This is a genomic window from Oceanobacillus polygoni (genome assembly GCF_008304605.1).
Lineage (GTDB): Bacteria > Bacillota > Bacilli > Bacillales > Amphibacillaceae > Oceanobacillus > Oceanobacillus polygoni.
Map to the genome: position 1 here is coordinate 1 of NZ_PIJY01000018.1, position 115343 is coordinate 115343.

Consider the following 115343-nt stretch of genomic DNA (forward strand, 5'->3'; position numbering starts at 1 on the left):
CCGGTTCATCCAGTAACGCTGATGTTTTTGCCTATGCAGCAGCCAAAGTGAAAAAAGGATTGGAAGTAGGAAAAGAGCTCGGGGCAGAAAACTATGTGTTTTGGGGTGGTCGTGAAGGCTATGAAACACTTCTCAATACAGATATGAAATTGGAAATGGATAACTTAGGACGACTCTTCCATATGGCAAACGATTATGCAAAAGAGATCGGCTTTGACGCTCAATTCTTAATTGAACCAAAGCCAAAAGAGCCAACTTCTCATCAATATGATTTTGATGTAGCGAGCGGCTATGCCTTTTTACAACATTATGGGTTGGAAAATGTGTTCAAGTTTAATATTGAAGCAAACCATGCCACGTTAGCAGGTCATACATTTGAACATGAATTACATTATGCCCGAATCCATAATATGTTAGGGTCAGTCGATGCAAACCAAGGCCATCCATTACTGGGATGGGATACCGATGAATTCCCAACGGACCTTTACACCACAGTTTTAGCAATGTATGAAATCTTGAAAAATGGTGGACTAGGTCGTGGGGGATTGAACTTTGATGCGAAAGTACGCCGTGGTTCGTTTACCGCTGAAGATTTATTCCATGCTCATATTGCTGGAATGGACAGCTTTGCAGTAGGACTAAAAGTGGCGCAACGTTTAATTGATGATCGGGTACTTGAAACGATCACGGATGATCGCTATCAATCATACAAGGAAGGTATTGGACAAGACATTGTGGAAGGGAACACCAATCTTCAGAAACTAGAAGAACATGCATTAGGCTTAACAGAAATCAAGAATGAGTCTGGTAAACTAGAAAGAATTAAAGCTACGATTAACCAATACCTATTAACAACATTTGAAGGGTCGTAATACAACTGATAGGGGATTAGCCAGCTTTGTTGGATAATCCCCATCTATTTAAAAGAATAATGATTAATAAAACTAGCAAATGAAATATAATAAAGTTGTTGGCTACTATTTTGTAACCATTTTCAATGTTTTTGAAAGCGGTTTATAGACGGGTGGGTTTAAAATGGAAAACTTCAAACAGGATGTACAAGATATAGAAGAAGCAAGTTCTGGAAAGACACCAAAGCTTAAAATGATTGAAAAGCTAACGTTTGGATTAGGAGATTTTGGTGCTAACTTTAGTTGGACGTTTATAGCGTCTTTTATTACGATTTATATGACTGATACTGTAGGAATTAGTGCAGGGATTATAGGAACTATTATTTTAGTTTGTCGTATATTTGATGGGTTCAGCGATATATTTATGGGTACGGTTATCGATAATACCAATTCAAGATGGGGAAAAGCAAAGCCATGGGTTTTCATGACGGCTCCAGTGCTAGGACTATTAACCTTCATGTTATTTAATGTTCCAGGAGGATTTGGCGATACAGGGAAAATTACTTATGTGTTTGTCATCTACTTTTTAATCTCTGTTATTTTCTATACTGCAAATAATGTTGCTTATTCATCACTTACATCGTTTATGACCACTGATGAAAAAGATCGTGTTTCATTAGGAAGCATCCGATTTATTTTTGCAAATATTGCCGTACTGTCTATTAGTGCATTTACAACTGTTTTAGTTGGTGCGTTTGGTGATGGGCAACAGGGTTGGACTTGGACTGCAGCAATCTTTGCTGTGTTATGTGCAGTTCCATTAATGATTACCGGATGGTTTGTCAAGGAGCGAAATGTTGCTAAGAGGAAAAATAAAGAACAAAAGACTTCTTTTATACCTACACTAAAGGTTTTGTTTACCAATAAATACTTCATTTTAGCGATTGTTTTATATTTATTATGGTATTTAAGACAAACGGAAACAGGAGCAAGAATCTATTATGCTACCTACGTTTTTGACAATCCAAATGTAATGGGAATCTTGAGTACAGCATCTTTACTACCTTTAATTATCGGTCTATTTTTTGCTCCGCAAATTGTTGGAGCATATGGACTTAGAAAAAGTGTAAATGCTGGATTATTGGTTTCTGTATTTGGTACTGGTCTCATGATATTTTTCTCGGAAAATCTAACTGGTCTAGTAGTGGCAACTGTAATTAACGCATTAGGCCTAGTTCTATTACAGGCTGGATTAAGTGCTATCGTTGCAGATGTTGGTGATATTGTTTATTGGAAATCAGGAGTTCCGGTACAAGGGTCGGTATTTAGCTTAACAAGTGCTGGTATGAAAATTGGACAAGGCTTAACAGCTGCATTGGTAGGGTGGGCTCTTCAATTTGGTGGCTATGTTGCAAATGCTTCTGTTCAGCCTGAAGGTGCAATCTTTGCGATTAAAACAATGTTTATTTATTTTCCATTAGTGATGATTGTTTTAATGTTTATAACAGTGACTTTATTAAACTATGAGAAGTTCATGCCAAGAATTAGAGCGGATATTTCAAAGGGTCATGTTGGTAATGAACGAGATAAAACCATATTAAATGATTAAATTCATTAAAGGAGAGTGAATGTTTTAAAAGAGCTTACTATGCTTTTCGAAAACAATATGAAGTACTTTTATCCAAACAAACACTCCCTAAAATGAAGATCGGAGAAAAAGATGAAGCTAGATGTTAGCAATATCAATGTGAATAGAAATCAGGTGTGGAAACAATTCACATTGACCAATGACAATGGGATGACAGTAGAATTTATAAATTATGGTTGTATTATCACGAAGATTCGGGTCCCTGATAAAAATGGAATTTTTGAAAATGTTGTCCTTGGCTATGAAAATTATCTGGATTATGCAGCCGATTCAATGTTTTTGGGAGCTGTAATCGGCAGGGTTGCTGGAAGAATTAAAGGAGCTTCGTTTCAATTAGACGGAAAGACGTATAGGCTTGCTGCAAATAATGGAAATGCATGTCTCCATGGTGGGGCAATTGGATTACACCAAGTAATCTGGGAAGCAAAACCTTTTCATGATAATGATTGCATTGGTGTACATTTGTATTATCAAAGTGTTGATGGAGAAAGTGGATTTCCTGGTAATGTACGAATGCAAGTTACATACAGTTTAAATAACGCTAATCAATTTACGATTCATTATCATGCAGAAACGGATCAAAAGACACCACTCGCACTAACCAATCATTCATATTTTAACTTGAGTGGGAATCTCAAACAGACAATTCATAACCATTACGTTGTTTTAGATAGTAATCGTTTTGCTGAATTAGACGACACATTGCTGCCAACTGGAATGCTGCAACATGTTGAAGGGACGTCCTTCGATTTCCGAAAGGGACGCGAATTAGGACAAGGATTGAATAGTACGAACCGACAAAACCAAGTTGCAAATAATGGATATGATCATTACTTTATTTTTAATCATAAGTTAGATCACCAAGTTGTTATGAAGGATTTTGATTCTGGTCGTGTATTATCAATAAAGACCAATGAGCCTGGTGTTGTAATGTATACATCGAATACTTTACGGAATGGGCTTCAGTTTGAAGGAAGCATAGCAAAGCAATATCTTGGTGTCTGTTTTGAAACACAAACATCTCCTGCCTCATTGCATCATGAAAGATTTCCAAATGCTATTCTTCAAATGGGAGAAACATATGATAGAAAAACAATTTTTACATTTACTGTAGAAGATTAAAGTGACTTTCATATTTTACTCTGAACCCTTAACAAGCTCATTTTTTACACTCACCGTCTAAAAAAATAAATATTTTCGTCAAATATTCTGTAACATTTTCCATTTACAACAGACTAATTAGTAAAGGACGGTGAGTAGGATGAAAAAGATAGTTCTATACCCATTATTGTTATTCGGTATAATGGTGGCAGTTATTGGTTGTGGTACAACAAATGGTGTGGATATGTCCGGTGATGTAGAGTTTGGAGAAACGGATTATGAACAAATTGTTCCTCTTAACAACGAATTGGGATTTAACCTATTAGGAGAAGTAGAGCCAGATGGAGATGGAAATCTATTCGTTTCACCAACGAGTCTTTTCATGGCGTTATCCATGGTATACAATGGTGCGGAAGGTGAGACGAAAGAGGAAATTGCGGATGCCTTGCAGACGGAAGGAATTAATGCGGAAGCTCTAAATCAAGCAAATGCTTCCTTGATGTCGATGCTCCACAAGCATTCCGATCAAGTTGAGCTCAATATTGCAAATTCAATTTGGTTGAACGATGAATTCCAATTTCAGGATTTGTTTACAGAAAATAATAGCGATTATTTTAATGCTGAGATAGAAGAAATGGATGTAAACGCTGCAGAGAGCCTTGAGAAAATTAACAATTGGGTAAAGGAAGCAACGAATGATAAGATTGAGGATATCGTAGAAGCACCATTAGATCCGAATTTAGTTGCGGTTCTCATTAATGCGATCTACTTTAATGGGAATTGGACGTATGAATTTGATGAACAGCAAACTGAAAATCGACCGTTTCATTTGGCAGATGGTTCCACAAAAGATGTTCCGCTTATGTCATTAAAAGAGAATCTAGCTTATATGGAAAATGAAGAATTTCAAGCAATTTCTCTGCCTTATGGTGATGATGAGCCGATGAGCATGAACGTGTTTCTTCCAAAAGAAAACACAAGTCTATCAGATTTTCAAAATCAATTAACAAATGAAAACTGGGAAACATGGAAATCGGAATTTCAGAAAAAAGAAGGAACTATTCTACTGCCAAAATTTCAATTAGAATATGAAGCAATATTAAATGACACGTTGAGCCAACTTGGAATGGCTACTGCATTTGATGAGGAGAATGCTGATTTCTCGAAAATGATTGAAACGGATGATCCTCTCTGGATTAGTCAAGTAAAACAAAAAACATTTATTGATGTAAATGAACAAGGGACGGAAGCCGCTGCTGCAACTTCTGTTGAAATGGAAACAACATCTGCCCCAATTAATGAGCCGTTTCATATGGAAGTGAATCGACCATTCTTCATCGCTATTACAGATGATGAAACAGATGCCATTTTATTTATGGGGCTTATTTCCAACCCTAATGAGGGAGAGTGACCGGACTGAAAATAGACGATGATATTGAATACTTCATATCATAAAAGGCCATCGAAGTTTATAACTTTGATGGCCTTTTCAAATATAAAAATGAAACTAATGCAAAGTATTGTTGATAAATAAATGAAAGCTGTAGTCTAAACCGGATTGCAGCTTTTTCGTATACGTTTAAACAGATTCTTCAAATTGACATTTTTAGAATATTTATTATATACTATATTCAACAAAGTTGAATCAAAATAAACATTATTGAATATAATAGGAATAGGATCGGTTTTCTACATTAGTATATGCGTTGATGTTACGCGGTGTTAAAGAAGGGAATATATTTGTAAGCGTATTCAAACATTGGTTATATTCCCCTGTAAAAAAATAGTTTTTTCACGCTATATTAGAATTTGTTTCTTAGATTGAATGGAGGGGTTGAAATGAAACGTTTACCGAATTTCGTCCAATTAAAAGAAGTAGGACCACGTGATGGATTACAAAATGAAAAGAAATGGATTTCGACTGCTGACAAAATTGCATGGATTAATATGCTATCAGAGTCAGGTGTAAAAGAAATTGAATTCACTTCTTTTGTTAATCCGAAAATGATTCCTGCCCTATCCGATGCACGTGAAGTAGGGAAACAAATCAAGCGAGAACCGGGGGTACTGTACTCGGCACTTGTTCCAAATATGAAAGGGTTAGAATTTGCATTGGACGCAGGAATCGATGCTGCTTCTGTATTTATGTCGGCCAGTGAAACACATAACCAGAAGAACATTAATAAGACGATTGATGCTACGTATCCTGTATTAGATAAAGTCATTCGTGAAGCGAAACAAGCAGGAAAGCTGGTTACAGGCTATGTTTCTACCGTTTTTGATTGCCCGTATGAAGGGAAAATAAATCCTGATCAAGTATTACGTGTCTGTGAAAATTTATTTGCTTCTGGTGTAGATGATCTTTCGCTTGGTGATACGATTGGTACAGCGGTTCCTACCCAGGTAGAGCAGCTACTTGAAGTCTTGATGAAACATTATCCAAAAGAAAAGCTGATTTTACATTTTCACGATACGAGGGGGATGGCGATTGCAAACATCATGACAGCGATGCATTATGGGATCAATCGGTTTGATAGTACTGTTGGTGGATTAGGCGGCTGCCCATATGCACCAGGCGCGGCAGGGAACGTCGCTACAAATGATGTTCTATATCTTCTGCATGGATTGGGAATCGAAACAGGGATCGAGGAAAAGAAAATTCAGGATGCTGGTTTGTTTATCCAAAGTAAACTAGGGAAAATACTACCGAGCCGTTCATTAGCTTACTTTGCTAATGCACAGTAATCCTTACAGTACCGTCACACCAGCAATTTGATTTTGCTTGTGTGACGGTATTTCTTTTCTTGACTAGTTCTCGTGGCTATTCTATGATTAAAAAAATGTATACATATGATTTCAGGTGGAAGGACTGAGTTCGATCGATCTTCAGAACATAGGAAAAAAAGTGAAGCAAATACGATTACGAAATAAAAAAACCCAACAACAAATAGCTGATGAATGCGGAATTTCCAAAAGTCTTTTATCAAAAATTGAAAATGGACAAACAGCATCAGCAATTGCAACCTTATCCAAAATTAGCGATGCATTGGGCGTACAGCTTTCCTGGGTTTTGGATGATGAAACGGAACAGGATCTTGTACTGCAGAAAAAGTCTAACCGGCAATCTAAAGTTGGCGATGAGAACATGGGGTATTCTTATGAGCTTTTGGCAAACAGATCTAAATATAGTGGGGTTGAACCGACGATTGTACACGTCACCCCGAAGAATATAAACTTACGACAGGAAAAAACGTACACACATTCCCAGGATGAATTTATCTATATTCTGGAAGGAGCAATCTATTTGCTCTATGATGGCAAAAAGCATTTTATGGAAAAAGGGGACAGTGCGTATTTCCAAGGATCTAAGCCACATCTATTTGTTCCAGTAAGCGATGAAGAAGCCCAAGTATTAACATGCTTTATTGACCGCGTTTAACAAAATGGAATTCTGGCGTTAAGCCGTTCGCATAGCGAAATGTGTACGGGTTTTTTCTTTTTTCTAAAATTTGTGAACCATAACAAATAAATTAGCCCAATATTACGTGTTAATTACAATTTTAGAAATGTATTTACACACTTCTTCCATACGTTTAGTTTAGAATAAGACGTGATTTGTTTTTCTAAGCGTATCTTTCCGCAATGTGATAAACCAACAACTAGAAAAACAAATAATGGGGAAGTGTTCGTATGAGAAAAATAGCTTGGACGATTATGATAATTGTCATGATGAATGTAGTAATCGTTCCTACAGCATACGCTGATCCGGATGAAGGATCGTTGCAGTTAGAGAGTGATTCTGCAATCGTAATGGATGCATCGACAGGGGAAGTTTTATATGAAAAGCATGCGCAAGACCCAATGTATCCTGCTAGTTTAACAAAAATAGCTACAGCAATATATGCAATTGAAAACGGAACACTAGATGATATTGTAACAGTAAGTGGCAATGCTAGAAAGGTAGATGGTACGACTGTCTTTCTAGAAAAAGGAGAACAAGTAACGTTAAAGAAACTCATTCAGGGATTATTGATTAATTCTGGGAATGATGCTGGAGTTGCAATTGCAGAGCATTTAAGTGGTGATGTGAAGACATTCTCAAAAGATATGAATACATATCTAGCGGAAGTAATTGGAACGGAAGAGACAAACTTTGAAAACCCACATGGTTTATTTGATGAAAATCATGTCACAACAGCAGAGGACTTAGCAAAAATAACCCAGTATGCGATGAAAAATGATGTGTTTATGGATATCTTTAGTACAAAGGAATTGGATTGGAATGGAAAAACGTGGGATACAACGATACAAACACATCATAAATTAGTCAAAGAGGAAATTCCATACGAGGGAGTTACTGGTGGGAAAAATGGCTTTGTAGCTCAATCGGGATTTACATTAGCAACTACTGCGGAAAGAGATGAGTTAAAATTAATTACTGTCACCTTAAAGAGTGATGTTGTAGGAGATTCATATCATGATACAATCAAACTATTAGATTATGGATTTGAAAACTTTACGACATCAAGTATTCCAAAGGGCACCATTTTTACGGTTGGTGAGCAGGAATATGCCGCGCCTGAGGAACTCGTTTATACACATGCGCAGAAAGATAAGCTTGAAGAAAAAATGGAAGCAGATGGAATATTAAAATTGGTCAATAAAGACGGTGAGGCAGTCGATTCGTTTCAGTTAGATGAAGTAAACAAGGACGAGCCTGTAATAGCTTCCAAATCATCGACTAATCAATCAAACATAGCATCCATTATGGAAAGATTCCTTTCTAGTACCTATTTTTCCTTAGCCTTTTTAATTGGCGTGCTTACAATCTTTTATTTTCAAGTTCGCAAGTTAAGGCTAAAAAGGAATCGAGATAAGTATTTTTATTAATGTATGTTAGCTTAGAAAAAATAAATGAATCATACGGGGCGCCTGTCACAGGTCAACCTTCCTGATACATATGATATCAGGAAGGTTTTTTTAGTTTGCGAAAGTTTTACACTTTATAATACACCATAAAATCTGTCACTCAGAATATTTTGCAATACTATGTTTTATAATTACGATGGGAGGAAAGAAAGATGAATCCGAATTATCCTTACTGGCCGAATAGGGATTATTACGAACATAATCCTTATCAAACCATGCCATATGGACAGCAATCTACTTATGATTATGAGCATGCTTATCCTACAAACTCTAATCATTTTGATCGTCAGCAATCAGTAAGAGGTCAAGCTACATGGACAGACGGGGGACAAGTAACAAAGTGTGGGATGGCATGGTCAGATAATGCGTATATGACAGCTGCTGTTGGAGAAACTTCTCCATATACGTGTGGGCAAACGCTTAAAATTAGAAATATTTCTGCTCCATATGGAAGAGAAATTATTGTGAAGGTAGTCGATCAAGTTGCGGGTTATCCGGCGAATCGAATTAATTTACACCGTAGAGCATTTGAAGCACTAGGAGTTAACCCAAGTGTGGGAGTAATCAATATAGAAATAATCCCTTCCCCTGAATTAGAACAAGAGAAATGGGGGAAGTATCTATTAGAAGTTACTGAAGTAGCCTATCCAAATTATAATGTCACCGACTATAATGCAATTGGAAAAACAATGATCTCGTCTTCTTTGGTTAGAGAAACATTTGAATTTGTTTTACAATCATCTCAGGAAACGTTGAAAGTACAAGGGAATGTTGTTTATAACCCAACCACAGATCGGATTATTTCTTTTAATTTACAGGAAGTACAGTAGATAATTGGTCAATGAGCCTGTAGATGTGATGTGGTTCATTAAATGAAAAGCTTAAAAAATGGATTCAAGTTTAATCGGTTAAGTTTGATTGTAAATCTAAGGGTGATTTCATAGTATAAAACATCTTTAAAAAGCTAGCATTCTATTAAATCGATGAATGCTAGCTTCTAAATTTACCTTGTATGACACGGTTTAGCACAATGTATACACTCATCGATGCTTAAATGTGGGTACTCAGCTTCAGCTGCTTTAATAGCACTTTCAGAATTCAAATGATTTCCTAGTTCTTTAATGTTTGTGATCGGAAATTTATAGCAGCCTTCTTTGTGTACCTCATAATCACCATTACTTTGCACATTTAAATTTAATACATAGCGATACAATTATTTCCTTGTGAATTCGAAATAGTAAATAAGTTTCTATAGGAGAATTTGGAGTATAATAGATGCTTGGACTATTATTGAGGTATACTTGAATTAACAAGAAGATACAGCATGAGATTTAGGAAATAATTTAAGGGTAATAATAAAGTATAAAATCAAAATATGAAATGAGGTAGATGAAATGGGATTACAAATTAACCCGTATATTATGTTGGATGGTAGGGGAAAAGAAGCCGTTGATTTTTATAAACATGCCCTAGGAGCTAATGTGGTTGGTGTACATACGTATAGGGAAATGCCGGAAAGTCCAGAATTTCAACTCCCTGCTGAAGCAAAGGATCGCGTTATGCATGCTAAATTAACGTTAGGAAATACGGAATTAATGATTTCGGATATATTTCCAGGACAACCCTATCAGCTAGGCTCACAATTAACGATTGCTTTAATTCCAAGTACTGCTGACGAAGCGAAAGATGTGTATGAGAAGTTGCAAGAAGGTGGACAAATAATAATGGAGTTGCAGGAAACGGACTGGAGTCCAGCTTATGGACAAGTAACAGATAAATTTGGAATTACTTGGCAAATATCAACAGAAATGAAGTAAATATGAATTACGTCATCCCAAAACATGCTAGAAGGGGGATGACGTAATTTTTTGTATTACTCCTGTTCAGATTTCGAGGCATTATTCTAGAAATTACTTGTCACATCTGTATACTAGGTATGGAAGATTTTAAAGAAGGAGTTACAACATGAGTCAACAGAAAACATCGAAATCAATTCGAGTACTAAATTTTATTGAGGAAAAAGGGAACAAGCTACCACATCCCGTTACGATTTTTATTCTCTTTACCCTGATTGTTATCGCGTTATCTCACGTACTTTATGTGTTTGGGGTAAGTGTTAGCTTTGAAGGCGTGAATAATGAAACAGGGCAAATTGAAACGCTAAACGTGGGGGCGGTTAGTCTGCTCGTACCCGAAGGCATTGCTTATATGTTTTCTAGTGTTGTCACAAATTTTACTTCGTTTGTGGCATTAGGTCCTGTACTTGTTGCCATGCTTGGTGTAGGTGTTGCTGAGAAAAGTGGTTATATTAGTGCTGTTATGACAAATACAGTTACGAAAGCACCTAGGAAGCTTGTCACTCCAATCGTTGTATTTATGGGAGTTATGTCCAATGTAGCCGCTTCTGTAGGTTATGTCGTACTTGTACCACTAGGAGCAATTATATTTTTAGGATTCAAGCGCCATCCATTAGCAGGACTTTCTGCTGCATTTGCCGGCGTATCGGGTGGTTATTCTGCCAATTTACTGTTAGGTACGAATGATCCGCTACTAAGTGGGATTTCAACGGAAGGTGCACGGATACTAGATGCTAGTTATATCGTAAATGCAACAGATAATTGGTTCTTTATGGCTGCTTCTACATTTTTAATCGTTATTATCGGTACGGTTATTACAGATAAGATTATCGAACCGAAATTAGGGAAATATACGCCTAGTGAAGCTCTTGAAAATAAGAATGAAGTAACAAGTCTCGAGAAAAAGGGATTATTCTGGGCGAATATTTCTATCCTTATTACAGTGGTTGCGATTGCTGCGCTTGTCATTCCGGAAAATGGGCCATTACGTGGCGAAGGGGGAAGCATAATTGTTTCGCCATTCATGAGCAGTATTATTTTTCTGATGATGCTTATTTTTCTAGTCCCAGGTGTTGTTTATGGATTTGTTACAAAGTCGGTGAAAAACGATAAAGATGTAGCGAATTTAATGACAGGGTCTTTAGAGACGATGGCAGGATTTATTGTACTGATTTTCTTTGCGGCTCAGTTTGTAGCATTGTTTAATTACACAAACTTAGGAACGATTATTGCGGTAAAAGGTGCTGCATTTTTACAGGCGATTAATTTTGATGGGGGTCCACTACTCGTTGCATTGATTTTTATTACAGCGTTTATTAACTTGTTTATTGCTGCAGATTCAGCGAAATGGGCAATTATGGCTCCGGTGTTTGTCCCAATGTTTATGCAGATGGGAATTTCTCCTGAGGTTACACAAGTAGCCTATCGGGTAGGTGACTCATCAACAAATATCATATCTCCGCTTATGCCATTTTTCCCACTCGTTGTTGCATTTGCACAACGTTATGGCAAGCAAAATGGAGTAGGGACGGTAATTTCGCTCATGCTGCCATATTCAATAACGATTCTTATTTGTTGGACTATATTTTTTGTGATTTGGTATGTTTTAGGTATACCGGTTGGTCCAGGTACGAGTTTAACTTATTAAGAAAGGAAGTTTTAAATCATGAAAGTAACTACAACATGGACAGGTGGACGAGCGTTTGAATCAATTGGGGATTCTGGTTATGCCACCTATATGGATGCAACAGAAGCCTATGGTGGTTTAGGAAAAGGGGCGACACCAACGGAAATGTTGCTCGGCTCGTTAGCTGGGTGTATTGGCATCGACGTAACAATGATTTTAAGACCACACCTAGAAAAAATAACTAAAATAGAAATTATTACAGATGGAACACGTAAAGAAGAAGCTCCAAAGGGTTTTACAGCAATTGAAGTAACATTTATTGTCGATGGAGATATTGATAGCAAGAAGGTTTGGCGTGCAATTAACCTTGGTGAAGAAAAATATTGCTCTGTATCGGATTCATTAAAAGCGAAGATTGATTTTAAGCTAATTTTAAATGGAGAAGAGAGTTAATAAAGAAGGAACGGTCTGCAAAATAGACCGTTCCTTTCAATTTAATTCGAATGATCAGCTTCACTTGCAGCTAATTCATTCTCTTTTTTCTTTTCATAACGAATTCGATCAAAATCGATATCATCAGGTAAACTGTTCTTTCCTGTGATATTTTCTAGTAAATCTTTCACATCAATACCAGAAGAAGCCTTCAGTGATTCCTGTAAAGTTGACATCAAGTTTGTTGCATAGCCAGTAACCTTGTTCGCGCCACCGTCTGTACCGCTGCTTCCTGTATCAACAACTGTAATTTTATCGATGTTTGCAAGTGGGCTAGCAACTTCCTTCGCATACTCAGGAAGCATTTTCATAACCATGTCGAGTACTGCCGCTTGACCAAACTGTTCGAATGCTTCAGCGATCTTTTCTTTCGCTTCCGCTTCTGCAATACCTTTTAGGCGAATAATTTCTGCTTCTGCTTCCCCTTGTGCACGTTGAGAGTCAGCTTTTGCAAGACCATCGACACGGACTTGTTCTGCTTCTGCTTTTGCTAGTGATTCAATGCGATATTGATTCGCATCTGCCTCTGCAATTTGTCTAGCCTTTTCGGCAACAGCTGATTGCTCAACTGCATAACGATCAGCATCTGCCTTCTTCTTGACTTCGGAATCATATTGACGTTCACGACGTTGAATTTCTTTTTCTTCCAACTCAATTTGCTTTTGTCGCTCGATAATCTGGATTTGCATCTCTTGCTCGGTAACCTGCTGCTTGGCACGTGCTGTTTCATAGTCATAGGCTTGGTCAGCTCGGGCTTTTGCAATATCCTGCTCGCGACGGTACTCCGCTGTTTTTAGTTGATTCTCTTTTTCTGCTTCCGCGATTTCCGTTGCACGTTCTAATTCAGCTCGTTGTGCATCTTTGGCTGCTTCTGCACGTTTGATTCGTGTTTCTTTATCCGCTTCTGCAGTAGCAATATCAGCGTCACGTTTAACTTGCGCAATACGAGGTTTCCCTAGTGAATCAAGGTAACCATTTTTATCTTTTACATCTTTAATGGTAAAGGATACGATGTTCAATCCCATTTTTGCTAAATCCTGAGAAGCAACGCGCTGCACTTCCTGGGAAAATTTATCCCGGTTTTTGTAAATTTCTTCGACCGTCATCGAACCTAGAATGGAACGAAGGTGTCCTTCAAGAACTTCTTTAGCTTCATTCTCACGGTCTGCTCGTGATTTTCCTAAAAACTGTTCGGCAGCTGTTGCAATTTCGTTAATGGAGCCACCAATTTTAATAATTGCAGTTCCATCGGCCATTACGGGCACACCTTGCTCCGTATAGACTTCTGGAGTTGATACTTCCAGTTTACTAGATAGCAAGCTTAGTGGTTCAGCTTGTTGGAAAACTGGTAATACAAATGTACCACCACCGCGAATGATTTTAATTTTATTCCCAGCTTCATCTGTATGTACATTCTTACCACCTAAATAACTACCAGTTACAATGAGTGCTTCGTCGGGTCCTGCTGTGCGGTACTTTGTCATAAATACAGCAATAAGTGCAATTAATAAAAATACAACAATAGCAATTACGACCCAAATACCTACTGAAATACTTTCTAACATAATTTATCCTCCTTTAATAGTTAGCAGATAAGAAAGTATAAAACTTCTTTGTCTGCATAAGTGCAACTAAGGCATTCACCTAAATGCTTGGCGAATGCCAAGTTTGCTAAAATTTTATTAAAATACTTATCCAAATGGATGAGTAGATTAAACAGAATAATTGGCATCTAAATCTGTTTCATAAGGAACAACATAAAGAACACCGTTTTCTATTTCAATAACAAGTACTTGCTTACCAGCTTCAATTGGTTGATGCTCATAAGCGGCAGCAGGTTTTGAAATCATCCCGCTCTTACTATCGATAATGATCTCGCCAAATCCGTCCTCTGGAATTGGAATGATAATTTTGCCAACTCTTCCTTTTAAAGAATCCTCTGTATAACTGAGTGATTCTTCCGCTGAAGAAATTGGGATAAGGACAAATACATTAAGTAATGTAGTTAATAAGAAAGAAAGTACAATCGAGATTCCAATAATGAGCAGGCTGTTAAAGGATGTGAGCACTTCGAGAATATAGCCTGAAGCAGAAAAAAAAGTTGTAAAAGATAAAATAAGAACAGGATGAATAAAGCTTATAGCCTCTGTAATGACTTCTAGAATATCACCAAATAAGAGGTAAAGAATGGTTAATATTCCTGCTACAATTAACGTTATTAAATAAATCGTTTCGATCGGTGTATCAAAAAGCATCATATGCATCCATCCCTTACTTGTGATTGCCTTACTTTATATACGAAGAAGCAATAAAAAAGGTTTCGTAAAATCAGAAAAAAGTAAAAAAATCATGAAAAATTCGATATGTATGAAGTGAATAAGGAGTTAACAGGAAAAATCATACATATTAAATATATTCGAAACAATTCTTAATATCAATGATTTTTTGAATAAGGTTACAATTTATAATTGGAAAAGTTTGAGAGGGCGATGCGGATAGATGGATAACGAAATAGTAAGACATCAGTAGGGAGTGGGGGAGATGAGCCCAAAGAGGGCTTTGGTCATCATCCCACACATAAACACCCACTAAAAAGTTTAACAGTTAGAAAGATTAGTTCCCTGCGACATCTCGCTTGGTAAAGAAAATCCATGCTAGCAACATAAATACAATATAATAGATAAGAAGCATTGTGATGGAAAAGCCTAATGTCATGCCTTCAATCCATGGTGTATTCCCATCCGCATATTGACTTAAGTCTGTGTTCGCAAAAAGGATATATTTTGCCCATGAACGTTCAGCAAAAAAGAAGACAATCTGATTGCCGACGAACATAAGGAAAATCGCGAGTCCAATTGCGAGCGCACTATTACGGAAAACACTTGAAATCATGAATGCGAAGGTTGCCATCATGACTAAAATGATCATCTGGTAACCATATCCAGATATAATCTCACCAATTACAGACACGAATTCCAATCCGCCACTTTTTTCTAGGACCGTATATGGATTCATTCCTTCAACTCCAAAGAGAATGGCACCTACAATTCCAGAAAAAATTAAGACAAATATCAATGTAAATAAAGCGAATAGAAGTACGGATACATACTTGGAAATTAATATTTTGGTTCGTGAGATAGGTCGGATAAGAAGCAGTTTAATCGTACCCCATCTAAATTCATTTGCTACAATTCCCGCTGCTACAATGATCGTTAACAGACTAACAAGCGATAAGAGCATTTGGTTTTCCAAAATAAAATGCCATGCACCATAGCCTGAAGGTTGAATGTCGTTTTCTAAGTAGTAATTGTTTTCCTCGATTACCATCGAATTATAGCTTTCTAAATAAGATTCATCTTCCATTTCTTGCGTTAATCGTGCATTTTCTTCCTCTAGTTCTGTTCGCCACGTGTCTGCTTCATAACTTTTTTCAATATCCCCAACCGTATTATTTAAAATACCAACACCGATTATAATGACAGCTAGGAGAATATACATAATCCATGTTGATTTCACAACAAAGATTTTCGTTAGTTCATTCGAAATAAGCTTAAAAAAATTACTCAATCGTATTCTCTCCAATCAAATCAAAGAATTTATCTTCTAGTGATGCTTTTGTAATGCCAACTTGATAGACAGAAATATCATGCTTTACAAATGTTTTAATCAACGTAGGAATGTTTTCCTTTTCCAGCTGGAAGAGGAGCTTCGATCCCATTTCTGTTGCATCAATTTTATGATGATCTTTTAACAGTTCAATTGCCTTGTCACGTGGTGATACTTCCATTTCAACCTGCATTAAATTATCTGTTTCCACATTATCATGTACCTGTTGAATTGCTACAAGCTCACCATTTTGGATAATACCAATACGGTCACACATCAATTCAATTTCGGATAAAAGGTGACTAGAAATAATGACTGACACGTTTTTTTCTTCTGCTAATTTACGGATGTACCTGCGGATTTCTCGAATCCCAGCCGGATCAAGACCATTGGTTGGCTCATCCAAGATTAGGATGGACGGATTATGTAAAAGTGCCTGCGCAATTCCTAAGCGTTGGCGCATTCCTAAGGAATATCTACCTACTTTTTCTTTCATTGCCTTTTCCAGACCAACAATTGCAACGACTTCATTAATTCGTTCTTTCGTTATCCCTGGTATCATTCGAGCATAATGGGCTAAGTTTTGTGCGCCGGTCATAAATGGATACATTTCCGGGTTTTCAACAATCGCTCCAACCTCACGTACTGCTTCCTTGTAGTTGCTTTTGATACTATTCCCTTGGATAAGCACGTCACCATCGGTTAGCTTCATCAGTCCAACCATCATTCGAATGGTTGTCGTTTTACCCGCACCATTTGGACCGATAAAGCCAAATACCTCTCCTTTCTCAATGGTGAAGGAGAGACCCTTAATAATTTCCTTCTTGCCAATAGTCTTTCGTACATCAATTAATTCCATTGCTACTTCTGACATGAATTGATACCTCTTTTCTTCGTTCTTGATAGTTCGTACGTTGAACAGAGAATAGAAGTTTCATATTTTGGAAAAATTTATAGAAAAAATCAATGTAAATATGGTAATCTAATTTTTGGAGGCGATTGTATGAACTTTTATAAAATTTCATTTATTTAACCTCTTTGTTTAATCCTAGGCTTTTCGTCTAAAAAACAAAGAGAGGATTTTATTTTATGAAGGACGTATTGAAACATAAACTTTTGGAAGTACAAACAAAAAGCAATTATTCAGGAACCATTGTTGTCAATGATAATAATGGAATGAACATTGAGCTTAGTTCAGGTTATGCCAATCGATCAGATGAACTGGATAATCGCCAAAATACGAGGTATGGTATTGCATCGGGCTGCAAACTATTCACAGCCGTTGCAATTTGCCAACTCGTACAATCTGGTAAGTTAAGCTTTGAAGCAAAATTGAAAGATACAATCAATACAGTGTTTCCACTTTGGGATGATTCCATAACAATCCATCATTTGCTGACACATATATCCGGCATTCCGGATTACTTTGATGAGGAAGTGATGGATGATTTTGAAGCATTGTGGAAGGAGACACCGATGTATACATTACGGCACTTAGCCGATTTCTTGCCACTTTTTCAAAACAAACCTATGAAAATGAAACCAGGGGAAAGATTCCATTATAATAACGCTGGTTATATATTACTGGGACTTGTAGTTGAAAAAGTTAGTGGGAAGCAATTTACCGACTATGTGGAAGAACATATTTTTCAAAGAGCTGGCATGTTAGATTCCGGTTATTTTTCTTTTGATGCACTTCCTGCAAGAACTGCAATCGGTTATATGGTTGAGGTGAACGGTTCGTGGCGCACGAATCTGTATTCTTTACCAATTCGTGGAGGCTCAGATGGAGGAGCATTTATTACAGCGCCGGATATGAGTAAGTGCTGGCAGGCATTGCTTCATCATGAGTTGCTCAATGAAACATTAACGAAAAAGCTACTTACGCCATTTATGCATGAAGAAGGTAGTACGTATTATGGGTACGGGATATGGATAGAAAAAGATTTAGAAGGAATTATAAAGTATCACGTCATGGGCTATGACCCAGGTGTTAATTTTCACTCGGCGTATTATCCGAAAAATGAAACTACATTTGTCGCTTGTTCAAATGTTTCTTCTGGAGCGTATAAGGTGATGAAGGTATTTGAAGAGGTTATTCATATCTGAATTACTACTAAAAGATTTTAAAATAATAGGTTTTTGTTTCATTTATAAACATAAAAACAAGTTGAGCTATAATAAGCTCAACTTGTTTTCATCAATAATTAAAAGACTTATCTATTATTCTTTTTGTGTTAAATAATTACTAGCATTTGTCATCACTTGCAGCAGCTCCACCACCATTTATAGTAAGTGGAATTTGTTGAACTTGTAACACTTTTAAAGTAAGGTCTGTAACGATTTTTTCACGTAATTTGCTAAAGCTATTGTTATAAGAGTGTTTGCCTTTGTGCGAGTCAGATGAATGCGGAGAAAAGTCAAGCTCAAAGAATTCCGCGCTAATAAGTTCACAGTATGGCTGTTCATTGTAAATGACGCTATTTTGGAAGTAGTATTTATCTAAACGAGGAGATTCTCCATGTTTAGGGTCGAGAAATTGTGCTCTTCTTTGATCTCCAAAACCGAAAATTGGGAAATTCATAAGATCACCAGTTAAATCAGCAAAACCAGAAAACGGAACCTTCGCAGTTAACGTACGTAGTGCGCTATTACAGCCTGCAGGTGCGTACTCGATGTTTTTACGAATATATCCTTCTACGAATAACTTAGCCCCTTCAGAAGTGAAGAATCCTGAGTCATTTATTTCTGTAAATGGACCAACAGGAACAAGTTTACATTGTGTTAAGAAAACATCTTTTAGTACTCTTTTAATTTCACATGCTGGCGGATCAAGCGGTATGTCAGCTTCTACTACGACTTGAAGGGTTGTCTCAGCTAAAACTAACGGTACTTTAATAAACGCATCAGTTAAATCTGGGTTAACGACGGGAGTAGAGGGAGTATCTGGAAGTTGAACCTCTGTACGAGATTTTACTTCGCAATTTACTTTACTAGGGCTAGTATCTTGCTTTACATTATTTTTCGTAATATAACTATGACCAAAGCCTACCATAATAAAAATTCCTCCTATTTTTGTTGTTAAAAGTCTATTACCTTTACAATAATAAGATATTCGATTAGTAAAATTATGATTAGACTAATAATAGGAGGCAAGCGTGGATTTTTATTAGTTGAACTTTCATTATTTTAAATTCTATGGGAATTTTCAAATTGAACTAATTGCAACAATTGGATTTTTAAATGTACCATTATTTTTTGATCTACTCGATAATAAACATTTTTTAACCATTCTCGTGGTGATAACTTTTGCCAGTTAATAGCAGGGAGATATTCTATAGATTCTTGAATAAATCCTTCAACAAATAATATACCATTTGAAGCTGTCCGTATCACTTGATCTGAAGAATGATTGAAATTGGTGGGTAATAATTTACAATTTGTCAATACAACCTCTGTTGAAGCGTCCAAAATCTTGACGATCCCTTTATCCACCAGCGTGTCTTCCTCCAATACGATATCAATATCATATTCCCCAAGTACGACTGGAATAAGAAACTTTGCAAAAGGAAATGTATTACTAAGAATGTCGTGCCCTTCTAGTAATTTTGAGTTTTGTTTAAAAGGTTTCGTTATTTCTTGCTGGAAGTTGTTATTTTTCTTAGATACTTTAGAAGACTCTTTGTTTAAATTCATCATTGCATCTACGTTAGAAAAAACCAACCTGCCATATGGTTGCTCATGATAATAATTAGAAGTATTGAGTTGAAATGTCTTAAAGTCAGAGCTCATACCAGTTTGATCTTTGAAGTTAAGTGAACGCTCGGCTGTATGAACGAAAATTGGCTGTTGAAGGAAATCGTCAACTTTTATATAAGTAGAAAATGGAATTTTAATATGTTGAACTTGGTTACCAGTCGATGTATTAGATCCTGTTAACATCGTGTTTTTGTTGGCGTCCTTATGATTAGATATCTCTATTGCCTTCGTATTTTTTGGAGCAGAGCGAGACGTAACCTTATAATTATTATTAAATTTCATTTGAATTTCACCCCTCGAACAATATTACTTACTATTTATTTATGCAGATAACCATTTTTCGTCCCTGATTGCACGAATTTGCGCTCGTCCAAAATGGGTAGAGATGAAGAACGTGTAGAAGTAGAAACTGCGTATGATATGCAAAGTGCCGTTTATTAGGATTTAGCCAACAATGTTCTACAAACTTGTTTAAAGTGTATATTCAAGAATGAGATGGAAAGGACCGGGGGCGGCTAAGTTCGAAGCGAAGATGTATTGAGTACCGAGCGTCCAAAGGATGTTCTGACTTCTACGTGGCCTACTGGATGTGGGCGTTCTTAATAGAATTTCCTCTTTCTCCAATGTTTCATTCTCACCCGAATTTTTGAGTACCTTCTTAAAAGGAAGAACAAATATCTTTCGCCGTTATACTAGAGAATATCCCCCCACAACAAAGTGAAAAATTGAACTAGACTCATAGCTCGATTTCGTGTGTTTTGGAAGAGTGGAAGTAGAAAGAGAATATATTGACATCGGTAAGCGATACGCTTCAGGTAAGTTGACTATTCAAAGATAATATTTTCCTAGTTTGCAGCATATGTTTAAAGAAAGAAATCATTTTCTACTTTATTGATTGATATAAAAGGGAGGATTTCGTTATGGCTTCTAACTCAGATTTAAAAACCAGGCTGGCACAATTGGAAACGGAATTAGGACAAACCCAGAATTACATAAAAGAAAAGTTAAATAATCTAAATAACACAAGCTTTGAAGGTGCAGCATTCTGTTATTTTAATCAAACAGTAGTATTGGATTATGAACAGTACTCAACCCACCAAGTTACTGGAGATTTTCATGTGAATAATTTGTCATCTACCCCTTTGGCATCACCGAGAATACTTCTTAAAATCACTACAGAAGAGGAGTTTAAGTTTACAGGAAAATATAAGTCGTCCAACCAAAGTCAGCAAATGTATAATTTTGAATGGGAGCGAATTGAAATGGGGAATTTTGATCAAGTTACCCATTACTTTTTAAAGCCTATCGAAGCAGATGAAATTCTCCCTACCGAGCAATTAACATTCCAGGATTTCCAAATAATCATTCCGTTCGGTTCAACTATCCGTGTCGATGGCTTTGTTTATTTTGAAGGAAAGCAAGAAGGTATTGCTGCGATTAATTCAATTAATATTGCAGGTTAAAAGAAGGGAGAGAAGTGTAAATGAATCATAAAATAAAAGAATTATTAGAGCACTCAGTTATAAAAATGCTTGAAGAAGATCTAGAAAATAGCCCCTCGGTAATATCTAGTGTAGACGGTAAAACAATCGTTACTATGAAACAGAACAGTACGGTTTCTCTCTTGCTTTATCTTCATTTAATCAATATGGATAGTATGCAAACCAATAGTAAAGAGACTGGGAACATGGGGGACAATGCATATGAACCAAAATCAGTGAGCGAAACGATGCCTGAAGTAGGGATTAAAGATATAAATAATGAAGAAACAGAGGAAGTGTTACAGATAATTCATGATTTACAACAAAAGAATAATAATTTTCATCAAGAAATACGTGAATATTTTACGGATAAAACATAATAATGACGATTATTTGCTGCCCATAAGGTCGCTGACCATAAATGGAGCAGCTTTTTCTTTGTGCTGCTAAATTTTTATTTTATGGCTTTAACATTGTAGTAACACCAATCTCCTATATCTTGCATATTCTTAAGATTTTGGCACGGCGAATTGTACGATTCAAAAATATATTATTCATAAAAGTAATACAAAAGTAGACGTTTACACAGACAAATAAATTATAGTCGCGTAACTATGTAAAGAGGATGCAAAAGGGTGGGTGAGAGCAGTTGAAAAATAATCGTGTCCTGCATTTAGAAAGAACTTCTTCTGGCGGATTTCGAGAAGTAAAAAAACAAGTCGTTCGTAATGAAGGATTGAAAGTGCAACAGGAGGACAGTAACAGCTTTCCAGAATTATTGGATAAATTGAAAGGAATTATGAAAACCTTAAATACCTCAGAAGTAAAGTTAGTTGGAAATATGGCTAAAGATTATATCAAACAGTTTTTCCAAAATGATTCAGTAAATCAGGAGGAACAATATACGGAAGAGAAGGATGAACATAAAGCAGAGCAAGAAATAGAATCAAAGGATGCTATTTTGGTAATGTTGCATCATGCTTTAGATGACCCTGCGGTGCAAGAACAGATTTGGCGAAGTACAAAGGAATTAGTAAATGATAAAGAAAGGTTTAATCAGTTGCTAATCAGTATGGCTGACACACTTCAAAAGAAATGAAATAAGAAAAGGAATTAAGTTCATCTCCTCGATAAAAACTGATCGACTTTGTTAGATATGAAAAATGAGGAGCTATTTCATAATAAAAAAGTGCCTCCACTTCATAACTGAATACAATTTTCCAACGAAGCTATGTTGATCAGCTTCTTTTTTTATGTCTACGATGTATCTGACTATTTATTAGAAAATAACCATTAATAGGTTAGCGTCTTTAACTCATCGTTCATATCTGAATATATATATTATCACTGTACGAGTATTATTTAACAAAATATCATAGGCTTCCAAGTTATGAAGGAGAGGTTTTAGGTGTATTTTAATAAGAAAAAAATATTAGTAATTGGGGGAACTGGAACGATAGGTAAAAGTATCGTCCAATCTATCATGAAAGAAAATCCAAGATTTATAAAAATATTTAGCAGAGATGAATTTAAGCAACATCAACTTCAATATGAGCTCGGCAATAATGAAAAAATACGTTTTGTAATTGGAGATATTCGTGATTATGATAGTTTGTTTGCTGCAATGCATGATATTGATTATGTATTACATTTAGCTGCGATGAAGCATGTTGATTTTTGCGAATTAAATCCATATGAAGCTATAAAAACAAATGTGCATGGAACGAATAATGTAATTAAAGCAGCGATTTCACAAAATGTAAAAAAAGTAGTATTTACTAGTTCGGATAAAGCTATTTCTCCTACTAATACGTATGGTGCGACAAAACTTATTGCAGAACGATTAATTTCTTCTACTGAATATAGTAAAAGCGGGAAACAAACCGTATTCGCAAGTGTTCGATTTGGTAATGTTATGGGATCAAGAGGTTCTGTAATACCTCTGTTTAAAGAACGAATTCTTAAAGACAAGAAAATCACAGTTACTGATAAAAACATGACACGTTTTATGATGTCATTGAATCAGGCCACGCAGTTGACAATAAAGGCTCTGAAAGAAGCGAAGGGTGGAGAGGTTTTTGTATTAAAAATGCCTGTTATTAAACTAGGTGATTTAGCGGATATTTTAATAGAAGAAACATGTAAAAAACACGCAATGAAAAGTAATGATATTAATATTGAAGTGATGGGATTACGACCAGGTGAAAAAATGTTTGAAGAATTGATGACCTACGATGAATCTAGGGAGGCTTGGGAATTAAAGGATATGTATATCATTACAGGAACCCAGGAGGTAAGATACAACAATGCGACAAAGTGCAATCATGGGACATACAGTTCTATGGATCAAGCACCATTAAATGTTAATGAGTTACGTAAACTGCTAAAGGATGAGGAACTAATTTAAAGACAAGTAAAGGAGGTTATAAAGTTATATGGATACTTTTGTGAAAAATTATTGGTCTTTATACCTTGACTTTCTCAATGATTTTGAAAAGTTGAATTATAAAGGTTTTTCATTACCGTATTTATGTCATTTACCTAGCTTTATTATATATAACGAACCAATTTGGAGTGAATTGAACGATGTTAAGTTTACCAAAAAGTTAAAGAATCAAGTTAATGACCAAAGTGAATTTCAGGAAGCATTTAATAAGTTTGTTCAATCACACAGAAAAAAAGGGGAAGTAAAGAATAAGGGCGGTAAAGTAGTATTACACGTTGACAAATTGCTCCGTTTTCCTCCGGATACAATTAGCGGTTATTTTGATCCTTCGAATACAATCCAACTATTTTCAACTGGCAAAAGTAAGGGGAAAAAGGGTAAGCCCCCAATCGTTAGCAAGACCAAAGGAAATAAAACTGAATTAACAACTAACATAAAGAAGAGAAAAAAAGCTGTATCTCTAACAAATACCATTATAATAAAAAAAGAAAATGTAAAGAGGAGAAATATTGTAAGACCAAACAAAATAATCAGTAAGTTACCCATTTATTACTTTAATAATTACGCAACGAATACAGAAAAAGAGGCATCACGAGCTCAAAATCAGGCAAAAGCTATGTTTAAAGCTTATAAAGATCACCACCTCTATAAGAATAATAAATTTCAGGAATGGTTTCTAAATAATTTAGCAGCAGTTATCAATCAGATTGAAATGTCGATAAATTTTCTAAATGAAGTTTCTGTCTCTTGTGTAGTTGTATCAACAACGCATAGTTATAAAAGCCGTATATTAGCTCTTGTTGCAACCAAAAGAGGAATCCCGACTATTTGTATGCAGCATGGAATTATTTCGAGTGAACTTGGTTATATACCCAAGATTGCTACAGTTGATGCTGTATATGGGAACTTTGAAAGAGACTGGTATAGAAAATTAGGAGCTCTTGATAACTCCCTTGAAATTATTGGCCATCCTAGATTTGATCGGGTATATACACGTTCTGAAATTAATCGGGATAAGTTCAATCGTACATTAGGATTAAATCCAAATAGAAAAACATTAATGATTGTTGTCAGGGGAGATAAAGAAAAAGATAGATGGCGATCATTAATTAAAACAATTTCCCAAAAAGTTAATTTTAATATAGTAATTAAGAATTATCCAAGTAAAAGCCCTCATGCTTTAACAAAAGAATTCCCATTTGTTTATTCAACACAAAGTTATAATATTTATGACATATTTCCTAATGTTGATGCTGTAGTTGCTTATTCTTCTACGGTAGGTTTGGAAGCAATGTTAGCAAAGAAACCCGTATTCATCTTGGAGGAAACCTTCGTCGGTTATACGGGATATTATACAGGTCTTGGTAATCTGGTTCAGTCAGATGTACGAAAATTAGGTGAAGAAATAAAGAAATATTTTACAGATGCTCAGTCAAGAATCTATGCAGAGAATAAAAGGAAAAAGTTCCTTCGATACGCGTACCCGAGTTCCGCAAAGTCTGGGGAGCGATTGGAAAAATTGATTAATAGGCTGATCAGTTAAAAAGCCTGATGTACACTACCCGATATCTAACTTGGTATCTTCCAACAGTCTAAAAATACAAAGGAGTAATAAAATGAATACAACTTCACGTAATTATTGGTCATTGTACGTAGAGTTTTTAGAAGCCTTTGAAGTTTTGAAATATAAAGGGTTCTCTATTCCCTACTTATGTCACTTTCGTAGTCTGAATCATGAAAATCACTATATTTGGGATCATTTATCATCAGAGGAATTTATAAAATCTTTATCGCATGAAGTAAAAGACAAAAAAACATTGCAACAAATTTTCAGTACGTATAAACAATCGCACATAAACCGAAAAAAAAGTAAATTATCCAAGAAAGCAAGCCATGCAAATGGAAAAGTAGTTTTATATGATGCCTATAATTTGATACGCTTTCCGAAAGAAATAATAACTAAACATTTCCCTCCTACAGCCACTATTTTTCTTCAAGACTATAAGCTCAAGGAAAAACCAAAAGTAATTAAAGGTATTCCTGTAGAAGGGATTCCCTCTCATTATTTAAATGAATACAGTGCTGATGTAAGTTTAAATATCCAAATATTAAAAGGTAAAGCAGATGAAATTATATCCAATTATACCAATCACCCGATGTTTAATGATGCAACATTCAAGAAATATTTTTATATGCAAATAGAGGGAATAGTTAATCGTATTGAGGAAGCCAATAGGTATTTTAGAATGAATCCAGTCTCTTGCATTATTTTTTCTTCTACACACTATTACCAGTGTAGAACAATTGCCATGGTCGCTGCTGAAATGGGAATTCCTACAATATGTATGCAGCATGGTATTATTGGAGATGAACGTGGGTACATGCCTAAGATAGCAGATGTAGATGCCGTTTATTCAAATTTTGAACTCAACTGGTTTAAACAATTAGGTATATCAGATCAAGCTGTAGAAGTAATTGGACATCCGAGGTTTGATACTATTCATCAAGATCCTTCTATTTCTAAGAATGAGTTAGAAAATGAATTAGAATTAAAGAAAAATAAGAAAATGATACTAATGATTGTAAGGGGTAAAACACAAATTGAAAACTGGGAAAGACTCATTAAAAAACTTGATGAAAGTGGAGATTACAACATTGTCATTAAAGATTATCCGTACTTGACGCATCAACTGACTACAATATCTCCTAACGTGTATCCATCTAAAGACATTCAATTATATGATTTAATTCATCACAGCGATTTAGTCGTTTCTTATATTTCTACTGTGGGATTGGAGGCTATGATTGCTAAAAAGCCAGTTTTTGTTTTGTCTACTCCTTTTCCAACGTATACCGGTTATTTCGACTCTTTAGGTGAATTAGCACAATCAGACCCTTTAACAATCTCTAAAATGATCAATAATTATTTTAGAGATGGAAAATTTAAGGAGCTAGTTGAAGAAAAACGAGAAGCATTTTTATCCCAAGCATATCCTGCTGCGAAACCTTCTGGAGATAGGCTAGTTGACTTAATTAATTGGTTGGCAAATTAGGGTATAGGTGTTTCATGGGATCAGCTTCCATATCGAATTAAATTCACTATATAAGTTGTGAAAAGGAAGGAGGTAATCAGCTTAAATAGAATTGTTGGTCCTCATATAGTAACTTTGTTGAAAATTTTTAAATCAGTGAATTATTATAGACAGCTACAGGAATATAGTATTAGTGACCCTATCAAACTAGTGAAAGATCTGACATACACATTATTAGAAGCTAAATGTAACACTTAAAAAGTGGGGAAAAATGAAAGATGATTTTATTGCTTATAAATACTAAGATTCATCAGGGTAATCCACTAGTAAATTGAAAGCATTAATTCATGGACTTACAATATAAATGATTTAGCTCTCAATATCTTTAGGGATAGAGGGCTTTTTTTGAGGAGGAAAGGATTTCTCTAACTATTTTTTAGGCAAACTTTAAATATGATCAACAAGATCATTAAACCCTTGCATCAAACTAATTAAATGAGGGAAAAGCGATCATTTTAGGTTGTTACCTTCTATCATATGCCAATACGCTTTCTTTTTTTTTACATATTATATTGTATCCTGTATAAAAAAGTGGAGGTATTAACGTGACAGAAACAAAACTTAATGAAATTCACGATCACTGGGTTAACAACAGTACTCCAATGAGATATGCGAATAAATTGGAGAGAAGCGAGTTTTTATTGAAATATGTAGAAAAATATGTAGAGAGAAAGGGAAAGGTTCTAGAGGTTGGCTGTAACGTTGGCCGTAATCTGAATCATCTTTATGAGCATGGTTATAAAGGAATGACTGGCATTGAAATTAGTCAAGAAGCGGCTATATGTCTTCAGAAAACGTATCCAAAACTTGCGGATGATGCGGTAATCATTAATTCTCCAGTAGAGGATGTAATTAAAAGGTTTCTTCCTAATTCTTTTAACTTAGTCTTTTCGATGGCAGTTTTTGAACATATCCATCCGGATAGTGAATGGATTTTTGAAGAAATAGCAAGAATTACAGGGGCTTATCTAATAACCGTTGAAGCAGAAGGAGCTTCGTCTTGGCACATTTTCTCAAGAAACTATAAGACGATTTTTGAAAACTATGGTTTTAAACAGGTAACGGAAAGTAACTGTAAAGAAGCTGGTTTAGAACACTATACGCTTCGTGTATTTAAAAAAGTAGGTAAGTAACTTTTCTTAATCCCCTTATAAGGGGGACTTGCTGAACAATGTAATAGCTGTTGAATTTGAGTGGAAATGGTCATCGAAGAATCTATTGATATAGGAGGTTACTATGAATACGTATGTAAAAAATTATTGGTCATTGTACCTTGATTTTCTTTATGACTTTCAAAAGTTGAATTATAAAGGATTTTCCTTATCATTTATATGTCATTTTCCTAGTTTAATTAGAAAAAATACAGAACTATGGAAGGAATTGTATGATGAAAAATTCACTGAACGGTTAAAAAACCAGGTGAAAGATCAAATGGAAATTCAAGAGGTATTTAATAACTACCTACAGTCTCATAATAAAAAACAATTAGTTAAATATAAACAAGGGAAAATTGTAGTGAATTATGATACAATACTCCGGTTTCCAATAAAAACGTTCGATGATTACTTTGATCGCTCAAAAACACTGATTGTAATGGCGGGGAGCAAAAACAACAAAAGAAGATCTAGTACTGTCGATACAAATAAAACGCTATTTAACCTTCCAGTCAAGTATTTAAGTAATTACAAAATAGATACAAAAAAAGCGATACGTCAGCTGCAAAGCCAGGCAATATCCATATTCAAATCTTATAAAAATCACCATCTATATAAGGATGAAAATTTCCAGGCTTTGTTCTTGAAAAAAATAGCTGAAATAGTAGATAGTATTGAACAATCCATTCATTTTTATGATGAAGTTCTTGTATCTTGTTTACTTGTAGCTAGTACGCATAGTTATAGAAGTCGTATTTTATCGTTAGTTGCTGCTGAAAGGGGGATACCTACTATTTGTATACAGCATGGAATCCTTGCAAATGAATTCGGTTTTATACCGAAAATTGCTACAATTGATGCTGTATATGGAAATTTTGAAGTAGGTTGGTATAAGCGAATTGGGGTTTCAAAAAACTCTATTGCAATTACTGGCCATCCAAGGTTTGATCAAGCATTTCAGCCTTCAACAGTAAAAAGGTCTAAGTTTTATAAACAATTAGGGCTGGATAAAACTAAAAAGACAATAATGATTGCTGTTAGGGGAAAAAGGGATATCAATAAATGGAGAATCTTAATTGATACAATTTCTAAAAGAGTAGATTTAAATATAGTAATTAAAGATTACCCTATTAAAACTCCTCACGAACTGACAAAAGAATTTCCATTTATTCATTCATCACAAGACTACGATTTATATGACATTCTTCCTAATGTTGACGCTGTTATTTCATATCCATCTACAGTATGCTTAGAAACAATGCTTGTAAACAAACCTATATTCGTATTGAATAAAAAATTACCAAGTTATACAGGGTATTATAATGGTTTAGAGGATTTGGTTCAAAAAGATCCCAAAAAGTTAGGAGAATTGGTAATAAAATATTTCACGGATCTAAACTATGAAAATAATGTCAACGTGAAAATAGAAAATTTCATTCGTGATGCTTATCCAAATTTCAGCATGTCTGGGGAAAGATTAAAAAAGTTAATTAATGGTCTAATAAGCTAGGTGCTAAATATGAAGTCGCCATAATCTATTAAATAAAACTTCTTAGTTTAGAAGATTTAACTTTTGGGCTTTTTCTCTTCCGGTATTTGTAAAGTAAGCATTAAAAATTTTACATGCTGATTCTTTGTCATATGTTCCACGATGAACATATGGCCAGGATAGGAGGTCTTCTTTATCTATAACTCTCTTCCAGTTAGGGTGAATCTTAACTTGTATCGTTTGATAGCCTAAAACTCCTAACACAGCCATCCGATGTTGACCACTTGCCAGCATAAATCGGTAATCGTTATCATTTTTAAAAAAATGCCCTCTTATATAGCCATCCCGATATTTCTCTGGTTGATAACCTTCTGATGCTATTTTGTTATAAATACGTTTTGTTCGACGAAATTCATTCTCCACAAAGGTATCTGAATTCGGGCCAAAGTGTTGATTATTTTTTGGCTTCATATTAACAGTAGTACCCCAGGGTAATCGCGTTAGCTTGCTAGAAACGGAAGGAAATCCATCGCCTTTATAAAAAAAACAATCTTGTATAGATTTAGGTTGAAATGAACGGTAATAGTTGCTCAGTAAGGATTTGTTATATTTAATGTTTGGGTTAGCGATAAATTCCTTTATCGTTGCACTTAAGTAATGCCAACCATTATCAGTATACGAAAAACCTAACCAATCACAACATTTTTTAACTTCTACTTCCACTATAGATGAGCCACTGTATAACGCTTCTTTTCCTTTAGGAATAGTCATTACAAGGAGTCTCCTTTTCTTGTACATGTAAGATATTCAAACTATTTTATACCTTTGTTATAGTCTGCAGGCAAATGGTTCTGAATGGTATCAGGATCTATAACTATTTTCGAAATTATACACTTTTAGTTGAGCATGAACATATTTTGTTAGGTGTAAATATGATGTTCTTGAGGGGTTTTATGAAAGGGTGAATGTATTGAAAATTCTTGTAACCGGTGGAGCAGGATTCATCGGAAGATGGGTAGTCGACCGACTTTTAAATGATGGTCACCAAGTTTGGGTACTGGATGACCTTTCAAATGGAAGAATAGAAAATATGCAGGATATAAGAGACCATAAGAATTTTATGGGATTTATCAATGGAGATATAAAAGATTTCCGCGTTCTCAATCATTTGTTTATTAATAAGTTTGATATTTGTTATCACTTAGCTGCGAGTATAAATGTGCAAGACAGTATCGATGATCCGCGAACTACTTTCAATAATGATGTAATTGGCACCTTTAATATTTTGGAGCACTGTAAAAAAAATAACGTGAAGGTTGTATTTATGAGCACATGTATGGTGTATGAGCGTGCATGGAGTGAGGATGGTATTAATGAAAAAAATGCGGTTAAACCTGCTTCACCATACGCTGGATCAAAATTAGCGGCAGAAAATATGGTGTTATCTTACTACTATGCTTATGACCTTCCAGTAACTATTATTCGTCCGTTCAATACGTATGGACCTTTCCAAAAAACAGGAGGAGAAGGTGGAGTAGTCGCTATATTTCTGAAAAACAAGTTAGCTGATAAGCCACTACAAATATATGGAGATGGTAAACAAACTCGCGACTTGCTTTATGTAGAAGACTGTGCACGCTTTGTCGTTGAATCTGGTTATTCTAACAAAGTGGATGGAGAAATTGTTAATGCAGGGCTTGGTAAAGATATCAGTATAAACACTTTAGCAAAGTTAATCGTTCAGGATGAAAATCATATTGAACATATCACGCATATTCATCCGCAGAGTGAAATACCCAAGCTGTTATGTGATTATAGTAAAGCTAAAACACTATTGAATTGGGAACCAAAATATAGTTTAGAAGAAGGAATTAAAAAGACAGAAGAATGGATTAAAACAACGAATCTAATCTAAGGGAAGGAGTAAATGATGAATAAAAAAGAAGAATTAGCACTTAATGGCGGCACTCCAATAAGAGATTCCTATTTGCCGTATGGCAAGCAGTGGATTGATAATGAAGATATTAAAGCTGTCACCGATGTATTAAAAAGTGATTTTATTACAACTGGACCAGCCATCTCTCAATTTGAGAAAGAGATTGCGGAATTTGTGGGAGCAAAATACGCAGTAGCATTCTCTAGTGGTACGGCGGCATTACATGCTGCGTGCTTTGCGGCCGGAATCAAAGAAAACGATGAAGTGATAACCACACCTATGACCTTCGCGGCAAGCTCTAATTGTATTCTGTACGTTGGAGGTCAGCCAGTATTTGCAGATATCGATTCCAAAACATATAATATATCCCCTGAATCCATTAAATCCCTTCTCACAGAAAAAACCAAAGCGATTATAACAGTTGATTTTACTGGTCAACCAGCAGAATATGATGAAATCATTTCACTGGCTAAAAAAAGTGGACTAATTATTATTGATGATGCTGCACATGCATTAGGTGCTACCTACAAAGATAGACATATCGGATCCATTGGTGATATGACGATGTTCAGCTTTCACCCTGTAAAACACATTACTACAGGTGAAGGTGGAATTATCACGACGAGCAATGCGGATTATTATGAAAAGTTACTCCTATTTAGAAGTCATGGCATTACTCGTGATTCCCTGAAGCTTAAAAACAACCAGGGGCCTTGGTATTATGAAATGCAAGAACTGGGATATAATTACCGAATGACAGATATTCAAGCAGCCCTGGGGTCAAGTCAACTGAAAAAGCTAAACACATTTCTGAAAAAAAGAAGAGAATATGCGAAAAAATATAACGATGCTTTTGCAGAGATAGATGCACTTATAACGCCATATCAACAACATGAATGTAACTCTAGCTGGCATTTATATATCGTACGATTGGATATGGAGAAATTAAATGTAAACCGTAAAGAAATATTTAAGGCTTTACAAAAGGAGAATATTGGTGTAAATGTCCATTACATTCCGGTACATTTACACCCATTTTATCAAAAATTGGGTTATAGAAAAGGCTTATGCCCACAAGCAGAAAAGTTATATGAAGAAATCATTACACTCCCATTATTTCCGGCAATGTCTGAACAAGACCTTCATGATGTAATAGCTGGAGTAAAGAAAGTGATTTCCTATTATTCGATCGATCAGAGGTGAGGAAATGAAAGTAGTGGCAATTATGCAAGCTCGGATGGGTTCGACTCGATTACCAGGGAAAGTTCTTAGAAAAGTACTTGGCAGGACTTTGTTATCGTATCAGTTGGAGAGGGTAAAAAGGTCAAACTATATAGATGAAATACTAGTCGCTACAACTGACCAAGATCAGGACGATGCGATTGTTTCTTTCTGCCAGGTGATGAAGGTAGCATACTACAGAGGCTCAGAGACTGACGTACTAAAAAGGTATTACGAGGCAGCTAGTCATGTAAATGCAGATGTGATTGTCCGTTTAACTTCTGATTGTCCGATTATCGATCCAGTACAAATAGATAAAGTTATAGAAAGCTATTTATCCCATCAACACCCTCTACAATATGTCTCCAACACATTAAAGCGAACATTGCCAAGAGGTATGGATACAGAAGTATTTTCATTTCAAGCCTTAAAGGAAGCTTATGAAAAAGCGGATTCTAAATTAGATAGAGAGCATGTTACAAGATACATGGTGAATAATCCTCAAATTTTCAATCTATCCAATGTTTCCAATAGCGAAAACTACAGCCATCACCGCTGGACGGTTGATACGATGGAGGACTTCACACTCATAAAACAAATTATTGAAACATTATATCCACACAAACCAGCTTTCACAATGGAAGATACGCTACAATTATTTGAAAAATTTCCAGAATGGCAGTCGATCAATACGCATATTCAACAAAAAGAAGATTGAAAGTGGGATTTCATGAAAGTTTTTATAAGGACTGATGCATCGACAGGTATTGGGACTGGCCACGTCATGAGGTGTCTGGTCCTAGCAGAAGAACTCCGTAAGAAAAACGTAAGTGTTACGTTTGTTTGTCGAAGGCTATCCGGAAACTTAATCGAATATATAAAAAGTAAATCGTTTACGGTCATATCATTACCTACTCCTACGAATTCCAATCCGGATCAGGACGATGAAAATTGGCTGAAATTAAATTGGAAAACGGATGTACGACAAACAATTAATGCAATCGGTAAGCAACCTGATAAAGACTGGCTAATTATTGATCATTATGCAATTGATAAGAAGTGGGAGCGTACAATCAAGCCAATGGTAAAAAAATTAATGGTGATTGATGACTTGGCAAACCGTCAACATGATTGTGATCTATTGTTGGATCAGAATCTGTATAGAAACCTAGATAAACGATATGAAAAATGGATTCCAAGTTATACAACAACGTTATTAGGACCAACATACCTCTTATTAAGACAGGAATTTAGGGACATTCAATATGTAGAGAAAAAGAGCGATAATGTAAAACGCATCCTAATATCGTTTGGTGGAAGTGATCCTACAAATGAAACAATGAAAGCAATCAAGGCAATTAAGTTAATGAATCAACCAGATATTGCAGTTGACATTGTAATTGGCTTTTCAAATCAAAATTATTCAGCTATCAAGAAATACTGTGAAGACATTCCAAATATAAAGATACATTATCAAATTGACTATTTAGCTGAACTAATGGCAAAAGCAGATTTAGCGATTGGAGCAGGGGGAAGCACAACTTGGGAAAGATGTTATGTAAGGTTACCTGCTATTACGATAGAAACTGCAACGAATCAATCTGAAATCTTGTCATATTTATCTGAAATTGGTGTGATATGTCATTTAGGACTTAGTAAAGAGGTAGCAGAGCAAGATATAGCCAACCAATTAATGCATATTATTAATAATCCAGAAATGCTAAAAGGTATGATGGACGCTTCAAAATTAATGATGCGTGACTTTAATGAAAGCCTTGTTGTCGATCGATTATTGGAGGAGAATAACGATGATTAATCGGGAAGATTTTGAATTAAAGCCTATAAGGGAACAAGATTTAAAAATCGTACTTCAATGGCGAAACTCTAAAAGAATTAAATCATTTATGTATACGGATCATCACATTACTTGGGAGGAGCATTGCCGATGGTTCGAAAACGTAAAGAAGGATTCACAAAAGAGAGTGCTGCTCCTCTATCATAAAGATCAACCATTAGGATTAGTTAATTTTACGAATCTTGATAAAGAAAATGCTCGATGCTATTGGGGGTTCTATATTGGGGAAGAAACTGCCCCCAAAGGATCTGGGACGGTTATGGGAATTTTAGCCTTGGATAAAATTTTTAAGGAGGAAGGATTACACAAAGTGTGTTCAGAAGTAATTCATACAAATAGTGGGAGTTTCCATTATCATAAGAAATTAGGCTTTGAAACAGAAGGTAGATTTGTCGATCATCTTTGGAAGAATAATCAATATTTAGATGTTATTCCGATGGCTTTATTTCTAGATAAATGGGAAAAAGTGAGAGTGGAACTTTTGCGTGAGCTGGAAGGAGGGACATCATGAAAGCAATCAAATTGGGAGGGATAGAAGTTGGTAGTAACAACCCACCGTTTATTATAGCGGAAATGTCAGGGAACCATAACCAATCGTTAGAACGCGCTTTGGAAATAGTAGAAATGGCAGCAAAGGCGGGAGCAAACGCGTTAAAAATACAAACATATACAGCCGATACGATGACATTGAATGAGGCAAAGGATGACTTCGTTATTCAGGATTCAAAAAGTATTTGGAAAAACAAATCGCTATATAAACTATATCAGGAAGCACATACACCATGGGAATGGCATCAGCCTATTTTTGAACGCTGTAAACAATTGGGAATGGTAGGTTTTAGCTCACCGTTCGATGAAACAGCTGTTGATTTCTTAGAATCGCTCAATGTCCCATTTTATAAAATTGCTTCATTCGAATGTACCGATTTGCCTTTAATACGAAAGGTAGCAAAAACAAAAAAGCCAATGATCATCTCAACTGGAATGTGCTCTGCTGCCGAAATTGAAGAAACAGTAAATACTGCAAAGGAAGCAGGCTGCAAGGATATAATATTACTTAAATGCACAAGCACATATCCAGCATCACCTGAAAACACCAATATACGTACAATTCCACATATGAAGGATTTATTCCAATGTGAGGTTGGCTTATCTGATCACACGATGGGTAATGGCGTAGCTGTTGCAAGTGTTGCATTGGGAGCAACCATTATTGAAAAGCACTTTACTCTTTCTCGAAAAGATGGGGGAGTAGATGCTAGCTTTTCCCTTGAGCCTCATGAATTGCAAGCATTGGTAACAGAAACCAAAAGAGCTTGGCAATCACTTGGAAGTATAGGGTATGGCTCAACAAAGGCTGAAAAACCATCAGAAAAATATCGGCGCTCTTTATATGTAACGCAAGATATGAAGGCGGGCGAAATATTAACAAAGGAAAATCTTAGAGTAATTCGTCCTGGATATGGGCTTCCTCCTAAATACTATGATATATTGTTGGGGAAGAAAATAGTTCATGATGTTGGAAAAGGTACGCCGGTCAGCTGGGATATATTCTAATCTATTAGACCACCTTCGAAAAACTAAGCTACTTATCTCTTAATGAAATGGCTATTGCTCTAGTTCTTTGTATTAACCTTCCATATTCACAAGTGTTTTATTTCAACTATTAGCAGTTTTTTGATAGAAGATAATCAAAAAACTGCTTTTTTCTATCTAGAAAAAAGCAGAGATTTGGTTTCTCGTGCAAAATCTATTATTTTTTGATGCTATTTTCGCATGAAATCGTTTCTTTTCTACACATTACTTAGTATGTAACCTATTAAATTTCCTCTATTAATAATCTATTGTTATTTGTTCTCTGTAAAAGGCAGTTTTATATTTCTGCATTGATAGATCACGATTTTGCTTGCTTTTTTTATAGGAAAGTACTATAGATGAGGCTTTCTCGGAAGGGACTGAAATCTTAAACTAAAACCTGCGGATGAGTAGGTTATCGACCTTCCTAATATCCAGACATTGAGAATCAGCCCTTCGTTTATAGCCTCAAATCTATATATATACCGCTAGTAATCAATATACAAGACCGCGCGAGTAATCCTATTCGGAGGAAAGAACAGTGGTCTTTTTGATTACCTTATTTTCATGCAGCAGCCACTTCTTCCACTTACTTGTATCGGTCTTTTTTTAATGGATGATGAATCGATAACAATTGGTTGATTAGAAGGTTTTATAAGTTTATGGTTACTTTTTTGGTTGTTCATTTTTTTGGCTTTCATATTTATCAACTCCTTTGTCGTTATACTGCATTATAGTATAACGGATGCAAAAAAGGTCGGGCTATAGCGATGGATTTATACAAAAAAGGCATTCCTCATAGCTAGGGGATTTAATGTGATAACATTTTGTAATTGGGGACTTTGTTTTATAGGAAATAATCATCATTTTAACTTTGTTATCCGGATGATTGACAATATCATAGACTGAAGGAACAGGTGCTGTAGTAGGGTGGGAGTGATAGATAACTAGTACCTGCTCATTCAGCTTCTTAATTTCTTTAATGGTGTTTTCGATTGTTTCCTTTTCTACAAAGAAACGTCTATCAGACTTTAATTTATTTTCCAACTGCCAAATTGAATTTATTATACGATTATTACCAGACAATAAACCACATGCCTCGAAAGGTAAACAAGACTTACCATGTTCCAGCATTTTATTATAGATAGACTGAGGAATAATTAGCTGCTCTTCTCTCATGCTAAACTTTACTTTTAAAGAGAGAAAAAAAGGAGGCAAATTCTTTTTTATTGCTTGATTGCTTTTCCTGATTATTCGTTTTCTTCTCTCCATCATTGTGAATTTCATCAGCTGGCATTTCATTGGCAGTAGTTTCGCTTGATGAGTTCGGTGTGAAATCCTTGGCAGAATCATCCTGTTGTTTATTATCGTTCTTTATATCGGTTTCCAAATGATTCTCTGCATCTATGTGATTTGCTTGATCTTCCTCCAAATATATATAGTCACCAGTAAGAGTTGGATTATCGCTATTCGTAATGAAAGAATCATTTTCATTCATATGGTTAGTTTCTTTTTTTTTATCTTGTTTATTTGATGCTGTTGTTCTGGTAATTATAGTTTTATTTAATTCATATTGATTATGCCGATACGTCTTTCTTCCTTTGCTCTTTTGACTCGGGTTTTGCACATCATTAACAGAGTCATTGGAATGAACGATTTGGCCACTTGGCGTCGATTGCATAAAATTCCGGGATTTTGTTACGTCATTTTTTTTTTGGATTGGTGCTTGCTCGATATATCTGGAAGAATCAAGCATGTTTTGTAATTTTCTGTATTCTGATTGTTTAGGGGAATGTTGAATAGTTGTATCCTGTTTATGACTATTTGATTCCATGTTTTCTTTTAATTGTAAAATTTCTCCTCTTAGCCGATTGATTTCACTTTTCCCTTCTACTAACATGTTATCTTGCTTTAAAATCACATGATTTATATTTTCAAGCAGTTCAGTAAAGTGCATTCGCTCGACCTTCTCCATAACCCTATTTATATCTTGCTTTAATTGAATAACTGAATCGTTTATGGCATTAACCTTTGCCGTAAGGTCTTTTTCCTGGTATTCATATTCTTCTATCTTGCTTTGAAAATTATCTTCCATTATCTTCACTTCTCCTTCAAGTTTGGAAAATTTTAACGTTAAGTGATGAAAATCACTTTTTGTCTTAACGTAATCATCTATCACATCTCCAATTTTTAATGATTCGAGCGTATATTTATAGTATTCGAGCTCTCGATTCAATTCCTCAATCTCCTGAGTATTGTATAATTTGAATTGCTCCACCATTAATCACCCTTTTACAGCACATTAATATACTATTGATGAGACACCAATACGTGACAAATGTGCAAAATTTAAACACTTCTTTTTCTGATCTTCTATACTCTAATCGTATGCATCGTTTATTTGTTTTAAGCTAATGAAAATCACGTATGATGTTGTGTTTGCACGCAGACCGCTTTGATTTATGATATTTTCCTTACTTAATATGATGAAATTCCGCTAAATCATTATACGGCTTGGTGCATTTGTTCATATGCTACGAATGAAAGAAAATAAACTTATTCGGAGGTGTTTGCAGATATGCAAGCAGATAACTTAACAGGGGGTCAGGAACTCCTATGTATCAACACAGAAAAAGTATATGACTGGATTCTTAATGAAGCAACGTTTGATTTAAGTTTGGCTGATTTGGAATTACCAGTTAACCCTGCTACTGGTGCTCAATTAGAGTGTGCCGACATTGATATTGACACGGTGACTTGTACAGTTGGTCCAACTGCTGTAGATCCAATTGTCATTTTGGATCGGGTGGATCAGCAATTCGTTATCGATGGCGCACAGGTTACACTTCAACTGGTGAACATTCGTAAAAACTTTGAAGTAACCATTTTTGTAGACCTAATACCAGAACTTGGAGGGGCGACAGTAGAAGTCGGTACTGCGGAATTCACGCGCTGTGAACAAGTGATTCTTTGTGCACCTGAAGGTACAGATGTTAATGTAACTTACACAGATTTAGATTGCTTTGTATGTACCGCTATTTGCGATACAACAACAACAGCAACTCCTGATGAACTTGATGTGACAGTTACTGTTCGTCTATGCCAAAGTATTCAGTCCGTTTTTGATGTAACACTAGAGATTGTCGCTGACTTCTGTCAACCAAGGGATATACTTCCAATCCCTCCATGTCCTGCGCCAACAATTCCGCCTCAATGCCCGGTGGTTTTCCCTAGTACTCCTACTCCTTCTCCTGCTGTTCATGGTGATAAATGTTAATCTTCAAGCATAGATATAAAGAGAGGAATTACTTCTCTCTTTATTTTTTTATGGAGGTGAATTTTTTTAATGAAAAAGATGAATGAAGTACGTCAAAAAATCGTCGAGTGGCAAGAAATGAACACCTCATATCTAAACGAGATTAAATCTTTGCTATCTGATAAGAAGGCATTGAAGGATTTTCAAGTGATCAGCTATTTTACATACTCCCTTAATTTATTGCATAAAGAAGGCAACGAAAATTATTGTCTAGGTTCTTTTCATATTCAGAATGTAGGTGGAAGGCCGCTTACGAATCCATATATATGTATAAAAGTATCCTCAGATTCACCTTTCGACTTTTCTGGAAAATATCTATATAAAGATTCTAAGCAAAAAATGAGGTTAGCGAATGCGTGGGAACGAATAAACGATCCGATGGATAAACAGGAGTATTGGTTAAAACCTGTTGAAAAAAACGTGCTTAACCCTTCTGAAACGCTCTCCTTCTCAAGTTTTCAGATGAAATGGCTTCCGGAATCTTCTTATGCAGGCAGTATAATGGGGTTCACTTATGGAGACGAGGCGAAAGATGGGATTAATTCCCTTAACCAAATCAATATCAGTGGTACGATAATCGAGGAGGGTGGAAATGAGTGATAATCCAAACAATCTAGACCGACAAAAATTAATTAAACAATTAATCGAGAGCTATGAGAAAGAACTGCAAGATGACGAGGGGCAAAAGGACAATAGCTTCGTCTTTTTGGAAAAAAATACACTACAAATGTTTATCACATTTATGCTGCAACTCTTGGATAAACAACATAATTCAGATGAAAAAAGTGATGAAGTTGAATCTTCCGCTCTTCAAGAACTATCATCCGATCTAGAGTTTATAATGGAAGGTAATCAAAAGGCTTTTGAGGAGCTTATACATATATTAAAAAATACCTAAGCTTTGCTTATGCTTAAAGGTTACGAGGTGAATAAAAATGGGTAACTTTAAAAGCTGGTTATATCTCCCGGTAGAAATAAAAGTTAGAGAATTAGATGCTAAATTACTTTTAGCATATCATGCTGCAAAAGAAGGCTACCATGTCATTATAGGTGAGCATAGGATGGTTGAGTTAGCCTCAAAAACATATCCTGCTGGAATCTTCTTTTCAAAAGGTTACCCGAAAGGATTTAGAAAAAGAATTATTACGAATGCAAAAAGTAATGGACATATAGTAGTTGAACTAGACGAAGAAGGCCTAATCTTAAGCGATACATCGCAATACATAGATGACAGAATGAAAGTAGATATGCTTCATTTGGTAACACAAGAATATTGTTGGGGAGAATTTCAAAAAGAAACGATTACAAATGCTGCCCCGACATTTGCAAGCAACTGTCATATTGTAGGTCATCCGAGGTTTGATCTTTTAAAATCAAAGTTTGCCCCTTTGTATAAAAAAGAGGTTGAAGATATAAGAAATAAGTATCATGCGTTTGTTTTGATCAATACAAGATTTTCACTCTATAATTCTATAACAGAAAAGAAAAACCAAAATACAGATGCACTCACCTTGTATATTAAACGCTTATATTATCATTTCTTAGATTTGGTCAAAGTGATGTGTGAGCGATTTCCTGATACTAATTTTATTATAAGGCCACATCCAGGTGAAAGTGTAAACGCTTATCGGGAAGTATTTTCTGAGTACCAAAATGTGCATGTAATTCATGAAGGAAATATTATTAAGTGGCTAATGGCTGCAGAAGTAATTGTACAAAATGGGTGCACTTCGAGCATCGAAGCTTTTCTAGTTGGAAGACCGATAATTTCATTTATACCAATTACATCAGAAGAATACGAAGTGGTATTTCCAAATGAATTAGGGATTAAAGCTAAGCGTGCAAAAGAGGTTAATAACATATTAGAGGCTATAATAAATAAACCATTTACTGATAATAGTTATGAACAACAAATAAAAAAGAGCGAAAATTATTTACGTAAGTATTATAAAGGCTCGAATGAAGAATTCTCATATGTTAAGATATTACGTTTATTAAGTACTATTAAACTGCCGCCATCATCTAGAAGCTTATCTCCACTACAAAAAACGTTTTATTTAAAAGAAAACAAGAAAGTAAAATATTTTTTTCCATCCCTTACAAAATCGGAAATACTGCTTTTTTTTAATAAATTAAATAAAGTAGAAAACGATAATAGTCAGTTTCTCATTAAAAAGTTAGGGACAAATCTTTATGCAATCCAAAAGAAGTAAAATAAAAGAAGATACTCATAATTGGTATCTTCTATTGTCAACATATGGAAGACTACTGAGGATAGGCTAAGCCTATATTGTAGCTAATGGAAAATAGGGAATGCCTTATTTAGTGGCGCAATAAGGGTAGGTGATAAAGAAGCAGCGCCAATAATGAATAGGGAGAAAATCACTGTAAGATAAATTTTTTCCGTAACAGAGGTAATGCACAGTTTGACATTAGTAATCTTCCTAAAGTTGAACAGTTGATGTTAACGATTCTTTATCTCTAGACTTTGTTGACGACCTAGTGAGTTCGTTATATCGATACTCATTATATTTTATGTCATAATTCTTAGCTTGGTCAGGCTAATTATCCAGTGTATACGTACATTTATGCAGTAATAGGGCGTATATCTCCGCCTGTACCTTTACTCTACTGAAAACATATACTAATGGAGTCAAGTAGAAGTGAGGTGAATTGGTTGAGTATTAATAAAAAATTAAAAGCAGTAGAGAAGGGTCAAAGAAAAGGTTGTGGATGTGGGCCAAGTGGAGTTTTAAAGTCACGTCGCCTCGATGGTACATCGAATACAAGTTGGGGAGTCAATCAAAAACCAATTAAAGCAAAATCGTTACGATAATTTCTTAACAAGAAATCAATTGAAATAATAACAAACCAATGGCAATACCATTGGTTTGTTATTTAAGTGGTTCATCATAGGGCAGATTGCAATATAGAAAGATTGTTTAGAATATGGACATTTTATCTAATAAGTTATCTTTTGAAATCCTATCTAGCTATAGTCATCAATAATCCATCCGATTTTTTCACGAAAGTCTGGATCTCTCAATTTTTTTCTTGTTTCCTTTCCCCAGCTTTTTACAGCTTCAACTGTTACACCTTCCTTTTCTGCAATTTCTTTAACAGACATATCGTTAAGGATGTAATAGTTTACCCATTTCCACTGCTTATTCGTTAAATTGGTTTCTAATTGATCCCATAGTTCATCGTTCCCCAGTGTTATATCTTTAGAACCTAAGATAGGTTTGTTCGAAGCTAGCCCGGATAAGTAGTTTCCGTCATTAAATTGAAATTTATTTTTTAATGTATAATGTTTTAGCTTTTCCTGTGCTTGTACTTCCTTTCGTATTTGGTCGATCAGACGATTTTTAATCGTAAAATTAAAATAGGTACCCATCGGACCTTTATTCGGTTCATACGTTTCATATGCATTCCACAGTGCAAAAAGCCCCTCTGAGTAAAAATCCTCATTGTTATCGCGAATTTTTAGCTGATAAATATAATAGTGAATTCGCTTTTCGTTTTGATTAACAATTTCTTCAAAAGTAAATTTGTTCCCGTTGCTCACAAAAATCATCTCCATTCTCTTGAATGTTATTTCAACTAATGTTCTTGTTATAACTACAATCGAAATGAAATTTGCTTAAGGGGTATAAAAAATAAAAAGTCATGTAAAACATGTTGATATGTTATTTTAAAATGTCTCCTGCTATAATCATGAGTAAGTATGTTTTATCTCAGATTAAAGTATTTTAGGCTACTGGTTAAAGCTTGGTTATGTTTGTTTTATATAAGTGAAAACGTTATCTTCGAGTGTGAGCTATACATGTGGGATTGGGGGAAAAAATATGAGCGATTTAAAATGGAATCGTCCGGAAAAGTTACGTGCGCTATTAGCGGAAGTTGTAAGCTGGAAAAGTATGACGCTTTCAGAAGGGGAGCGACAATTCCCTATAAAGCTACAAGCAAAGTTACAGGACTTGGCGTATTTTCAGAAAAACCCAGATAATTTGGCATTACATGATGCAGATTTAAGAAGAAAGTTTTTAACAGCCTTATATAAACATCCCGATGCAAAAGAAACAATTTGTCTTTTGAGCCATTTCGATACAGTGAATACAGAAGAATATGGCTTTTTAGAACCATTAGCTACGCAGCCTGAGGAACTTACAAAAGTATTGTTAGAAAATCAAGAAGCACTACCAAAAGATGTACAAAAGGATTTGGAATCCGGTGACTATTTATTTGGACGGGGAACCATGGACATGAAAATGGGGCTCGTTATGCATATGAGCTTAATTGAAAAAGCAACGATCGAAAAATGGCCAATCAATTTGTTATTATTAACCGTCCCTGATGAGGAAGTAAATTCTTCGGGAATGCGCCATGCTGTTCCCATACTTTTAGAACTGCAAAAGGCGCATCAGCTTAGCTATAAATTATTTTTAAATAGTGAACCGGTTTTCACACAAGAACCAATGGATCCAGCACATTATTTATATACTGGTACGATGGGGAAATTACTCTCCGCTGCTTTGTTTTATGGGAAGGAGACACATGCTGGTGAGCCATTGAGTGGGATGACGTCCCCATATATTTCTTCCTTTTTGACGCGGGAAATGGAATGGAATGACAAGTTTCAAGAAACTGTTCTAGGTGAAACAACGCCACTTCCTGTTACGTTGCAACAAACTGATTTACGACTACTTTATTCAACGCAAACGCCTTACAGGTCTTCGGCATTATATAATATTTTTATGATGAAGCGTAGTGCAAAAGAGGTATTGGATATTTTCGAAAGCGTGGCTCAAACAGCTGCAGATAAGTGCAATGAAACATACACGAAAATTTGTAAGAAGCACGATGTAGAGCCAATCGGCAAGGTAAAAGTTATTCGTTATAAGGATCTATTAAACTATGCAATGAAGAAGTTAGGAGAAACCTTCGTTAACGAGGTAAAAGCGGATATTCAGTATGTGGAAGGCTGGGATGAGCGTGAAAAGTCACTTCGCATAACGGATAAATTAATGCTTCAATGCCAAGAGCTTGCTCCAGCAATTGTGATACTTTTAGCACCACCGTATTATCCAGCAGTAAATTCAACTGGTAATGAACTTGTTGAAGCTTGTACAGCATTCGTTAAAAAGTTAGCAAATGAGAAATTTAATTTACCGATGAAACGAATTCATTACTTTAATGGACTTTGTGATCTAAGCTATGTCAACTATGCTGGGAGAGCAGATGGCTGGACTGCGTTTGAAGAGAATACACCGGTATGGGGAGATAGTTATACAATTCCATTTGAAGGAATGCAGAAGTTAAATGCACCAGTACTTAATGTTGGTCCATTTGGTCACGATGCACATAAACGTACAGAACGTCTAAATATAAAAAATGCGTTTGAAGAATTTCCTGTTATGATGGAGGCACTGATTCATGAGATTGCTAGAATGTAGTACAGTGATTGATTAATGGATGTTTGAATAGTTGAAATCGTTCTTGTAGAAGATTTTAAGTTGAGTATCGAAGAGAAGCGCTCCCGTTTCAAGTGCGTCCCATTACTATAGAACACATTCAAATTTTTAACGAAACATGTTGTATTTTTTTCAGTATATATCCCCCTGAAATGTGTAACTGATATGTAACTTTATACATTTATCATGGCAACATCTGAAGAAATGGGGGATTGATATGATTCAGCGAATAGGCATGTTTCTATTGGTTATTCTTGTGATGAGTTTTTCGATGTATGTCCCAAAGGGAGCGGAAGCATCGGGAAACTTAATTTCTGGAACATATGGTGGAAAAGATTATAAGCTGTACGTACCGAGTAATTATGATGGTACGGAGAATTATCCTCTAATGGTGATGCTTCATGGATGTACGCAGGATGCAGATCAATTTATAGCAAGCACTAATATGAATGCGCTTTCGGAAGAGGGAGGTTTTTTAGTACTTTATCCAGAACAAAATACAGCAGCTAATTATAGCAGGTGTTGGAACTGGTTTGAACCAGCACATCAAAATAGGGAATCAGGAGAACTAAGTGTGCTAGTGGGTATGGTAAATATGGTGAAAACAGATTATATGGTGAACGATGATCAGGTTTTTGTTACTGGTCTTTCTGCTGGGGGCGCGATGAGTGTTCTACTAGCAGCTGCATATCCAGATGTATTTTCAGGAGTTGCGGTTGCGGCAGGTCTTGAATATAAAGCTGCTAGGAGTACGGTGGAAGCTGTTATGGCAATGATGAATGGTGGCCCTAATCCTGTTCTCCAAGGAAGAGGAGCCTATGAAGCAATGGGAGCATTTGCCAAGCCAGTTCCGGTTATCGTTTTTCATGGAACTTCTGATTTCACGGTAAGACCGGTCAACGGGGACCAAGTTACTACACAATGGACCGTAACCAATAGTTTAGCAGCAAGTGGAACGGAAGATGGTTGGATGGATGATATACCAGATTCAGTAGAGAATGATCAGGTTCCAAATGGGAAAAATTATACGGTTTATGACTATCATAACGAAGCAGGAAATCCTTGGGTTCGAAAAGTTATCGTAGAAGGAATGGGTCACGCCTGGAGTGGGGGAAGTACAGAGGGGACTTATGTTGATTCAGCCGGTCCCGATGCTACTACAATGATATGGGATTTCTTTCAATCCCATTTTGATGATAAACCTGAGCCCTGAAGCATTGCATACAGTTGCAAATCTTGATGGAGGATCCTATGATGATACGTTTTGCGACACAGTTGGTTATTAATCATAATTAGTAAGTATGTCTAACTGAATACGTTATATTTGTGATTTGAAAAATTGGGGTGGTGCCTTCCATTAATTTATTTTGATGGTAGGTGCCACTTTTATTTGTTTTGTCAAGAATGATCGCCGTCGTTATAAAGGACTTTGAAAAGAGTCCAATAGCTGTTCAAGAACTCTTAGATTATGATATTATTTTATCGGAATTTACACATGGGCTGGTGGAGATGTACCGTTAGACGTAGAAGATATTTATGATGGTTTGTATAATCTGAATTTTGAAGGCAAAGTATGTGGGGTATGCGGTTCCGCGGATTCTGCTTATGACAAGTATGGCAATGCAGTACATATGAATTATGAGCAATTAGAAAAGCCTGGAACAACGATGATACCAGATCGAATTATTGCAGACTTAGAACTTACTAATGAGGAATTGGAGCGTTGAAAAAAATAGTCCATACTGCTTGTTCAGAACGATACATAATTTGTAGCTGAAACGGTTTTCTGCATTTCGATTTAATTTTTGAGCAGAAAGGAGTATAATTGATAGAGTATGGGGGTGACATAGATGGGTATCGCAAATATAGGAATTCCAGGTCTAATCCTGATTGTAATTCTTGCGTTAATTATTTTTGGACCAAAAAAATTACCGGAAATCGGTAAGGCGGCTGGACAAACATTGCGTGAATTTAAGAGTTCTGCAAATAGTTTGATAGATGATGATTCTTCAGATGACAATAAAGATAAAGTTAAAGAGAAAGAAAAAGAAAAAGAGGATCCAAACAAAGCATAAAAAATGCCAGAATCAATGTTGATTCTGGCATTCCTTTGTGTTCAGGTTCTATTGATAACCGGTTAGCCTAATTGACTGAATAGTTCCGTGATCTGCCCATCACCTATAGGTTTACTGAAATAATAGCCTTGACCTTCGTGGCATTTTTGTTTTTTAAGATAATTTAGTTGGTCTTCACTTTCAATACCTTCAGCAATCACTCTGAAATTCAAATTCTTTCCCATACTTATGATTGTATTTGCTATAATTTCGCCGTCTCTGTCTAAATCATCGATAAAAGACTTGTCGATTTTTAGAGTATCAATTGGTAGCCGCTTCAAATAGCTTAATGAAGAGTAGCCTGTTCCAAAATCGTCAATCGAGACATTGACACCAAGCTCTTTTAATTTATTAATTGTCCTTGAAGATGTTTCGATATCAAGAATGGTTCCTTCTGTTATTTCGATTTCTAAGTAAGAAGCATCCAAGAGTGATTCATTTAAGATTTCTTGTAGGTCATAAATGAATTTCTTATCCTTAAATTGCATTGGTGAAACGTTGACACAAACACGCTGTAGCATGATTCCTTGTTCTTGCCACACTTTCATTTGGCTGCATACGGTTGCTAATATCCATTTCCCAACTGGAACAATCATACCGTTTTCTTCTAAAATAGGGATGAACTCATTTGGACCAACGAATCCTAATTTATTATTATGCCAGCGTAATAATGCTTCCACACCAACAATTTTATTATTTCTTAGATTGACAATTGGTTGGTAGACAACTGTAAATTCATTTCGCCCGAGTGCCTCTTTTAATTCTAAGTCAATTTGGTAATTTCGTTCGAGCAAGATATTTTGTTCCTCTGTATTAAAGCAGTATTGGTTACCACCATTTCTTTTAGCATGATACATTGCTGTGTCAGCCTGTTTCATCAAGGATTCGATGAAAGTAATGCTTGACCATTCCTTTAAAACGTATGCTTGCCTGCTAATTCCAATACTTGCGGATGTAGACATCTGTTTTTCGTCGATTTGATAAGGTAAACGGATCTGTTTCAATATAGTTGTTGCCAATGTTTGTACAGCATGCTCTGGAAGATTATTTTTCACAATAATGATGAATTCATCTCCGCCCTGTCGAGAAATGAAGTCTGTTTCAGTCAAACATTCCTTTAGACGATTAGCAACTGCTTTAAGCATGACGTCACCAGTGTCATGACCAAAGTTATCGTTAATGGCTTTAAAACGATCTAAATCAAGATACAAGACAGTTGCGACTTCTTGTGGTTGTAAGGGCTGATTTTCAACCCACTTGCGGAAGTGATTTCGGTTAGGTAGCTTTGTAACTGGATCTGTATATGCCATACGCTCGATATATGCCTCATGTTCTTTTCGAGTTGTAATATCATGACGTACGGAAATATATTGATATGGCACTCCATCAGGCGTTAAAAATGGAACGATTGTAGTGTCTACCCAATAATTAGTTCCATCCTTCGCTTTATTTTTTATTTCGCCTCGCCATACATTCCCATCTTGAATCGTTTCCCATAAATCTTTAAAAAAAGAGCTCGGATGAAAGCCCGAATTAATGATATTATGATTGCTTCCAATTAATTCTGCTTCACTGTACTTTGATATTTCGCAAAATTTTTCGTTTGCATAAGTGATGGTTCCTTTATTATCTGTTATAGCAACGATTGATGAAGCGTCGAGGGCAAATTTAATATCCTTCAGTTTTTGGTATATTTGATCTAGCTTCGTTTTATGGTTCATTTTTACTACCTCTCTCGAAACTGATTCTATAGTTAGTACTATTATTATACCAGATTTATATCTTGAAAGCCAAGAAGACTCTTGAAATTAGAGGTGTATTTAGTATTTAACATGGTGGGATATTGGGCCTATGTTGGTGGTTTTATGATTTGAGTGATGTTTCTGTGTGCATGTTACAAATTTAGAGGTTGACTTATGAGGTTAGAAAAAGGAGAAAGATTGTAACCAAAAACCGCCTTGTAGCGATTTTCGGTTATTGTTTAATCTTCTGTTTTTTCAGGTTCCGGATAGCTATACCCTTTTGTATCCACTGTGATTGTTTTAATCTTTTGATCTTCTAATGGTTTATCCATTTCATCTCTTTGGGCGGCAACAATTTCATCTACTACCTCTAGACCTTCAATTACCTTACCAAATGCCGCATAGTCTCCATCGAGATGTGGCGACTGCTCTGCCATAATGAAAAACTGTGAACCAGCTGAATCAGGGTGACTAGACCTTGCCATGGATAGTACCCCGCGTTCATGCTTTATCTCATTATCAAAACCATTTGATTGAAACTCTCCCGGAATTGAGTAACCTGGACCACCAGTACCAATTCCTTGAGGATCACCACCTTGAATCATAAAATCTGGAATAACCCGATGGAAAATTAAGTTATTATAAAAGTCATCTTCAATTAACGAGATAAAATTTGCCACTGTATTTGGAGCAATTTTAGGATATAGCTCAGCAATGATTTCCTCATCATTTTCCATTGTAATGGTAACAATAGGATTTTCTTCAATTGTGGAGCTGTCTGCTTGTCCCTCTGTATTATTTTCTTGTTCATTTTCTGTTTCGTTTCCACAAGCTGTTAGTATAAGAACGAAAGCTATAGCTAAGGAAATAAGATAAAACAGCTTCAGTTTTGATTTTGTATGACGCACATAAATCCCCCTTACATACTAAATAGATTGAATATAGTATATCATGGGATTGATTTACATTCACAATACAAAAAGTCCTATATTTTCTTTGATTTTAAAATGTTATTCGTAAACTTCTCAGGTGTTCATTTAACATGGCTGTTATGTAGGACTAGATTTTACCAAAAAAAGGATGCTAGAGCATCCCTTCAAGGTTCCGTTATCTAATGAGAGGAGGAAAGAAAATAAGTTGATAAAAAAGGGAGAACACAATTTAGCCCTACATAACAACCTCTAGTACGACTTTCCGAAAGATGTTCCTACAATAATTAATAAGATGAAAAGAACGACAATTAAAGCAAAGCTGCTATTGCCGCGGCCGCCACAATCACTCATGTTTTACACCTCCCTGCCTACGTTTACACCATAGTATATGAAGGGAAGGAAACTTTGGCAGGGCGCTAGGACTAAAATTTGAAAAAAATGAATAAAAGAAATAAATGTAAGTAACTAACGAAAGGAATTAGCTGAAGGCATGTAGAAATAGTGTAAGTAAGATATGTGTTATCGAGGGAGGGGAGATACATGCAGGAGACATTAAATCGCTACATCGAGACAGATGCAAAGCTAAAGGGGGCATTAATTGGTATAAGTATTCGTTCCGCTATTTCTGGAGATGTTTTATATGAATATAATCATGATATCCGTCTTCATCCGGCATCGAATATGAAACTTTTAACTGCCGCAGCTGCATTAAATGTATTAGGAAGAGACTATACATTTTCTACACAATTACAAACAGATGGGGTGTTAAAAGAAGGTACATTGGAAGGCAATCTTTTTCTAGTTGGTAAAGGTGACCCTACTTTACTGACGGAAGACTTTGAAACGTTCGCAGAGAAAATAAAGAAAAAAGGTATCCATAAGATAACTGGAGATATTATTGGGGACGATACGTGGTATGATCATGTACGACTTTCTCGTGATTTAGTTTGGTCGGATGAGCAATATTATTATGGTGCAGAAGTTTCTGCTTTGACGGCTTCTCCAAATAAAGATTATGATACGGGTTCTGTGTTAATCGAAGTGACACCTACAGTTATTGGAGAGCATCCAACATTTACAATATCGCCAGACACAGATTATGTAATGGTTCGTAATAGGGCAATAACGGTGGAAGAGGCTCTGGACGATGATTTGATAGTGGAGCGGGACCATGGCAGTAATCGAATAACAATTTCAGGTAAAATTGCACATGCTTCTGAGAAAGTTAAACAATGGATGTCTGTATGGGGTGCTAGTGAATACGCCATGAGGCTTTTCAGTGACGCTCTTACGAAGCAAGGAATAGGCTGGGATGGTGAAGTGAAAATAGGAGTGGCCCCTAGAAATGCAACCGTACTAAGCTCAAAAGATTCCGTTCCGCTTTCTGAGATACTGATTCCTTTTATGAAATTAAGCAATAATGGAATAGCAGAAATGTTAATAAAGGAAATGGGTAGAAGGCTTCAAAAAGAGGGCAGTTGGGAAAGCGGTATCCCGGTACTGGAGAAGGAAATGGAGGAGCTAGGCATTGCTGTAAAACATCTGTTAATTAAAGATGGCTCTGGTATATCACATAGTAATTTGATTCCGGCAAATGAAATTTCTCAATTATTGTATGAAGTTCAGAAAAAGGACTGGTTTCCTGTGTTTTTGCATGCGCTTCCAGTATCTGGGCATCCGGATCGAATGATTGGCGGAACACTTCATGAACGAATGAAAGTGTTTTCTGTGCAAGCAAAAACGGGAACTATTGAGGGGGTAAGCACGTTGTCAGGATATCTAGATATACCCAATGGAGAGCGGTTGATTTTTTCCATCATGGTAAATAACCTACTTGATGAAGAAGTAGGAAAGGTGATTGAGGATGAAATTGTGGAACGGATAGTGGCGGAAGGTAAATAATCGTACTAGGTCCCAGCCTTTTAAGCTGCAGTAGCTCTGTCCTTTACGCATTGTCATATCAGAGGACAGAGCTCGCCCAAACATAACCTATATTAGATTACGAAACGGAGCTTTTTACGTCTGTATAAGCTTCGGCAGTTTGAAGCGCTTGATCAAAATCTGCAATTAAGTCATCCGTATATTCAAGCCCTACTGAAAAGCGTAATAATCCATCTGTAATGCCTCTTTTTTCACGTTCTTCTTTTGGCATCGCAGCATGTGACATTGTCGTCGGATAAGACAGGATGGATTCCACAGCCCCAAGACTAACAGCAAAAACAGGAATCTGAACATGATCCACAAAAGCTTTGGCAGCAGCTCGATTTGGCAATTGGAAAGAAAAGACAGATCCAGTTCCTTTCGACTGTCTTTGATGAATGGTGTATCCTGGGTGCGAGGCTATGCCTGGATAATACACCATTTCAACAAGTGGATGCGTATTTAAGTAGTCAACTAAGACTTGTGCGGATCGACTAGATTGTTTCAAGCGAGCTCCTAACGTTTTCATTCCCTGTAGTAACAGATAGGAATCTTGAGCACCAAGAATTGAACCAAAGGAATTTTGGATAAAAGCAAGCTTTTCCCCAAGTGATTCATCACGTGTAACAGCTAATCCAGCAATCACATCACTATGTCCGGACAGAAATTTAGTTGCACTGTGCAATACAATATCAGCCCCAAGTTCTAATGGATTTTGATAAAGGGGTGTCATAAATGTATTATCAACAAACGTAAGGCAATTATTTGCCTTCGCAATTTTTACGATTCCGGTGAGATCCGTTATATTCATACACGGATTGGAAGGTGTCTCAATATAAATCGCTTTTGTATTCGGTTGAATGGCTCGTGCCGCTTCATTCAAATCGGTCATATCGACGAACGTATGATCAATTTGGTACCGTTGCAAAACCTCTGATACAAAACGATATGTTCCGCCGTATACATCCGTTGTTACTAAGACGTGATCGCCAGCAGAGAGCAATAATAGTGCAGAAGAAATGGCTGCCATACCAGAAGCAAATGCGAATCCACGTGAACCATCTTCCAGCTCTGCAATTTTATCTTCCAAAGCTTGACGTGTAGGATTTCCTGACCTGCTGTAATCAAACGGACCAAATGCATCAAAGCTGTTTTGGTGAAAAGTTGATGAAAGGTAAATAGGCGTATTTACAGCCCCAGTGCTTGTTTCCCCTCGCTGTGATCCATGAATGAATTTCGTTTCCACATGTCGCTTCACTTGATTCATTTTTCATCCTCCTCGTTGAATATGGATAGTGCTTGTCGTAAATCTGCTTTTAAATCCTCAACATGCTCAATACCTACAGAAAATCGGAGCAAATGATTGCTTATACCTCGACGAAATCTTTCCTGTTCTGGTATGTCAGCATGTGTCTGCGTTGTTGGATAGGTAATAAAACTTTCTACACCTCCAAGGCTCTCAGCAAAAACGATTAAATTTAATGAAGATAGAAATGGATCGACCCATTGTTCCTCTTTAAGAGAGAAAGAAAGCATTCCACCTTTATTTGGATAAAATACATCCGTAACCGCTGGTTGTTCTTTTAAAAATCTTGCTATGCTTTGTGCGTTTTCCTCATGTCTTTCCACACGGAGCGCTAATGTCTTTAATCCTCTAATAAGCAGCCAGGAGTCAACAGGGGAGAGGACTGCTCCAATAGCATTATGATTTTGGGATAGCCTTTCACAAATTTCATCTCCTTTTGCGACAACTAACCCAGCTAATACATCATTATGACCGCCAATATACTTGGTCGCACTGTGGATAACAATGTCCGCGCCTAGCTGTAGTGGCTGTTGTAAGTATGGTGTTAAAAAGGTATTGTCAACGATGAGTAGAAGTTTGTGCTTCTTTGCCAATTTTGCATAGCTAGGAATATCAATTTCCTGCATTAATGGATTGGTAGGTGTTTCAATAAAAAGTGCCTTCGTACGCTCATTAATTAACCGCTCTGTTTTTATGATTGTTTCAAATGTATCGTAGGTAGTCTCAATTTGGTAGGTGTCCGCATATTGTTCGAAAATCCGATAGGTACCACCGTATAAGTCTTCTGGTGCAATGATTTGATCACCTGAACGGAAAAGGGATAGGACTAATTGAATAGCTGCCATCCCCGAGCTACAGGCAAACCCTTCATCACCTGACTCTAAGTCAGCAATACCTTCTTCTAAAATAGTTCGAGTAGGATTTTTTGTTCTTGTATAATCATATCCTGTTGATTGTCCAAGCCCTTTGTGCTGATAGGCCGTAGATAAATAAATGGGCGGATTAATTGCCCCTGTTTTTTCATCACTCTTATTTCCTAGTTGTACGAATTTCGTTTGTAACCTGTTGTTTGTCATGGGTTTAGCCTCCAAATAGAAAAATAAAAAAGAGCAATCCTCCGATAAGAAGATTGCTCTTAATAGCACAGCATTCTTCTTATCTTCTAAGCAACTTGGATAGTTGCTTACTGGAATTAGCACCGGACCGTTATCGGCTGGTTGCTGAGACATCAAAGGGCCAGTCCCTCCGTCTCTCTGGATAAGAATAAAAATAGATTTATGTAATTTTTCAAAATTATATTAGTAATACCTTACATTAGAAATCTGAAAAAAGCAAGGGTAATTTTGTTTTTTATTGTTCGTACAGCTAAAAAAGCTGAGTCAAGATCTGGCTATTGACTTAGCTTTTAGTAAAGATGTTACCTTTTTCTTTTGTTTTTCTTATTGTCTAAGTTGAGAAATTCACTGTTTTCACTCGCGAATTCCGTATCATTCCCTTGTTTATTATGTTTATTGTGATTGTTTTGCTTTCCTTTATCCTTGTTGCGATTTTTATTTTGCTCAGACATCATCGCACCTCCTGTGAATATTCCCGGTGATTTAATTATCACCAATGAAGCTAGTTTAACCATTTATGAGTAAATTATTAGTGGCGTATAAAGTACAGGCGGTGGATCATTTAATTGACATTGATACTCAATATTAAACTGAAAATAGTGGATTTAAGGAGATGATTAGGTGTTTGTTATGTTGAAAAAAATGATTGTTACTGAAGGCAATGATGGTGCAATTGTAGAACTGTTTACAAAGAAGGGTATTATCGATGAGCAACCAAGAAGGTTTTATTGCGTACTATATCGATTTAACAAACACACCGGTAGAACCAGATCTGGTGCACGAAAGTGATTTTGATGGAGACAAAAAGGACGTTTTATTTAATTATGATGCTAAAGGAGTTCATTCTTGTAGAAGAGGGGAAATTGAACTTGGTTAAATTAAAAAAGAAACGTAATAGAAAGTGTTCATCCATCCAGCCTAAGCCATGTTCGGTATAGGAAACAAATAGAAAAAAAGTGCAATCTATGGCATAATAGTATATCGAACGAATGTTTCTAGTATAGAAATTGATAGTGAAAAACGAACGGATATGGCGTTAAAGGAAAGGGGATGAATTCGAAATGGGAGTCCGATTAATACTCGCAGAAAAACCATCCGTCGCAAAAAACATTGCAGACGCATTGAAAATTAAAACGAAAAAAGATGGCTACTTTGAAGGAAACAACTACCTTATTACATGGGCGTTTGGCCATCTTGTAGAGTTATACGATGCAAAGGACTATGATGGAAAAATGCGAAGCTGGAAAATGGATAATTTTCCTTTTATCCCTTCTGAATTTAAATATAAAGTGAAAAGCAGTCCGCGAAATCGAGCACAAACAGATGGGGGAGCTGCAAAACAGTTAAAAACAATCCACTCTCTAATGAGAAGAAACGATGTGGAGGCAATTATTTCGGCATGTGATTATGATCGAGAAGGGCAATTGATTGGAGACAGTATTATCTACCGAGGCGGGGTGAAGCCAAAGGCTACGGTCTATCGCCTGCTCTTGAATGAATGGACACAGAATGAAGTATTACAAGGCTTGGAAAATCTCAAGCCGAATAATGCGATGCAGCCATTACGCGATGCAGGGATTAGTAGACAATGGGCTGATTGGGTCATTGGTATCAATCTGACTTCAGTTGCGACGTTAAAATATCAACAAGGAAAAAGCAAAGCGTTAAATATTGGGAGAGTGCTCTTACCAACCTTAAAAATAATCTATGATCGCGATCAAGAGATAGCTAACTTCAAGCCAGAGGATTATTTTAAGCTTGCCGCAACGTTTCAGACAGCGGATCATGATGCATATGAAGGAATTTATATAGAAAATAAAGAGGAGAAATTTAAGAAAAAGGAATTGTTAGATGAAATCCATAATCTGATTCAAAACAAGCAAGCAATCATTACAGATAAGCAAGTGGAGAAGAAGAAGGAGTTTCCCCCGTTTTTATTCAATTTATCGAATCTGCAAGGCTTTATAACGAATAAATATAAGGGGTGGACATCTGATAAAGTTCTAAAGGTTGCCCAATCGCTGTATGAGAAAAAGCTGATTACATATCCACGAACATCTAGTATCGCCTTAGAAGAAAGCCTAGTCGGAAAAACAGCTCATGTATTAAAAGTGCATTCCGAGGAGCTTCCTTATAAAGATGAAATTAAATTTATGAAAACAAAGCGCGTCTTTAATAACGCAAAAGTGGAGAGTCATAGCGCGATCATTCCAACATATGTGAAGCCTAAACGACTTTCAGCAGATGAAGGAATCGTATATATGGCAATTAAAAACCGTTTTATCATGCAATTTATGCCAATAGCTGAATATGAGGAGACAAAGCTGATTACGAAAATTCTAGATACGGACCTACCTGGTGTTTTTCATACAAAAGGAAAGGTACAGCTTATTGAAGGCTGGAAAAAAGTTGAGAAAATCCAATCTAAGGATACATTGCTGCCTTCCGTGAACATGAAGGATCATGTCCATTTAATAGGTTCTGACGTCACTTCACACGTTACAAAGCCACCAAAGCATCATACGGAAAGAACATTGCTTCGTGTAATGGAGACATGTGGAAAAAGTTATAAATCGGATGATAGTGAAGAGCTAATGGGCAGTATTTTAACAGGCTTTAGTATTGGTACAGCTGCAACAAGAGCAGAAACGATTAAGAAGCTGAAGGATGTAGGCTATATTACAACGGAAAGTAAAAACTTGCTTTGTACAGAGCTTGGCAAACGGCTTGTTGAGACTTTCCCTGTAAAAAATCTATTCGATTTAGAATTCACTGGTCGTCTTGAAAAAGCGTTGTCTGATATTCAAAAAGGAAAAGCGAGCAAACAAGAGTTTCTTCAACTCGTTTTTCATTTTACAACGGATTCGGTAGAAATGATTAAGCGTGGAGATGACGTTATCATTAATAAGGTAACGTCATCCCGTGCAACCAATGAAGTGTTAGGAACGTGTCCACAATGTGATGGCAAGGTGACAGACGGTTTCAAAGCGTTTGGGTGCAGCAATTGGAAGAAGGGCTGTACATTTGCAATTTGGAAAAATGATAAATATTTGGCCTCGATGCGGAAAAAGCCAACGAAAACGATGGTAAAAACACTGTTGAAAGAGAAGAAAGCCTTTGTTAAAGGTTTAACGAGTAAAGGTGGAAAAAAATTCAACGCCTATTTAAGTTATGAAAAAAATAGCAATAATGATTATTACAGCTGGAAAATGGAGTTTTCAAAGTAAGTAAATCTAAAATGGGCGCAATGAAAAGTGAGTATTTATAAGTTTTCAAGCTTTTAAGTGGAAAATGGTGTATACTTAAGAGTAGAGGTAGCATAATTCAATAAACGGAGATCTTGAGAATTATATTTGCGATGCTAATTTTCCTCGAGACAGGATGACGAACATGAAAAAAGTTATCGTAAGTACAAAGGAGAACCTGGGTTATGGTACATTAATATGGGTCTACGCGGGCACCCGTAAAGTATATCGCAGCAGTAATAGCATTGCTGCTGATACTCCATTCCATAATTATGATTCACATTATGTGGGAATGGTTGATGAGCTATACAGAGATCAGGAAAAACATCCCCTTCTTTTTAAACAGATGCTTGAGAAATCGAACAGAATCTTTGGTGTATGCCTTAATAAACGGCGTAATACGGACGGTTCAAAAGATATGAAGGTTCTATTTTTTCCAGATTGGGATAGTGTTCAAGACTTTGCTGAAGATGGTTTCCCAACGCTTTTAAAAGCGGAAGTAAAGAGAAGAAAAGCAGCCAAACAAAAATGGCTGGAGCGAGGGAAGTTATTCTCAGAAAAGAAAAAAATGTCGCAATAAAAATTAATCCAATTAGATAAGCTGTCCATTAGGTATTTTGCCTAATTGGGACAGCTTTTTTTGTGGGTTTAGCAGGTAAGAATGCAGATAGATGTTCGATCTGAATACAAAGAGCTGCGATTTAATCATACTAATTAAAAAAACGATAAAAAAATTTGGAAAATAACCCAAATAAAGCTTACAATGGAACAAAAGGGTTAAAAATTGATAATCTTAGACAAATAATATAGGAGTGGAGTGGGAGTGGGAAATAAAAAACTTATCGTCATTAACGTTTTGACGTTAATCGCGTTTGTTTTTGTAGTTAGTATTGGAATTTATCGAATAGAAGCGACAAAGGATGAGTACGGGAAGGTAGAGGAGGAAGCGGTCGAAAAAGTAGACGAAGTTGCAGAAAAGGAAACGTTAGAGCTTGTTGAATCAGAAGCGGAGATAAGCCTCCATACACCTGCAGCATTTATTATAAATAATAATGTTGGATCACTATCCCTTCAGGACATCGTATTAACAATGAAAAATAATAGAACAGTAGCTGAAACGGAAGTAGAAGAAATGGAAGAAGACTTAATAGAGGCTGAAGAAGATGCTACGGTAATAATCGACCGTCCGAGCCCGTCAGTTACTAGTGGAAATCATGTTACGTCCAATCAATCCACTACGAGTAATTATAAGGTAGAAACGAAAACAAATAAGGACCAGGTTCAAAAGTCAGATAACGCTAAAACAGGTAACAACGTTAATGAGAATAATGAAAACAAGAATAAAGCAAAAAAAGATAATGAGAAAAAAGATGATCCGAAACAGGCAGTTAATCCACCTGAAAATGAAAAAGAAAAGCCAAAGAATCCACCAACAGATTCGGATGACAAAGGAGAAGCAGAAAAGCCAGATGATTCAGGTAAACCGACAGATCCAGAAGAAGGTATGAACCCACCAATTGAGGAGCCAATCCCAACAGATCCGCCTGAAGAAAGTAAAAAGGAATTGGATTAACGAAATATTATTTTCAAGGAGGAATATAGATGTTGAAACTGAAAGACAAAACAGCAGTTGTAACTGGAGCAAGTAGTGGTATTGGAGCTGCAATCGCCAAGCAGTTAGCGATGGAAGGAGCAAATGTTGTTCTTGCAGCTCGAAGAAAGGACAAGCTCGAAGAAGTTGTAAAAGAAATAAACAGCTTAGGAAATGGGCAAGCATTAGCTATTACAACAGATGTTTCAAAGCAGGATCATATAGATGTGATGGTAAACCATGCAGTAGAAACTTTTGGGAAGATTGATATTTATGTGAATAATGCAGGCTTGGTTGGAGACGGTATAGTAAGAAAAGAAAATGTGAAAGCATGGGATCAGATGATTGATGTAAATATTAAAGGTGTACTCTATGGTATTCATGCGGTTTTACCAAGTATGCTAGAAAGATCTACGGGTCATATTGTTAATATTTCTTCTGTTTCCGGTCAAGAGGTAACAAAATCAACTACTGTTTATAGTGCTACTAAATATGCTGTACGTGCAATTTCAATGGGACTAGAAAAAGAACTGGCAAGAACAGGAGTACGGGTAACGAATATTTCTCCTGGCATGGTTGAAACAGAGCGGAATATAGACCGATTACCAAATGAACGAAAGCCTCTACAGACAGAGGATATAGCAAAAGCAGTTATCTATGCAGTGACGCAACCAGATTATGTAAATGTAAATGAAATCACGGTGAGACCAGTATAAATGGGATTGGAAATAGTTTTTTTAAAGAAACGTTAAGGAATATTAGCCTATTTTAAAGAAATTTGGTATCATAGCTATGTATAAGACAAGTTATGAATGGCTTTAAGCGTCAGGAGATTTTGTAAAGTTAAATGATTGAAAGCGCTTGTGCCGCTTGTGTTTTATGAATAATTTTAGTGAATGTAGAAGGGTGGAAAAGATGAATGAGTAAACCAAAAATCGTTGTACTTGGAGCGGGATATGCCGGCCTTGTAGCAACAAGACGTCTATCTCAAAAACTATCGCCGGAAGAAGCGGAGATTGTTTTAATTAACAAACATAACTATCACTATGAAAGTACATGGCTACATGAGGTTGCTGCAGGAACAATAAATCCAAACCAAGCTCGCTTCATGCTAACAGATGTAGTGAACCCGAAGAAAGTTCGGTTAATATACGATACCGTACAGGAAGTTAAAAAAGACGAAAAGCGTGTTGTATTGGAAAACAGTGAGGTATCCTACGACTACTTAATCGTCGCACTTGGATTTGTTACGAATACATTCGGCATTCCAGGAATGGAAGAGCATGCATTTTCTATAGAAGATATTGACTCAAGCCGTTTAATTGCAGAGCATATTGAATATCAATTTGCTAAATATGCAACGGATGAAAATGCTAGTGATGATAGCCTAACAATCCTAGTTGGTGGCGGTGGATTCACTGGAATCGAATTCGTAGGTGAATTAGCTGAAAAAGTACCACAGCTTTGCAAGAAATACGATATTGATCGTAGTAAAGCTCGCATCATTAATGTGGAAGCAGCACCATCTATTCTTCCTGTATTTGACGAAGATCTTGTTACATATGCGAAAAAGTCGCTTGAAGATCGTGGCGTAGAATTTAGAATTGGAACTCCAATTAAAGAATGTACAGAAGAAGGGTTCATCGTTGGTGACGATAAAGAGTTAATTAAAGCTGGAACTGTTGTGTGGACAGGCGGTGTTACTGGAAACCCTGTACTAGCAAAATCAGGTTTTGAAATGTTTAAAGGTAAAGTAAACGTGGATGCTGATTTACGAGTTCCTGGTGAAGAAGATATCTTTATTCTTGGTGACTGTTCTTGGACAATGGATAAAGAGTCTGGTAGACCATACCCACCAACAGGTCAATTAGCTACACAAGAAGGGGCAGCAGCTGCTGATAATATTATTGCATTATTACGCAATGAGCCTTTAAAAGATTTCGTATTCTCTAATAAAGGGACGGTTGCATCCTTAGGTCTAAGTGATGGAATCGGAAATGTTCTTGATGGTACGAAGTTAAGAGGTAAAGCAGCAGCAGCAATGAAAAAAGTTGTTGATGACCGTTCACTATTCATGGTGGGTGGAGCAAAAACAGTACTCAAAAAAGGTAAATTCCGTCTGTTCTAAGCAATTTTAATAAAATAAGCACAAATCTGGGAGGTAGTTTCAATGAAAAAGCCATTATGCGGGTTATTGCTTGTATTGCTATCCTTTGTCGGATATCGAATTGCGAGTGACTATTTAGAAGATAATCGAGAATTTAGGTAAGCGAGAAAGACCATCCAAATAATTTTTTGGGTGGTCTTTTCTTTATGTTTCGAAACAGCACAATAGAAGGAAACTATGGATTAATGTGCAATGATTCGCTAATTCACCTTCGCGAAATTGGAATAGCTCCTAAAAGAATGAATTTATTCATTTGGATTCATACTAACAGTGGGAGGTGTTGTTTTGCGCTTTTTTTTATGTGCTTTGTTACTAATAGGCACTCCACTTCATGCCCAAGCTAGTTCTGTTCAATTGAATAACAAGGAGATTACTTTAAAAAAAGTTGAAATTGAACAATATGGTTTAGATGTCATTGATGCTTCCTTTATCGATGATAATAAGTTAAACAAGCTTATGGACAGTCTGGAAGCGGAAATTTATCAAGAACCTCAGAATGCATTTTATCAAAAAGATGGAGGAATTAGTGCAGAAAAGCTTGGAGTCACATTGGACAGGGATAAATTCGAGTATTTATTCAGGAAATTATATTATAGTGATAAAGACGGAAAACTTCATGTACCCGTAAATCCAGTTTACCCTGAGGTTGATGTTGGCTTGCTCAAAGAAATTAGCTCGAAAGTACTCGGAGGTTATACGACGTACTATAACCCGCGTAATTCAGAACGATCGGATAATATTGCCCTGGCAGCAGAGGCAGTCAATAATACGGTTATTTTTCCAGGAGATACATTTTCGTTTAATCAAGTAGTTGGAGAAAGAACAGTAGGGAGAGGCTATAAAAAAGCGCCTGTGATTGTAAAAGGAGAGTTGGCAGAAGATATTGGTGGCGGGATTTGTCAAGTATCATCAACGCTCTTTAATGCCGTTGACCTAAAAGGGATTCAAATTATGGAAAGATATGCACATAGTAGACGTGTTCCATATGTACCACCAGGAAGGGATGCGACTGTTAGTTGGTGGGGGCCAGATTTTGTTTTTAAAAATTTATATAATGAGCCAATTTTAATCCGAGCTAGTTCTAAAAATGGAAAAATGATTGTCTCGATTTACTCTTCGGAAACTGTTGAATACTTTAATGGAAGAGTGGATTAATCTGGTCGAATTGTCGACTAAGCCTAAGGTGCATTGATTGTTTTGTACAACTAGCCGATGACTAGCTTGAAAAGCGTATAAAATTAAAAGCACAAGTGACTTGCATAAGTTACTTGTGCTTTAAGCTGTTACCCTTGTTTGTGAAGTTCAAGTTCGAAGTGGATTTTAACATCTTCGCCAACGAGTACGCCACCAGTTTCAACTGCTGCGTTCCACGTAAGACCGAATTCTTTACGGTTTATTGTTGTTGTACCACTGAAACCAGCTACTGTTGCTCCGCCCATTGGATCTTTACTTTGTCCTTCAAACGTTACGTCAAGTGTAGCAGGTTTTGTAGTTCCACGAATTGTTAAATCACCAACAACATCATATTGATTAGAAGCTGTTTTCTTAATGTCTGTTGCAATAAAAGTCATGTTCGGATGGTTTTCAGCATCAAAGAAATCTGCTGAACGTAAATGATTGTCACGATCTTCATTTCGTGTGTTAATACTATTTGTATCAATTGTTACTTCAATTTTTGCATCTGTCATATCCTCAACATCTGCTTCAATTACTGCATCAAATTTATCAAATGTCCCTTTTGCTTTTGAAATCATCATATGCTTTACTGAGAAACCAACCTCACTGTGAACTTGGTCAACGGTCCAAACTGTTTTTGCCATATTTAACTACCTCCAATTATTATAATTACTTTATGTCACTAAGTATATAATCATAATTAACCATTGTCAACTGCTTTTAATTAAAAATATATTAATTAAAACTAAATTAACATTTCTTATGTGTTATGTTCCCAGTCGAATAGACGATAAAACTTTTTAAGTATTTTTTTGTTGTTTTATCTTAAATCATAGGTGCGTAAAAAATTTAGAATCTAATAATTTCCAAATTTCGTGATTATCATCTGAAATTTCGTTATAATATGAAGATAGGGTAAAGGATAAATTATCAAATGAAGGGGAGATTTTATGCAATTGACTTTAAACCCAAGATGGGACTTGGATACACTATTTCCGGGAGGAAGCGAATCAGAACAATTTCGAGCATTCGTTGATTATATAAAGGAAGAAATGAAGAAGCTTTCCGTGATGGTCGAGCAATTTGAGCCACAAGAAGAAAATTATGAATCTGAATTCGTACAAATTGTACATAAATTAGAAACGACAATAAAAAAGCTTCGCGAGGCGTCCGCATTTGTAAGCTGTTTGAGCGCTCAAAACGTGAAGGATGAAAAAGCAGATATTTTGGTTGGGCAGCGAAGTGCTTTATCTGCAAAGATGGGAACAATTACGACGAAATTTGAACAGAAGTTAATTAAAATTGATGAATCAAAATGGAAAGCATTATTGCAACTACCTGACATTAGGGATATTGCATTTGTTTTAAACGAAAACAGAACAGAGGCGAAAGAAAAACTTTCTGAGTCACAAGAGGTACTAATTAATGACCTTGCGGTAGATGGCTATCATGCATGGAATCAAATGTATGGTGCAATCGTAGGGAACATGACCGTTGAAATTGAAGAAGAAGGTGAGCGTAAGCAGTATTCTGTAGGGCAAGCGTCAAACAAATTAACAACTCCCAATCGCGAGATACGCAAACATGTTTTTGAGCAGTTAAGCAAGGCGTGGGAGGAACAATCCACATTGTTTAGTCAAACGTTAAACCACCTAGCAGGTTTTCGAATAGAGACCTATAAACATCGTGGATGGGAGCATGTTTTAAAGGAACCATTAGCAATGAACCGAATGAAAAAAGAAACATTGGATGCAATGTGGACTGCAATTACAAACAATAAAAAGCACTTTGTTGCGTATTTAAATAAAAAAGCAGATTTACTCGGCTTAGAAAAATTAAGTATTTATGATATTAGTGCTCCACTAAGTCAAACTGTAAAAACATCAAGCTATACGGAAGGTGCAACTTTTATTATTGATCAATTCCAACAATTCAGCCCGAAGATGGCAGACTTTGCAAAAATGGCCTTTGAAAATCGGTGGATTGAGGCTGAGGATCGTGCTGGTAAGCGACCTGGCGGATTTTGCACGAGCTTTCCAGATAGTGAGCAGACGCGTATATTTATGACGTATTCTGGTACATCATCAAATATCTCTACGCTAGCGCATGAGCTTGGACATGCATATCATCAGCATGTAATGAATGATGTAAATGGCTTAAATCAACGCTATGCAATGAACGTAGCCGAGACAGCCTCAACATTTGCGGAAATGATTGTTGCTGATGCTTCCGTAAAAAGTGCACAAACGAAAGCAGAAAAAAGGAGCTTACTGGAGGATAAAATTCAGCGTAGTGTTGCCTTCTTTATGAATATTCATGCAAGATTCTTATTTGAAACGCGTTTTTATGAAGAACGCAAGCATGGAATGGTTTCTGCGCAACGCTTAAATGAATTGATGGTTGAAGCGCAGAAGGAAGCTTACTGTAGTAGTCTCGATGAATATGATCCGAACTTTTGGTCTTCCAAGCTACATTTTCATATTACTGGAGTTCCGTTTTATAATTTTCCTTATACATTTGGCTATTTGTTTAGTCTTGGAATTTATGCATATGCGAAGGAAAAAGGTGGTAGCTTCGAGGATGACTATATTGCATTATTACGTGATACTGGTCGAATGACAGTAGAAGAGCTTGCACAGAAGCATTTAAATGTTGATCTTACGAAAGCTGATTTCTGGGAAAGTGCTATTGGATTATGTGTAGAAGATGTAGAGGAGTTCCTCAGTTTGTAAATTAATTGTTAAATTCAAATAAATAAGGTACAATACAGGTAACGAAAAAGTAAATAGAAAAAGCCTACAGGGGGAGTCGTTTTGGCTGAGAGTGAACATAAATGTTCAGACCCTTTGAACCTGTTAGTTAATTCTAGCGTAGGGATGGTAGTCTTTTTGATGGAATAAAAAAGTAATGTGAGCGAAGCAGACTGCTTAACTGTGGTCACCATCAGAAAGCTTCCCTTGGCATTACTTTTTTGCGTTGAAAAAAATAGTTAAAAAAGGGGAGTTCGTAACAATGAATACAAAACGTACGCTATTTTTAGTAGAGGTAGCGATTTTTACAGCATTAGCACTTCTCTTAGATATTCTTCCAATATCCTTTAAAATTTGGGCGCAGGGTGGGTCGGTCTCGTTTGCGATGATCCCAGTCTTTATTGTAGCGTTTCGATGGGGGATTAAGGGCGGATTGCTCTCAGGATTTCTCTGGGGAGTTTTGCAAGTGGCGACAGGAACGGCCTATGTTCTAGTACCACTACAAGGGTTTATTGATTATGCAGTCGCATTTACGGTACTTGGCTTTGCTGGTATTTTTGCTAAGAAAATCCAGGAAGCAGTTAAATCCGGGGAAACGGAGAAGTATTTAACCTATATTACCCTTGGTGTTTTCGTTGGTTCCGCGTTACGCTTCGCCGCTCATTATGTGGCGGGAATTGTTTTCTTTGGATCTGCGGTTGAGGGTCAGCCGGCTTGGTTATACTCATTAATTTATAATGCATCCTACATGGTTCCATCATTTATTCTCAGTGCTATTATTGTATTCTTCTTATTCCACAAGCAGCCAAGAACATTATTGAACGCTGCGTAAAACGTTATATATTCGCTCACAGAAAAATAACCTCTTTATTAAGGGGTTATTTTTTTAGGAAGGAGATGATGAAATGCGTGAATTAATCGGTACGTGTGTACAATGCTCGGAAGATGTCTATTGTAAAGATGATTTCTTTGATGGAGTACACGAAGAGGGAAAACTCTATTGTCGTGCATGTGCGAGGAAATTTAATGGGGAGGAAGTGGATGTTAACAAGTAACATAATATACTTACTGTACATGTAAAAAGCTCCCTTTAAGCCTTAAGAAGAACGGACGGTTAGAATTTAGACCGCTTTGAGTTCTTGCTTAAGACTTTTAAGGGAGCCTAGGCTTCATCTCATTTTCCTATTTGTATTTAAATGAGCATTTCTTCTACAAAATTATGATTGGTGACAATAAGAAGAATCTTGCCATCATCTAAATCTTCTTCGTAATTTTCTGCCTCAACAGTAGAGACTCCTATTTCTGTCAGCTTCGTTCTTAATTCATCACCTTGGCTATTAAACATATTCCCTACAGCACTTGAAAAATCCATTTCTTTCATTCCGATGGTGTTCGCATCTGCTCCATCTGCTATTCGGCCAGTTCTTTCATCATCGTGCGTAAGAACATAGATATCGTCTTTTGTTATACCTTTTGTTTTTAATTTGCCAATGTCATGCTTGATTTGTGTTTCATCTACATATTCTCTTACAAATGGTTCCATGTTGATATTCCTCCTTTAGCGGTTATTTAGTGTGTACCCGTTGTATAAAGAATAAAACATCCAGTGCACGAAACTGTCGCATACTGCGATTTTAACGCATAGGCTATAGCACATCCAAAAGGGAGGAATATGGAATGGTTTTAACATTTTCCCATTTGCTTTATGGCTTATTTACACTCATTGTTATTTTAACAATGGTTTTTAGAAAAGGTGTTGTATTCCCAACACTATTAGGTACCTTTATTATTGGCTGTTTCTACACTGGGAGCATTGTAGATGGGCTGACGACAATCTTCCGCGCTAATTTAGTAGCAGCTCAAGAGCTTTTTAATATATTTCTGATTATCACCTTTATGCTTGCGCTTTTACATGCGCTTCGGGACTTAGAAGCGGACAGAAGGATGGTTGAACCATTTGAGAAAATGATGGTGAATGGTCATGTTTCCTTTTTTGTCCTAGTAGGTGTCACCTATGTTATTTCGCTATTCTTCTGGCCAACTCCTGCGGTTCCATTGATCTGTGCGTTGCTCGTTCCAGCAGCGGTACGCTCTGGATTACCCGCAATGACAGCAGCCGTTGCAATTGCTCTAGCAGGGCAAGGGATGGCACTTTCCTCGGATTATATTGTTCAAGTAGCACCTGGGTTGTCTGCTGCATCTGCTGGTGTTGATATTGCAACAGTTGCTGATAAAGCGATGATTCTGTCACTTGTTACTGGAGGTGTAGCCATTCTACTTGCATATGTATTGCTGCGAAAAGGAATCCGTAAAAAAGGCGATGCACGAATTGAAAAGGACTTAAAAGGATTACAGTCTTCTACATCTTCGAATCACAAAGCTCAAACAAAACACGTTACGTTTTGGAGTAAAACGTTTGCTGTAATTGTTCCGCTAACATTGTTAGGTGTTGTTGGCTTCATGATTTATGAGAAGCTTCTTTCTGGTAGGATGAGTGGTTTAGAAGGAGGCGATGGTGCTGCATTCATTGGGGGAGTAGCTGCAGTTCTCTTATTGATTATTACATTCGCATATGGGAGACAGCACGCACTGGATTATATTAGCAACCATATTACAGATGGATTTGTATTTGCATTTAAGGCGATGGGACCAGTGATTCCGATTGCAGGGTTTTTCTTTCTAGGAAGTCCCGAATTTTCGGGGAGTATTCTAGGGGTTGAGGAGAATGCGCCAGCACTTTTATTTGACCTCGTCCAATCGGTACAAGATTACCTTCCGCAGAGTGCATTTCTTGCAGCTTTTAGTCTTTTAATAATCGGTATTATCACTGGTCTTGATGGTTCAGGTTTCTCTGGTTTACCGTTAACAGGGGCATTGGCAGCCACTTTACAAAACAGTGCAATTGATGCTTCGACGCTTGCTGCTATCGGTCAAATGGGAGCGATTTGGACAGGTGGAGGAACAATCGTTGCTTGGTCTTCCTTAATTGCAATTGCCGGATTTTGTGGGGTATCTGTGATGGAACTCGTACGGAAAAACTTTATACCGGTTATATGCGGTTTAATTATAGCTACGGTCTTTGCAATTTTTATGCTTTAAGTATGTTATGACCTCGTTAGGATATTATTGATAGAGGAGGAAGTAATCATTTGTTACTATAGAGGAAAGTTTGGGAAATCAAGCAAAGATGAAGGGAGTATCGTCATGCCAATCAATACAGTTGAAATGATCGGGAAGTCACTGGACACCTTGTTTGATGAAACAGAATTCCTAAATGAAATTCAAGATCAGAACAGGGAAAAAGCTTTCCGAGCGCTAAGATCAATCTTATCCACTCCGAATCATGTAGCTAAATCTTTTCTTCGGGTTACACTTGAAAATGAAGAGGTAATTCGAATTCCTGCTTTTCGGGTACAGCATAATAATATTCTCGGACCATACAAAGGCGGGATTCGTTTTCATGAATCGGTTCATGAAGATGAGGTGATTAATTTAGCTACTCTAATGACGCTAAAGAATGCACTACATGAAGTTCCGTTTGGCGGTGGAAAGGGTGGTATTGTAATCGACCCGAGGAAATATAATATGCGAGAGCTGAATCTAATCTCGCGAAAATATGTACAGTATTTCAGTGATATTCTAGGGCCAGATAAAGATATTCCAGCGCCTGATGTAGGGACGAGTGAACGTGAAATGGACTGGATGATGGGAGAATTTAAAAGCATTCATCCAGGTGAAAGCTATCGTGGTAGTTTTACCGGTAAAAGTGTTGTCAACGGAGGATCGTTAGGACGTAGAGAAGCAACCGGAAAAGGTGTTTATTATTCCTTTCGTTATTTATTACATGATTTCATAGAGGAAAAGGAAACATGGCTAACCGAACGCGAAAACGCTGCTGCTAAGAATTTACTCCTTCATAAAGATAAACGATTGCAAGTAGCAATCCAGGGATTTGGGAATGTAGGATCTGTTGCAGCATTAGAAGCACATCAATGCAAATTACTAAATAATAAAGTCGTTGCTGTAAGCGATCACAATGTAGCGCTTTACAACAAGGACGGTCTTGATATACCAACGCTTGTTAAATATACGTCGAAACATCAGAGAGATTTACCGAAAACGACGGATGAATTACAAGCGGCTGGTATAAATGCTAGTATTCGAGCGCGTGAAGAATTATTAACACTAGATATTGATGTTCTGCTTTTAGCAGCTTTAGAAGACCAAATTCATGAAGGGAATATGGAGCAGATCAAAGCAAACATAATCGTTGAGGCAGCTAATGCTCCAATTAACAATACAGCAGATGACTATTTAAATAAAAATGGCGTCATTATTATCCCAGATATTTTAGCAAATGCAGGCGGTGCTATCGTATCCTATTTTGAATGGCTACAAGGCAGAGAAACGCAATTTTATTCGGAGAAAGAAGTTTATACGAAGTTATATGAGAAAATGAAAGCGACCTTTGATATTGTGTATCCAAATTATTTCTCGGAGCCGTTAACATTAAGGCAACATTGCTATCGCCATGCTGTGATGAAGTTATCTATGATTTTGTATAGGCAGGGTAAGCTTTATTGAGTCTAGAAAAGAAAAGGCTATTTCGTCTTTTCTTTTTTTATGTGTTACATTACTTCAATCTGGAATATAACGTATTTTGATTACATAGCATGTACTGGGTAAGAACATTCAAAAGAGGGGGGAGAGAATTTTGAATGCGATCCTAGTTGCGCTTATTGGTATGGTTATTTTTGCTTTAGGTTATCGCTATTATTCAAAGTTTATCGGGGAAAAGATTTTTAAGTTGGATCCAAACTATGTGACTCCAGCACATCGGTATAAAGATGGTGTTGATTTTGTTCCGACAAATAAGTTTATCTTATGGGGACATCATTTTACCTCTGTAGCCGGGGCAGCACCAATTGTAGGTCCAGCGATTGCTCTATATTGGGGTTGGTTACCTGCCTTTTTATGGGTAATCTTAGGGACGGTATTTGCGGCAGGCGTACATGATTTTGGAACGTTGGCATTGTCCGTTCGAAATAAAGGGCAATCTGTTGGTACGATTGCTGAAAAGCTAATTGGCAAACGTGGAAAAATTTTATTTCTATTTATTATCTTAACCCTTGTACTAATGGTTAACGCCGTGTTTGCATGGGTAATCGCAAACCTATTTATTACGTATCCTTCCAGTGTTTTTCCAGTCTTTATTCAGATTCCACTAGCAATTTGGATTGGGTATGCTGTGTATAAACGAAATGCCAAAATGCTTGTGCCATCCTTGATTGCACTTGCTATTATGTATGTTGCCGCTATTTTATCTGCTGATATTGCATTTTTACAAATTGATTTAGTTGCATATATGGGTGGTGAAAATGGTGCAGGATTATTCGGTCTAGGTGCAGTATCGACCGCATTTTTAATTTGGATTGTCATATTGATGATCTACGTGTACATTGCTTCAACACTCCCAGTCTGGAAATTGTTACAGCCTAGGGATTTTATTAACTCCCATCAGCTTGTTGTTGGTCTCGGTATTTTATATTTAGGTTTAATATTTACAAATCCACACATTACAGCACCTGCGACAAATCCGGATTCGGATATATCATGGTTACCATTATTGTTTATTACGATAGCGTGTGGAGCTATTTCAGGGTTTCATGGACTCGTATCCTCGGGAACCTCTTCGAAACAATTAAACAAAGAAACAGATGCACGTTTTGTTGGATACTTTGGAGCAGTAGGGGAAGGTGTGTTGGCGTTAATTTCAATTCTCGCTGTAGCTACATTATTTGCTAGTACAGCTGATTTTAATGCTGCTTATGGAAGCTTTACACAGGCAAATGCAGGTGGTTTAGGTAATTTTGTTGAAGGAGCTGCAGTTCTGGCTGGTGGATTAGGTATATCCGCTAACATTTCAACGACTATTGTTTCCATCATCGTTGTTAGTTTTGCTGCAACAACATTAGATACGGCAGTACGTTTAATGCGTTACATTATTGCTGAAATTGGTTCTGAGTATAACGTTAAAGCGTTAACCAAAAAACATGTTGCCACATCTGTTGCTGTCTTATCGAGTACGGCATTAGTATTAATTCCTGAGGGACCAAATGGATTCGGTTCTGGTGGATACTTAATCTGGCCATTATTTGGAACAGCTAACCAGCTATTAGCTGGTATTAGTTTACTATTAATTTCAATTTGGTTAAAACGACTCGGAAGGAACTATGTTTACACATTAATTCCAATGATATTCCTAATGTTCATGACACTCTATGCACTATTCCAACAAGTACTGTTTGAATGGTCATGGATTGGTGATAATTCCAATACATTATTATTTGTGTTAGGAGCGATTATTTTTGTCTTTGCAGCTTGGATTGCGCTAACGTCTTTCCAAGCATTGACTGGAAAATTTGAACAGTCGATAAAAGATGATTAACGGAATGGAACGAGGAAGGGATCTTATCTGGATCCCTTTTCTACATAATTTGAGGCAGGTGATAGAATGCTAGATAAAGTAAAACAACTTATAACGTTTTATGAAGCTGTAATAAGCATGCCGCACCGACAGGAGATTGCTCGTGAGTTGAGAAACGAAGACGATATGTTTCTATTACTGCTATATTCAGAAATGCTTGGCATTCCAAATCCAGTTTATTATTTTACGTTAGAATTGTATCCTTATATGATGGAAAATTATCATGAATGGCATTTGCGTATGGGGATGGAAAAGTCACCAATGACAGGCATGCGTTGCTGTTAAAAGAGAGGGGGAGGAAATGCTATGCCGGTAATTAATAAAAAAATTCTATTTGTAGGTGGCAAAGGTGGTGTTGGGAAATCTACATCTGCAGCAGCTATTGCTTGGAAGTCTGCAAAACAGGGGAAGAAGACGTTACTTATTTCCACTGATCCAGCACATAACGTCGGAGATATTTTCAGCCAGTCAATTGGTGGGAAAACAAAACTAATAGCAAAAAATTTATTCGCACTGGAAATCGATCCGGCGATCGAGACGGAAAAATATATTAAAAATGTCAAAGAAAACTTGAAGGGCACGGTTCAACCTTCGATGGTAGAAGAGGTTAACCGGCAATTAGATACTGCCAAAGCTTCACCAGGTGCAGAGGAGGCGGCATTATTTGATAAGTTAATCGCAATTATTCTAGAAGAACGTGCACACTTTGATCAAATCATATTTGATACAGCACCAACTGGTCATACAATAAGGCTGCTTACTTTACCTGAGCTTATGGGAATATGGATAGAAGGCTTACTAAAAAAGAGAAAGAAAACGAATGAAAATTACTCGCAATTGTTAAATGATGGTGAGCCAATAGAGGATCCAATTTATGAAGTGTTGAAGTTTCGTCAGGAGCGGTTTTCTAAAGCGAGGAAGGTACTACTTAATCAAGATGAAACGGCTTTTATTTTTGTATTAAATCCAGAGAAGCTTCCGATTTTAGAAACTAAAAAAGCAATAGAACTCCTTCAAACCTATCAATTGCCTGTAAAAACGTTGCTTATCAATAAAGTGTTACCGAAAGTTGTAGATGGGAATTTCTTTGAAAAACGAAAAGAACATGAGCGAAAATATATGCAGATGATTGAAACTACATTTCATAAACAAACCCTTATTTATATTCCGTTGTTTTCAGAGGATATAACGAGTAAACAACAATTAGAGGAAGTCAGCAGCTATTTAGAACAAGTATAATGATATTTAGTCGGATATAAAAGTCGAATCAGCCGGAAAAAAGTTATCACGGTTGGTAATAACACAAAAGTTAGAAAGCCAACCGTGATCTAGTCGTCTGAAAATCTCCTTCCATCATATGAAAAGCTAAAACCATAAAACTAGTTACGTACAGATACTATTTCTTCCACAGTGACTTTCGCTGCATTCTCTGATACACCAGGTCGTTTAACAAAGAACGAACAAATTAATCCCACCACTGAAATTCCTGTAATAAAGTAGAAAGCATACTTCACTCCTGCAGCTAAAAATTCCGGTTCAGAGGCATCAGGGAAACTAATCAGATAGCCGCTTTGACCACTCGTAAAGACCGTAATTGCAATAGCTGTACCAGCTGCTCCCGCAACCTGATTCAGTGTATTCATCGCGGCTGATCCATCTGCATATAACGGACGTGGCAGTTGGTTTAGCGCATTTGTTTGGGATGGCATCATAACCATCGTTAAACCAAAGAATAAAACCATAAATGCTACAATAATTTGCCAAATTGGAGTTTGACTTGAAATAACGGTTGTAAAAATGATATTCCCGATTACTAAAATAATGGATCCGGTAATGACGAATACGCGTGGTCCCCATTTATCAAATAGTGTTCCGACAATTGGTGACAGAATAAAGTTAACCGCATTACCAGGAAGAAGTATTAAGCCAGCCACGACTGCAGTAAATAGCAGGGAACCTTTCAAGTAAAGTGGCAGTAAAATAGCGGTCGATAAAATTACTAAAATACCGAGGAACATCATCAATGTACCTAACGTGAACATGGGGTATTTAAAGACGCGTAAATTAACCATTGGTTGCTTCATTGTCAGTTGACGAGCACTAAATAGGATAAGTGCAATTATTCCTGCAACTAATGTACCCCAAACCTTTGGAGATGAAAACGGCTCTTCGGCCATGGTGCTTAAAGCAAAAATAAGTCCGCCAAATCCAACCGTTGAAAAAAGAATGGAAACAAAATCAATTTTAGGCTTCGTAATTTCCGAGACATTTGAAATTTTGGCTATTGCGTAAAATGTTAATAATACGTATAAAAGTGAACTGATCCAGAAAATATACGGCCAATCTAGCGCACTAATAATCAAGCCTGAAAGCGTTGGTCCTAATGCTGGAGCTAATGTAATTACGAGCCCCATTAGTCCCATTACCGTGCCACGCTTGTGTACTGGAAATATAATTAAGAGAACCGTCGTCATAACTGGAAGGATAAGCCCCGTTCCGATTGCTTGGATGATACGACCAAGTAATAAAATCGTAAAGCTCGGTGAAAGTGCAGCTAAAATTCCCCCGAATAACGAAATGACTAATCCCCCGATAACTAATTGTCTTGTTGTATACCATTTCATTAACAATGCTGTAATCGGTACTAGAATTGCTAATACTAATAAGTATCCAGTCGTTAGCCACTGCGCCGTACCAGCAGTAATTGTATATTCTTCCATAATGTTTGTTAACGCCATATTTAATGCTGTTTCACTAAATAATCCAAGAAAAGCACCTAACATTAATATAAATGCCATTGTCTTCGGATTTTTAACTTGAATTTGTTTGTTCATTGTAATCCCCTTTTTCTTATTGATCATACTTATATGCGTAATGTAACGAATGAATTATTACATGCTTTAAAATATCACTAGATCTTATGCCTCTATATTTATTATTGAAAGAGCATTGTAGATGATGAGCGAATTTCTATCCATTCCCGTGGCACACCTCCACAACGCCAAGCGGTCTGTTTTTAACCTTATCAAAATTTTTTTCTATAAGTCAACATGTTTTTATGTGTCTATTCACTTTGTTGTCACAATTTTGACACATTTGTAAATCGTCAACTTAGTTTACGATGTTAAATATAATATAAAATCACTTGAATGTCAATTTGGTTGACAAATAATATCGGTTTTTGTATAGTTAGGACGATGAAAAGGATAGGGGTGAATTGTTTGGATAGCAAGTTTCAAAACTTAGACTTCATCGACAGCCTTAGTGAGCGCCATCAACAACTTCGAAAAATAACGGAGCAATTATGGAATGATAGCAGTGAGATTTATTTATCAAACTCAGAGTGGTTTATTATGGCGAGAATTTATAGACAAAATCCTACAATTGCTTACGTCTCCAAAAACGTAGATATTTCTAGGCAAGCAACCCATAAGTTTATTAAACAACTGGAGAAGAAAGGATTACTGGAAATTAGTAATGTGGAGCATAACAAGAAAGACAAATGTTTACGGTTAACGAAATTAGGCGAAGAATGCTATGAAAAGAATGAAGCTTTGAAAGCGAACATAGAAAAGCAACTAGCAGACAAGATTGGTTCAGAAAATTTAACCGTACTTAAAAAAATATTAAAAATGGATTGGGGATTGTAAAACGGATAAAGCCTGTTTATGTTCATATGCTATTTCTTTGTCATCCTGGAATATAACTAGTAAACTAAACATAGTGAAAATAAGTTTTATTTAGAGAAAGGATGAGGAGAATGAAAGCGTTTGTTTTAGAGCAGGGTGAATTAAAGGTTAAAGAAATGGATGAGCCTACTGCAGGTCCGCATGATGTTGTCGTTGCATTACGCGCTGCTGGATTAAACCGCAGAGATTTATATATTCCGGATCGTTTAGGAAGTGATAAAGATGCCTTAATTCTTGGATCGGATGGTGCTGGGGTTATTGAATCTGTTGGAGAAGCAGTAACGAGAGTTCGTGTTGGAGATGAAGTAATTATAAATCCGTCGCTCCGTTGGTATGAAAATAGTGATGCACCACCAAAAGGATTCGATATTTTAGGAATGCCTGATCATGGTACATTTGCTGAGAAAATAGCCTTGTCAGAAGAACAAGTGGAAAAGAAGCCGAGTTATCTATCATGGGAAGAAGCTGGTGTATTTGCACTTGCAGCATTGACTGGCTATCGAGCTCTATTTACGCAAGGAGAAATTAAAGCAGGTGAAACGGTATTCATTCCTGGAGCAGGAAGCGGGGTTGCAACCTATTTAATTGCTTTCGCTAAAAATGTAGGTGCGAAAGTAATCGTCACTTCCCGTAGTGAAGAAAAGCGAAACAAAGCCAAAGAGCTTGGAGCTGATATTGCACTGGATACAAATAGTGATTGGAAAAAGGAACTAGCAAATGAAACGATTGATTTAGTGATTGATAGTGTCGGTGCAGCAACATTTAACCGTTCCTTGGAAGTATTAAAAAAAGGCGGGCGAATCGTAATTTTTGGTGCTACAACCGATGATAGTATCGACTTTAATTTACGTGCATTTTTTTATGGACAATATAAATTATTGGGATCAACAATGGGAAGCAGGCAGGAGCTGCAAGCTGCGCTGAAGCATATGGAAAACTATCAAATGCATCCAGTAGTTGATCAGTCGTTTGCACTTAATGAAGCACAAGCTGCTTTTGACACGTTAAAAGAGAGCAAACAATTTGGTAAGATTGCCTTACGAATATAGCACTGCTGAGATAGCTGGTATACAAATGGAGTGGTCATCATACGACCGCTCCATTTTCGATGTTTGGTGTAATGTTTCGCATCGTGATTCATGTTTATTATATTTGTTCAGCTAGAGTTGCTTGTCATTTCATCTTATTTCAGAATTTACTTTTGCTGCATTCGAATCGAAGCCAAATTCCGTGACATATCCATTTATGCTCCATACACCAAGCTTTCCTTTTTCTGCCTCAGCTTCAATTTCACGAAATCGATCAACATATTTATCATTTGGCGGGAAAACATAGGCCACACGTGCTAGGCCTTCTTCCAAGAGAATTTCGTTAAACATGTCGCCGTCTTTTGTATAAGCATAAGCCAAAATACGGTCATAACGATCTCGTAACTCTGTACCATATTCTAGATTGATAGAATCTCCTTTGCTGAACGTATTTTCCATCAGTTTACTAGCTTCTTCGCCAAAAGGTTGCACCTCATCAGCATTTCGCTTTGTTTCTGGTGTATCCACTAAAAGCAATCGCACATATTCATCTGTCCCATCAATGGTTGCAATGAACGTATCGCCATCAACAACACGTACAAAGGTTGCATGATCCGAGTCAAAAGCAATACTGCTGCAACCTGATAATAATAAAAGAAAATATATAATTATTAAATTTTTCACAAGATATCCCTCTCTTAAACTAAATCCTAAATACGAGCGTTTGAAAAAATTTCAAACGCTCGTATTTCACTAATCGACCGAAGTTTCCATCCATTGCCGTCCTTCAACCTGCCTTGTAACGAGCATACTGGATACAGCGTCACCAGTTGAATTAACCATCGTTGCAGGTGGGTCAACGACAACTCCGATTGCTGATATAATTGGTAAAGCTTCAATTGGCAGACCGTATAGTGTTACAATCATCAATTCTCCAATAAAACCGCCGCCAGGTATGCCACTCATGACGATTCCGGAAAGGAGGGAGACTCCAATTGCAGTTAAGAATGTGTCGAATCCTGTGAAATCCATATTAAATACGCCGAAAACAAAAGCGATCTTTAACATGGCGGAAAGGCAGGAACCGTCCATATGTATAGTAGCTCCGAGCGGTATTACGGTTTCTCGAATATCTTTTGGAACACCCATTTGTTTGGTTGCTTGAAGGTTTGCTGGAATAGCTGCGACACTGCTTCCAGTGCCAAGCGCAGTTGCTGCAGGTGCAAGAATATTTTTCCAAAACCGCGTAATTCCTTTTTTACCACCAGCAATAAATGCATAGCATGTAAAACCGATAGCAAAGTAGAGGATCGAAACAGGATAGTAAATAATAATTGCTTTTGCATAATCACCGATTAATGCTGTACCGAATTCCCCAATTAAAGCTGCAAAATAAGCCCCTAAACCGATAGGTGCATAATACATAACAAGCTGAATGATTTTCATAAATACTTCTGAACCACTTGTTAAAAACTTAGCGAACGGCTTTCCTTGCTCACCAGTTAAACCAGTAGCCACTCCAATTAATACAGAAAAAATAATTAGTGCAAGCATATTGGAGCGCGAAAATAAATCTACAAAGTCCGGGACAGTAAATGTTTCAACAAGTTGATCAGCTAGACTAATTTCTTCAACTTCTTCAGGTTCTATTAATGGTATATCCACACCAGAACCGGGCTGAAAAATAACTGTAGCTGCAAGCATGAAAAAAGAAGCAATAATCCCTGTAAGGATAAATACAGTCATCATGGAGCCCATAATTTTTCCGAGTCGCTTCATGCTATCCATGCTTGCGATTGCGGATGAAATCGTAAAGAAAACGAGTGGAACAACAACCATAAATAAAAGGTTTATAAAGATATCCCCAAGTGGTTTAATCAATGTAGCTTGTTCACCAAAAATAATACCTATAATTGATCCCACGACAATAGAGGATAACAAAATAATAGGGAAGCGATATGCCTTTATTTTTTCTTTCACAACATTCATTCCTTTTCGTGTAGATTTTGGATGACTTCTTCTTCTATCGTACACGAAAATGTCTCATGAAAATAGAGTCTTATTTTAAATAAGGGTAAATTAGATCAATTGCTTGTTGCATTTTTTCACTATTTCTCCTGTAGATCTCCTTTGATTCATGGTTTTCAGTCGCCAGTGTAAAGAGCTCCAAATCTGCTTGGCACTTCTTCATCGTAGCTAATAATAGCGGCATTTCAGTTGGTGCTGGAACAGCAATGTGGTCATCAAATAAGTCAACAAAAAGCTGCCCGTCACTATCCGCTTGACCTAGAAATACATTTTCAATAGCGACATTAAGTTTATCTAGTTCTGTTTCCAGCCAATTCGTATTCAAGGATAAATTTGCTAATGGCTCAAGCAGCACTTTTCCATCCATGATAACCGTTTGAGGCTCTTTTTTTGGTGAAAGATTAATCCCCAAATCTTTAGCAGTAAGTGGAAGGTTTTCTCTTTTCGGTAATACACTTAATGAACCGGATGGCTCCAACACTGCGAATTCGACATCTGACGCTAGGAAGATATTGTTGTCACGAAGCTTTTCCAGTAAGTCGTCCGTGGAATAGCCTTCTTTTTTTAGGTTATCCTCCATAATTTTCCCGTCTTGAATGAATACCGTGCTTTTTCCCTCCGTAAAATCTCTGAATGATTTGCTTTTTAAAGCTATTTTTTCTACGCCATATGGGACGATGAACCAGATAATCATTCCGATGGCAGCGTATACGAAATTCGTGTTTGGATCAATTGTGTGGATAGCAGCAATTCCGCCAAGTACAATGCCTGAAATGGTTTCAAAAATATTTAGCTGTGATAACTGCTTTGTACCTAACCATTTGATCATGAAAAATAACAAAGCAATTAACGTTAGAGACCTTAAAATAACAATAATCCATTCTGGCATCTGTTTTCACTCCTTTCTACTTACTTGCATAAGGGCAACTAAGGCATTTGCTCAGGAATCTTGTACTCCAACGTATAAGGGTTTCTAAGAATCCCTTTAACCAATGCTAGGCTTTCTAATATTGCGGTTCCTGTTTAGAAAGCTCAATCACTTGATAATGCAAATCCTGTTTTACATCTGAAATGATTTGCTCGACTTGCTCGAATACTTGCTTTGCTTGCTCATCCTGAACCTTATTTGCTAGTATTTCAAGACTGGCTTCAACACTTTTAATGGATGAATAGCAGCCTTTTACCTGTGAACCGACTGTCATGCGATCAACTCCAATTATCCCTTTGGTTTAAATATAAGAGCGCCAACGACTCCGAATATAATTGCTGCTGAAATACCAGCACTTGTTACTTCAAACATTCCCGTCACAACTCCAATAATTCCATGCTGCTCGGCTTCCTGCATAGCACCATGGACAAGAGAATTACCGAAACTTGTAATCGGTACAGTTGCACCAGCTCCGGCAAAGTCAATCAATGGTTCATACAATCCGAACCCATCAAGAATTGCTCCACTAACAACGAGAATGGTTAATGTATGAGCTGGTGATAGTTTGAAAACATCGAACATAATTTGTCCAATAACACATATTAATCCACCGATAAGAAATGCCCAGAAAAATATCATAAAATCTCACTTCTTTCAATTGATACTGCATGTGCGATACAAGGTATCGGGTCACTCTGTTGCACACTGAGAGGGGAGTGCAAGGAGCCAGTGGCAACAACTAGTATCCGATTTAAATCTCCTTGTATCAATTGCTTTAAAAAGTGTCCATAAGTTACAACAGCTGAGCAGGCAGAGCCACTTGCGCCTGCAAGAACAGGCTGCCCTTCTCGATAAATCGTTAATCCACAATCGACGTACTTCTCCTCTTCAATCGGGATATTTCGCTGATGCATGTAATCGAGCGATACTTCTCTCCCGACATGCCCGAGGTCGCCAGTAATAATCAAATCATAAAAAGATGGATCTACATTTCGTTCTTTTAAGTGGACTTCGATTGTATCTGCAGCTGCAGCAGCCATTGCACCACCCATATTGAATGGATCTGTCATTCCCATATCCACTACTTTTCCAATTGTTGCCGAAGTAACAATTGGACCGACTCCTTCTTTAGCTACTAGTGCACACCCAGCACCGGTAACAGTCCATTGCGCTGTTGGTGGCTTTTGTCCACCGTATTCAGTCGGGTATCGGAATTGCTTTTCCGCAGCAGCATTATGGCTGGATGAGCCGCTTAATATATAATTCGCACCATTTCCATTGATAATCGCAGCAGATAATGCCAAGCTTTCCATGGAGGTTGCGCAGGCGCTGAACAATCCAAAATATGGAAGCCCCATCGTGCTTGCAGCAAAGCTTGTCGGTGTAATCTGATTAATTAAATCCCCACTAATGAAAAATTCTACCTGTTCCTTATCGATTGGGCTTTTTTTTACAGCGATTTGACAAGCTTCCTCCATCATTGTTTGTTGTGCTTTTTCAAAGGAGTCTTGCTGTAACCATATATCGTCGTGCAAAATATCAAATGCCTCAGGAATCTTGCCATTTGCTTCAAAAGGTCCTCCGACGGTTCCAGTTGTGAGGATAACAGGCTTGTTTTGGAAAATCCATGTCCGGTGTCCAGTAAGCATTACAAACCACCCCATTGTATAAGTATTGTCTTAATTAAAGCTATGACAAAAGCGGCAAATACACCATAAACAATGACGGGTCCAGCTAATTTCAGCATATTTCCGCCAACACCTAGAATAAAGCCTTCCGTTCGATATTCGATAGCAGCTGAGATAACCGCATTACCAAACCCGGTAACAGGTACTGCTGATCCAGCACCAGAGAATTGACCAATTCGGTCATAAAATCCGAATCCTGTTAATAACATTGTTATGAAGATTAGTGTTGCGGTCGTAGGGTTTCCAGCAGTTTTTTCCGTGAAATGGAAAAAATAAATGTAAAATGTAGTTATGATTTGCCCAATAAAACAAATGAAGCCGCCGACGAGAAAAGCTTTTATACAATTTTTTAGAATAGGTCTTTTAACTTCTCTTTTTGATTGAAAATCCTGATACTCCTGTGCTTCAGGGGGGAGGTTTTTCTTTTTCTCATCTGACATTTGTTATCACTCTTTCTACTAGGTCTGTTCCTTCGATAATGTGACAATCTGTTTCAAGCTCTTTTTTAATTTTTTATTTGAAATTTCTCCATCAAGTATCTGTTTTTCCAGTTTATCCAGTTCTATAATTATTTTTTTATCTGTAGATAATTCAATTTCTAAATCTTTAAATTCATTTTTCATTTCTTTTTGATATTGCTTCTGAATTTTTGCTAATTCAAAGCGCTTCATATGCTCAATTTCAATGGCTATTAACATGGTATCATCTGTATTTACCGCCTTTACTGTTGTGATTTCTGCATGCTTACTAAGGAGGTCTTTTGCATTATTGGATGGTTGCTGATTAATTAGTGCCTCATTCGATATTTTTGTTATATCAATTGTTTCTTCTTTGTTTTTAGTTGGCTCCATGGATAGGTTATTCCCGCATGCAGTAAGTAAAAGTACGACACCAAGGAATAGAATAAAGATTTTTTTATACATATTCACACTCAACTTTCATTTGAGATATGTAAGAGGCTGTCTCTGGACAACCCCTTTTATATCGGGAAATACATTTTATACGAGCGCTAACACGTTTTGGTTATTGTTTATATTGTGGTTCTTCTTGCTCAATTTGAGCTACTCTTGGTTCAACACTTTGCAGTATGTTCATTGTTTGTTGTGCAGCATTCTGATAGAGCTGCTTTGCTTGTTTATTCTCTGTTTGGAGCGCAAACTGTTCAAAGCTTGCTTGTGCACTTTTTAACCCAGCAATTGTTTGTTTTACTTGAGTTGCTACTGTCATCGAATCCCTCCTCGAGTATACTTGCACTATTTATGGTGATTCAAAACGACCTTAATATACTTTGTATTTATTTCCATTTCCAGTTAAAATAAGTAAATAATGTTATTTTTGAAACATTTTAGTCGGTTCATTCGTCCTATATAGTGGAAGATAATTTTGGGAGGAGGGGCAGTCATTAGAAGGGCTATTATCTTTGTCATTATTCTAGTGATAAGCTTTATTGGGATAGGATTTTTGATTGATGGAAATGGAAAAGGAAAAGGTACGGTTGTTACTGCAACCTCCACGATTGAAGTTGAAGATAATTTTCTTATACATATAAGGGTGGAGGATGTAGATGACGGAATTCAAGTGCAATGCTCACTTCAATATATTGGGAGAGAAGACATTTTACTCGAACATCAAACGCCATTAGTATCTGCTTTTTTCGATGAAACCATACATGATTTTACAGAAGATAAGGTAGCGAAGACACTTCACCAGGGTAGTATTTATCATCAACCAACAATATTACTTCCTTATCCAGAAATACCAGATTTAGATTTAAAAATTTTTGCTAAGTTCTGGGTCGATGAAGAACTTATAACTATCCAACATAATGAGCAATTGGAGTTCGACTAAAAAAACGATGTATTCGGGCAGAATACATCGTTTTTAACATTTTATATCAGCTTTTTATTTTTTATTGAATCCTTTTTGTTTTACAAATGGTGTTACATCCATTCTTGTTGGTTCACTGAATTTGCGTAACATTTGATCAGACCATGTATCTATTTTCGTATTCGAAGAGCGTGTTTCATAATACTGCTTCATCTCATTATCATATGCTTCAATATGTTTTTGCTGCTCATGAAATGGTGAGTATTTATTTTCATGATAAATGGCTTCCAGAGGAAGTCTCGGTTTAATGTCAGGTTGATGATCTGGATAGCCAACAACAAGCCCGAAAAGTGGGATAACATGCTCAGGCAATTCTAGAAGTTCATTTACACGATTAATATCATTTCGTAAACTGCCGATATAGCATATACCAAGTCCCATTGATTCAGCAGCTAGTGCCGCGTTTTGTGCAGCAAGCGTGGCATCAATCGTAGCAACAATAAATTGCTCCGTGCTTTCTAAATTATCCGCAATGGTAACTTTTTCATCAGCATTTGCAAGCTGATAAATTCGATGTAAATCCCCACAAAACATATATAAATGAGCGTTATTTTTTACATGTGAATGTCCAGATACTTTATAAAGCTCTTCCTTCAATGCGTTATCCGTTATTCCGATTATGGTATATGCCATCACATTACTGGATGTGGAAGCCTGTTGAGCAGCTTTGACAATTGTATGTATTTGCTCTTTCGTTAATGCTTCATCTTTGAATTTTCGAATGGAACGATGATTAAGTATGGTTTCAATGGTTTGGTTCATTTATAAAAGCCTCCTTATTTAGTTATTCTGAGTATATACTAAAAACAGTATTAGCTGTAGGACTATCATTGGTTTGTTGCCACTCTGTAAGGAGTTCGATAGTCGGTTCCATGATGTCTGGTGTAACGATTGTAATGCTCTCATTATCTACCCATTCAATGTAGATAAATGGCCACTTATAATTTAAAATAGTATCATTACTTGTTTCATTATTCAAAGAAAGTAACTTCCAGTTGGCTAAATCAACAACAACAATTGTATCTAAATTGTTGTCGGTTGAATGAAATCGACTAAAATGAAGAACGATTTTAGATTCATCTGGTGAGAGAATGAAATTACTGAATTTTGCTATATCCGCAACAAGATAAGCTAATTTTTCATTCGTTGGATGAAAAATTAGATAGGAGCATAAATCTTGAACACAGGAAAACTCCAGTAAATAGATGTCATGAACTTCCGATGATATCCTTTCTAAATGCATCTCATAAATGGCTTGTTTTCGATTATTGACCCCATTGAGGTATTCATTCAAAATAGGTACCATTTTTAGGCTAATTAGAATTTGTTCATCTTCCAGAGAAAACTCAATAAAATCCTCGCTTTCCTCTTCTTCTTGCTGTTCAATAAGTACAGGATCTTTTTCTGTTTCGTCTGGAACCGTATCAACCTTTTCGATAATAGCTGGAGTAGAACCGGAACAACCTGTTAAAAGTAATAATATGAACAAGGGAATCCATTTCATCATACAAATCGCTCCATTATATATTTATATTCAGTGAAGTGGAGATCACTTTGTTGACTATTATCTTGGGTTCTGATGTCATTCCATAAGTTGTAAGACTTCATACAGTTCCACTTGGTGAATATATTTAATTATACAATAATAGAAACGATTTTATTAGTACAAATAATTAAAAAGACACCCATGGGGATGTCTTTTAGATTTTTTCACCATCTTTGTTGTTGTCATTTACACCGTTTGTTAAATAATCCGTATCAAGAGCAGCTTTTTCCTCCTCGGTGACAGATGCATCATGATTTGGATTCTTGCCTTTTTTTCGGATGATTAGAATAACGATTAGGACGATTACAGCAATTAGAATAAAATAAAGCCAAGCCATCATTCCCACTCCTTGAATGTATTTTAGTTATCAACTTTTGCCTGTATAGGATGAGTTCAAACTAAAAGTTTCTTTTTTGTAAAAGATATAGAATGCGAACTAATGTGAAATGATGAATTGTGTGTGAACTCGCTACGAAAACACACTACGTTTTTCGCGGGTGACTCCGTGAGCCTTCTTCTTTCTGCAAAGTCTCACTTTGGCCACGTATCCGACGGCAGAAGTCTCCGCGCGTTTCCTCCGCTAGAATTGGCTCATTGGCTATTACTAACATCTTTTATCGATACAAAGACGTTTCTCTAACCAATGCGGGCGAGCGTAGGGCAATGACTCCTGCGGGAACAGCACGCGCCCGAAGACCCCGCAGAGCAGTCTTCTCGAGGAGGCTGAGGCCGTACCCGCGGAAAGCATCCGCTCGGAGCGACCCAGGACGGCGATAGTTGCTCAAACTTGGCAAATAATCATTAGTTCGTATTTTCTTTCAAATATGCTCAAGGCAATCAGTACTTATCCAGTTGCCACCAAATAAATAATAGGCAAAATGGTGAGGTGCCAAAGCTAAAATGTCTTGACCTTCTTTTTTAAAACAATTGGTATTGCTATTGTACTGTCTTTGTTTATAATCTATTCGTAAAGTTAATTATCATTTAATGAAAGTCTCTGTACATGTTAGTTAAGTACCCGTCGTAAGGTGTTGCTAAACTTTTGAAAGTTTGCACAGATACATACTAATTTATGTTTATTTTTGATACACTCTATTTAATGAATTAGAAGCAGGGAGAAGGGGAATGAAATGAAGACATTTAAGTTAAAGCGTTTGGAAGTTGTTGACCATGATGATGATGAAATTGAACAATTGAATATTAAACTACGTGATGGTCTTATCATTAACAGAGAGGATGATCAGGGACAGTGGTTGATTGAAGCTTATACGAATAAATCTTATATGGATTACTTCAAGAAGCTTCATGGAGAACAAGGGGAAATTATGATTCAAGCAACAATTACGAAAGAAAGTAATGAACCTGCTACGTTTATTACAACCGTTCTTGGAATAAATGAAATTGGAGATCATATCAATGTGTTGTTTATCGGTACAATCATCGACCGTAGAAAACATATTATTGAAGACTTATTAACAGACCTGATTGACCAGGGGTATCAAGGTAGAGAACTGCTTTCAAAGTTTAAAGAGCTGGCTTAATTGTTCTTTAATTCAGTCCTTTATCAGCTAGGAGTACTCATATGAAAATGTATTATTCGAAGTATCGGATGATAAATCGTTTGTCACCGGTACAAATGCTATTACTGTTTTATTTTATTACTGTATTGATATCTACATTTATATTAGCACTGCCATTTACACATCAAGATGGCGTACAGATAGCACTTGTTGATTTATTATTTACAGCAGTAAGTGCGATTAGTGTAACCGGATTGAGTACGATATCAATTGTTGATTCGTTAAGTACGGTTGGAATCATCGTGCTTGCGTTGATTATGCAATTAGGTGCGGTAGGAATTATGGCTATCGGTACGTTAATTTGGCTCGTTCTAGGAAAACGAATCGGTCTTAAAGAGAGAAGCTTAATAATGACGGACCAGAACCAGTCAAGTTTTCAAGGAATGGTTCGTTTAATTAAACAAATTATTTATGTATTACTTGTCATTGAATTCATTGGATTTCTTATTTTAGGAACGTATTTTCTACGGTATTTTTCAACAGCTAGTGAAGCATATTTACATGGTTTTTTTGGAACGATTAGTGCAATTTCCAATGCTGGATTTGACATTACAGGTCAATCGCTAATTCCATATGCGCATGATTACTTCGTTCAAACTGTTTACATGGTGTTGATTATTTTGGGTGCGATTGGTTTTCCCGTATGGATTGAAGTAAAAGAATATTTATTTTTTAAAAAAGGAAGAGGTCACTTTTTTCGGTTTAGTTTGTTTACAAAGCTTACGACGTCCACATTTTTTATTTTAATTGTGATTGGTGCAGTAGGGGTATTCTTACTGGATGTGAATCGCTTTTTTGTAGGGAAATCATGGCATGAATCATTGTTCTATGCGCTATTTCAGTCTGTGACAACTAGAAGCGGAGGCTTAGCAACAATGGACGTTAGCCTGCTTTCAGAGTCGAATCATTTATTCTTATCTTTCTTGATGTTTATTGGAGCATCTCCGAGTAGTGCGGGGGGAGGAATTCGAACAACAACCTTCGCTTTAGCATTAATTTTTATTATTACCTATATCCGTGGAGGAAGAAGTATTCGTATATTCAATCGGGAAATTTATGATGAAGATATGTCCAAGGCTGTAACGGTTACACTGGTTGCTTTTATATTTGTGTTTAGTTCGCTTTTGCTGATGTCTATTGTGGAACCTTTCTCTTTGGATCAAATCCTTTTTGAGGTAACATCCGCTTTTGGAACAGTAGGGTTGTCACTTGGGATTACCGGAGAATTGAGTACATTTAGTAAAGTTATTCTTATGTTATTGATGTTTATTGGGAGAGTTGGGATTATAACTTTTCTACTCATCTTTACAAAAAAGAAGAAAAAAGCGAAATACAGCTACCCGAAAGAAAGAGTTATTATCGGATAGATAATTTACGAATTAACACTCATTTTCCATTAGGGTGGAGGTATCCCGTATTCATCTTCCAAGTTTTTGTTTGGAAAACGAAAAAGGCTTGTGCTGCATGATGTTTAGCACAAGCCATTTTTTTGTTAGCAGTAAAATGCTGCTCCTACAATTATCAACAGTATAAAAAGCACAACGATCAGTGCGAAGTTGCTTCCGTAGCCACCACCGCAGCTGTAACTGTACCCTCCACAGTCGAATCCGCCATATCCATAGCCCATGCTTTTTCACCTCCCGATTGTACAGTATTACTTTATGCATCGGAAGACATTGTGTATAGACGTTTGCACTAGTTTTTAAAATAATCGTAAGTCATTTTATAAACTAAAATTGAACAAAAGCCTTTTAACTAGCTGGTTTATTCAGATAGATCCGTGTAACTGAGGATTTTTAATTGATCATTTTCATAGCCGATAATAAATTCATATGGATGCGTTTCTTTTTTGGTTTCCTGCTTATTTGGAACATTTCGTTCTATCGTTATATCTACAACCGTCTTGATTCGGTTATTTTCAATAACGGTGCTATCCACTTCTGAAAAATCAAGCGAAATGGTGTTAATATACCTATTTCTGAATTCCTGATAGGTGGAATCTAATTGCAATGAGCTTCCTAGCAGTGTATATGCACCAACATAGTCTCGGATAGATATATTTTCTAAAAAGTATTCGGTTAAGTATACTGCACCGTCAAGTACTTGCTCAGAATCAGAGGAACTGATTAGATCTGTAATACTTGAGAATTCAAGCTGATCATTTTGTGCTTCGTTGGACCATTGTGTGATTTGATCTAACACCTCGACAATTGGAATGCTGAAACCGATTGTACCATCTTGTGTTCCCACAGAATTAATACCAACAATTTCACCAGTTTGTCGCTTAATTAAGGGACCGCCACTATTACCTTGAGAAATCTGTGCTGAAATTTGATAAACGTTTGAATAATTATAGCCATCCACGGTAAAATTGCGGTCGCCACCAGAAATTATGCCAAGTGTTACTGTGTTTTGGAAGCCATGTGGACTCCCGAGGGCAATTACTTCATCGCCAATTTCAGCCATATGTTCAGTTGCGATAGATAGAGGAGTTCGACTAGCTAACTGTGGTACTCGAATCACAGCAACATCAATATCCTCACCAATACCTACCACGGCGGCAGGGTATATTTGGGCGTTGGCTGTTCGGACATAAATCGCATCCGCTTCCTTGATAACATGTGCATTGGTAATAATGTCACCTTTTTCATTATATAGAAAACCCGAACCAGTAAATGTGCTTTGCTCATTTTGGCCTTCTATTTGTATGACTGTTTTTTCTGCTTCATGAATAATCGATTTTAAATCAATTGCTGTTGAATCCGTCGTAACTTTATTTACCATAGGATTATTAATGATTAATGCCTGTGATTTCCAGTTATTATGAATATGAAAGATTACAATCGCACCGATGATTAAAACAACGACGGATGTAATAATAGGCAGATATCGCTTGTTTCGCATAGATGTTCACCTCGTTGATGGCACTGTATAGAGGTAGTTCAAAGGATTTTTCATCCTTTTTTGAACATGCTCTCTATGTAGAATTATTCTGTATACCATGTAATTTTACTTACCGTTACTTCAAGGGTGCTCGGTTTTTTATTTAAATCATAATGTGTAAATTCAAATTTACCAACTTCACCGGGATAGAGAACATCTGGAAACGTAACAACTTCGTTTGTTAGTATTTCCGATCCGTCCTTTGCAACAATAGTATATTCAACTACAACTGAGTGTACTGGCACAGTAGCAACGCTCTTGACCTCACCTTGAACAACGAGGTGATCTTGTTTATTCTTTTTAATACTTGCAGAAACGAGTTCAATCGCATCGTTTTCATTTAATTCATTTTCCTGTGCAGCACTGTTCATTGCTTGTTCAATTCGTTGCTGTTGAGCTGTTTCAAATGCTGTTTTTTCTTTCTCGATGGTTGTATAAAGACTATCGAGCTTTTCTGATTCCGGAGCATACTTTAATCCGTCTTCCACTAATAATAGAGCATCATTGAATTGTTTTTGATTCAGCTGCTCACTTGCTTTTGTAAACGAATAATCAATAATTTGGTTACGGATCGTCTGTGTAAGGTCTCTTGCATCCTCTTGATTAATAGCTTCTGCATCCCAAAGCATGATTTTTAAATCATCAATTCCAGGACCTTGTTCTAAGCTGTGTGTAAGCTCTGCAATTTTTAAATGATTGCGTACAGTTTCTATTTGATTAATCATTTGGTCAACTGCTGAACCATTATAATTTTTTAATAGTGCAGATGCATCATGAATGGCTGTGCTAGCTTCCTGAAAACGTTTCTCCTCCTGTAAGTGTTTTGCGTTGCTTAAGGATTCCTCAATCTGTATAGCGAGATCAGAAAAAACAAGTGATGTTTCTGCTTGTTCAAAATTTCGATGTACATCAAGCGATTTTGAAAAGAGCTTCTGGGCTTCTTCATAGTTCCCATCTAAGAATTGTTGCTCACCTTGTTCGTAGAACTCTTTTGCATCAGCAGTTTGATTTTTTAAAATTAAGTGATATACCCCTGAAAAGGAAGCAATAAGAAGAGCGACGATTATTGGTGTGTACCAGAATTTATTCAACCTCTTTTTGTTAAAAATCCGGCTTTCTATATCTTTTGGTAAGGCTTTACCACATTTAATACAATAGTGTTCCTTTTCCTTTACGTTTGTACCGCAATAAGGACAGTGAAACATTTAGACCACCCCCGGCTTGAACTGCACATATACGGTGCTTCGTGTTGTCTAGGAAATGATAAGCGCAATACTTTTTTATAAACATGTCCTAATATGGTTTCTTGGTTTTCATTAATTATCGAACCGTAGAATCTTGATGTGTAACACATGTAACGCTGATTAAAGTGCTCGATATTTCCTTATATGATTTTATCATATTTTGCTTTATTTAGGGTGACGATATTGGTATGATAGAGGAAGGTTTAATTGTAAAGCTAGCAGTTAGGTAAAATGAAAGGGGTGCCAAATCGATGGAAATTTTATTTGGTGTAGTTTGTTTTGGGGTTCTCGCGCTTAACATAGGATACTGTTTGCTAGATAAAGAAAAGTAATAGAAAAAGGGGCAGCGCGGAGCTGCCCCTTTAAAAAGGATACGTATGACAGTATTATTTCGTAAGTGCCCATTCACTGAATGGATATATAATTAATTCGGATCTCCCAATTATTTCCTCACCTTGAATAAATCCGAGTCCATTTCGACTATCCTTACTAATTGCTCGATTATCACCCATGACAAAATAGCTGTTTTGTGGAATGGTAAGTGGTCCGATGTTTCCAGTTTTATATTGCGCATCATCGGATAAAAATGTTTGGACATATTTCTTACCGTCGATAATTAAATCACTTCCGTTTATTTCAATGGTTTCACCAGGTAACCCAATAATTCTTTTTACATAGTTCTTAGTCGGCCTTTGAATGATGACAACATCTCCGCGATCTGGTTCACCAAGAATATAAATTAGTTTATTGAAAATTACTCTTTCTCCATCCTCTAAGGTTGGATCCATACTTTCTCCCTCTACAATTGAGGTTGCAAAGATAAAGGTTCTAAGGAAAAGAGCGATTAAAATGGCTATAATGATAGCTTTTGTCCATTCAAGCCATTCATTTTTCTTTTTGACTTCCGACATAGAAGTCACCCCTCCTGTACAAGTTTCAATTTAATAGTACCACAGACTTAGGAAGGAATCGAATTTTAACTTTTGTAAGGGCTTTACCAGGTGGATAAAAATAGCCGGAGTTGTATTATAATTATTTGGTAATTTTAATTATAAATAGTATACTAAGTTATGTCAGGAACGTTTGTTTCGTTTTGGTGAAGAAATCAGCTTATATGGGGCGCCTTTTACCATTGGAAATAATTGAAAATTAGATTTAATTAAGGAATGGAGAATGTTATTTTAAATGGAATCTACAGAAAATATTCTTAGTCGTATTGAATTTTTGCGTAAGAAGATGACTGATGTAGCTCTACAAAAAGGATTTACGGATAATGAATCTGTCTACATCAGTCAAGAACTTGATCGGTTATTAAACCTCTATGAAAAAGTAAAACAAGAAAAATAATCAACGAAAAGCTAAGCTACGGGACATGTGGGGTTACACTAAATGCTCATTTTGTAAAAAGGATTCTATTCGGTTTAGACCTTCTGTAAGGGTATCCAGATTATAGGCATATGATAATCTCATGTATCCTTCTCCCAGCGAAGAAAAACTATCACCGGGAACTAAAGCCACTTTTTCTTTTTGGACGAGAGCTATTCCGAGCTCAAGTGAACTCATTTCCTTAATTGGGAATTTAGGAAAAAAGTAAAAGGCTCCGTCTGGATTTCTTACGGGTAATCCCATTTGATTTAAACGTTCATAAACATAGTCTCTTCTTTTTTTGTATGCTTCTCGCATTAGCTGAACACTGTCTGAATCATGTGTCAATGCTTCTAGTGCTGCATATTGACTAATGGAAGAGGCACATGAAACATTATATTGATGTACCTTTAACATATGCTCACTTATCCAGGCAGGGGCAAGCACATAACCGATACGAAATCCTGTCATGGAATGTGATTTAGATAAACCGTTGATAACGATCGTTTTATTTTTTACGGATGGAAAACTTGCAATGGAAATATGCTCCCTGTCAAAAATTAACTCACTGTATATTTCATCTGCGAGAATGAAAATGTCTTTATCCTTCAACACATTGGTTAATTCTAGTAATTCCGCTTTTGTAAAAGATGCACCAGTGGGGTTTGAGGGATAAGGTAGAACAACGCATTTTGTCTTGGTTGTAATATGTTCAGCTAGTGCTTGTTTGGTTAATTTAAAATTAGAACTCGTTGTATCAACGAAAACAGCCTTTGCTCCAGCGAGTGTAATTAATGGTTCATACCCTGGATAGATTGGTCCAGGCAAAATAACTTCATCTCCAGGAGAAAGAATCGTACGAAATGCAATATCAATTGCCTGTGAAGCTCCAGTGGTTACAATAATCTCTGAAGTAGGATCATAACTAATTCCGTAGTTCGTCTCATTGAATGATGCGATTGCTTTTCTTAATTCGAGAATACCTGCATTGTGTGTATACGCTGTTTTATTTTGAAATAGCGCATTTGAAGCTGCGTTTTTTACATAATCCGGTGTGTGGAAGTCAGGTTGACCAATTGTGAGTTGGACTACATCTGTTTCGTTTGCAACCATTTGAAAAAAACGTCGGATACCTGAGATTTGGATATTTTTAACATTGTTATTGATTAAAGAATGCATAGAATTACCGCCTTTTCTTAAAATATGACAAAATTTTGAAGAAGTGTGACAATTTTTTAATAAAATGTTCAAATAATTTCGATTTATAACGATAAATTTAATGTATAATAGAATTAGAACATAATAAGGAGTGTAACAGATGAGACCTAGAGCATTAAACTTTGAACAACTTGTTAAACAAAATAAGCAAGATCTATTAAATGATGAAGAGAGAATTACACAAATAGAGATGCGTTTAGAGAAAAGGCAAGAAGCTAATGTAAAAGCTCTTCGAGATAATGATCTTGAAATGAATCGTTAAGAAGATTCATAAAGCAGGGGTGTGAAAACATTCCTGCTTTTTTGTGTGATAACAGCCTGTGTGCATGTAATGGGTGGGCTAAACATTAGAGAAAGGAACTATTCTATTGTTGATAGGATAGTTTTCTTCTTCCATAGAGCTGAACAATAAAAACAGCTCCAATAATACATCCCATACCAAGCATTTGTAGGTATGTGAAAGGCTCTAAAAAAATAAAGATTCCGATGAGTGTCGCTACGACCGGCTCGACAGTTGATAGAATGGAAGCTTTTGAAGCTTCTGTGTACTGTAAACCATTCGTGTAGAGTATGTATGCCAATGCAGTTGGAAAAAGACCAAGCCCTACGGCATAAAATAACGTAGCCCCATTAAACAGCAATGAGATTTTTTCCTGATAAGGGAAAAAGGGTAGAAGTGCTACTGCAGCAACAATAAATGTAAATGATGTTACTTGTAGACTTGAATACTTTTTCAATGAAAATTTACTGAAAATGCTGTACAGTGCATACCCTAATCCAGAACCAAGACCAAATAAAATACTAACAAAGTCAAGGTTGTTTAAATTCCCTGGTGATAAACCAACCACGAAACACGTGCCGAGTAAAGTCATAAAAAGGGCAATTACTTTGATCTGCGTGAAAGGTTCTTTAAATAAGAAAAAGGAAATAATCATTACAAAAGCTGGCCCAGTATATAACAGTGCAGTAGCTATCGGTATGGTAGACAATTCAATGGCAGTAAACATACAGTAATTAAAGAAAATGATACTACATACTCCGGTTCCAATGAAATACTTCATATCGCTATAATGCTTTAACTTTAGGTTGCTCGGTGAGCGCATAAACATGTATATAATTAATATAATAGCTGAAGACCATACCCGTAAAGTAACAACTTCCATCGGGGTGAATCCAAACGCATAAAGTTGCTTTACAAACCAGCCAATCGTTCCCCAGAGCGCAGCACCAAGAATAATGAATAGTATAGGTTTGTTCAACTAATATTCCCTCCTTTATCCTTTGTATATAATTGTGATTATATCAAAAAAATGTACCCAATAATGGTATAGACAGTAAAAGCATTGGAGAAAATGGATAAATGAATAGTTTAGGAAAGAAGGGGATAGGTTGCAGCACGTTGAACTGATGTCGTTTATTCATATTGGCAATATTGGAATAGATGCGAATTATATTTATTTGTTTTGTGGTATTGTCTGTATTCTGATTCTCTATTTTTGTGTGAAAGCACTGATTAAATGGGTCGTTCAAATGAAATTTGATAGACTTCTTATCTATAGCATAAGTAGCTTGCTCATTATAGCTATCGTTTCCGGAATAGATTTAATAGTGGGGAACGGGATGGCTGTAGCAAAAATTGCGCTTCAAAGTATATCTTTATTTGGAATTCTTTTATCAATAGCTATATTGATCAAGCGTTTTATTTTAAATTAGATGAATCCAATCAAAAATTAAAAACTACAGTTTATACAAAATCAAACAAGCACATGCAGGGATTGCTGCGATGTGCTTGTACATTTTACTCTCTTAATCGATGAATAGCCTCTAGCCACTCATATACGGGTTGAAAGTACTCGTTAGGTGCTTTTAAGCTTGGCGGGGCTACAGTCATTACTAGCTCTTTTTCTGTTTCAGATAGCTTCTCAAATGTGTCCTTCAAGTTGTGTGTTTGATCTGCATAGCGCTGCAATTCATACACAAAATCCTGAAGCTCTTGCATGGTAAACTCCTCCTTTGATTGTGTGATACCCTTAAATCAATAAGGAATAAACATTCAGGAGTCAGTGTTACTAATTACGACGTGATCTAGTTGGAGGCCATTCCATTTTTCCTAGCGAGGAAGGAGTATAGTAGGATGAAGTGTAACTTTTTTGCCTATGCTGCTCTTTCTTTTCCGGTTTCCAATCAATAAATTGGTAGACAATTCGCTTCGCCTGTGATAAAGACATCTTCGATTGGGGATTCCGATAATTTTGATCAAGGGAACCAAGATGCTTTAGCTGTTTGAAGTCTTCCTTTGATGGAGGTATATGGAAATAATAATTATCTACTTTTACGAGTAATGTTGAATGTTGATTACTTCGTTTTGGGTGATCTGAAAAATGTAAACCTATTTTCTCCGCTCTATTTTCTTCCAATAATTTGTTGATAGTTGCTTTTTTTATTTGATACAAATGCTTTGGCTCAGGGGCTGTTTTGGCATGACGATTAATAGTGAAAAGAGCTTGAGCCAAGTCTTGCAACGGTATGTCCTGCTTCATTCATTTGTCTCCTTTCTGTAAATTAATTCTCAATCCATCGTAACCTAAAGCTTGTCCGGTGGCAAATAAATATCTATTTTTATTTCTGTATGAGATGAAATGTTTTCATAGCTAGCAAATTATTTTTTGCCAAATAGAAAATGAAGAGTGGAAGATTTGCCTTCCACTCTTCAGGGGTAAAGAACATCGATTATTGAACCTTCTTTAAGTCATTAACAATTAAATCTATTTCACTTGACTCTATACCGCCATAGTATTTCACTACTTCACCTTCAGGGCTTACAAGGAAAAAGCGTGTGCCATGGTATACTTGGTCAGACCCCTCAGGTGGTTGTTCAACAAGGTTACGAAAAGAATTAACAGAAAGCTCTTTAATCGTATTAAAATCATATCCAGTAAGGAAGAACCAGTTATCGAAGTTTGCACCGTAACTCTCACCATATGCTTTTAAAACTTCTGGGGAATCAAAGTCAGGATCGACACTAAATGATACGAGCTTTGCATCAATTCCTTCATCTTCAAGTTTGGTTTGTAATGTAGCCATGTTGGCGGTCATTGGTAGGCATACGGTTGTACAATTTGTAAAGATGAAATCAGCAATCCACCATTCACCTTTTAAATCATCAAGGTTTAATGTTTCATTATCTTGCGTTGTGAACTCAAAATCTGCAACTGTTTCAGATATGTTTGAATCAATTGCATATCCTCCGCAAGCTGATAAAAGTATACTCAGTCCTAAAAGTATAAATAATTGCTTCATTAGAAACTCCTTTCCAAAGCTAAAGCTACGAAGTAATTGAAAAGACTTGTTATAACTTACTATACATACTTAAAGTAAGTATACCATTACCTATTTAATAAGTTAGTTATTCCAATGAATACTTTATGACAATTTTATTACGCATCAACAGGCAGTATCCCCACAGTTAAGCATAGGACGGCGAAAATACGTGAAGGCAGGGGGGAAGAGGGCCCCCATTGAATGAAACTTCATTTATACTTGATCATTTTGTAATGTGTAAACATGCAATTCTGGCTTACAAAGGAAACGATACGGTAACCTTGTCGTACCGATTCCACTATTTACAAATAGCTTAAGTTTTTCATCGTTTAAATAATATTTACCTTGTACATATTTTTCTGCAAGTAGTGGCGTGTACAAATCTCCGATAAATGGAAATCGAACTTGACCACCGTGGCTATGACCAGACAGTTGTACATCGACAGGGAATTTAGCGGTAGTGTCCGCGTAATCAGGTTCATGGGCGAGCAGTAAAGTGAAAAGGTTTGGATCTAATTCGTTTAAAGCGGCGCTCAAATCGGGTTTTCCGAGCATTACATCATCAACACCTGCAAGCGTAAATTGGGAGTTATCCTTCGTAATCATAGCATGTGTGTTTTGAAGTAGGTGGAATTCTGCTTGTTCCATCACATCATAGACAATATCCGTTCCATAACCGCCATGATCATGGTTTCCATATATCCAATATTTCCCGTAGGTTGCTTGCATGGATTGGAGAATGTTGTTTAGCTCTGGGGTCCAGTGGTAATTATTTGGCTCATCAACAAGGTCACCTGTAAAAACAATCAAATCGGGGTTTAGTGCATTTATTTTCATTGCAAGTTCTTTTAGTTGGTTTAAGGAATAATGAAAGCCGATATGTGTATCTGAAAACTGAACAATTTTAAAATTGTTAAAAACGGAATCTATTTTAGGTGAAGAAATAGTTTCTTTCGTAATTTTTAGTAAGTGTGTTTCAATTTCTTTAGAGTAATAGTAGGTGCCACCACTAAGACCAATGAAAGCAAGTAGACTTCCTACAGATTTTTTAATAAAAGAGCGTCGATTCATCTTTGTCATACCTTTCTCGAATCATTAAACAGATGGTAAAATTATAGCACGAATACAAGGTAGGATAAAAATAAAATAAAGGAATCTTTTATTCTACTCGTTATCATTCACTCTTCGATTAATTGACATTATTCAATCGTTTACGTATAATTGATTTGTGCAGAATTTTCGGAAATAAACAAAAACGTATTAACTAAATAGGAGTTAATACGTTTAACTGATTATTACGTTTGCTAAGGGCTCGGCGAATACTGCGTTTACTAAATCAAATTGTTGTCTTATTTGAAGGAAAGTGCGACGTAATGTGCAGTCAGCTCGCAGTTTATATTATTTTTATTGAATTGAAAGTTGAGACTGTTGCAGTGAACAACTTAAAGCACATAATAAAAAATGGTAACGTAGTGAAATGCAGATCCTGCTAGAACGAAAAGATGCCACACTGCATGGTGATATTTAAAGCTGCGCCATACATAAAATATGGTGCCGACGGTGTAGAAGAGACCGCCTGTCATAAGCAGCATAATTGCTGTTTCATGTAATACAGCAGTTAATGGCTCCCAAACAAGAACAATGAGCCAGCCCATCAGAATATAAAAAAGTGTTGATAGGACAACAAAGCGTTTGACAAAAAATATTTTAAAAGCTATTCCCAAAATGGCAATACCCCATATAATTCCAAATAAAATCCAGCCTATATCACTCCTCAAATGTATAAGGAGGAAAGGGGTATACGAACCTGCGATAAACAAATAAATCGCTGAATGGTCAAAAACCTGGAAGATGTCCTTCCATTTCCCTTCAGGTAAACTATGGACAATCGTTGAGCAAAGGTACATGATGAGCATCGTACTGCCGAAAATAATACCTGACGTGATTTGCCATGGGTTTCCGGTTGGAATCGTATAAACAATTAATAATATTAATCCTACAATACTCGAAAGTGCACCAATTCCATGGGTGATTGCATTTACAATTTCTTCATTTTTACTGAATTTGTGTATTTTCATTAGGTACCCCTTTAAGGTTAGGCATATATATAGTAGTAAACCATCCATTGTTCATTATACAATCAATCACAGGAATCACAACTGTTATGGAAATGCGTACCAATCCCTTCGATTTGAAAGGTGCTATGATTAATGTTAAATTGTGTTTTAACTTTGTCATTAGCCGTTTGTAAAAGTTGATCACGGTCAACCGTTTTATCAACAACAAGATGGCAGCTCATGGATGGAAATTCAGATGTAATGGACCAAACGTGGATATCATGAACATCTTCGACTCCGTTTAATTCCATCAGACTATTCTTTAATAAGTCAACGTCAATATTCGCTGGTTTACCCTCCATCAAAATATGCAAAGAGTCTCTTGTTACGCGGAATCCTGAAATGACAATCAAAATAGCTACAAGTACACTTGCAATTGGATCAGCGATATTCCATCCGAACAAAATAATGAATAAACCTGCAGTAAGAGCACCCACGGACCCAAGTAAATCACCAAGAACGTGGAGCAGTGCACTTCTGATATTTAGGTTTTCCTTTGCGTCACCACGCATCAGTAGCCAAGCAACGAGTATATTGACACACAATCCAATAAACGCAATAATCATCATGCTCCCACTTACTTCTGGGGGTTCAGCAAACCGATGGAAAGCTTCATAGAATATATAAAGGGAAATGATAATTAACGTTAGTCCATTAATAAATGCAGCAATAATTTCAAAGCGTTTATAACCAAACGTTTTGTTTCCAGTTGCTTTTTTCTCACCTATTTTAAATGCGAGTAGACTTAGACCTAGAGCTGCCGCATCACTTAGCATATGACCTGCATCAGAAAGTAGTGCAAGGCTATTTGTAAGTATTCCACCAATTGCTTCAACAATCATAAACGTGAAAATAAGAATAAAGCTCCAGAATAGTACACGCGTATTGCTTGTATGGTGGTGATGTCCATGTGAATGTTCGTGACCATGATCGTGATGGTGTCCCATATTAGTCCTCCTCCTAAGTTGTATGCTTTGTATGTTTAATAGTTTGCTCCAAAAGGATCATGACATGTTCATCATCGGGTGAGTAGTAATACATTGTCTTTTCCCTTCGTTTTTTTACAAGATGCATCTGTTTTAAATATTTTAGTTGATGTGAAATCGTTGACTGATTCATATTCAAATGTTCAGCGATTTCGTTAACCGAGCACTCTTTTTGAAACAGTAAATGTAGAATTTTAATCCTTGTAGGGTCTGATAGTGCTTTAAATGTTTGTGATACTTGTTCAATTAAATGCTCGTCAATTGGTTGGTATGCTTGCACTTGATTCACCTCTATAATATATGATCATATGTTCATATTATAAAATGTGTGCGCAGTTTTTGCAACTGTTGCTTGTTATAAGATGTATCCAAATTATAGTTATGGTAATATAGAGATGGTGGCAAGTCGAATTATATAGGCTCAATCTAAATTGAAGTTACGAATAAATAGAATAGATTTATAAAGGGGCGTATGGTTAATGAGTATTATTCAAGATAAGGAATTTGCTAATATCTCGGTGGATGAATTGTTGATTCCATCAGAGAAAGTTGCCCATGTACAGTTAAATAATCCATTAGAGCATGCATTGTTAGTATTGGTGAAATCTGGTTATTCTGCTGTTCCAGTGCTGGATGCATCGTATAAATTTGTTGGAATCATCGGGAAAACGGCTATCTTAAATCAGATTTTAGGCATGGAACGTTTTGAAATTGAAAAGCTTTCCGAAATGCGTGTTAAAGAAGTGATGAGTAGTGATATACCAACTCTAACAAGGGAGCACTCACTCTTAGATGGATTAAATGCAGTTATTGATCACGCTTTTGTCTGTTTAGTGGATCAGGACGGTTATTTCGATGGTATTTTAACAAGAAGAGCCATCTTAAAACAGCTGAAAAAAGATATTTATATGAACTCGTATAAAAAATAAATAGAAACTCCTGCACCCCAAAGTTAGTTAATTATCTAACTTTGGGGTGTTTTTTTATTAAAATTATTGCGAGGAGAAAACCACTCTGTTAAAGTATAAAATAGCTTTTTTATCAGGAGGAGAAAAAAATGAACATAATGGATGCAAATGAAATAATCAGCTTTATCTCAACAAGCAAGAAAAGTACACCAGTTAAGGTTTACATCAAAGGTAGTTTAAAAGACCTCGACATGGATGATTCAATTCAAGCATTTCTAGAAAGTCAAACTGGCGTTTTATTCGGAGAATGGAGCAGCATTCAGGCGTTCTTGGAACAGAATAAATCCTCCATTACAGATTATGTTGTTGAAAATGATCGTAGAAATTCAGCGATTCCATTATTAGATCTTAAAGGGATTAATGCTCGCATTGAGCCAGGTGCAATTATTCGTGATCAAGTTGAAATAGGTGATGGTGTGGTTATTATGATGGGGGCTTCGATTAATATTGGGGCTGTCATTGGTGATGGTACAATGATCGATATGAATGTTGTGCTTGGTGGACGAGCTACGATAGGTAAAAATTGTCATATCGGTGCTGGTACAGTACTTGCAGGTGTTATTGAGCCGCCTTCAGCTAAGCCAGTTATTGTTGAGGACGATGTTGTAATTGGTGCAAATGCAGTTGTTCTAGAAGGTGTAACAATTGGGAAGGGTGCTATTGTTGCTGCAGGGGCAATCGTAACAAAGGATGTTGCACCATACACACTTGTCGGTGGTACACCAGCTAAAGTACTAAAAGAAATTGATGAGCAAACAAAATTAAAAACAGAAATTAAACAGGAGCTTCGTAAACTAGATAACTAAGTAGGCGAGCGTGATAAATATGAAGGAACTACAGGAAATCAGAAGAGAATTGCATCAAATTCCAGAATTAGGATTTCAAGAGTTTAAAACACAGCAATATGTATTAAAAAAAATTGAAGCAATACGCAATGATCGTGTTTTCGTAAAGACGTGGAAAACTGGAATTCTTGTTAAAATAGCTGGTTCTGCAGCGAAAAAAAGGATTGGTTTTCGCTGCGATATGGATGGATTGCCAATTACAGAGTCCACAGAATTGGCATTTCAATCAACACACGCTGGAAACATGCATGCCTGTGGGCACGATTTCCATATGACAATTGCGCTTGGGGCAATGAAGCACGTAATTGATCAAAAATTGGAAGACGATGTAGTGTTTATTTTTCAGCCGGCAGAAGAGGGACCTGGTGGAGCGTTACCGATGCTTCAATCCGTGGAGTTCCAACAATGGAAGCCGGATGTCATTTTTGCATTACACATTGCTCCAGAGCTCCCAGTTGGTACGGTATCAAGTAAAGCTGGGTTGCTCTTTGCAAATACAAGTGAATTATTTGTTGATTTTAAGGGGCTTGGTGGCCATGCTGCATACCCCCATCTTGCAAAGGACATGACAGTGGCTGCTAGTAATTTTATTGTTCAAATGCAGCAAATTATTTCACGAGGACTAGATCCATTGGGGCCAGCTGTTATTACAGTTGGAAAAATGGAAAGTGGATTTGTTCAAAATGCAGTGGCGGAAACAGCAAGACTTGAAGGGACCATTCGAACATTAAATCCGAATTTACTTGCTATCATTAAAGGAAAGTTAGAAAAGTTAAAGCAAGGATTTGAAATTAGCCATGATTGTGAGATAACTATTGATTATGGCTCAAACTATTTTCAAGTCGATAATCACAAGCAGTATGTTGATCTATTTCAAGATACAATGCATCAGATTGATATTACGTATCATGAGGCAACTGAAGCAATGACTGGTGAGGATTTTGGAGATATGTTAAAAGAAATACCTGGTTTTATGTTCTGGCTTGGAGTTAATTCTCCATATGGATTACATCATGCAAAGCTTACACCCGATGAAGCAGCGTTAGAAGTCGGTGTGAGAGCAGTCGTACATATGATTCAAAAACTCTCCAATTAATCTGTATATTGTTTCCAACATGGTAGATACTACAATTGTAAATGGATATGTTGGAGGAGGGTTATGTATGGCAAGAATTGCTGTAGAACAAAACTTAACCGATATTAAAACGGCATTAATGGAAATGGGACATGAAATTATCGATCTACGTACCGAAAGAGATGCAGCACATTGTGATTGCTGTGTCATCTCTGGGCAGGATAAAGATGTGATGGGCATGCAAACAACAAGTATCGCGGGTCCAGTCATTAATGCACAGGGGCAGACTGCTGAAGATGTTTGCCAAGCGGTCAATGAGAAGTTGAATTAAAGAACAAAACTGAATTACACGAATAATGAAGAGCGACAATTTATTTTCACCTGAGGGAGGAAAATTAATTGTCGCTTTTGTCTTGATTTCTTTCCATAAACGCAAATTGTATGCACAGCCGATTTCTTTCAATCATATATAAATTAGGAAGTATTAAAAGCATTACGTAATATTGTTGGCATCGAATGCGAGGAGGTGAAGCGATTGAAAATTAATGATCGTATGCCCGACTTAGACGAGAGTGGAACGTGGATAAATAGTAGTGGTGTAAGGACGGAGGACCTCATTGGTCAAATTCCAACATTGATTTATTTTTGGTCGATAAGCTGTGAATTATGTGAAAAATCATTACCATTAATCAATCAGCTGCGTGATGAGTTGCAAGGAAAGTTACAGGTGATTAGTGTTCATACATCACTCTCTGAATCTGATAATAATCTTCCCGCGATAAGAGAGGCGGCATTGGAGAAAAATATTACAGAGCCTCTATTTGTTGATTTGGATGAAACACTATCAACTACGTTTAATTTTCGCTATGTTCCAGCTTATTATGTTTTTGATGAAAACGGAATGTTACGGCATTCGCAATCTGGATCAGGAAATATTCACCTTTTACGTAGAAGATTGGAAAGAGTATTAAAAGAGAATAGCTAAATAGGAGATAAGTACACCTTGAAAAATGCCATGGGTGTGCTTTTTTCTTTGGAATAAATGGCATAATAAAAATTTTTAAAATATTTAACAAAAAATGTAGCAATTTATTTCGGAAACCGTTATATTAGTAAATACGGTAAAACAACTTAGAGGGGAGTGGGTATATTTATGGAGACATTTAAAAAATTGAAGCGCTTTTATTGGCCCTACAAGAAGCACTTTTTCTGGTCTTTATTCTTTTTATTGTTTGTAACAGCTATCACGGTCGTTTATCCAATTATTTTACAAATTACGATCGATGAAGTAGTTGTTCAGACTAGGTATGAATTAATCCCAGTGATCGGTGTTTCTTTTCTTGGCTTGATGGTAGTAAAAGGGATTTCTACATTTTTCTTTCAATACTTAGGAGATCTTTTCGGTATGACGTCTGTTTATAAACTAAGGGAAGCGTTATATGATAAGCTTCAACGATTAGCATTTAAATATTATGATAATGCTAAAACAGGTGACATTATGTCGCGTTTAACAGCTGATGTGGAAGGATTTCGCTTCTTTCTTTCTGTCGGATTTGCGGAACTAATTCGTGTTGTATTGCTCATTTTTATCAGTTTAAGCATTATGTTCTATTACTCTGTTCCACTTGCACTCGTAACGATGGGTGCTATCCCTTTTCTTGCTATCGTTGTATTTAAGTTCGACAGGCGTGTCCATCCAGCATTTCGTGAAATTAGAAAATCTTTTGGTCGATTAAATACGCGGGTGCAGGAAAACATTAGTGGAATGAATACTGTTAAATCCTTGTCCAGAGAGGATTTTGAGATTGGCAGATTCTCATCGAATAATGATAATTACCGACAAAATTATTTAAAAACCTCATCGCTTTGGGCAAAGTATTTTCCGTTTATGGAGTTCATCGGCAATGTTTGTGTCGTCGTATTACTAGCATATGGTGGATACCTAGTAATTGAAGGTAATCTAAGATTGGGTGAGCTCGTCGCGTTTTTTAGTTTAGTTTGGTATATTCTCGGACCATTAATGAATCTTGGATTTATCGTGAATCAGTTTTCACAGGCAAAAGCTTCCGGTGAAAGACTGATTGAGATCTTAGATGCAGATGAGGACATAGTCGAAAAAGAAAATGCGATTGATAAGCCAATCAAAGGTCATGTTACGTTTCATGATGTCACACTAAATTACATTGAGGGTGACGATACTGCACTATCCCATATCAGTTTTGATGCGCCACCTGGAAAGGTAATTGGGCTAATCGGTGCAACTGGTTCTGGAAAAACAAGTATTACACAGCTGATAACTCGATTTTACGAGCCACAGCAAGGGGAAGTACTAGTTGATGGCAGATCTGTATCAGATTATAAATTAAAAAATCTCAGGAAGCATATTGGTTTTGTATTACAAGAACCGTTTTTATTTTCTACATCGATTCGAGAAAATATTGCGTATGGAAATCCAGATGTAACAGAGGAGCAAATCATTGATGCGGCAAAACGTGCGCAAGCACATGAATTTATAATGGAAATGCCAAATGGTTATGAAACAATGCTTGGAGAACGTGGTATGGGACTGTCTGGTGGACAAAAACAGCGAATAGCAATTGCCCGGGCGATTTGTATCAACCCTAGTATTCTTGTTTTAGATGATGCTACATCTGCAGTAGACATGGAAACAGAATTTAAAATTCAACAAGCATTGCGAGAAGTGATGAAAGGGAGAACAACGTTTATTATTGCACATCGAATATCTTCTCTTAAGTATGCAGATGAAATATTAGTTATGGAAGATGGAGCAATTGTAGAGCGTGGAACACATGAATTTCTTGTAAATAACAATGGTCCGTACGAACGGATTTACAATATCCAATATCAGGACCGGGAAGAAATCATGAACACAGTTCATTTATAGGGGGTGACATTTATGGCAAATGCACAAGCAAATAAAGATAGCCGACATTTAAAGCGATTTCATTATACAGTCGATCAGGCGATTGAAAAGCCATTTAATTGGCAGCAAATGGGGAGGTTACTGCAATTTGTAAAACCATATGCGAAAAACTATCTTCCGGCAGCAATTATCGCAATGCTAATTTCAACTATCGTAAGACTTACCATTCCTATATTAATTGGGAAAGTAGCAATTGATATAGCGCTTAAAGAAAGTAATGTTTCTTTACTTGTCAATCTTGTTGTAGGTATCTCCAGTATGTATTTAATCAACTATGTAGCTAATACGTTACGGATTAAATGGGTGAACATTCTTGGTCAAAATGTTATCTATGATCTAAGGCATAAACTATTTTCTCATGTGCAACGATTGTCTCATCGATTTTTTGACAGTCGTTCAGCTGGATCCATTTTAGTTCGAATTTTAAATGATATTAATTCCCTGCAAGAACTATTTACGAATGGGATTATTAATTTATTAATGGATGCTGTTATGCTGATTGGAATAATTGTGATCTTATTTGTATTAAGCCCACCACTCGCGTTAGCGGTAATTATTGTGATACCATTAATGTTTTTTATCTCAACGAGGCTGCGAAGAAAGATCCGTCGTTCATGGCAGGAAGTACGTCAGCATCAATCACGTATGAATTCACATTTAAATGAAGGATTGCAGGGAATGCGGATTACACAATCTTTCTCACAGGAAAATGAAAATGCTGAATTTTTTGATGGGGTAAACAAAGGTTTTTTTAATAGTTTTAAAGATGCAGCGAAAAAAAGTGCAATGTTTCGTCCGTTAGTAGAGGTATGTGATGCAGTTGGAACAATTATATTAATCGCTTTTGGTTCTTATTTGATTTTAAATGGGACGATCGAAATTGGTACATTTGTTTCTTTTGCATTTTTCCTTGGTATGTTTTGGGAGCCTATTTCAAGGCTTGGACAAATGTACAATCAGTTATTAATGGCAATGGCATCCTCTGAACGTATTTTTGAATTTCTAGATGAACAGCCAAATGTGGAAGAGAAACAAAATGCCTATTCGCTATACGATATGAAAGGCAATATCGAATTTGACTGTGTTGGTTTTTCTTATAACGAGGAGCGAGTAGCCCTGCATGAAATTTCTCTTGAAATCAAGGCGGGGCAAACAGTTGCACTTGTAGGGCATACTGGAAGCGGAAAATCAACGATTGCAAACTTAATCAGTCGATTTTATGACCCAACAAAAGGTTCAGTGAAAGTCGATGGACATGATTTAAAAGAAGTGAAGCTGGATAGTCTCCGGCAGAAGATTAGTGTTGTATTACAGGATACATTTATTTTCTCTGGAACGATTATGGAAAATATTCGGTTTGGACGTCCGGATGCACGTGATGAAGATGTCATAGAAGCTGCAAGAGTTGTCGGTGCAGATGACTTTATACAGCGGTTGGCTAATGGCTATCAGACCGAGGTTGAGGAGCGTGGCAATATTTTATCTGCAGGTGAAAGGCAACTGCTTTCCTTTGCACGAGCTTTACTTGCTGACCCAACCATCATTATCCTGGATGAGGCAACTGCAAGTATTGATACCGAGTCCGAAGTGAAAATTCAACAAGCATTACGTAAACTATTAAAAGGAAGAACGTCAATTATTATTGCTCACCGCCTTTCTACGATACGTGAATCTGACAAAATTTTTGTGTTGGAGCAAGGAAGGATTTTGGAGCAGGGGAGTCATTCGGAATTAATGGCTAAACAAGGAAAATACTTTGAGCTTGTCAAGTCGCAATTCACCATGTTAGATGCAATATAAATGAACTTTTAGGGGCAGCTTTCATGGTGAAAGTTGCTCCTAAACTTTTGCAGGCGTATATTAGACACAGAGAATTATTTTTGGAGGGTTAGATAATGGTAAAAGACTATGCTGTTATAGGGCTTGGTAGATTTGGTGGTAGTATTTGTCGGGAACTCTCTAAAGAGGGGAAGCAAGTTCTGGCAATTGATAACGATGAAAACCGAGTTAATGAATATAAAAAGATAGCTTATCATGCTGTAATTGCAGATACAACAGACGAAGATACGTTAAAGGATATCGGGATTCAAAACTTTGAACACGTTATTGTGGCGATTGGTGAGAACATTCAAGCAAGTATTTTGACAGCAGTTATTCTGGTTGATCTTGGGATAAAGAAAATAACGGTGAAGGCAAAAAATGATTATCATGAAAAGATTTTAGACAAAATTGGTGTTCATCATGTTGTGCATCCAGAGCGCGATATGGGCAGGAAAATCGCACATAGTATTATTTCACATAACATACTGGACTATCTCGAATTATCGGATGAACATAGTATTGTAGAGGTGAAAGCTGGGAAAAGAATGATCGGTAAATCCTTAATTGATTTAGATGTACGGGCAAAATATGGCTGTAATATAGTGGCGATTAAACAAGGCAGAACGATTAATGTTTCGCCTAGTGCTGAAGATGCATTGCAGGAAGATGATGTTTTAATCGTGATTGGGGCGGACGAAGATATTTCGAGGTTTGAAAGGAATCTTGTAATCGATGATTAAAAAAGACATGGAAGAAATTCTTCCATGTCTTTTAAATTTAAACTTCCATAATAATAGGTAAAATCATAGGTCGACGTTTTGTTTTCTCATAAAGGAATGGAGCGATTGTATCCGTAATCTCATTTTTAATTTCAGACCATTGTGTAGTTCTTCTTTCCATTACTTTATTTAAATGGGAAGATACAAGCTTCTGCGCTTCGTTAATCAAGTCTTCGGATTCTCTCATGTATACAAAGCCTCGTGAAATAATATCCGGACCTGAAGCGATTTTGAATTCTTTCATATTGATACTTACAACTACAATAACGAGACCTTCTTCTGAAAGAATTCTGCGGTCACGCAATACGATATTACCAATATCACCAATACCACTTCCGTCAACATAGATAGATCCAGATGGAATCTTACCGGATATGGAAGCTTGATCTTTACTTAGTGCAAGTACATCCCCATTATCCATAATAAATGAATGATCCGGTTCTACACCACAAGATTCAGCTAGTTTTATATGCTCTTTTAGCATACGGTATTCACCATGAATTGGCATAAAGAACTTTGGTTTAATCAAGCGAAGCATTAATTTTTGCTCTTCTTGACTTCCATGACCAGACGTATGAATATTGCTTAGTTTTCCGTGGATAACATCTGCGCCAGCACGGTATAATTTGTTAATTGTTTTGCTAACACTAACGGTGTTTCCAGGGATTGGTGATGAAGAAAATACAACCGTGTCACCAGGTATAATTTGAATTTGTCTATGTGTGCCATTAGCGATTCGTGATAGTGCTGCCATCGACTCGCCTTGAGAACCTGTACAAAGAATGGTTACTTCATTTGCTGGTAATCGGTTAATTTGATTGCCTTCGATAAAAGTCTCTTTAGGTGCTTGGATATAACCTAGCTCTAGGCCGATGTTGATGGCGGATTCCATGCTACGGCCAAACACAGCAACTTTACGGTTGTGATGAACAGCTGCTTCTACTACTTGCTGCAATCGATAAATATTCGATGCAAATGTTGCGAAAATCAGTCTTCCATCAACACGGCTGAAGATATCGTGAATGCTTTGACCTACAACTCGTTCAGACATTGTAAATCCCGGTACCTCACTATTTGTGCTATCAGATAAAAGGCAAAGTACACCTTCTTTCCCGATTTCAGCCATTTTTGTAAGATTTGCTGGTTCACCAACGGGAGTAAAGTCGAATTTGAAATCACCAGTATGAACAATATTTCCTGGTGGGGTTTTTACGACAACCCCATAGGAATCAGGGATACTGTGTGTTGTACGGAAAAAGCTGACGGAAGTTTTACGGAATTTAATAACATCATCTTCTTGTATCGTAATTAATTTAGCACTTCTCAATAAGCCGTGCTCATCCAATTTATTTCGAATTAATCCGATTGCAAGTGGTCCTGCATAAATAGGCACATTTACTTCACGCAAGAGAAAAGGAATTCCACCAATATGGTCTTCGTGACCATGGGTTACGAATAAGCCTTTAATTTTATCCTGGTTTTGTACGACGTACGTATAATCAGGAATAACATAGTCGATTCCTAATAATTCATCCTCAGGGAATTTAATCCCAGCATCGATAAGAATGATTTCATCTTGGAATTGGACAGCATACGTATTTTTTCCGATTTCGCCTAGTCCACCTAGGGCAAAAACGGCTGTTTGATCATTTTTAACAAATTTCATAACTTATATGTTCTCCAACTGTAGTTTACCAGTTTCTTTCTCGTAATTTAGATGTGCCTCATCTAATGCTTGGATATATTCGATGTTATATTTCCGATCATTTAATTTCTTTCTTACCTCTCTGATTGAATCCGCTTCAACGTAGACACTCTTTGTACGTTCGCGGACAGGAACTTCATTCTGCTCCTCTTGATATAAAACTTTAAAAATCATTTCATCTCTCCTAACATAATTTCTATATTTTTTTGTTCAACTAATAGGAGCTATGCCTGTCATAGGCGATAACCCATTTTAAATTGGATGTTATTACCTTTCCGTAAAGCCTTCCATCTGGCATGTTTCCGTCGCAATACCAGTTTGTCTTTAAATCATTCGTTGGTGTGATTGGTTGCATCCTTGGTAGTCTTATTTAAAAGTTGTAGGTACACGTCCTTCTTTGCCTAAAAAGTCTCTCCACCGTTTCTTCAGCTTATCTTTTAGGCGCTTCAGCATGAGGACACACGTCTCCCTTCAGATATCTAGAAAAAGCAACAAAACATTCTACCGTCCAATCCTCTTATATACAGTATAGTACGAAATGAGGAAGATTTAAATAAAAATACATCATTTTTAAAAAAATAATCATAAACCCACACAAGTTCTATTTGTATTTTTATCTTTTACATGGAATGAAATCTTATACATTTTGGTACGGTGCGTTAATTATGAAAAAAGGTACCCGTCCATGACAGGCACCTCAGGTTTATTCGATTGCGGTGGAATTATCAGGAATTGCGAATGGATTATTTGGATTAATACGATCATAGAACATAACCCCATTGAGATGATCGATCTCATGTTGAAACACAACAGCAGGGTATCCCTTTAAACGAAGCTTCACTGGGTTTCCATCAAAATCAGTTGCCTTTACTGTAATTCTTGCGTGTCTTGGGACATAGCCTTCAACAGGACGATCCACAGAGAGGCATCCTTCTCCACTTGCTAAATAGGACTGCTCAACAGAATGACTGATGATTTTTGGATTCACTAAACCATAGCTATACAATTTTCCATTGAAATCTTCAAAATGAATCGCAACGAGTCTTTTTTCGATTCCGAGTTGAGGAGCAGCAAGCCCAACACCAGCTCTTAACTCATATTTCTTTGCGATCTCCTCATCCTGACTATTGATTAGAAATTGTAACATATCTTTTAACAATTGTTTTTCATCATCAGTAATCGGCAGATCTACTTCAGCTGCAACTTTTTTGAGAGAGGGATGACCTTCTCGAACAATATCTTTCATTGTTAACATAATAATCATTACTCCTTACTGGTTATAATCTATGTAATAGATGGTATGAAATTAGTAGACCCTTTTAAACCAAAAATAAATGCAGTATATTCTCTTATACTATACCATTGTATTATTCTAACATAACTTCGATGAATAAATCATAAATTATAATTGACAACACTTGACGGATAATACGCATTGTAAGGTAGGGCAAGCTCATCATTGGTAATCTAATTAAAGAACTCTCCACTGTATGTGAGATTAGTTTATGTTATACTTTAAAAATACTTAATGATAAATAGAAGACATGGGAGGAAGAAACGTGCATTTTAAGAAATCATTACTTATCTTATCAATTAGCTTGATGGTGTTGTTAGCTGCATGTAATGGGCAGTCTACGGAGGAACAGATACATAATCATCTTGAAGAAGCAGTTACGCTTGAAGAAGAATTTGAAAAGCAACAACGTGAAATTACGGACTTAGAATTAGAAGAACAGGATATTTATGATCAAATTATTGATCTAGGTATGGATGACATCGAAACGATTCAAGAACTATCGAATCAAGCATTAAAAATAATTGAACAACGTGTAGAAAAAATAGGACTAGAAAAAGATAGTATTGAGAGCTCAAAAGAAGAGTTCAATCAGATTGAAGCGTTACTGACGGATATCGAAAACGAAGGGCTTAAAGATACTGCTGAATCGATGTATGAAGTGATGAATAATCGGTATTCTGCCTATGAAGAACTTAATGATGCTTATATGAAATCTTTAGAACTAGAACAAGAGTTATATGAGATACTTCAACAAGAAGATCTTGAGCAAGAGACATTAACAGAACAAATTAATTCAATTAACGAAAGCTATGAGCAAGTGCTACAGCACAACGAAGCGTTTAATAATTACACGGTTGAATACAATGAATTAAAGAAAGAATTTTATGAAGCCGCAGATTTAACAGTTTCTTTTGAAGAATAAAATGGATTCGTTGAATTTTACACTCAATTTGTCCAGTTAATAAACTCGAACCATAAATTCAATTAAAGACAGATTCACGAACAGCATCTATAAGCTGTGTGGATCTGTTTTTTTGTGTGATTGAGTTATTATATAGAAATAAAAACTACTCAAAAAGATTTTTGGCTTACAGCTACTAGATAGAAAATACCAACTACCAATTAACGTGTAATAATGGTTTGTGTGTAAACCCGCTCCGGAAATACACTTCGCTTTTCGCGGGTGACCCGCAGAAGTCTTCGTGTATTTCCTACGCTAAATTTGCCCCTCTTCCTATTACTAACATAGTTTATCGAAACAGAAACGTTGCTTTAACCAGTCCGGGTGAGTGTAGGGCGGTGACTCCTGCGGGAATAGCACGTGTCTGAAGACTCACCGGAAGTGGTTTTCTTCCGGAGAGGCTGAAGCCGTGCCCGCGGAAAGCATCCGCCTGAAGCGATCCCGGACGGCGACAGTTGCTCCTACCAAAGCAGTTAGTTCGCAGTTTCCTTCAACTATAATCTTGTTAAACACTTAATAAAGATAATTTGTCAATTTCGAACGTTGAAAGATAGGTTACTGAATATATTGCTGAATCCATTTTACAGTTAGGAGAAATTAAATATACTACCTTAAAAAGTTCACCCCTTTTTGATATATAAAGCATTATATGGACTGCTCGACAAAAATTAACAACCAATAGGTACAGATTAGTAGTACAGATGGAAACCTATATTATAACAGTTGGTTCATAACGGTTATCAAATGTCTCGACTCTTAATGTAAATCCTTTCATTTGCTTAAAATGTATAGGCAAACTTATTGACCGAACATAAAAAATGGGTTACGATTTACTTGCAAGCGGTATTGTATCAATAAACTTTACATAATTTATGTAACAGGTTATTATTTAATATGGGCTATGATTAATTATGACCATAGTAGGGTACATCAATAATATATATTTTTTTGTAGAGATTTACCTTATTCTGGGTAGGCTAGGAAAGACAATAATATTAAAGGTATAAGAAAGGAAGAGGTGAACCATTTTGAAATATGTACTTGATAATGTTGAAAGTCAATTCGAAATGTTCCAGATTCTAAATGAAGATGGGAAAATTGTGAATAAAAATAGTATGCCAGATCTATCGGATGAGGAATTGAAAGAGCTTATGCGTCGTATGGTTTATACACGTATCCTTGACCAGCGTTCAATTGCTTTAAACCGTCAAGGTCGATTAGGTTTCTATGCTCCGACAGCAGGTCAAGAGGCTTCACAACTAGGAAGTCAATTTGCTTTGGAAAAAGAAGATTTCATTTTACCTGGATATCGTGATGTTCCACAGCTGATTTGGCAAGGTCTACCATTATACCAAGCCTTCTTATTCTCGAAAGGGCATTTTCATGGAAACCAATTCCCTGATGAATTACACGCACTAAGCCCTCAAATTATTATTGGTGCACAATATGTTCAAGCAGCTGGTGTTGCTTTAGGAATTAAAAAACGTGGCAAGAAAAATGTTGCGATCACATATACAGGTGACGGTGGTACTTCGCAAGGAGATTTCTATGAAGGAATTAACTTTGCAGGTGCATACAAAGCGCCAGCAATTTTCATTGTACAAAATAACCGCTTTGCGATTTCCGTTCCAGTTGAGAAACAAACAAATGCGAAGACATTAGCTCAAAAGTCTGTTGCAGCTGGTATTGAAGGAATTCAAGTTGATGGTATGGACGTGTTAGCAGTTTATGCAGCAACACAAGCAGCTCGTGAGCGTGCTATCAATGGTGAAGGTCCAACTTTAATTGAAACATTAACATACCGCTTCGGTCCACATACGATGTCTGGTGATGATCCAACTCGTTATCGTACAGAAGACATGGATAACGAATGGGAAAAGCGAGATCCACTTGTTCGTTTCCGTAAATTCTTAGAAAGCAAGAAGCTTTGGACAGAAGAAGATGAAAATAAAGTAATTGAAGAAGCAAAAGAAGATATTAAAAAAGCAATAAAACAAGCAGAAGAACAACCAAAACAAAAGGTTACTGATTTAATCGGTAATATGTTTGAAGAACTTCCATCTAATCTACAGGAGCAAATGGAAATTTATAAAGAGAAGGAGTCGAAGTAAATCATGGCACAAATGACAATGATTCAAGCAATCACAGATGCAATGCGCGTTGAATTGAAAAATGATGAAAATGTGCTTGTGTTTGGTGAAGATGTTGGTCAAAACGGTGGAGTATTCCGCGCTACAGAAGGTTTGCAGGATGAATTCGGTGAAGACCGTGTATTCGACACCCCTCTTGCAGAATCAGGAATAGGTGGTCTAGCGATTGGGCTAGCTTTACAAGGTTACCGTCCAGTTCCGGAAATTCAATTCTTTGGTTTCGTGTATGAAGTAATTGATTCCATTAGTGGTCAAATGGCTCGTATGCGCTACCGTTCTGGTGGACATCATACAGCACCAATTACGGTTCGTGCTCCATTTGGTGGTGGTGTACACACGCCTGAAATGCACGCTGATTCACTTGAAGGATTAATGGCACAGCAACCAGGTCTTAAGGTTGTTATTCCATCAACTCCATATGAAGCAAAAGGGTTGTTAATCTCAGCAATTCGCGATAATGATCCAGTTATTTTCTTAGAGCATATGAAGCTTTATCGTTCTTTCCGTGGTGAAGTTCCTGAAGGGGAATACACAGTAGAAATTGGAAAAGCAGATGTGAAAAAGGAAGGAAATGACGTTACATTAATTGCTTACGGTGCAATGGTGCATGCATGTCTAAAAGCAGCAGAAGAGCTTGAAAAAGACGGAATTAGTGCTGAAGTTGTCGATCTACGTACGGTGTCACCAATTGATTATGATACGGTTTTAGAATCTGTGAAGAAAACAAACCGTGTTGTTGTTGTGCAAGAAGCTCAACGTCAAGCAGGGGTTGCAGCAAATGTTGTTGCTGAAATTCAAGAAAGAGCAATTCTGCATCTTGAAGCACCTGTATTACGAGTAGCAGCAGCAGATACGATCTATCCGTTCTCTGATGCTGAAGAAGTATGGTTACCAAACCATCAAGATATTATTGAAAAAGTAAACATTGTAATTAATTTCTAAATATGAGATAGGAGGTAAGATGTATGGCATTTGAATTTAAATTCCCAGATATTGGGGAAGGTATTGCTGAAGGCGAAATCGTAAAATGGTTCGTTAAAGAAGGCGATGAAATAAAAGAGGACGACGTACTATGTGAAGTCCAAAATGATAAAGCTGTTGTTGAGATTCCTTCACCAGTAGAAGGATCAATCAAAAAAATACATGTTGCAGAAGGTGAGGTAGCAAATGTAGGGAATGTATTTGTTACCATTGACGCGGAAGGCTATGAGTCAGATGATAGTGGACAGGACACAGAAGAAGCATCAGCTGACAAACAAGCAACAGAAGAGCCTGCAAAAGAAACTTCTAAAGAAACAAAAGAAGTAGTAGCAGAAACAGAAGGTAAACGTGTTATTGCGATGCCATCTGTAAGAAAGTATGCTAGAGAAAATAACGTAACCATCGAGGAAGTTACTGGTTCAGGTAAAAATGGTCGTATTTTGAAAGCTGATATTGACAGCTTCTTAAGCGGTGACCAACCGGAAGAGCAAGCAGAACAAACAGAAGAAGCAGCAGAAACACAAGATGCGAAACCAGCTGCAGTTCCAACTGGAAGCTACCCAGAAACACGCGAGAAGATGACAAACATCCGTAAAGCGATCGCAAAAGCAATGGTTAACTCAAAATCAAAAGCACCACATGTTACGCTAATGGATGAAATCGATGTAACAGAGCTTGTTGCACATCGTAAGAAATTTAAAGCAGTGGCTGCAGAACAAGAAATTAAATTAACGTACTTACCATATGTTGTAAAAGCACTTGTGTCAGCGTCTAAGAAATTCCCGATCCTAAACTCTTG

Annotated in this window: 118 protein-coding genes and 2 riboswitches (1 of these 120 running past the window's edge); of the genes, 71 read left to right on the top strand and 47 right to left on the bottom strand. The window is 36.6% G+C overall.

All coding sequences use genetic code 11. The annotated features are described in order from the left end of the window. The 11 genes from F1560_RS06060 to F1560_RS06115 all read left to right on the top strand — a co-directional run. A partial coding sequence (locus F1560_RS06060) for an apurinic/apyrimidinic endonuclease family protein (RefSeq protein ID WP_149473746.1) occupies window positions 1-872 on the top strand: 872 nt, incomplete at its 5' end. Window positions 873-1035: 163 nt separating this feature from the next. After that, entirely contained in the window at window positions 1036-2460 is a 1425-nt protein-coding gene (locus F1560_RS06065) for an MFS transporter (RefSeq protein ID WP_149473747.1), read from the top strand. A 111-nt stretch (window positions 2461-2571) separates the two neighbouring features. Then, window positions 2572-3621, top strand: coding sequence for an aldose epimerase family protein (locus tag F1560_RS06070; RefSeq protein WP_149473748.1), 1050 nt, complete (start codon window positions 2572-2574; stop codon window positions 3619-3621). Window positions 3622-3760: 139 nt separating this feature from the next. Beyond that, a complete protein-coding gene (locus tag F1560_RS06075) occupies window positions 3761-5011 on the top strand; it encodes a serpin family protein (RefSeq protein WP_245347728.1) in 1251 nt (416 codons plus the stop codon). Between the two features lie 428 nt (window positions 5012-5439). Continuing rightward, window positions 5440-6345: a hydroxymethylglutaryl-CoA lyase gene (locus F1560_RS06080; RefSeq protein ID WP_149473749.1), complete on the top strand. Its 906-nt coding sequence runs from the start codon at window positions 5440-5442 to the stop codon at window positions 6343-6345. 160 nt (window positions 6346-6505) lie between these two features. Then, window positions 6506-7039: a helix-turn-helix domain-containing protein gene (locus F1560_RS06085; RefSeq protein ID WP_246811911.1), complete on the top strand. Its 534-nt coding sequence runs from the start codon at window positions 6506-6508 to the stop codon at window positions 7037-7039. A 251-nt stretch (window positions 7040-7290) separates the two neighbouring features. After that, window positions 7291-8490 carry a D-alanyl-D-alanine carboxypeptidase family protein gene (locus F1560_RS06090; protein WP_149473750.1) on the top strand — a complete coding sequence of 400 codons (1200 nt, stop codon included), beginning with the start codon at window positions 7291-7293 and terminating at the stop codon, window positions 8488-8490. Window positions 8491-8681: 191 nt separating this feature from the next. Then, entirely contained in the window at window positions 8682-9359 is a 678-nt protein-coding gene (locus F1560_RS06095; protein ID WP_149473751.1) for a DUF3889 domain-containing protein, read from the top strand. A 564-nt stretch (window positions 9360-9923) separates the two neighbouring features. Continuing rightward, window positions 9924-10346 (top strand): VOC family protein, encoded by a 423-nt coding sequence (locus tag F1560_RS06105; protein ID WP_149473753.1) that lies wholly within the window; start codon window positions 9924-9926, stop codon window positions 10344-10346. A gap of 148 nt (window positions 10347-10494) precedes the next feature. After that, window positions 10495-12033, top strand: a complete 1539-nt coding sequence (locus F1560_RS06110) for an AbgT family transporter (protein WP_149473754.1) — start codon at window positions 10495-10497, stop codon at window positions 12031-12033. Between the two features lie 18 nt (window positions 12034-12051). Next, entirely contained in the window at window positions 12052-12465 is a 414-nt protein-coding gene (locus F1560_RS06115) for an OsmC family protein (protein ID WP_149473755.1), read from the top strand. A gap of 41 nt (window positions 12466-12506) precedes the next feature. Here F1560_RS06115 and F1560_RS06120 read toward each other — a convergent pair whose 3' ends face one another. The 4 genes from F1560_RS06120 to F1560_RS06135 all read right to left on the bottom strand — a co-directional run bounded on the left by F1560_RS06120 (window position 12507) and on the right by F1560_RS06135 (window position 16984). After that, window positions 12507-14069 carry a flotillin lipid rafts scaffold protein FloT gene (locus F1560_RS06120; protein ID WP_149473756.1) on the bottom strand — a complete coding sequence of 521 codons (1563 nt, stop codon included), beginning with the start codon at window positions 14067-14069 and terminating at the stop codon, window positions 12507-12509. 147 nt (window positions 14070-14216) lie between these two features. Then, entirely contained in the window at window positions 14217-14762 is a 546-nt protein-coding gene (locus F1560_RS06125) for an NfeD family protein (RefSeq protein ID WP_149473757.1), read from the bottom strand. A 355-nt stretch (window positions 14763-15117) separates the two neighbouring features. Next, the gene (locus tag F1560_RS06130) at window positions 15118-16071 is read right to left on the bottom strand and encodes an ABC transporter permease (RefSeq protein ID WP_149473758.1); all 954 of its coding nucleotides are present in this window, start codon (window positions 16069-16071) and stop codon (window positions 15118-15120) included. Continuing rightward, complete coding sequence (locus F1560_RS06135) at window positions 16064-16984, bottom strand: ABC transporter ATP-binding protein (protein WP_149473759.1); 921 nt, start codon at window positions 16982-16984, stop codon at window positions 16064-16066. The genes F1560_RS06130 and F1560_RS06135 overlap by 8 nt, the downstream gene beginning before the upstream one ends. A 215-nt stretch (window positions 16985-17199) precedes the next feature. Here F1560_RS06135 and F1560_RS06140 point away from each other — a divergent pair, with 215 nt between their 5' ends. Next, window positions 17200-18219 carry a serine hydrolase domain-containing protein gene (locus F1560_RS06140; RefSeq protein WP_149473760.1) on the top strand — a complete coding sequence of 340 codons (1020 nt, stop codon included), beginning with the start codon at window positions 17200-17202 and terminating at the stop codon, window positions 18217-18219. A 139-nt stretch (window positions 18220-18358) separates the two neighbouring features. On the opposite strand, the gene F1560_RS06145 is transcribed toward F1560_RS06140, so the two are convergent. Further along, window positions 18359-19225: a CsxC family protein gene (locus tag F1560_RS06145; protein WP_477529366.1), complete on the bottom strand. Its 867-nt coding sequence runs from the start codon at window positions 19223-19225 to the stop codon at window positions 18359-18361. 74 nt (window positions 19226-19299) lie between these two features. After that, on the bottom strand, window positions 19300-20151 hold the full coding sequence (locus F1560_RS06150; protein ID WP_149473761.1) for a BC_2427 family protein: 852 nt from the start codon (window positions 20149-20151) through the stop codon (window positions 19300-19302). Window positions 20152-20789: 638 nt separating this feature from the next. On the opposite strand from F1560_RS06150, the gene F1560_RS06155 reads away from it, so the two are divergent. The 8 genes from F1560_RS06155 (at window position 20790) to F1560_RS06190 (ending at window position 29552) form a co-directional block, all read left to right on the top strand. After that, entirely contained in the window at window positions 20790-21332 is a 543-nt protein-coding gene (locus F1560_RS06155) for a hypothetical protein (protein WP_149473762.1), read from the top strand. Between the two features lie 20 nt (window positions 21333-21352). Then, window positions 21353-21730: a hypothetical protein gene (locus tag F1560_RS06160; RefSeq protein ID WP_149473763.1), complete on the top strand. Its 378-nt coding sequence runs from the start codon at window positions 21353-21355 to the stop codon at window positions 21728-21730. A gap of 269 nt (window positions 21731-21999) precedes the next feature. Further along, window positions 22000-22449 carry a hypothetical protein gene (locus F1560_RS06165; RefSeq protein WP_149473764.1) on the top strand — a complete coding sequence of 150 codons (450 nt, stop codon included), beginning with the start codon at window positions 22000-22002 and terminating at the stop codon, window positions 22447-22449. 309 nt (window positions 22450-22758) lie between these two features. Next, on the top strand, window positions 22759-23757 hold the full coding sequence (locus F1560_RS06170; protein ID WP_149473765.1) for an SDR family NAD(P)-dependent oxidoreductase: 999 nt from the start codon (window positions 22759-22761) through the stop codon (window positions 23755-23757). Window positions 23758-23785: 28 nt separating this feature from the next. Beyond that, a complete protein-coding gene (locus F1560_RS06175) occupies window positions 23786-25339 on the top strand; it encodes a hypothetical protein (protein WP_149473766.1) in 1554 nt (517 codons plus the stop codon). Window positions 25340-25412: 73 nt separating this feature from the next. After that, on the top strand, window positions 25413-26849 hold the full coding sequence (locus F1560_RS06180; RefSeq protein WP_149473767.1) for a CDP-glycerol glycerophosphotransferase family protein: 1437 nt from the start codon (window positions 25413-25415) through the stop codon (window positions 26847-26849). Window positions 26850-27433: 584 nt separating this feature from the next. After that, a complete protein-coding gene (locus F1560_RS06185) occupies window positions 27434-28021 on the top strand; it encodes a class I SAM-dependent methyltransferase (RefSeq protein ID WP_246811912.1) in 588 nt (195 codons plus the stop codon). A 103-nt stretch (window positions 28022-28124) separates the two neighbouring features. Beyond that, window positions 28125-29552, top strand: a complete 1428-nt coding sequence (locus tag F1560_RS06190) for a CDP-glycerol glycerophosphotransferase family protein (RefSeq protein ID WP_149473768.1) — start codon at window positions 28125-28127, stop codon at window positions 29550-29552. A gap of 42 nt (window positions 29553-29594) precedes the next feature. On the opposite strand, the gene F1560_RS06195 is transcribed toward F1560_RS06190, so the two are convergent. Next, a complete protein-coding gene (locus F1560_RS06195) occupies window positions 29595-30302 on the bottom strand; it encodes a hypothetical protein (protein ID WP_149473769.1) in 708 nt (235 codons plus the stop codon). A 199-nt stretch (window positions 30303-30501) separates the two neighbouring features. On the opposite strand from F1560_RS06195, the gene F1560_RS06200 reads away from it, so the two are divergent. From F1560_RS06200 to pseI, 6 genes are read left to right on the top strand one after another with little or no spacing between them, the layout of a single operon-like run. Beyond that, complete coding sequence (locus F1560_RS06200; protein ID WP_149473884.1) at window positions 30502-31446, top strand: dTDP-glucose 4,6-dehydratase; 945 nt, start codon at window positions 30502-30504, stop codon at window positions 31444-31446. Between the two features lie 15 nt (window positions 31447-31461). Continuing rightward, window positions 31462-32670, top strand: coding sequence for a UDP-4-amino-4,6-dideoxy-N-acetyl-beta-L-altrosamine transaminase (gene pseC, locus F1560_RS06205; protein ID WP_149473770.1), 1209 nt, complete (start codon window positions 31462-31464; stop codon window positions 32668-32670). Window positions 32671-32674: 4 nt separating this feature from the next. Beyond that, window positions 32675-33406, top strand: a complete 732-nt coding sequence (locus F1560_RS06210; protein WP_149473771.1) for a cytidylyltransferase domain-containing protein — start codon at window positions 32675-32677, stop codon at window positions 33404-33406. Between the two features lie 12 nt (window positions 33407-33418). Continuing rightward, window positions 33419-34504, top strand: coding sequence for a UDP-2,4-diacetamido-2,4,6-trideoxy-beta-L-altropyranose hydrolase (pseG, locus tag F1560_RS06215; RefSeq protein ID WP_149473772.1), 1086 nt, complete (start codon window positions 33419-33421; stop codon window positions 34502-34504). Further along, window positions 34497-35054, top strand: a complete 558-nt coding sequence (pseH, locus tag F1560_RS06220; RefSeq protein ID WP_187773644.1) for a UDP-4-amino-4,6-dideoxy-N-acetyl-beta-L-altrosamine N-acetyltransferase — start codon at window positions 34497-34499, stop codon at window positions 35052-35054. Before pseG ends, pseH begins: the two co-directional genes overlap by 8 nt. After that, window positions 35051-36100, top strand: a complete 1050-nt coding sequence (gene pseI / locus F1560_RS06225; RefSeq protein WP_149473774.1) for a pseudaminic acid synthase — start codon at window positions 35051-35053, stop codon at window positions 36098-36100. The genes pseH and pseI overlap by 4 nt, the downstream gene beginning before the upstream one ends. Window positions 36101-36880: 780 nt before the next feature. Here pseI and F1560_RS06230 read toward each other — a convergent pair. Beyond that, entirely contained in the window at window positions 36881-37297 is a 417-nt protein-coding gene (locus F1560_RS06230; protein WP_187773645.1) for a M67 family metallopeptidase, read from the bottom strand. A 1-nt stretch (window position 37298) separates the two neighbouring features. Beyond that, on the bottom strand, window positions 37299-38213 hold the full coding sequence (locus F1560_RS22060) for a hypothetical protein (RefSeq protein WP_187773646.1): 915 nt from the start codon (window positions 38211-38213) through the stop codon (window positions 37299-37301). Window positions 38214-38696: 483 nt separating this feature from the next. On the opposite strand from F1560_RS22060, the gene F1560_RS06235 reads away from it, so the two are divergent. The 5 genes from F1560_RS06235 to F1560_RS22065 all read left to right on the top strand — a co-directional run bounded on the left by F1560_RS06235 (window position 38697) and on the right by F1560_RS22065 (window position 42270). Next, window positions 38697-39395 (top strand): BMQ_0737 family morphogenetic spore coat protein, encoded by a 699-nt coding sequence (locus F1560_RS06235; protein WP_149473776.1) that lies wholly within the window; start codon window positions 38697-38699, stop codon window positions 39393-39395. Window positions 39396-39464: 69 nt separating this feature from the next. Continuing rightward, window positions 39465-40034 (top strand): hypothetical protein, encoded by a 570-nt coding sequence (locus F1560_RS06240; RefSeq protein ID WP_149473777.1) that lies wholly within the window; start codon window positions 39465-39467, stop codon window positions 40032-40034. Beyond that, the gene (locus tag F1560_RS06245) at window positions 40027-40332 is read left to right on the top strand and encodes a hypothetical protein (RefSeq protein WP_149473778.1); all 306 of its coding nucleotides are present in this window, start codon (window positions 40027-40029) and stop codon (window positions 40330-40332) included. Before F1560_RS06240 ends, F1560_RS06245 begins: the two co-directional genes overlap by 8 nt. 37 nt (window positions 40333-40369) lie before the next feature. Continuing rightward, complete coding sequence (locus tag F1560_RS06250; protein ID WP_149473779.1) at window positions 40370-41647, top strand: surface carbohydrate biosynthesis protein; 1278 nt, start codon at window positions 40370-40372, stop codon at window positions 41645-41647. Window positions 41648-42111: 464 nt separating this feature from the next. Next, window positions 42112-42270: a hypothetical protein gene (locus F1560_RS22065; RefSeq protein ID WP_187773647.1), complete on the top strand. Its 159-nt coding sequence runs from the start codon at window positions 42112-42114 to the stop codon at window positions 42268-42270. A gap of 153 nt (window positions 42271-42423) precedes the next feature. Here the strand turns inward: F1560_RS22065 and F1560_RS06255 are convergent, their stop codons facing one another. Beyond that, window positions 42424-42999: a sigma-70 family RNA polymerase sigma factor gene (locus F1560_RS06255; RefSeq protein WP_420874443.1), complete on the bottom strand. Its 576-nt coding sequence runs from the start codon at window positions 42997-42999 to the stop codon at window positions 42424-42426. 280 nt (window positions 43000-43279) lie between these two features. Here F1560_RS06255 and F1560_RS06260 point away from each other — a divergent pair, with 280 nt between their 5' ends. The 4 genes from F1560_RS06260 to tatA all read left to right on the top strand — a co-directional run bounded on the left by F1560_RS06260 (window position 43280) and on the right by tatA (window position 46980). After that, window positions 43280-44887, top strand: a complete 1608-nt coding sequence (locus F1560_RS06260) for a M20/M25/M40 family metallo-hydrolase (RefSeq protein ID WP_149473781.1) — start codon at window positions 43280-43282, stop codon at window positions 44885-44887. 235 nt (window positions 44888-45122) lie between these two features. Beyond that, on the top strand, window positions 45123-46118 hold the full coding sequence (locus F1560_RS06265) for an extracellular catalytic domain type 1 short-chain-length polyhydroxyalkanoate depolymerase (protein WP_245347726.1): 996 nt from the start codon (window positions 45123-45125) through the stop codon (window positions 46116-46118). A gap of 331 nt (window positions 46119-46449) precedes the next feature. After that, window positions 46450-46632, top strand: coding sequence for an NADPH-dependent FMN reductase family protein (locus F1560_RS06270; protein WP_149473782.1), 183 nt, complete (start codon window positions 46450-46452; stop codon window positions 46630-46632). 123 nt (window positions 46633-46755) lie between these two features. Then, a complete protein-coding gene (gene tatA / locus F1560_RS06275; protein ID WP_149473783.1) occupies window positions 46756-46980 on the top strand; it encodes a twin-arginine translocase TatA/TatE family subunit in 225 nt (74 codons plus the stop codon). Between the two features lie 62 nt (window positions 46981-47042). Here tatA and F1560_RS06280 read toward each other — a convergent pair whose 3' ends face one another. The 3 genes from F1560_RS06280 to F1560_RS06290 all read right to left on the bottom strand — a co-directional run bounded on the left by F1560_RS06280 (window position 47043) and on the right by F1560_RS06290 (window position 50044). After that, window positions 47043-48740 carry a sensor domain-containing protein gene (locus F1560_RS06280; RefSeq protein WP_149473784.1) on the bottom strand — a complete coding sequence of 566 codons (1698 nt, stop codon included), beginning with the start codon at window positions 48738-48740 and terminating at the stop codon, window positions 47043-47045. Window positions 48741-49000: 260 nt separating this feature from the next. Next, window positions 49001-49675, bottom strand: a complete 675-nt coding sequence (locus F1560_RS06285) for a peptidylprolyl isomerase (RefSeq protein WP_420874444.1) — start codon at window positions 49673-49675, stop codon at window positions 49001-49003. A gap of 267 nt (window positions 49676-49942) precedes the next feature. Beyond that, a complete protein-coding gene (locus F1560_RS06290; RefSeq protein ID WP_095308365.1) occupies window positions 49943-50044 on the bottom strand; it encodes a YjcZ family sporulation protein in 102 nt (33 codons plus the stop codon). Window positions 50045-50233: 189 nt separating this feature from the next. Here F1560_RS06290 and dacB point away from each other — a divergent pair, with 189 nt between their 5' ends. Beyond that, entirely contained in the window at window positions 50234-51595 is a 1362-nt protein-coding gene (gene dacB / locus F1560_RS06295; protein ID WP_149473785.1) for a D-alanyl-D-alanine carboxypeptidase/D-alanyl-D-alanine endopeptidase, read from the top strand. 97 nt (window positions 51596-51692) lie between these two features. Here dacB and metC read toward each other — a convergent pair whose 3' ends face one another. The 3 genes from metC to F1560_RS22070 form a co-directional block, all read right to left on the bottom strand. Next, a complete protein-coding gene (gene metC / locus F1560_RS06300) occupies window positions 51693-52880 on the bottom strand; it encodes a cystathionine beta-lyase (protein ID WP_187773648.1) in 1188 nt (395 codons plus the stop codon). Then, the gene (locus F1560_RS06305; RefSeq protein WP_149473786.1) at window positions 52877-53995 is read right to left on the bottom strand and encodes a methionine biosynthesis PLP-dependent protein; all 1119 of its coding nucleotides are present in this window, start codon (window positions 53993-53995) and stop codon (window positions 52877-52879) included. Before F1560_RS06305 ends, metC begins: the two co-directional genes overlap by 4 nt. Before the next feature lie 76 nt (window positions 53996-54071). Beyond that, window positions 54072-54183, bottom strand: a riboswitch (SAM riboswitch). Between the two features lie 153 nt (window positions 54184-54336). Then, window positions 54337-54486 carry a hypothetical protein gene (locus tag F1560_RS22070; protein WP_187773649.1) on the bottom strand — a complete coding sequence of 50 codons (150 nt, stop codon included), beginning with the start codon at window positions 54484-54486 and terminating at the stop codon, window positions 54337-54339. A gap of 254 nt (window positions 54487-54740) precedes the next feature. On the opposite strand from F1560_RS22070, the gene F1560_RS22075 reads away from it, so the two are divergent. From F1560_RS22075 to F1560_RS06335, 7 genes are all read left to right on the top strand, one after another. Continuing rightward, a complete protein-coding gene (locus F1560_RS22075; RefSeq protein ID WP_187773650.1) occupies window positions 54741-54911 on the top strand; it encodes a hypothetical protein in 171 nt (56 codons plus the stop codon). A gap of 184 nt (window positions 54912-55095) precedes the next feature. Next, complete coding sequence (locus tag F1560_RS06310) at window positions 55096-57261, top strand: type IA DNA topoisomerase (protein ID WP_149473787.1); 2166 nt, start codon at window positions 55096-55098, stop codon at window positions 57259-57261. A gap of 163 nt (window positions 57262-57424) precedes the next feature. Further along, on the top strand, window positions 57425-57859 hold the full coding sequence (locus F1560_RS06315; RefSeq protein ID WP_149473788.1) for a hypothetical protein: 435 nt from the start codon (window positions 57425-57427) through the stop codon (window positions 57857-57859). A gap of 243 nt (window positions 57860-58102) precedes the next feature. Beyond that, complete coding sequence (locus F1560_RS06320) at window positions 58103-58852, top strand: hypothetical protein (RefSeq protein ID WP_149473789.1); 750 nt, start codon at window positions 58103-58105, stop codon at window positions 58850-58852. 29 nt (window positions 58853-58881) lie between these two features. After that, entirely contained in the window at window positions 58882-59586 is a 705-nt protein-coding gene (locus F1560_RS06325) for an SDR family oxidoreductase (RefSeq protein WP_149473790.1), read from the top strand. Window positions 59587-59789: 203 nt separating this feature from the next. Further along, complete coding sequence (locus F1560_RS06330) at window positions 59790-60998, top strand: NAD(P)/FAD-dependent oxidoreductase (RefSeq protein WP_149473791.1); 1209 nt, start codon at window positions 59790-59792, stop codon at window positions 60996-60998. A gap of 324 nt (window positions 60999-61322) precedes the next feature. Beyond that, complete coding sequence (locus F1560_RS06335) at window positions 61323-62192, top strand: VanW family protein (protein WP_149473792.1); 870 nt, start codon at window positions 61323-61325, stop codon at window positions 62190-62192. A 128-nt stretch (window positions 62193-62320) separates the two neighbouring features. Here the strand turns inward: F1560_RS06335 and F1560_RS06340 are convergent, their stop codons facing one another. Next, the gene (locus F1560_RS06340; RefSeq protein WP_149473793.1) at window positions 62321-62857 is read right to left on the bottom strand and encodes a YceI family protein; all 537 of its coding nucleotides are present in this window, start codon (window positions 62855-62857) and stop codon (window positions 62321-62323) included. A gap of 306 nt (window positions 62858-63163) precedes the next feature. On the opposite strand from F1560_RS06340, the gene F1560_RS06345 reads away from it, so the two are divergent. From F1560_RS06345 to F1560_RS22080, 3 genes are all read left to right on the top strand, one after another. Then, entirely contained in the window at window positions 63164-64945 is a 1782-nt protein-coding gene (locus tag F1560_RS06345; RefSeq protein ID WP_149473794.1) for a M3 family oligoendopeptidase, read from the top strand. A gap of 59 nt (window positions 64946-65004) precedes the next feature. Then, window positions 65005-65108, top strand: a riboswitch (TPP riboswitch). Window positions 65109-65225: 117 nt separating this feature from the next. Then, entirely contained in the window at window positions 65226-65795 is a 570-nt protein-coding gene (gene thiT / locus F1560_RS06350; RefSeq protein ID WP_149473795.1) for an energy-coupled thiamine transporter ThiT, read from the top strand. Window positions 65796-65868: 73 nt separating this feature from the next. After that, entirely contained in the window at window positions 65869-66018 is a 150-nt protein-coding gene (locus F1560_RS22080) for a hypothetical protein (protein ID WP_187773651.1), read from the top strand. Between the two features lie 137 nt (window positions 66019-66155). Here the strand turns inward: F1560_RS22080 and F1560_RS06355 are convergent, their stop codons facing one another. Beyond that, complete coding sequence (locus F1560_RS06355; protein WP_149473796.1) at window positions 66156-66506, bottom strand: YflT domain-containing protein; 351 nt, start codon at window positions 66504-66506, stop codon at window positions 66156-66158. A gap of 134 nt (window positions 66507-66640) precedes the next feature. On the opposite strand from F1560_RS06355, the gene F1560_RS06360 reads away from it, so the two are divergent. The 5 genes from F1560_RS06360 to F1560_RS06380 all read left to right on the top strand — a co-directional run bounded on the left by F1560_RS06360 (window position 66641) and on the right by F1560_RS06380 (window position 72689). Further along, a complete protein-coding gene (locus F1560_RS06360) occupies window positions 66641-68062 on the top strand; it encodes a hypothetical protein (protein ID WP_149473797.1) in 1422 nt (473 codons plus the stop codon). 105 nt (window positions 68063-68167) lie between these two features. Then, complete coding sequence (locus F1560_RS06365) at window positions 68168-69547, top strand: Glu/Leu/Phe/Val family dehydrogenase (RefSeq protein WP_149473798.1); 1380 nt, start codon at window positions 68168-68170, stop codon at window positions 69545-69547. A 130-nt stretch (window positions 69548-69677) separates the two neighbouring features. Further along, the gene (locus F1560_RS06370) at window positions 69678-71411 is read left to right on the top strand and encodes a carbon starvation CstA family protein (protein ID WP_149473799.1); all 1734 of its coding nucleotides are present in this window, start codon (window positions 69678-69680) and stop codon (window positions 71409-71411) included. Between the two features lie 66 nt (window positions 71412-71477). Then, on the top strand, window positions 71478-71735 hold the full coding sequence (locus tag F1560_RS06375; RefSeq protein ID WP_149473800.1) for a cory-CC-star protein: 258 nt from the start codon (window positions 71478-71480) through the stop codon (window positions 71733-71735). Window positions 71736-71756: 21 nt separating this feature from the next. Next, entirely contained in the window at window positions 71757-72689 is a 933-nt protein-coding gene (locus F1560_RS06380; protein ID WP_149473801.1) for an ArsA family ATPase, read from the top strand. Between the two features lie 140 nt (window positions 72690-72829). On the opposite strand, the gene F1560_RS06385 is transcribed toward F1560_RS06380, so the two are convergent. Further along, the gene (locus F1560_RS06385; RefSeq protein ID WP_149473802.1) at window positions 72830-74284 is read right to left on the bottom strand and encodes a DHA2 family efflux MFS transporter permease subunit; all 1455 of its coding nucleotides are present in this window, start codon (window positions 74282-74284) and stop codon (window positions 72830-72832) included. 387 nt (window positions 74285-74671) lie between these two features. Here F1560_RS06385 and F1560_RS06390 point away from each other — a divergent pair, with 387 nt between their 5' ends. Together F1560_RS06390 and F1560_RS06395 are read left to right on the top strand one after the other, a co-directional pair. Beyond that, window positions 74672-75100, top strand: coding sequence for a MarR family winged helix-turn-helix transcriptional regulator (locus F1560_RS06390; protein ID WP_149473803.1), 429 nt, complete (start codon window positions 74672-74674; stop codon window positions 75098-75100). Window positions 75101-75210: 110 nt separating this feature from the next. After that, a complete protein-coding gene (locus F1560_RS06395; protein WP_149473804.1) occupies window positions 75211-76188 on the top strand; it encodes a zinc-binding dehydrogenase in 978 nt (325 codons plus the stop codon). A 129-nt stretch (window positions 76189-76317) separates the two neighbouring features. Here the strand turns inward: F1560_RS06395 and F1560_RS06400 are convergent, their stop codons facing one another. The 9 genes from F1560_RS06400 to F1560_RS06440 all read right to left on the bottom strand — a co-directional run bounded on the left by F1560_RS06400 (window position 76318) and on the right by F1560_RS06440 (window position 82038). Further along, complete coding sequence (locus F1560_RS06400; protein WP_149473805.1) at window positions 76318-76851, bottom strand: thermonuclease family protein; 534 nt, start codon at window positions 76849-76851, stop codon at window positions 76318-76320. A 69-nt stretch (window positions 76852-76920) separates the two neighbouring features. Then, window positions 76921-78147, bottom strand: coding sequence for a dicarboxylate/amino acid:cation symporter (locus tag F1560_RS06405; protein ID WP_149473806.1), 1227 nt, complete (start codon window positions 78145-78147; stop codon window positions 76921-76923). A gap of 79 nt (window positions 78148-78226) precedes the next feature. Then, window positions 78227-79084: a DUF421 domain-containing protein gene (locus F1560_RS06410; RefSeq protein WP_149473807.1), complete on the bottom strand. Its 858-nt coding sequence runs from the start codon at window positions 79082-79084 to the stop codon at window positions 78227-78229. Between the two features lie 115 nt (window positions 79085-79199). After that, window positions 79200-79397 (bottom strand): DUF1657 domain-containing protein, encoded by a 198-nt coding sequence (locus F1560_RS06415; RefSeq protein ID WP_149473808.1) that lies wholly within the window; start codon window positions 79395-79397, stop codon window positions 79200-79202. 14 nt (window positions 79398-79411) lie between these two features. Further along, window positions 79412-79762: a stage V sporulation protein AE gene (gene spoVAE / locus F1560_RS06420; protein ID WP_149473809.1), complete on the bottom strand. Its 351-nt coding sequence runs from the start codon at window positions 79760-79762 to the stop codon at window positions 79412-79414. Beyond that, on the bottom strand, window positions 79759-80772 hold the full coding sequence (spoVAD, locus tag F1560_RS06425; protein WP_149473810.1) for a stage V sporulation protein AD: 1014 nt from the start codon (window positions 80770-80772) through the stop codon (window positions 79759-79761). The genes spoVAE and spoVAD overlap by 4 nt, the downstream gene beginning before the upstream one ends. Beyond that, window positions 80772-81251 carry a stage V sporulation protein AC gene (gene spoVAC, locus F1560_RS06430; RefSeq protein ID WP_149473811.1) on the bottom strand — a complete coding sequence of 160 codons (480 nt, stop codon included), beginning with the start codon at window positions 81249-81251 and terminating at the stop codon, window positions 80772-80774. The genes spoVAD and spoVAC overlap by 1 nt, the downstream gene beginning before the upstream one ends. An 18-nt stretch (window positions 81252-81269) precedes the next feature. After that, window positions 81270-81734, bottom strand: a complete 465-nt coding sequence (locus F1560_RS06435; protein ID WP_149473812.1) for a hypothetical protein — start codon at window positions 81732-81734, stop codon at window positions 81270-81272. A gap of 100 nt (window positions 81735-81834) precedes the next feature. Next, on the bottom strand, window positions 81835-82038 hold the full coding sequence (locus tag F1560_RS06440) for a DUF1657 domain-containing protein (protein ID WP_149473813.1): 204 nt from the start codon (window positions 82036-82038) through the stop codon (window positions 81835-81837). Window positions 82039-82194: 156 nt separating this feature from the next. Between F1560_RS06440 and F1560_RS06445 the strand changes: the two genes are divergently transcribed. Continuing rightward, complete coding sequence (locus F1560_RS06445) at window positions 82195-82659, top strand: hypothetical protein (protein ID WP_149473814.1); 465 nt, start codon at window positions 82195-82197, stop codon at window positions 82657-82659. Between the two features lie 54 nt (window positions 82660-82713). Here F1560_RS06445 and nfsA read toward each other — a convergent pair whose 3' ends face one another. From nfsA to F1560_RS06460, 3 genes are all read right to left on the bottom strand, one after another. Next, window positions 82714-83460, bottom strand: coding sequence for an oxygen-insensitive NADPH nitroreductase (gene nfsA / locus F1560_RS06450; RefSeq protein WP_149473815.1), 747 nt, complete (start codon window positions 83458-83460; stop codon window positions 82714-82716). 22 nt (window positions 83461-83482) lie between these two features. Next, complete coding sequence (locus F1560_RS06455; protein WP_149473816.1) at window positions 83483-84205, bottom strand: hypothetical protein; 723 nt, start codon at window positions 84203-84205, stop codon at window positions 83483-83485. A 193-nt stretch (window positions 84206-84398) separates the two neighbouring features. Next, the gene (locus F1560_RS06460; RefSeq protein WP_149473817.1) at window positions 84399-84581 is read right to left on the bottom strand and encodes a hypothetical protein; all 183 of its coding nucleotides are present in this window, start codon (window positions 84579-84581) and stop codon (window positions 84399-84401) included. A 793-nt stretch (window positions 84582-85374) separates the two neighbouring features. Between F1560_RS06460 and F1560_RS06465 the strand changes: the two genes are divergently transcribed. Then, window positions 85375-85785, top strand: coding sequence for a YwpF-like family protein (locus F1560_RS06465; RefSeq protein ID WP_149473818.1), 411 nt, complete (start codon window positions 85375-85377; stop codon window positions 85783-85785). Between the two features lie 47 nt (window positions 85786-85832). Then, window positions 85833-87191: a TrkH family potassium uptake protein gene (locus F1560_RS06470; protein WP_149473888.1), complete on the top strand. Its 1359-nt coding sequence runs from the start codon at window positions 85833-85835 to the stop codon at window positions 87189-87191. A 125-nt stretch (window positions 87192-87316) separates the two neighbouring features. Here F1560_RS06470 and F1560_RS06475 read toward each other — a convergent pair whose 3' ends face one another. From F1560_RS06475 to lepB, 4 genes are all read right to left on the bottom strand, one after another. Next, complete coding sequence (locus F1560_RS06475) at window positions 87317-87451, bottom strand: YjcZ family sporulation protein (protein ID WP_149473819.1); 135 nt, start codon at window positions 87449-87451, stop codon at window positions 87317-87319. A gap of 137 nt (window positions 87452-87588) precedes the next feature. Continuing rightward, a complete protein-coding gene (locus F1560_RS06480; RefSeq protein WP_149473820.1) occupies window positions 87589-88728 on the bottom strand; it encodes a S1C family serine protease in 1140 nt (379 codons plus the stop codon). 83 nt (window positions 88729-88811) lie between these two features. Next, window positions 88812-89972, bottom strand: coding sequence for a zinc ribbon domain-containing protein (locus tag F1560_RS06485; RefSeq protein ID WP_149473821.1), 1161 nt, complete (start codon window positions 89970-89972; stop codon window positions 88812-88814). A gap of 425 nt (window positions 89973-90397) precedes the next feature. Then, window positions 90398-90922 carry a signal peptidase I gene (lepB, locus tag F1560_RS06490; protein WP_149473822.1) on the bottom strand — a complete coding sequence of 175 codons (525 nt, stop codon included), beginning with the start codon at window positions 90920-90922 and terminating at the stop codon, window positions 90398-90400. Window positions 90923-91196: 274 nt separating this feature from the next. On the opposite strand from lepB, the gene F1560_RS06495 reads away from it, so the two are divergent. After that, window positions 91197-91358, top strand: coding sequence for an aspartyl-phosphate phosphatase Spo0E family protein (locus F1560_RS06495; protein ID WP_149473823.1), 162 nt, complete (start codon window positions 91197-91199; stop codon window positions 91356-91358). A 33-nt stretch (window positions 91359-91391) separates the two neighbouring features. Here the strand turns inward: F1560_RS06495 and F1560_RS06500 are convergent, their stop codons facing one another. Next, on the bottom strand, window positions 91392-92555 hold the full coding sequence (locus tag F1560_RS06500) for an aminotransferase A (protein ID WP_149473824.1): 1164 nt from the start codon (window positions 92553-92555) through the stop codon (window positions 91392-91394). A 139-nt stretch (window positions 92556-92694) separates the two neighbouring features. Between F1560_RS06500 and F1560_RS06505 the strand changes: the two genes are divergently transcribed. Further along, the gene (locus F1560_RS06505) at window positions 92695-92856 is read left to right on the top strand and encodes an FbpB family small basic protein (protein ID WP_149473825.1); all 162 of its coding nucleotides are present in this window, start codon (window positions 92695-92697) and stop codon (window positions 92854-92856) included. A gap of 103 nt (window positions 92857-92959) precedes the next feature. Here the strand turns inward: F1560_RS06505 and F1560_RS06510 are convergent, their stop codons facing one another. Then, window positions 92960-93853, bottom strand: a complete 894-nt coding sequence (locus F1560_RS06510) for a DMT family transporter (RefSeq protein ID WP_149473826.1) — start codon at window positions 93851-93853, stop codon at window positions 92960-92962. 130 nt (window positions 93854-93983) lie between these two features. Between F1560_RS06510 and F1560_RS06515 the strand changes: the two genes are divergently transcribed. Continuing rightward, complete coding sequence (locus F1560_RS06515) at window positions 93984-94307, top strand: hypothetical protein (protein WP_149473827.1); 324 nt, start codon at window positions 93984-93986, stop codon at window positions 94305-94307. A gap of 85 nt (window positions 94308-94392) precedes the next feature. Here the strand turns inward: F1560_RS06515 and F1560_RS06520 are convergent, their stop codons facing one another. From F1560_RS06520 to F1560_RS06550, 7 genes are all read right to left on the bottom strand, one after another. Beyond that, a complete protein-coding gene (locus F1560_RS06520; protein WP_149473828.1) occupies window positions 94393-94593 on the bottom strand; it encodes a hypothetical protein in 201 nt (66 codons plus the stop codon). A 70-nt stretch (window positions 94594-94663) separates the two neighbouring features. Then, complete coding sequence (locus tag F1560_RS06525; RefSeq protein ID WP_149473829.1) at window positions 94664-95134, bottom strand: YkyB family protein; 471 nt, start codon at window positions 95132-95134, stop codon at window positions 94664-94666. A gap of 190 nt (window positions 95135-95324) precedes the next feature. Beyond that, a complete protein-coding gene (locus F1560_RS06530) occupies window positions 95325-95894 on the bottom strand; it encodes an SCO family protein (protein WP_149473830.1) in 570 nt (189 codons plus the stop codon). A gap of 234 nt (window positions 95895-96128) precedes the next feature. Continuing rightward, window positions 96129-96986, bottom strand: a complete 858-nt coding sequence (locus F1560_RS06535) for a metallophosphoesterase (RefSeq protein WP_149473831.1) — start codon at window positions 96984-96986, stop codon at window positions 96129-96131. 371 nt (window positions 96987-97357) lie between these two features. Further along, the gene (trhA, locus tag F1560_RS06540) at window positions 97358-97993 is read right to left on the bottom strand and encodes a PAQR family membrane homeostasis protein TrhA (RefSeq protein WP_149473832.1); all 636 of its coding nucleotides are present in this window, start codon (window positions 97991-97993) and stop codon (window positions 97358-97360) included. A 62-nt stretch (window positions 97994-98055) separates the two neighbouring features. Then, on the bottom strand, window positions 98056-98979 hold the full coding sequence (locus F1560_RS06545) for a cation diffusion facilitator family transporter (protein ID WP_149473833.1): 924 nt from the start codon (window positions 98977-98979) through the stop codon (window positions 98056-98058). A gap of 13 nt (window positions 98980-98992) precedes the next feature. Beyond that, window positions 98993-99298 (bottom strand): ArsR/SmtB family transcription factor, encoded by a 306-nt coding sequence (locus F1560_RS06550; protein ID WP_149473834.1) that lies wholly within the window; start codon window positions 99296-99298, stop codon window positions 98993-98995. Between the two features lie 199 nt (window positions 99299-99497). On the opposite strand from F1560_RS06550, the gene cbpB reads away from it, so the two are divergent. From cbpB to F1560_RS06590, 8 genes are all read left to right on the top strand, one after another. Continuing rightward, window positions 99498-99947, top strand: a complete 450-nt coding sequence (gene cbpB / locus F1560_RS06555; RefSeq protein WP_149473835.1) for a cyclic-di-AMP-binding protein CbpB — start codon at window positions 99498-99500, stop codon at window positions 99945-99947. Window positions 99948-100075: 128 nt separating this feature from the next. Then, a complete protein-coding gene (gene dapD / locus F1560_RS06560; protein ID WP_149473836.1) occupies window positions 100076-100792 on the top strand; it encodes a 2,3,4,5-tetrahydropyridine-2,6-dicarboxylate N-acetyltransferase in 717 nt (238 codons plus the stop codon). Window positions 100793-100811: 19 nt separating this feature from the next. Beyond that, a complete protein-coding gene (locus tag F1560_RS06565) occupies window positions 100812-101927 on the top strand; it encodes an N-acetyldiaminopimelate deacetylase (RefSeq protein ID WP_149473837.1) in 1116 nt (371 codons plus the stop codon). A gap of 67 nt (window positions 101928-101994) precedes the next feature. Next, window positions 101995-102237 (top strand): YkuS family protein, encoded by a 243-nt coding sequence (locus F1560_RS06570; RefSeq protein ID WP_149473838.1) that lies wholly within the window; start codon window positions 101995-101997, stop codon window positions 102235-102237. A 204-nt stretch (window positions 102238-102441) separates the two neighbouring features. Next, window positions 102442-102891 carry a TlpA family protein disulfide reductase gene (locus F1560_RS06575; RefSeq protein ID WP_149473839.1) on the top strand — a complete coding sequence of 150 codons (450 nt, stop codon included), beginning with the start codon at window positions 102442-102444 and terminating at the stop codon, window positions 102889-102891. Window positions 102892-103059: 168 nt separating this feature from the next. Beyond that, on the top strand, window positions 103060-104811 hold the full coding sequence (locus F1560_RS06580) for an ABC transporter ATP-binding protein (protein ID WP_149473840.1): 1752 nt from the start codon (window positions 103060-103062) through the stop codon (window positions 104809-104811). A 12-nt stretch (window positions 104812-104823) separates the two neighbouring features. Continuing rightward, the gene (locus F1560_RS06585) at window positions 104824-106650 is read left to right on the top strand and encodes an ABC transporter ATP-binding protein (RefSeq protein ID WP_149473841.1); all 1827 of its coding nucleotides are present in this window, start codon (window positions 104824-104826) and stop codon (window positions 106648-106650) included. Between the two features lie 95 nt (window positions 106651-106745). Then, window positions 106746-107411 carry a potassium channel family protein gene (locus F1560_RS06590; RefSeq protein ID WP_149473842.1) on the top strand — a complete coding sequence of 222 codons (666 nt, stop codon included), beginning with the start codon at window positions 106746-106748 and terminating at the stop codon, window positions 107409-107411. Window positions 107412-107448: 37 nt separating this feature from the next. Here the strand turns inward: F1560_RS06590 and rnjA are convergent, their stop codons facing one another. The 3 genes from rnjA to def form a co-directional block, all read right to left on the bottom strand. Then, window positions 107449-109116: a ribonuclease J1 gene (gene rnjA / locus F1560_RS06595; protein ID WP_149473843.1), complete on the bottom strand. Its 1668-nt coding sequence runs from the start codon at window positions 109114-109116 to the stop codon at window positions 107449-107451. Between the two features lie 3 nt (window positions 109117-109119). After that, window positions 109120-109329, bottom strand: a complete 210-nt coding sequence (locus tag F1560_RS06600; protein WP_149473844.1) for a DNA-dependent RNA polymerase subunit epsilon — start codon at window positions 109327-109329, stop codon at window positions 109120-109122. 529 nt (window positions 109330-109858) lie between these two features. After that, window positions 109859-110410, bottom strand: coding sequence for a peptide deformylase (def, locus tag F1560_RS06605; protein ID WP_149473845.1), 552 nt, complete (start codon window positions 110408-110410; stop codon window positions 109859-109861). A gap of 304 nt (window positions 110411-110714) precedes the next feature. Here def and F1560_RS06610 point away from each other — a divergent pair, with 304 nt between their 5' ends. The 4 genes from F1560_RS06610 to F1560_RS06625 all read left to right on the top strand — a co-directional run. Continuing rightward, window positions 110715-111374, top strand: coding sequence for a YkyA family protein (locus tag F1560_RS06610; RefSeq protein ID WP_149473846.1), 660 nt, complete (start codon window positions 110715-110717; stop codon window positions 111372-111374). 1106 nt (window positions 111375-112480) lie between these two features. Then, a complete protein-coding gene (pdhA, locus tag F1560_RS06615) occupies window positions 112481-113524 on the top strand; it encodes a pyruvate dehydrogenase (acetyl-transferring) E1 component subunit alpha (RefSeq protein WP_245347735.1) in 1044 nt (347 codons plus the stop codon). 3 nt (window positions 113525-113527) lie between these two features. Further along, window positions 113528-114505, top strand: a complete 978-nt coding sequence (locus tag F1560_RS06620; RefSeq protein WP_149473848.1) for an alpha-ketoacid dehydrogenase subunit beta — start codon at window positions 113528-113530, stop codon at window positions 114503-114505. A gap of 23 nt (window positions 114506-114528) precedes the next feature. After that, window positions 114529-115343: the 5' portion of a dihydrolipoamide acetyltransferase family protein gene (locus F1560_RS06625; protein WP_149473849.1), read on the top strand. Its footprint extends 460 nt past the window's final position; only the first 815 of its 1275 coding nucleotides appear in the window; it begins with the start codon at window positions 114529-114531; the stop codon falls past the right edge of the window.

Excerpts from the sequence above, each read along its gene's own strand:
- F1560_RS06115 (WP_149473755.1), top strand. The coding sequence starts at position 12,052 with ATGAAAGTAACTACAACATGGACAGGTGGACGAGCGTTTGAATCAATT.
- spoVAC (WP_149473811.1), bottom strand. The coding sequence starts at position 81,251 with ATGTCAGATGAGAAAAAGAAAAACCTCCCCCCTGAAGCACAGGAGTAT.
- F1560_RS06545 (WP_149473833.1), bottom strand. The coding sequence starts at position 98,979 with ATGGGACACCATCACGATCATGGTCACGAACATTCACATGGACATCAC.
- F1560_RS06330 (WP_149473791.1), top strand. The coding sequence starts at position 59,790 with ATGAGTAAACCAAAAATCGTTGTACTTGGAGCGGGATATGCCGGCCTT.
- F1560_RS06365 (WP_149473798.1), top strand. The coding sequence starts at position 68,168 with ATGCCAATCAATACAGTTGAAATGATCGGGAAGTCACTGGACACCTTG.
- tatA (WP_149473783.1), top strand. The coding sequence starts at position 46,756 with ATGGGTATCGCAAATATAGGAATTCCAGGTCTAATCCTGATTGTAATT.
- F1560_RS06065 (WP_149473747.1), top strand. The coding sequence starts at position 1,036 with ATGGAAAACTTCAAACAGGATGTACAAGATATAGAAGAAGCAAGTTCT.
- F1560_RS06580 (WP_149473840.1), top strand. The coding sequence starts at position 103,060 with ATGGAGACATTTAAAAAATTGAAGCGCTTTTATTGGCCCTACAAGAAG.
- spoVAD (WP_149473810.1), bottom strand. The coding sequence starts at position 80,772 with ATGCTTACTGGACACCGGACATGGATTTTCCAAAACAAGCCTGTTATC.
- F1560_RS06110 (WP_149473754.1), top strand. The coding sequence starts at position 10,495 with ATGAGTCAACAGAAAACATCGAAATCAATTCGAGTACTAAATTTTATT.
- F1560_RS06465 (WP_149473818.1), top strand. The coding sequence starts at position 85,375 with ATGAAGACATTTAAGTTAAAGCGTTTGGAAGTTGTTGACCATGATGAT.
- F1560_RS06455 (WP_149473816.1), bottom strand. The coding sequence starts at position 84,205 with ATGATGAAATGGATTCCCTTGTTCATATTATTACTTTTAACAGGTTGT.
- F1560_RS06495 (WP_149473823.1), top strand. The coding sequence starts at position 91,197 with ATGGAATCTACAGAAAATATTCTTAGTCGTATTGAATTTTTGCGTAAG.
- pseC (WP_149473770.1), top strand. The coding sequence starts at position 31,462 with ATGAATAAAAAAGAAGAATTAGCACTTAATGGCGGCACTCCAATAAGA.
- F1560_RS06305 (WP_149473786.1), bottom strand. The coding sequence starts at position 53,995 with ATGACAAACAACAGGTTACAAACGAAATTCGTACAACTAGGAAATAAG.
- F1560_RS06240 (WP_149473777.1), top strand. The coding sequence starts at position 39,465 with ATGAAAAAGATGAATGAAGTACGTCAAAAAATCGTCGAGTGGCAAGAA.
- F1560_RS06195 (WP_149473769.1), bottom strand. The coding sequence starts at position 30,302 with ATGACTATTCCTAAAGGAAAAGAAGCGTTATACAGTGGCTCATCTATA.
- F1560_RS06360 (WP_149473797.1), top strand. The coding sequence starts at position 66,641 with ATGGTTTTAACATTTTCCCATTTGCTTTATGGCTTATTTACACTCATT.
- F1560_RS06345 (WP_149473794.1), top strand. The coding sequence starts at position 63,164 with ATGCAATTGACTTTAAACCCAAGATGGGACTTGGATACACTATTTCCG.
- F1560_RS06180 (WP_149473767.1), top strand. The coding sequence starts at position 25,413 with ATGAATACAACTTCACGTAATTATTGGTCATTGTACGTAGAGTTTTTA.
- F1560_RS06120 (WP_149473756.1), bottom strand. The coding sequence starts at position 14,069 with ATGTTAGAAAGTATTTCAGTAGGTATTTGGGTCGTAATTGCTATTGTT.
- F1560_RS06175 (WP_149473766.1), top strand. The coding sequence starts at position 23,786 with ATGGATACTTTTGTGAAAAATTATTGGTCTTTATACCTTGACTTTCTC.
- F1560_RS06325 (WP_149473790.1), top strand. The coding sequence starts at position 58,882 with ATGTTGAAACTGAAAGACAAAACAGCAGTTGTAACTGGAGCAAGTAGT.
- F1560_RS06460 (WP_149473817.1), bottom strand. The coding sequence starts at position 84,581 with ATGGCTTGGCTTTATTTTATTCTAATTGCTGTAATCGTCCTAATCGTT.
- F1560_RS06235 (WP_149473776.1), top strand. The coding sequence starts at position 38,697 with ATGCAAGCAGATAACTTAACAGGGGGTCAGGAACTCCTATGTATCAAC.
- F1560_RS06250 (WP_149473779.1), top strand. The coding sequence starts at position 40,370 with ATGGGTAACTTTAAAAGCTGGTTATATCTCCCGGTAGAAATAAAAGTT.
- pseG (WP_149473772.1), top strand. The coding sequence starts at position 33,419 with ATGAAAGTTTTTATAAGGACTGATGCATCGACAGGTATTGGGACTGGC.
- F1560_RS06265 (WP_245347726.1), top strand. The coding sequence starts at position 45,123 with ATGATTCAGCGAATAGGCATGTTTCTATTGGTTATTCTTGTGATGAGT.
- F1560_RS06075 (WP_245347728.1), top strand. The coding sequence starts at position 3,761 with ATGAAAAAGATAGTTCTATACCCATTATTGTTATTCGGTATAATGGTG.
- F1560_RS06080 (WP_149473749.1), top strand. The coding sequence starts at position 5,440 with ATGAAACGTTTACCGAATTTCGTCCAATTAAAAGAAGTAGGACCACGT.
- F1560_RS06090 (WP_149473750.1), top strand. The coding sequence starts at position 7,291 with ATGAGAAAAATAGCTTGGACGATTATGATAATTGTCATGATGAATGTA.
- F1560_RS06290 (WP_095308365.1), bottom strand. The coding sequence starts at position 50,044 with ATGAGTGATTGTGGCGGCCGCGGCAATAGCAGCTTTGCTTTAATTGTC.
- F1560_RS06505 (WP_149473825.1), top strand. The coding sequence starts at position 92,695 with ATGAGACCTAGAGCATTAAACTTTGAACAACTTGTTAAACAAAATAAG.
- F1560_RS06385 (WP_149473802.1), bottom strand. The coding sequence starts at position 74,284 with ATGAACAAACAAATTCAAGTTAAAAATCCGAAGACAATGGCATTTATA.
- F1560_RS06190 (WP_149473768.1), top strand. The coding sequence starts at position 28,125 with ATGAATACGTATGTAAAAAATTATTGGTCATTGTACCTTGATTTTCTT.
- F1560_RS06585 (WP_149473841.1), top strand. The coding sequence starts at position 104,824 with ATGGCAAATGCACAAGCAAATAAAGATAGCCGACATTTAAAGCGATTT.
- F1560_RS06230 (WP_187773645.1), bottom strand. The coding sequence starts at position 37,297 with ATGAGAGAAGAGCAGCTAATTATTCCTCAGTCTATCTATAATAAAATG.
- F1560_RS06415 (WP_149473808.1), bottom strand. The coding sequence starts at position 79,397 with ATGACAGTCGGTTCACAGGTAAAAGGCTGCTATTCATCCATTAAAAGT.
- F1560_RS22080 (WP_187773651.1), top strand. The coding sequence starts at position 65,869 with ATGCGTGAATTAATCGGTACGTGTGTACAATGCTCGGAAGATGTCTAT.
- metC (WP_187773648.1), bottom strand. The coding sequence starts at position 52,880 with ATGAATCAAGTGAAGCGACATGTGGAAACGAAATTCATTCATGGATCA.
- spoVAE (WP_149473809.1), bottom strand. The coding sequence starts at position 79,762 with ATGATATTTTTCTGGGCATTTCTTATCGGTGGATTAATATGTGTTATT.
- F1560_RS06105 (WP_149473753.1), top strand. The coding sequence starts at position 9,924 with ATGGGATTACAAATTAACCCGTATATTATGTTGGATGGTAGGGGAAAA.
- dacB (WP_149473785.1), top strand. The coding sequence starts at position 50,234 with ATGCAGGAGACATTAAATCGCTACATCGAGACAGATGCAAAGCTAAAG.
- pseI (WP_149473774.1), top strand. The coding sequence starts at position 35,051 with ATGAAAGCAATCAAATTGGGAGGGATAGAAGTTGGTAGTAACAACCCA.
- F1560_RS06375 (WP_149473800.1), top strand. The coding sequence starts at position 71,478 with ATGCTAGATAAAGTAAAACAACTTATAACGTTTTATGAAGCTGTAATA.
- F1560_RS06070 (WP_149473748.1), top strand. The coding sequence starts at position 2,572 with ATGAAGCTAGATGTTAGCAATATCAATGTGAATAGAAATCAGGTGTGG.
- F1560_RS06620 (WP_149473848.1), top strand. The coding sequence starts at position 113,528 with ATGGCACAAATGACAATGATTCAAGCAATCACAGATGCAATGCGCGTT.
- rnjA (WP_149473843.1), bottom strand. The coding sequence starts at position 109,116 with ATGAAATTTGTTAAAAATGATCAAACAGCCGTTTTTGCCCTAGGTGGA.
- F1560_RS06150 (WP_149473761.1), bottom strand. The coding sequence starts at position 20,151 with ATGAAATTTAATAATAATTATAAGGTTACGTCTCGCTCTGCTCCAAAA.
- F1560_RS06280 (WP_149473784.1), bottom strand. The coding sequence starts at position 48,740 with ATGAACCATAAAACGAAGCTAGATCAAATATACCAAAAACTGAAGGAT.
- F1560_RS06500 (WP_149473824.1), bottom strand. The coding sequence starts at position 92,555 with ATGCATTCTTTAATCAATAACAATGTTAAAAATATCCAAATCTCAGGT.
- F1560_RS06135 (WP_149473759.1), bottom strand. The coding sequence starts at position 16,984 with ATGTCAGAAGTAGCAATGGAATTAATTGATGTACGAAAGACTATTGGC.
- F1560_RS06475 (WP_149473819.1), bottom strand. The coding sequence starts at position 87,451 with ATGGGCTATGGATATGGCGGATTCGACTGTGGAGGGTACAGTTACAGC.
- F1560_RS06530 (WP_149473830.1), bottom strand. The coding sequence starts at position 95,894 with ATGAAGCAATTATTTATACTTTTAGGACTGAGTATACTTTTATCAGCT.
- F1560_RS06160 (WP_149473763.1), top strand. The coding sequence starts at position 21,353 with ATGAATCATAAAATAAAAGAATTATTAGAGCACTCAGTTATAAAAATG.
- F1560_RS06140 (WP_149473760.1), top strand. The coding sequence starts at position 17,200 with ATGAAGGACGTATTGAAACATAAACTTTTGGAAGTACAAACAAAAAGC.
- F1560_RS06480 (WP_149473820.1), bottom strand. The coding sequence starts at position 88,728 with ATGCGAAACAAGCGATATCTGCCTATTATTACATCCGTCGTTGTTTTA.
- F1560_RS22060 (WP_187773646.1), bottom strand. The coding sequence starts at position 38,213 with ATGGAAGATAATTTTCAAAGCAAGATAGAAGAATATGAATACCAGGAA.
- dapD (WP_149473836.1), top strand. The coding sequence starts at position 100,076 with ATGAACATAATGGATGCAAATGAAATAATCAGCTTTATCTCAACAAGC.
- F1560_RS06565 (WP_149473837.1), top strand. The coding sequence starts at position 100,812 with ATGAAGGAACTACAGGAAATCAGAAGAGAATTGCATCAAATTCCAGAA.
- F1560_RS06310 (WP_149473787.1), top strand. The coding sequence starts at position 55,096 with ATGGGAGTCCGATTAATACTCGCAGAAAAACCATCCGTCGCAAAAAAC.
- F1560_RS06570 (WP_149473838.1), top strand. The coding sequence starts at position 101,995 with ATGGCAAGAATTGCTGTAGAACAAAACTTAACCGATATTAAAACGGCA.
- F1560_RS06520 (WP_149473828.1), bottom strand. The coding sequence starts at position 94,593 with ATGCAAGAGCTTCAGGATTTTGTGTATGAATTGCAGCGCTATGCAGAT.
- F1560_RS06340 (WP_149473793.1), bottom strand. The coding sequence starts at position 62,857 with ATGGCAAAAACAGTTTGGACCGTTGACCAAGTTCACAGTGAGGTTGGT.
- F1560_RS06355 (WP_149473796.1), bottom strand. The coding sequence starts at position 66,506 with ATGGAACCATTTGTAAGAGAATATGTAGATGAAACACAAATCAAGCAT.
- F1560_RS06435 (WP_149473812.1), bottom strand. The coding sequence starts at position 81,734 with ATGTATAAAAAAATCTTTATTCTATTCCTTGGTGTCGTACTTTTACTT.
- F1560_RS06125 (WP_149473757.1), bottom strand. The coding sequence starts at position 14,762 with ATGATGCTTTTTGATACACCGATCGAAACGATTTATTTAATAACGTTA.
- F1560_RS22070 (WP_187773649.1), bottom strand. The coding sequence starts at position 54,486 with ATGTCTGAGCAAAATAAAAATCGCAACAAGGATAAAGGAAAGCAAAAC.
- F1560_RS06315 (WP_149473788.1), top strand. The coding sequence starts at position 57,425 with ATGAAAAAAGTTATCGTAAGTACAAAGGAGAACCTGGGTTATGGTACA.
- F1560_RS06525 (WP_149473829.1), bottom strand. The coding sequence starts at position 95,134 with ATGAAGCAGGACATACCGTTGCAAGACTTGGCTCAAGCTCTTTTCACT.
- F1560_RS22075 (WP_187773650.1), top strand. The coding sequence starts at position 54,741 with ATGAGCAACCAAGAAGGTTTTATTGCGTACTATATCGATTTAACAAAC.
- F1560_RS06590 (WP_149473842.1), top strand. The coding sequence starts at position 106,746 with ATGGTAAAAGACTATGCTGTTATAGGGCTTGGTAGATTTGGTGGTAGT.
- F1560_RS06440 (WP_149473813.1), bottom strand. The coding sequence starts at position 82,038 with ATGACAGTAGCAACTCAAGTAAAACAAACAATTGCTGGGTTAAAAAGT.
- trhA (WP_149473832.1), bottom strand. The coding sequence starts at position 97,993 with ATGAAAATACACAAATTCAGTAAAAATGAAGAAATTGTAAATGCAATC.
- F1560_RS06260 (WP_149473781.1), top strand. The coding sequence starts at position 43,280 with ATGAGCGATTTAAAATGGAATCGTCCGGAAAAGTTACGTGCGCTATTA.
- def (WP_149473845.1), bottom strand. The coding sequence starts at position 110,410 with ATGTTAACAATGAAAGATATTGTTCGAGAAGGTCATCCCTCTCTCAAA.
- thiT (WP_149473795.1), top strand. The coding sequence starts at position 65,226 with ATGAATACAAAACGTACGCTATTTTTAGTAGAGGTAGCGATTTTTACA.
- F1560_RS06410 (WP_149473807.1), bottom strand. The coding sequence starts at position 79,084 with ATGCCAGAATGGATTATTGTTATTTTAAGGTCTCTAACGTTAATTGCT.
- lepB (WP_149473822.1), bottom strand. The coding sequence starts at position 90,922 with ATGTCGGAAGTCAAAAAGAAAAATGAATGGCTTGAATGGACAAAAGCT.
- F1560_RS06395 (WP_149473804.1), top strand. The coding sequence starts at position 75,211 with ATGAAAGCGTTTGTTTTAGAGCAGGGTGAATTAAAGGTTAAAGAAATG.
- F1560_RS06600 (WP_149473844.1), bottom strand. The coding sequence starts at position 109,329 with ATGATTTTTAAAGTTTTATATCAAGAGGAGCAGAATGAAGTTCCTGTC.
- F1560_RS06245 (WP_149473778.1), top strand. The coding sequence starts at position 40,027 with ATGAGTGATAATCCAAACAATCTAGACCGACAAAAATTAATTAAACAA.
- F1560_RS06095 (WP_149473751.1), top strand. The coding sequence starts at position 8,682 with ATGAATCCGAATTATCCTTACTGGCCGAATAGGGATTATTACGAACAT.
- F1560_RS06485 (WP_149473821.1), bottom strand. The coding sequence starts at position 89,972 with ATGTTTCACTGTCCTTATTGCGGTACAAACGTAAAGGAAAAGGAACAC.
- F1560_RS06380 (WP_149473801.1), top strand. The coding sequence starts at position 71,757 with ATGCCGGTAATTAATAAAAAAATTCTATTTGTAGGTGGCAAAGGTGGT.
- pdhA (WP_245347735.1), top strand. The coding sequence starts at position 112,481 with ATGTTCCAGATTCTAAATGAAGATGGGAAAATTGTGAATAAAAATAGT.
- F1560_RS06470 (WP_149473888.1), top strand. The coding sequence starts at position 85,833 with ATGTATTATTCGAAGTATCGGATGATAAATCGTTTGTCACCGGTACAA.
- nfsA (WP_149473815.1), bottom strand. The coding sequence starts at position 83,460 with ATGAACCAAACCATTGAAACCATACTTAATCATCGTTCCATTCGAAAA.
- F1560_RS06210 (WP_149473771.1), top strand. The coding sequence starts at position 32,675 with ATGAAAGTAGTGGCAATTATGCAAGCTCGGATGGGTTCGACTCGATTA.
- F1560_RS06535 (WP_149473831.1), bottom strand. The coding sequence starts at position 96,986 with ATGAATCGACGCTCTTTTATTAAAAAATCTGTAGGAAGTCTACTTGCT.
- F1560_RS06155 (WP_149473762.1), top strand. The coding sequence starts at position 20,790 with ATGGCTTCTAACTCAGATTTAAAAACCAGGCTGGCACAATTGGAAACG.
- pseH (WP_187773644.1), top strand. The coding sequence starts at position 34,497 with ATGATTAATCGGGAAGATTTTGAATTAAAGCCTATAAGGGAACAAGAT.
- cbpB (WP_149473835.1), top strand. The coding sequence starts at position 99,498 with ATGAGTATTATTCAAGATAAGGAATTTGCTAATATCTCGGTGGATGAA.